The sequence below is a fragment of the Aquisalimonas sp. APHAB1-3 genome, from assembly GCF_048323695.1.
Classification (GTDB): Bacteria; Pseudomonadota; Gammaproteobacteria; order Nitrococcales; family Aquisalimonadaceae; genus Aquisalimonas.
Genome location: NZ_JBLWFT010000002.1, coordinates 219,948 through 332,443, shown reverse-complemented (window position 1 = coordinate 332,443; position 112,496 = coordinate 219,948). Strand labels below are relative to the sequence as shown.

Annotated in this window: 110 protein-coding genes and 1 riboswitch (1 of these 111 only partly in view); of the genes, 65 read left to right on the top strand and 45 right to left on the bottom strand. The window is 67.0% G+C overall.

Annotation, left to right across the window (positions count from 1 at the left end; all coding sequences use genetic code 11):
• The first annotated feature begins 39 nt into the window (after positions 1-39).
• Together hemA and prfA are read left to right on the top strand one after the other, a co-directional pair.
• On the top strand, positions 40-1,305 hold the full coding sequence (gene hemA / locus ACNSTU_RS06815; RefSeq protein WP_290636689.1) for a glutamyl-tRNA reductase: 1,266 nt from the start codon (positions 40-42) through the stop codon (positions 1,303-1,305).
• 21 nt (positions 1,306-1,326) lie between these two features.
• Entirely contained in the window at positions 1,327-2,421 is a 1,095-nt protein-coding gene (gene prfA, locus ACNSTU_RS06810) for a peptide chain release factor 1 (RefSeq protein WP_290633848.1), read from the top strand.
• On the opposite strand, the gene ACNSTU_RS06805 is transcribed toward prfA, so the two are convergent.
• The 6 genes from ACNSTU_RS06805 to ACNSTU_RS06780 form a co-directional block, all read right to left on the bottom strand.
• A complete protein-coding gene (locus ACNSTU_RS06805; protein ID WP_290633846.1) occupies positions 2,418-3,260 on the bottom strand; it encodes a metal ABC transporter permease in 843 nt (280 codons plus the stop codon). The genes prfA and ACNSTU_RS06805 overlap by 4 nt on opposite strands.
• Positions 3,257-4,036 carry a metal ABC transporter ATP-binding protein gene (locus ACNSTU_RS06800; RefSeq protein WP_290633844.1) on the bottom strand — a complete coding sequence of 260 codons (780 nt, stop codon included), beginning with the start codon at positions 4,034-4,036 and terminating at the stop codon, positions 3,257-3,259. Before ACNSTU_RS06800 ends, ACNSTU_RS06805 begins: the two co-directional genes overlap by 4 nt.
• Positions 4,033-4,905: a metal ABC transporter solute-binding protein, Zn/Mn family gene (locus ACNSTU_RS06795; protein ID WP_290633842.1), complete on the bottom strand. Its 873-nt coding sequence runs from the start codon at positions 4,903-4,905 to the stop codon at positions 4,033-4,035. Before ACNSTU_RS06795 ends, ACNSTU_RS06800 begins: the two co-directional genes overlap by 4 nt.
• A gap of 134 nt (positions 4,906-5,039) precedes the next feature.
• Positions 5,040-5,471 carry an RNA polymerase-binding protein DksA gene (dksA, locus tag ACNSTU_RS06790; RefSeq protein ID WP_290633840.1) on the bottom strand — a complete coding sequence of 144 codons (432 nt, stop codon included), beginning with the start codon at positions 5,469-5,471 and terminating at the stop codon, positions 5,040-5,042.
• A 192-nt stretch (positions 5,472-5,663) separates the two neighbouring features.
• A complete protein-coding gene (locus tag ACNSTU_RS06785; protein ID WP_290633838.1) occupies positions 5,664-6,752 on the bottom strand; it encodes a 3-deoxy-7-phosphoheptulonate synthase in 1,089 nt (362 codons plus the stop codon).
• Between the two features lie 89 nt (positions 6,753-6,841).
• Positions 6,842-8,023 carry an AAA family ATPase gene (locus ACNSTU_RS06780; protein WP_290633836.1) on the bottom strand — a complete coding sequence of 394 codons (1,182 nt, stop codon included), beginning with the start codon at positions 8,021-8,023 and terminating at the stop codon, positions 6,842-6,844.
• A gap of 199 nt (positions 8,024-8,222) precedes the next feature.
• Here ACNSTU_RS06780 and ACNSTU_RS06775 point away from each other — a divergent pair, with 199 nt between their 5' ends.
• The 3 genes from ACNSTU_RS06775 to ACNSTU_RS06765 are packed head-to-tail and all read left to right on the top strand — an operon-like array spanning position 8,223 to position 10,077.
• The gene (locus ACNSTU_RS06775) at positions 8,223-8,489 is read left to right on the top strand and encodes a Trm112 family protein (protein WP_290633835.1); all 267 of its coding nucleotides are present in this window, start codon (positions 8,223-8,225) and stop codon (positions 8,487-8,489) included.
• Positions 8,490-8,492: 3 nt separating this feature from the next.
• Positions 8,493-9,332: a peptide chain release factor N(5)-glutamine methyltransferase gene (gene prmC / locus ACNSTU_RS06770; RefSeq protein WP_290633833.1), complete on the top strand. Its 840-nt coding sequence runs from the start codon at positions 8,493-8,495 to the stop codon at positions 9,330-9,332.
• A complete protein-coding gene (locus ACNSTU_RS06765) occupies positions 9,325-10,077 on the top strand; it encodes a HesA/MoeB/ThiF family protein (RefSeq protein ID WP_418212190.1) in 753 nt (250 codons plus the stop codon). The genes prmC and ACNSTU_RS06765 overlap by 8 nt, the downstream gene beginning before the upstream one ends.
• Positions 10,078-10,081: 4 nt before the next feature.
• Here the strand turns inward: ACNSTU_RS06765 and hslO are convergent, their stop codons facing one another.
• The 4 genes from hslO to gatC are packed head-to-tail and all read right to left on the bottom strand — an operon-like array spanning position 10,082 to position 14,202.
• On the bottom strand, positions 10,082-10,972 hold the full coding sequence (gene hslO, locus ACNSTU_RS06760; protein ID WP_290633829.1) for an Hsp33 family molecular chaperone HslO: 891 nt from the start codon (positions 10,970-10,972) through the stop codon (positions 10,082-10,084).
• 3 nt (positions 10,973-10,975) lie between these two features.
• A complete protein-coding gene (gene gatB, locus ACNSTU_RS06755) occupies positions 10,976-12,412 on the bottom strand; it encodes an Asp-tRNA(Asn)/Glu-tRNA(Gln) amidotransferase subunit GatB (protein WP_290633827.1) in 1,437 nt (478 codons plus the stop codon).
• A gap of 15 nt (positions 12,413-12,427) precedes the next feature.
• Complete coding sequence (gene gatA, locus ACNSTU_RS06750) at positions 12,428-13,888, bottom strand: Asp-tRNA(Asn)/Glu-tRNA(Gln) amidotransferase subunit GatA (protein WP_290633825.1); 1,461 nt, start codon at positions 13,886-13,888, stop codon at positions 12,428-12,430.
• A 26-nt stretch (positions 13,889-13,914) separates the two neighbouring features.
• Positions 13,915-14,202: an Asp-tRNA(Asn)/Glu-tRNA(Gln) amidotransferase subunit GatC gene (gene gatC, locus ACNSTU_RS06745; protein WP_290633860.1), complete on the bottom strand. Its 288-nt coding sequence runs from the start codon at positions 14,200-14,202 to the stop codon at positions 13,915-13,917.
• Positions 14,203-14,470: 268 nt separating this feature from the next.
• On the opposite strand from gatC, the gene ACNSTU_RS06740 reads away from it, so the two are divergent.
• The 11 genes from ACNSTU_RS06740 to ACNSTU_RS06690 all read left to right on the top strand — a co-directional run bounded on the left by ACNSTU_RS06740 (position 14,471) and on the right by ACNSTU_RS06690 (position 24,890).
• Entirely contained in the window at positions 14,471-15,514 is a 1,044-nt protein-coding gene (locus tag ACNSTU_RS06740) for a rod shape-determining protein (RefSeq protein ID WP_091645919.1), read from the top strand.
• A 179-nt stretch (positions 15,515-15,693) separates the two neighbouring features.
• Complete coding sequence (gene mreC / locus ACNSTU_RS06735) at positions 15,694-16,608, top strand: rod shape-determining protein MreC (RefSeq protein ID WP_290633858.1); 915 nt, start codon at positions 15,694-15,696, stop codon at positions 16,606-16,608.
• Complete coding sequence (gene mreD / locus ACNSTU_RS06730) at positions 16,608-17,096, top strand: rod shape-determining protein MreD (RefSeq protein ID WP_290633820.1); 489 nt, start codon at positions 16,608-16,610, stop codon at positions 17,094-17,096. Before mreC ends, mreD begins: the two co-directional genes overlap by 1 nt.
• A 2-nt stretch (positions 17,097-17,098) precedes the next feature.
• Positions 17,099-18,982: a penicillin-binding protein 2 gene (mrdA, locus tag ACNSTU_RS06725; protein WP_290633819.1), complete on the top strand. Its 1,884-nt coding sequence runs from the start codon at positions 17,099-17,101 to the stop codon at positions 18,980-18,982.
• Positions 18,975-20,102, top strand: a complete 1,128-nt coding sequence (rodA, locus tag ACNSTU_RS06720; protein ID WP_290633817.1) for a rod shape-determining protein RodA — start codon at positions 18,975-18,977, stop codon at positions 20,100-20,102. The genes mrdA and rodA overlap by 8 nt, the downstream gene beginning before the upstream one ends.
• A gap of 79 nt (positions 20,103-20,181) precedes the next feature.
• Positions 20,182-21,180: a lytic murein transglycosylase B gene (mltB, locus tag ACNSTU_RS06715; RefSeq protein ID WP_290633815.1), complete on the top strand. Its 999-nt coding sequence runs from the start codon at positions 20,182-20,184 to the stop codon at positions 21,178-21,180.
• On the top strand, positions 21,180-22,115 hold the full coding sequence (locus ACNSTU_RS06710) for a septal ring lytic transglycosylase RlpA family protein (protein WP_290633813.1): 936 nt from the start codon (positions 21,180-21,182) through the stop codon (positions 22,113-22,115). The genes mltB and ACNSTU_RS06710 overlap by 1 nt, the downstream gene beginning before the upstream one ends.
• Before the next feature lie 119 nt (positions 22,116-22,234).
• The gene (locus ACNSTU_RS06705; RefSeq protein WP_290633811.1) at positions 22,235-23,383 is read left to right on the top strand and encodes a D-alanyl-D-alanine carboxypeptidase family protein; all 1,149 of its coding nucleotides are present in this window, start codon (positions 22,235-22,237) and stop codon (positions 23,381-23,383) included.
• 73 nt (positions 23,384-23,456) lie between these two features.
• The gene (locus ACNSTU_RS06700) at positions 23,457-23,729 is read left to right on the top strand and encodes a YbeD family protein (protein ID WP_290633809.1); all 273 of its coding nucleotides are present in this window, start codon (positions 23,457-23,459) and stop codon (positions 23,727-23,729) included.
• Positions 23,726-24,364, top strand: coding sequence for a lipoyl(octanoyl) transferase LipB (lipB, locus tag ACNSTU_RS06695; RefSeq protein ID WP_418212189.1), 639 nt, complete (start codon positions 23,726-23,728; stop codon positions 24,362-24,364). Before ACNSTU_RS06700 ends, lipB begins: the two co-directional genes overlap by 4 nt.
• Positions 24,365-24,458: 94 nt before the next feature.
• Positions 24,459-24,890 (top strand): PaaI family thioesterase, encoded by a 432-nt coding sequence (locus tag ACNSTU_RS06690; RefSeq protein ID WP_290633807.1) that lies wholly within the window; start codon positions 24,459-24,461, stop codon positions 24,888-24,890.
• On the opposite strand, the gene murU is transcribed toward ACNSTU_RS06690, so the two are convergent.
• Complete coding sequence (gene murU, locus ACNSTU_RS06685; protein WP_290633805.1) at positions 24,887-25,555, bottom strand: N-acetylmuramate alpha-1-phosphate uridylyltransferase MurU; 669 nt, start codon at positions 25,553-25,555, stop codon at positions 24,887-24,889. The two genes, ACNSTU_RS06690 and murU, sit on opposite strands and share 4 nt — an antisense overlap.
• Before the next feature lie 26 nt (positions 25,556-25,581).
• Positions 25,582-26,583, bottom strand: a complete 1,002-nt coding sequence (locus tag ACNSTU_RS06680) for an aminoglycoside phosphotransferase family protein (RefSeq protein WP_290633803.1) — start codon at positions 26,581-26,583, stop codon at positions 25,582-25,584.
• A 172-nt stretch (positions 26,584-26,755) separates the two neighbouring features.
• Here ACNSTU_RS06680 and ACNSTU_RS06675 point away from each other — a divergent pair, with 172 nt between their 5' ends.
• The 8 genes from ACNSTU_RS06675 to ACNSTU_RS06640 all read left to right on the top strand — a co-directional run bounded on the left by ACNSTU_RS06675 (position 26,756) and on the right by ACNSTU_RS06640 (position 35,449).
• Positions 26,756-29,080 carry an LPS-assembly protein LptD gene (locus ACNSTU_RS06675; protein ID WP_290633801.1) on the top strand — a complete coding sequence of 775 codons (2,325 nt, stop codon included), beginning with the start codon at positions 26,756-26,758 and terminating at the stop codon, positions 29,078-29,080.
• Positions 29,081-29,103: 23 nt separating this feature from the next.
• Positions 29,104-30,402 carry a peptidylprolyl isomerase gene (locus tag ACNSTU_RS06670; protein ID WP_290633799.1) on the top strand — a complete coding sequence of 433 codons (1,299 nt, stop codon included), beginning with the start codon at positions 29,104-29,106 and terminating at the stop codon, positions 30,400-30,402.
• Positions 30,403-30,405: 3 nt separating this feature from the next.
• Complete coding sequence (gene pdxA, locus ACNSTU_RS06665) at positions 30,406-31,422, top strand: 4-hydroxythreonine-4-phosphate dehydrogenase PdxA (RefSeq protein WP_418212188.1); 1,017 nt, start codon at positions 30,406-30,408, stop codon at positions 31,420-31,422.
• The gene (rsmA, locus tag ACNSTU_RS06660) at positions 31,419-32,204 is read left to right on the top strand and encodes a 16S rRNA (adenine(1518)-N(6)/adenine(1519)-N(6))-dimethyltransferase RsmA (RefSeq protein ID WP_290633796.1); all 786 of its coding nucleotides are present in this window, start codon (positions 31,419-31,421) and stop codon (positions 32,202-32,204) included. Before pdxA ends, rsmA begins: the two co-directional genes overlap by 4 nt.
• A 47-nt stretch (positions 32,205-32,251) precedes the next feature.
• Positions 32,252-32,683 (top strand): universal stress protein, encoded by a 432-nt coding sequence (locus tag ACNSTU_RS06655; RefSeq protein WP_290633794.1) that lies wholly within the window; start codon positions 32,252-32,254, stop codon positions 32,681-32,683.
• Positions 32,684-33,097: 414 nt separating this feature from the next.
• Positions 33,098-34,201 (top strand): transaldolase, encoded by a 1,104-nt coding sequence (gene tal / locus ACNSTU_RS06650; protein ID WP_290633792.1) that lies wholly within the window; start codon positions 33,098-33,100, stop codon positions 34,199-34,201.
• On the top strand, positions 34,198-34,590 hold the full coding sequence (gene apaG, locus ACNSTU_RS06645) for a Co2+/Mg2+ efflux protein ApaG (protein ID WP_290633790.1): 393 nt from the start codon (positions 34,198-34,200) through the stop codon (positions 34,588-34,590). Before tal ends, apaG begins: the two co-directional genes overlap by 4 nt.
• A 16-nt stretch (positions 34,591-34,606) precedes the next feature.
• Complete coding sequence (locus ACNSTU_RS06640) at positions 34,607-35,449, top strand: symmetrical bis(5'-nucleosyl)-tetraphosphatase (protein ID WP_290633788.1); 843 nt, start codon at positions 34,607-34,609, stop codon at positions 35,447-35,449.
• 32 nt (positions 35,450-35,481) lie between these two features.
• Here the strand turns inward: ACNSTU_RS06640 and ampE are convergent, their stop codons facing one another.
• Both ampE and ampD read right to left on the bottom strand, forming a co-directional pair.
• Positions 35,482-36,357: a regulatory signaling modulator protein AmpE gene (ampE, locus tag ACNSTU_RS06635; protein WP_290633786.1), complete on the bottom strand. Its 876-nt coding sequence runs from the start codon at positions 36,355-36,357 to the stop codon at positions 35,482-35,484.
• Positions 36,358-36,371: 14 nt separating this feature from the next.
• Complete coding sequence (gene ampD, locus ACNSTU_RS06630) at positions 36,372-36,983, bottom strand: 1,6-anhydro-N-acetylmuramyl-L-alanine amidase AmpD (protein WP_290633784.1); 612 nt, start codon at positions 36,981-36,983, stop codon at positions 36,372-36,374.
• Positions 36,984-37,076: 93 nt separating this feature from the next.
• Here ampD and ACNSTU_RS06625 point away from each other — a divergent pair, with 93 nt between their 5' ends.
• Both ACNSTU_RS06625 and ACNSTU_RS06620 read left to right on the top strand, forming a co-directional pair.
• Positions 37,077-39,125: a thioredoxin domain-containing protein gene (locus tag ACNSTU_RS06625; RefSeq protein ID WP_418212187.1), complete on the top strand. Its 2,049-nt coding sequence runs from the start codon at positions 37,077-37,079 to the stop codon at positions 39,123-39,125.
• Between the two features lie 58 nt (positions 39,126-39,183).
• Entirely contained in the window at positions 39,184-40,035 is an 852-nt protein-coding gene (locus tag ACNSTU_RS06620) for an HDOD domain-containing protein (protein ID WP_290633761.1), read from the top strand.
• On the opposite strand, the gene purD is transcribed toward ACNSTU_RS06620, so the two are convergent.
• The 8 genes from purD to ACNSTU_RS06580 form a co-directional block, all read right to left on the bottom strand.
• Positions 40,008-41,321 (bottom strand): phosphoribosylamine--glycine ligase, encoded by a 1,314-nt coding sequence (purD, locus tag ACNSTU_RS06615; protein WP_290633759.1) that lies wholly within the window; start codon positions 41,319-41,321, stop codon positions 40,008-40,010. The two genes, ACNSTU_RS06620 and purD, sit on opposite strands and share 28 nt — an antisense overlap.
• 54 nt (positions 41,322-41,375) lie before the next feature.
• Positions 41,376-42,953, bottom strand: a complete 1,578-nt coding sequence (gene purH, locus ACNSTU_RS06610; protein WP_290633757.1) for a bifunctional phosphoribosylaminoimidazolecarboxamide formyltransferase/IMP cyclohydrolase — start codon at positions 42,951-42,953, stop codon at positions 41,376-41,378.
• Positions 42,954-43,028: 75 nt separating this feature from the next.
• Positions 43,029-43,319 carry a DNA-binding transcriptional regulator Fis gene (gene fis, locus ACNSTU_RS06605; protein ID WP_290633755.1) on the bottom strand — a complete coding sequence of 97 codons (291 nt, stop codon included), beginning with the start codon at positions 43,317-43,319 and terminating at the stop codon, positions 43,029-43,031.
• A gap of 119 nt (positions 43,320-43,438) precedes the next feature.
• On the bottom strand, positions 43,439-44,461 hold the full coding sequence (locus ACNSTU_RS06600; RefSeq protein ID WP_418212186.1) for a DUF3426 domain-containing protein: 1,023 nt from the start codon (positions 44,459-44,461) through the stop codon (positions 43,439-43,441).
• A gap of 52 nt (positions 44,462-44,513) precedes the next feature.
• Positions 44,514-45,398 (bottom strand): 50S ribosomal protein L11 methyltransferase, encoded by an 885-nt coding sequence (gene prmA, locus ACNSTU_RS06595; protein ID WP_290631577.1) that lies wholly within the window; start codon positions 45,396-45,398, stop codon positions 44,514-44,516.
• A gap of 9 nt (positions 45,399-45,407) precedes the next feature.
• Positions 45,408-45,740 (bottom strand): hypothetical protein, encoded by a 333-nt coding sequence (locus ACNSTU_RS06590; RefSeq protein WP_290631575.1) that lies wholly within the window; start codon positions 45,738-45,740, stop codon positions 45,408-45,410.
• A gap of 198 nt (positions 45,741-45,938) precedes the next feature.
• Entirely contained in the window at positions 45,939-46,472 is a 534-nt protein-coding gene (gene ppa / locus ACNSTU_RS06585) for an inorganic diphosphatase (RefSeq protein ID WP_290631573.1), read from the bottom strand.
• A gap of 81 nt (positions 46,473-46,553) precedes the next feature.
• Entirely contained in the window at positions 46,554-47,816 is a 1,263-nt protein-coding gene (locus ACNSTU_RS06580; RefSeq protein WP_290631570.1) for a 6-phosphofructokinase, read from the bottom strand.
• Positions 47,817-47,992: 176 nt separating this feature from the next.
• Here ACNSTU_RS06580 and ACNSTU_RS06575 point away from each other — a divergent pair, with 176 nt between their 5' ends.
• The 4 genes from ACNSTU_RS06575 to ACNSTU_RS06560 are packed head-to-tail and all read left to right on the top strand — an operon-like array spanning position 47,993 to position 51,117.
• A complete protein-coding gene (locus ACNSTU_RS06575; protein ID WP_418212185.1) occupies positions 47,993-48,478 on the top strand; it encodes a hypothetical protein in 486 nt (161 codons plus the stop codon).
• 34 nt (positions 48,479-48,512) lie between these two features.
• Positions 48,513-49,886: a UDP-N-acetylmuramate:L-alanyl-gamma-D-glutamyl-meso-diaminopimelate ligase gene (gene mpl, locus ACNSTU_RS06570; protein ID WP_290631566.1), complete on the top strand. Its 1,374-nt coding sequence runs from the start codon at positions 48,513-48,515 to the stop codon at positions 49,884-49,886.
• Positions 49,883-50,503 carry a flavin prenyltransferase UbiX gene (locus ACNSTU_RS06565; RefSeq protein WP_290631564.1) on the top strand — a complete coding sequence of 207 codons (621 nt, stop codon included), beginning with the start codon at positions 49,883-49,885 and terminating at the stop codon, positions 50,501-50,503. The genes mpl and ACNSTU_RS06565 overlap by 4 nt, the downstream gene beginning before the upstream one ends.
• Before the next feature lie 5 nt (positions 50,504-50,508).
• Positions 50,509-51,117 (top strand): LON peptidase substrate-binding domain-containing protein, encoded by a 609-nt coding sequence (locus tag ACNSTU_RS06560; RefSeq protein WP_290631562.1) that lies wholly within the window; start codon positions 50,509-50,511, stop codon positions 51,115-51,117.
• 9 nt (positions 51,118-51,126) lie between these two features.
• Here ACNSTU_RS06560 and hemL read toward each other — a convergent pair whose 3' ends face one another.
• On the bottom strand, positions 51,127-52,413 hold the full coding sequence (gene hemL / locus ACNSTU_RS06555; RefSeq protein ID WP_290636710.1) for a glutamate-1-semialdehyde 2,1-aminomutase: 1,287 nt from the start codon (positions 52,411-52,413) through the stop codon (positions 51,127-51,129).
• 81 nt (positions 52,414-52,494) lie between these two features.
• Positions 52,495-53,124 carry a thiamine phosphate synthase gene (thiE, locus tag ACNSTU_RS06550; protein ID WP_290631558.1) on the bottom strand — a complete coding sequence of 210 codons (630 nt, stop codon included), beginning with the start codon at positions 53,122-53,124 and terminating at the stop codon, positions 52,495-52,497.
• 92 nt (positions 53,125-53,216) lie between these two features.
• Between thiE and ACNSTU_RS06545 the strand changes: the two genes are divergently transcribed.
• Positions 53,217-53,387 (top strand): rubredoxin, encoded by a 171-nt coding sequence (locus tag ACNSTU_RS06545; RefSeq protein ID WP_290631556.1) that lies wholly within the window; start codon positions 53,217-53,219, stop codon positions 53,385-53,387.
• A 25-nt stretch (positions 53,388-53,412) separates the two neighbouring features.
• On the opposite strand, the gene ACNSTU_RS06540 is transcribed toward ACNSTU_RS06545, so the two are convergent.
• Positions 53,413-54,597 carry a hypothetical protein gene (locus ACNSTU_RS06540; protein WP_290631554.1) on the bottom strand — a complete coding sequence of 395 codons (1,185 nt, stop codon included), beginning with the start codon at positions 54,595-54,597 and terminating at the stop codon, positions 53,413-53,415.
• A 97-nt stretch (positions 54,598-54,694) separates the two neighbouring features.
• Entirely contained in the window at positions 54,695-55,516 is an 822-nt protein-coding gene (cpdA, locus tag ACNSTU_RS06535; protein WP_290631552.1) for a 3',5'-cyclic-AMP phosphodiesterase, read from the bottom strand.
• A gap of 188 nt (positions 55,517-55,704) precedes the next feature.
• Here cpdA and ACNSTU_RS06530 point away from each other — a divergent pair, with 188 nt between their 5' ends.
• Positions 55,705-56,370, top strand: coding sequence for an O-methyltransferase (locus ACNSTU_RS06530; protein WP_290631550.1), 666 nt, complete (start codon positions 55,705-55,707; stop codon positions 56,368-56,370).
• A 27-nt stretch (positions 56,371-56,397) separates the two neighbouring features.
• Positions 56,398-56,832 carry a tetratricopeptide repeat protein gene (locus ACNSTU_RS06525; protein ID WP_290631549.1) on the top strand — a complete coding sequence of 145 codons (435 nt, stop codon included), beginning with the start codon at positions 56,398-56,400 and terminating at the stop codon, positions 56,830-56,832.
• 14 nt (positions 56,833-56,846) lie between these two features.
• Here the strand turns inward: ACNSTU_RS06525 and argA are convergent, their stop codons facing one another.
• From argA to ACNSTU_RS06510, 3 genes are all read right to left on the bottom strand, one after another.
• Complete coding sequence (argA, locus tag ACNSTU_RS06520) at positions 56,847-58,184, bottom strand: amino-acid N-acetyltransferase (RefSeq protein WP_290631547.1); 1,338 nt, start codon at positions 58,182-58,184, stop codon at positions 56,847-56,849.
• Positions 58,174-59,352 (bottom strand): acetylornithine deacetylase, encoded by a 1,179-nt coding sequence (argE, locus tag ACNSTU_RS06515; protein ID WP_290631545.1) that lies wholly within the window; start codon positions 59,350-59,352, stop codon positions 58,174-58,176. Before argE ends, argA begins: the two co-directional genes overlap by 11 nt.
• A gap of 191 nt (positions 59,353-59,543) precedes the next feature.
• Positions 59,544-60,212: a TIGR04211 family SH3 domain-containing protein gene (locus ACNSTU_RS06510; protein ID WP_290631543.1), complete on the bottom strand. Its 669-nt coding sequence runs from the start codon at positions 60,210-60,212 to the stop codon at positions 59,544-59,546.
• Positions 60,213-60,448: 236 nt separating this feature from the next.
• On the opposite strand from ACNSTU_RS06510, the gene ACNSTU_RS06505 reads away from it, so the two are divergent.
• From ACNSTU_RS06505 to ACNSTU_RS06475, 7 genes are all read left to right on the top strand, one after another.
• Positions 60,449-61,660 (top strand): class I SAM-dependent rRNA methyltransferase, encoded by a 1,212-nt coding sequence (locus ACNSTU_RS06505; RefSeq protein ID WP_290631541.1) that lies wholly within the window; start codon positions 60,449-60,451, stop codon positions 61,658-61,660.
• A gap of 126 nt (positions 61,661-61,786) precedes the next feature.
• Complete coding sequence (gene lgt, locus ACNSTU_RS06500) at positions 61,787-62,593, top strand: prolipoprotein diacylglyceryl transferase (RefSeq protein ID WP_290631539.1); 807 nt, start codon at positions 61,787-61,789, stop codon at positions 62,591-62,593.
• A 10-nt stretch (positions 62,594-62,603) separates the two neighbouring features.
• Entirely contained in the window at positions 62,604-63,398 is a 795-nt protein-coding gene (locus tag ACNSTU_RS06495) for a thymidylate synthase (RefSeq protein WP_290631537.1), read from the top strand.
• A 107-nt stretch (positions 63,399-63,505) separates the two neighbouring features.
• The gene (gene folA / locus ACNSTU_RS06490) at positions 63,506-63,988 is read left to right on the top strand and encodes a type 3 dihydrofolate reductase (protein WP_290631535.1); all 483 of its coding nucleotides are present in this window, start codon (positions 63,506-63,508) and stop codon (positions 63,986-63,988) included.
• 144 nt (positions 63,989-64,132) lie between these two features.
• On the top strand, positions 64,133-64,984 hold the full coding sequence (locus tag ACNSTU_RS06485; protein ID WP_418212184.1) for a MerR family transcriptional regulator: 852 nt from the start codon (positions 64,133-64,135) through the stop codon (positions 64,982-64,984).
• Entirely contained in the window at positions 64,981-66,414 is a 1,434-nt protein-coding gene (locus tag ACNSTU_RS06480; protein WP_418212183.1) for a cryptochrome/photolyase family protein, read from the top strand. The genes ACNSTU_RS06485 and ACNSTU_RS06480 overlap by 4 nt, the downstream gene beginning before the upstream one ends.
• Positions 66,415-66,493: 79 nt before the next feature.
• Complete coding sequence (locus ACNSTU_RS06475) at positions 66,494-67,390, top strand: phosphoribosylaminoimidazolesuccinocarboxamide synthase (RefSeq protein WP_290631529.1); 897 nt, start codon at positions 66,494-66,496, stop codon at positions 67,388-67,390.
• A gap of 84 nt (positions 67,391-67,474) precedes the next feature.
• Here ACNSTU_RS06475 and ACNSTU_RS06470 read toward each other — a convergent pair whose 3' ends face one another.
• From ACNSTU_RS06470 to tkt, 3 genes are all read right to left on the bottom strand, one after another.
• Positions 67,475-68,659, bottom strand: a complete 1,185-nt coding sequence (locus ACNSTU_RS06470) for a phosphoglycerate kinase (protein ID WP_290631527.1) — start codon at positions 68,657-68,659, stop codon at positions 67,475-67,477.
• A gap of 78 nt (positions 68,660-68,737) precedes the next feature.
• Positions 68,738-69,754, bottom strand: a complete 1,017-nt coding sequence (locus ACNSTU_RS06465) for a type I glyceraldehyde-3-phosphate dehydrogenase (protein WP_290631525.1) — start codon at positions 69,752-69,754, stop codon at positions 68,738-68,740.
• Position 69,755: 1 nt separating this feature from the next.
• Entirely contained in the window at positions 69,756-71,756 is a 2,001-nt protein-coding gene (gene tkt / locus ACNSTU_RS06460) for a transketolase (RefSeq protein WP_290631523.1), read from the bottom strand.
• Between the two features lie 647 nt (positions 71,757-72,403).
• Here tkt and ACNSTU_RS06455 point away from each other — a divergent pair.
• The 6 genes from ACNSTU_RS06455 (at position 72,404) to ACNSTU_RS06430 (ending at position 79,382) form a co-directional block, all read left to right on the top strand.
• On the top strand, positions 72,404-73,219 hold the full coding sequence (locus tag ACNSTU_RS06455; RefSeq protein WP_290631521.1) for a class I SAM-dependent methyltransferase: 816 nt from the start codon (positions 72,404-72,406) through the stop codon (positions 73,217-73,219).
• Positions 73,216-74,055 carry an SAM-dependent methyltransferase gene (locus ACNSTU_RS06450; RefSeq protein WP_290631519.1) on the top strand — a complete coding sequence of 280 codons (840 nt, stop codon included), beginning with the start codon at positions 73,216-73,218 and terminating at the stop codon, positions 74,053-74,055. The genes ACNSTU_RS06455 and ACNSTU_RS06450 overlap by 4 nt, the downstream gene beginning before the upstream one ends.
• Before the next feature lie 81 nt (positions 74,056-74,136).
• Positions 74,137-75,297 (top strand): methionine adenosyltransferase, encoded by a 1,161-nt coding sequence (gene metK / locus ACNSTU_RS06445; RefSeq protein ID WP_290631517.1) that lies wholly within the window; start codon positions 74,137-74,139, stop codon positions 75,295-75,297.
• Between the two features lie 122 nt (positions 75,298-75,419).
• A riboswitch (S-adenosyl-L-homocysteine riboswitch) is annotated at positions 75,420-75,500 on the top strand.
• Positions 75,501-75,515: 15 nt separating this feature from the next.
• Positions 75,516-76,922 (top strand): adenosylhomocysteinase, encoded by a 1,407-nt coding sequence (gene ahcY / locus ACNSTU_RS06440; RefSeq protein WP_290631515.1) that lies wholly within the window; start codon positions 75,516-75,518, stop codon positions 76,920-76,922.
• 119 nt (positions 76,923-77,041) lie between these two features.
• The gene (metF, locus tag ACNSTU_RS06435; protein ID WP_290637338.1) at positions 77,042-77,929 is read left to right on the top strand and encodes a methylenetetrahydrofolate reductase [NAD(P)H]; all 888 of its coding nucleotides are present in this window, start codon (positions 77,042-77,044) and stop codon (positions 77,927-77,929) included.
• Positions 77,930-78,032: 103 nt separating this feature from the next.
• Positions 78,033-79,382: an adenosylmethionine--8-amino-7-oxononanoate transaminase gene (locus ACNSTU_RS06430; protein WP_418212182.1), complete on the top strand. Its 1,350-nt coding sequence runs from the start codon at positions 78,033-78,035 to the stop codon at positions 79,380-79,382.
• 6 nt (positions 79,383-79,388) lie between these two features.
• On the opposite strand, the gene ACNSTU_RS06425 is transcribed toward ACNSTU_RS06430, so the two are convergent.
• The 9 genes from ACNSTU_RS06425 to ACNSTU_RS06385 form a co-directional block, all read right to left on the bottom strand.
• Positions 79,389-80,120 (bottom strand): 16S rRNA (uracil(1498)-N(3))-methyltransferase, encoded by a 732-nt coding sequence (locus ACNSTU_RS06425; RefSeq protein ID WP_290635749.1) that lies wholly within the window; start codon positions 80,118-80,120, stop codon positions 79,389-79,391.
• A 1-nt stretch (position 80,121) separates the two neighbouring features.
• Positions 80,122-80,622: a chemotaxis protein CheW gene (locus ACNSTU_RS06420; RefSeq protein ID WP_290635751.1), complete on the bottom strand. Its 501-nt coding sequence runs from the start codon at positions 80,620-80,622 to the stop codon at positions 80,122-80,124.
• 20 nt (positions 80,623-80,642) lie between these two features.
• Entirely contained in the window at positions 80,643-81,614 is a 972-nt protein-coding gene (locus ACNSTU_RS06415) for a chemotaxis protein CheB (protein WP_290635753.1), read from the bottom strand.
• Positions 81,601-87,318, bottom strand: a complete 5,718-nt coding sequence (locus ACNSTU_RS06410) for an Hpt domain-containing protein (protein ID WP_418212181.1) — start codon at positions 87,316-87,318, stop codon at positions 81,601-81,603. Before ACNSTU_RS06410 ends, ACNSTU_RS06415 begins: the two co-directional genes overlap by 14 nt.
• Before the next feature lie 16 nt (positions 87,319-87,334).
• Positions 87,335-88,225 carry a CheR family methyltransferase gene (locus ACNSTU_RS06405; protein ID WP_290635757.1) on the bottom strand — a complete coding sequence of 297 codons (891 nt, stop codon included), beginning with the start codon at positions 88,223-88,225 and terminating at the stop codon, positions 87,335-87,337.
• Positions 88,226-88,230: 5 nt separating this feature from the next.
• Positions 88,231-90,294 carry a methyl-accepting chemotaxis protein gene (locus tag ACNSTU_RS06400; RefSeq protein WP_290635760.1) on the bottom strand — a complete coding sequence of 688 codons (2,064 nt, stop codon included), beginning with the start codon at positions 90,292-90,294 and terminating at the stop codon, positions 88,231-88,233.
• 151 nt (positions 90,295-90,445) lie between these two features.
• Complete coding sequence (locus ACNSTU_RS06395; protein WP_290635762.1) at positions 90,446-90,979, bottom strand: chemotaxis protein CheW; 534 nt, start codon at positions 90,977-90,979, stop codon at positions 90,446-90,448.
• 12 nt (positions 90,980-90,991) lie between these two features.
• Positions 90,992-91,357, bottom strand: coding sequence for a response regulator (locus ACNSTU_RS06390; RefSeq protein ID WP_290635764.1), 366 nt, complete (start codon positions 91,355-91,357; stop codon positions 90,992-90,994).
• Between the two features lie 127 nt (positions 91,358-91,484).
• Positions 91,485-91,844 (bottom strand): response regulator, encoded by a 360-nt coding sequence (locus tag ACNSTU_RS06385; protein WP_091644100.1) that lies wholly within the window; start codon positions 91,842-91,844, stop codon positions 91,485-91,487.
• Positions 91,845-92,150: 306 nt separating this feature from the next.
• Between ACNSTU_RS06385 and gshB the strand changes: the two genes are divergently transcribed.
• The 13 genes from gshB (at position 92,151) to ACNSTU_RS06320 (ending at position 103,334) form a co-directional block, all read left to right on the top strand.
• On the top strand, positions 92,151-93,095 hold the full coding sequence (gene gshB, locus ACNSTU_RS06380) for a glutathione synthase (RefSeq protein WP_290635766.1): 945 nt from the start codon (positions 92,151-92,153) through the stop codon (positions 93,093-93,095).
• Between the two features lie 8 nt (positions 93,096-93,103).
• Entirely contained in the window at positions 93,104-94,147 is a 1,044-nt protein-coding gene (locus ACNSTU_RS06375; protein WP_290635768.1) for an FAD:protein FMN transferase, read from the top strand.
• Positions 94,144-94,506, top strand: a complete 363-nt coding sequence (locus tag ACNSTU_RS06370) for a NusG domain II-containing protein (protein WP_290635770.1) — start codon at positions 94,144-94,146, stop codon at positions 94,504-94,506. Before ACNSTU_RS06375 ends, ACNSTU_RS06370 begins: the two co-directional genes overlap by 4 nt.
• Positions 94,507-94,546: 40 nt before the next feature.
• Positions 94,547-95,083 carry a Gx transporter family protein gene (locus ACNSTU_RS06365; protein WP_290635772.1) on the top strand — a complete coding sequence of 179 codons (537 nt, stop codon included), beginning with the start codon at positions 94,547-94,549 and terminating at the stop codon, positions 95,081-95,083.
• Positions 95,076-95,933: an energy transducer TonB gene (locus tag ACNSTU_RS06360; protein ID WP_290635774.1), complete on the top strand. Its 858-nt coding sequence runs from the start codon at positions 95,076-95,078 to the stop codon at positions 95,931-95,933. Before ACNSTU_RS06365 ends, ACNSTU_RS06360 begins: the two co-directional genes overlap by 8 nt.
• A gap of 42 nt (positions 95,934-95,975) precedes the next feature.
• Entirely contained in the window at positions 95,976-96,539 is a 564-nt protein-coding gene (locus ACNSTU_RS06355; protein ID WP_290635776.1) for a YqgE/AlgH family protein, read from the top strand.
• Positions 96,536-96,970, top strand: a complete 435-nt coding sequence (ruvX, locus tag ACNSTU_RS06350) for a Holliday junction resolvase RuvX (RefSeq protein ID WP_290635779.1) — start codon at positions 96,536-96,538, stop codon at positions 96,968-96,970. Before ACNSTU_RS06355 ends, ruvX begins: the two co-directional genes overlap by 4 nt.
• Positions 96,967-97,473, top strand: coding sequence for a bifunctional pyr operon transcriptional regulator/uracil phosphoribosyltransferase PyrR (pyrR, locus tag ACNSTU_RS06345; protein WP_290635781.1), 507 nt, complete (start codon positions 96,967-96,969; stop codon positions 97,471-97,473). Before ruvX ends, pyrR begins: the two co-directional genes overlap by 4 nt.
• Entirely contained in the window at positions 97,470-98,450 is a 981-nt protein-coding gene (locus ACNSTU_RS06340) for an aspartate carbamoyltransferase catalytic subunit (protein ID WP_290635783.1), read from the top strand. Before pyrR ends, ACNSTU_RS06340 begins: the two co-directional genes overlap by 4 nt.
• A complete protein-coding gene (locus ACNSTU_RS06335; RefSeq protein ID WP_290635785.1) occupies positions 98,447-99,730 on the top strand; it encodes a dihydroorotase in 1,284 nt (427 codons plus the stop codon). Before ACNSTU_RS06340 ends, ACNSTU_RS06335 begins: the two co-directional genes overlap by 4 nt.
• Positions 99,727-100,404 (top strand): hypothetical protein, encoded by a 678-nt coding sequence (locus ACNSTU_RS06330; RefSeq protein WP_290635787.1) that lies wholly within the window; start codon positions 99,727-99,729, stop codon positions 100,402-100,404. The genes ACNSTU_RS06335 and ACNSTU_RS06330 overlap by 4 nt, the downstream gene beginning before the upstream one ends.
• A gap of 235 nt (positions 100,405-100,639) precedes the next feature.
• Positions 100,640-102,898: an acyl-CoA dehydrogenase gene (locus tag ACNSTU_RS06325; RefSeq protein WP_290637334.1), complete on the top strand. Its 2,259-nt coding sequence runs from the start codon at positions 100,640-100,642 to the stop codon at positions 102,896-102,898.
• A 121-nt stretch (positions 102,899-103,019) separates the two neighbouring features.
• Positions 103,020-103,334 (top strand): HPF/RaiA family ribosome-associated protein, encoded by a 315-nt coding sequence (locus ACNSTU_RS06320; RefSeq protein ID WP_418212180.1) that lies wholly within the window; start codon positions 103,020-103,022, stop codon positions 103,332-103,334.
• 33 nt (positions 103,335-103,367) lie between these two features.
• On the opposite strand, the gene ACNSTU_RS06315 is transcribed toward ACNSTU_RS06320, so the two are convergent.
• Both ACNSTU_RS06315 and ACNSTU_RS06310 read right to left on the bottom strand, forming a co-directional pair.
• Positions 103,368-104,219 (bottom strand): bifunctional nuclease domain-containing protein, encoded by an 852-nt coding sequence (locus tag ACNSTU_RS06315; protein ID WP_418212179.1) that lies wholly within the window; start codon positions 104,217-104,219, stop codon positions 103,368-103,370.
• A gap of 58 nt (positions 104,220-104,277) precedes the next feature.
• Positions 104,278-104,721: an acyl-CoA thioesterase gene (locus ACNSTU_RS06310; protein WP_418212178.1), complete on the bottom strand. Its 444-nt coding sequence runs from the start codon at positions 104,719-104,721 to the stop codon at positions 104,278-104,280.
• Between the two features lie 36 nt (positions 104,722-104,757).
• Here ACNSTU_RS06310 and ACNSTU_RS06305 point away from each other — a divergent pair, with 36 nt between their 5' ends.
• Positions 104,758-106,218, top strand: coding sequence for an amidase (locus ACNSTU_RS06305; RefSeq protein WP_418212177.1), 1,461 nt, complete (start codon positions 104,758-104,760; stop codon positions 106,216-106,218).
• Here the strand turns inward: ACNSTU_RS06305 and ACNSTU_RS06300 are convergent.
• On the bottom strand, positions 106,215-107,339 hold the full coding sequence (locus ACNSTU_RS06300) for a PilT/PilU family type 4a pilus ATPase (protein WP_418212176.1): 1,125 nt from the start codon (positions 107,337-107,339) through the stop codon (positions 106,215-106,217). The genes ACNSTU_RS06305 and ACNSTU_RS06300 overlap by 4 nt on opposite strands.
• A gap of 16 nt (positions 107,340-107,355) precedes the next feature.
• The gene (locus ACNSTU_RS06295) at positions 107,356-108,393 is read right to left on the bottom strand and encodes a type IV pilus twitching motility protein PilT (protein WP_290637536.1); all 1,038 of its coding nucleotides are present in this window, start codon (positions 108,391-108,393) and stop codon (positions 107,356-107,358) included.
• A 103-nt stretch (positions 108,394-108,496) separates the two neighbouring features.
• Between ACNSTU_RS06295 and ACNSTU_RS06290 the strand changes: the two genes are divergently transcribed.
• The 5 genes from ACNSTU_RS06290 to metW all read left to right on the top strand — a co-directional run.
• Entirely contained in the window at positions 108,497-109,198 is a 702-nt protein-coding gene (locus ACNSTU_RS06290) for a YggS family pyridoxal phosphate-dependent enzyme (RefSeq protein WP_290630940.1), read from the top strand.
• 22 nt (positions 109,199-109,220) lie between these two features.
• Complete coding sequence (gene proC, locus ACNSTU_RS06285; protein ID WP_290630942.1) at positions 109,221-110,048, top strand: pyrroline-5-carboxylate reductase; 828 nt, start codon at positions 109,221-109,223, stop codon at positions 110,046-110,048.
• A 72-nt stretch (positions 110,049-110,120) separates the two neighbouring features.
• On the top strand, positions 110,121-110,696 hold the full coding sequence (locus ACNSTU_RS06280) for a YggT family protein (RefSeq protein ID WP_290630944.1): 576 nt from the start codon (positions 110,121-110,123) through the stop codon (positions 110,694-110,696).
• A gap of 95 nt (positions 110,697-110,791) precedes the next feature.
• Entirely contained in the window at positions 110,792-111,940 is a 1,149-nt protein-coding gene (gene metX, locus ACNSTU_RS06275; protein ID WP_290630946.1) for a homoserine O-succinyltransferase MetX, read from the top strand.
• Positions 111,941-111,942: 2 nt separating this feature from the next.
• Positions 111,943-112,496, top strand: partial view of a methionine biosynthesis protein MetW gene (gene metW / locus ACNSTU_RS06270; RefSeq protein ID WP_290630975.1) — the 5' portion only. It continues 40 nt past the right edge of the window; only the first 554 of its 594 coding nucleotides appear in the window; its start codon is at positions 111,943-111,945; the stop codon falls past the right edge of the window.

Here is a 112,496-nt window from a genome sequence, read left to right as displayed (position 1 = left end):
CCGGGACAGCCCATGCCCGCGGATACGTCCGGATCATCGATGCCACTGTTCACCCTTGGACTCAGTCACAAGAGTGCACCTCTTGAGGTGAGAGAGCGGCTTGTCTTCGACGAGGCGCAGGTGGGGCGTGCGCTGGAAGGGCTCAAGACCCGTGCCGGCGTCCGGGAGGCGGCGCTGATCTCCACCTGCAACCGCACCGAGATCTATACCGTGCTGGGCGAACACGCCTCGCCCAACACCGTCTTGCAGTGGCTGGCGGAATCCCACGCCGTGGATCCCGCGTGGCTCCGCCCCTATCTCTACATGCACCAGGACGCGGACATGGTACGCCACCTGCTGCGGGTGGCGCCCGGCCTGGACTCCCTGGTGCTGGGCGAACCGCAGATCGGCGGCCAGACCAAGGCCGCCTATAATGACGCCATGAACGCCGGCACGCTGGGGCAGGTGCTCGACCGGCTGTTCCAGCATGCCTTCGCCGTCTCGAAACAGGTGCGCACGGAGACAGGCATCGGCTCCAACCCGGTCTCTGTTGCCTTCGCGGCGGTGACCCTGGCGCGGCAGATCTTCGGCGACCTCACCGGTTACACCGGGCTGCTGGTGGGCGCCGGCGAAACCATCGAGCTGACAGCCCGCCACCTGCACGACCAGGGCATGCGGCAGTTCATCGTCGCCAACCGCAGCCGCGAGCGGGCACGGGATCTCGCCGACCGCTACGGTGGACAGGCCATTGAGCTGGGTTCATTGCCGGACTACGTCGAACAGGCGGATGTGGTCATCGCCTCCACGGCCGCTCAGCTACCCGTTCTGGGCAAGGGCAGCGTCGAGCGGGCGCTGAAGCGCCGCAAGCACCGGCCGATCTTCATGGTGGATATCGCCGTGCCCCGGGATATCGAGCCGGAAGTGGGCGATCTGAACGATATCTACCTCTACACCGTGGATGATCTCCAGGAAGTCATCCAGGAGAACCTGCGCTCCCGCCAGGACGCCGCGCAGCAGGCGGAAGAGATCATTGATCTGCAGGTGGAGCGGTTCCAGGAATGGCTGCGCAGCCTGGACTCGGTCCCGGTGATCCGGCGCTACCGCGACCAGGGTGCGGCGCACCGGGACGAGGTGCTGGCACGGGCCAGGCGCCGCCTGGCCCGCGGCGAGGACCCGGACGCGGCGCTGGAGTACCTGGCGCACACGTTGACCAACCGGCTGCTGCACCAGCCCACGGTCCGTCTGCGGGAAGCCAGCGAGAACGGCCGCACCGATCTGCTGGAACAGGGCCGGTTCCTGCTCGGGACCGACGACGATCAGAACTGAGGCAACGAAGGTGCATCACCGTTGAAGGAATCCATTCGCACCCGGCTGGAGCAGTTGCAGGACCGTTTCGAGGAGCTGAGCGGTCTGCTGTCACAGCCGGAGGTCATCCAGGACCAGCGGCAGTTCCGCGACCTCTCCCGGGAGTACGCCCGGCTCGAAGTGCTCGTGGACACGTTCCGGCGGTTCCATGCGGCGGAGGAGCAGCTGGCCTCCGCCGAGACCATGCGCCAGGACAGCGATGAAGAGATCCGGGCCATGGCAGACGACGAGGCAGAGACCGCGCGCACCGCCCTGGAAGAGCTGGAGCGCGAGCTGGAGATTCTGCTGCTGCCGCGGGACCCGAACGATGACGCCAATATCTTTCTGGAGATCCGCGCCGGCACCGGCGGGGACGAAGCGGCACTGTTCGCCGGCGATCTCTACCGCATGTACGCGCGCTACGCCGAGACCCAGGGCTGGCGCATGGAGGTGATCAACGAAAGCCACGGGGAACAGGGCGGTTACAAGGAGATCATCGTGCGGCTCATCGGCGACGGCGCCTATTCGCGCCTGAAGTTCGAGTCCGGCGCCCACCGCGTCCAGCGCGTGCCGCAGACGGAATCCCAGGGGCGGATCCATACCTCCGCGTGCACGGTCGCGGTCCTCCCCGAAGCGGACGAACTCGAGGATGTGGCGATCAACAGCAACGACCTGAAGGTGGACACCTTCCGGGCGTCCGGCGCCGGTGGCCAGCACGTGAACAAGACCGACTCGGCCATCCGCATCACCCACCTGCCCACCGGCATCGTCGTGGAATGCCAGGAAGAACGCTCCCAGCACAAGAACCGCGCCAAGGCGCTGGCGTTCCTGCAGGCGCGCCTCACCGATGCGCAGCGCTCGCAGCAGGAGGCGGAGCAGTCCGAGCAGCGCCGGTCACTGGTGGGCAGCGGCGACCGTTCGGAGCGGATCCGCACGTACAACTTCCCTCAGGGTCGGGTGACCGATCACCGGATCAACCTGACCCTGTACAAGCTGGAAGCCGTCATGCAGGGGGATCTGGATCCGGTGATCGGGCCGCTGATTCAGGAGCACCAGGCCGATCAGCTCGCATCACTGGCGCGCGGCGCAACGGCCTAGGCCCGCTCGCGGTCACGCAGAAGTCGCGACTCCCGCAGCACGGTCCCGACGCGGACCAGCACCAGGACGGCGATGCCGAACAGCACGATGGCGGGCCCCGAGGGCAGGTCCAGCCAGTAAGAGCCGGCCAGCCCACCAGTGGACGTCACCAGCCCCGCGAGAACGGCGACCACCAGCACCATGAGGAACCGCTGCGCCAGCATCAGGGCAATCATGGGCGGAATGGTGAACAGGGCGATAAGCAGAATGATGCCCACCACCTGGATCAACATGATCACCGACAGCGCCACCAGCACCAGCAGCAGCGTCGTCATCCACTTCACCGGCGTGCCCTGAACGGCGGCGAAGGTTTCATCGAAGGCCACGGCCACCAGCGTGCGGTAGAATAGCGCCATCACGGCGACGACCCCCACTGTCAGCAGCGCCAGCAGCACCACGTCGCCGCGCGTGACCGTGAGGATGTCACCGAACAGGTAGGTCATGAGATTCGGCGCATAGCCCGGTGTCAGGTGAATGAACACGATCCCCGTGGCCATGCCGCCGGCCCACAGCACCCCGATCAGCGCATCCTGGGAGCGGGCCCGATGCTCGCCCAGCCAGCCCAGCAGCAGCGCCGCCAGCACGGCCACCACGACGGCACCCACCAGTGGCTCCACGCCCAGCCAGTAGCAGAACCCCAGCCCGGCGAACGCCGCGTGACTGATCCCCCCGGCAATGAACACCAGCCGTTTCACGACGACGAACGTGCCGACGGTGCCGGCGAGGACACTCGCGAGCACCGCCGCCATGAGGGCGTTGCGGGCGAACTCGTAATTCAGCAGGGTCAGCAGCTCGCTCATGATCCCACCGCATCCTCGGAGTGGTCATGCAGCACCCGGTGCGGCACACCGTGGGCAATGAGCTCCACCGGGCAGCCGTAGGCCTCGGCGAGGTCGGCGTGGCTGAGCTGCCCCGAACCATGGTAGTAGAGCTGCCGGTTGACGCAGGCGATCTGCCGGACCTGGGATGCGAACGCGGTGATGTCGTGGGTCACCACCACGACCGGGATGTCGCGATTGAGCTCTTCGAGCACCTGCCCCAGCACCTGCCGGGTTTCCGCGTCCACGGAAGCGGTGGGCTCATCCAGCAACAGAATCCGAGGCTCCCCCACCAGGGCCCGGGCGATCAACGCGCGCTGAAGCTGGCCGCCGGAGAGGTCAGCAATGGGCGAAGCAGCCCGCTGCGACAGGTGCAGCCGCTCGAGAATGGCATCCACGGCGCGGTGGTCCGCCTTGCCGTACCGCCCGAGCAGCCCGCCGCGGCCGAGTCGGCCCATGAGCACGGTATCCCGCAGCCGCAGCGGGAAGTTCTTGTCGAACGTGGAGAACTGGGGCACGAAACCGATGTCGCCCGGACGAATGCCTGTCGGCCACCGCACCATCCCCCGCCAGGGCGTCTCCAGCCCGAGAATCAGTCGCAACAACGTGGTCTTGCCGCCCCCGTTGGGGCCAATAATGGCAAGGAAATCGCGTCGGCCAATACGCAGATCCACGTCCTGCAGCACCGCCTCGCGCTCGTAGCCGAAAGTGAGCCCCCTGACCTCCAGAACCGTTCCGGCATCCGCGGTGACGCTCATGAGTCCACGGCCTCGCGGATGGCCGCTCCGATTTCGCGGAGATTCTTCAGCCAGTCCTGCGCCAGGGGGTCGGCCACCTTCACCACTGCATCGATCTCGCGGGCGATGGTATTGGCACTGCGCTCGGAGAAACCGCGCTGGACGAAGATCACGTCGATGCCCTCGTCCTTGGCTGCGTCGATGAATCGGGCCAGTTCCGCCGGGGACGGATCCCGGCCACCAGACTCGATGGCCACCTGTTCGAGCCCGTAATCCCGAGCCAGATACCCCCAGGCAGGGTGGTTCACAACGAACCGGCGCCGTTCCAGCTGCCCGAACAGGGTCTGGAGTTCGTCGTCCAGTGCATCAACATCGCTCTGGAACTGCTGGAGGCCGGCGCGGTAGTGCTCGGCACCATCCGGATCGACCTCGGTCAGCGCATCGGCAACCCGCTCCGCCGCCGACCTCATGATCCGGGGCGACACCCACAGGTGTGGATCCGTCTCGCCGTGGGAGTGGTCGTGGTGATCCGCATGATCATCCATGGCCATGAGCTCCACGCCGTCCGCCAGATCCACCACCCGCACGTCGCGGCGCGCATCCTGGACATGCTGGACGAAGCGCCGCTCGAAGGCGAGATCCGGGTGCCCGACCTTGAAATACACGCGGGCATCGTCAAGGGCCATCATCCGCCGCGGCGAGAGGGAGAATGTATGGGGCGACTGGCCCGGCTCGATCATGATGGAAACCTCGACCCGGTCGCCCCCGATCGCCTCCACCAGGTAGGCCTGGGGCGGCACGCTCACCGTCACCGGGACGGCGCTCAGCACGGCGACAGGAAAGCACAATACGAGCGCGGCGACGGCGCGCCGGAGTATCAACGGGCACATGGCAGGCGATTCATCTGGCTGATCAGTTAATGCAATATGATAACATTAACCAGCCACCTTGTCGCTTCACCCGCAACGCAAACGGGCCGCCACACACGTGACGACCCGCGAAAACCGACCGCAGCAGCACCCAGTCAGGCGACGCGCTGCTTCTCCCGGATCTCTTCCAGGGTCTTGCAGTCGATACACAGCGTGGCCGTGGGGCGCGCCTCGAGTCGGCGCAGCCCGATCTCCACTCCGCACTGCTCGCAGAAGCCGTAGTCATCCTTGCGGATCGCTTCCAGCGTCTGGTCGATCTTGCGGATGAGTTTCCGCTCCCGATCGCGGGTGCGAAGCTCCAGCGCGAACTCCTCTTCCTGGGTTGCGCGGTCCGCCGGATCGGCATAGTTGGTGGCGTCGTCACGCATGTGGTGCACGGTGCGCTCTACCTCTTCCTGGAGCTGCCGCTTCCACGCCATCAGCAGCTGCCGGAAGTGCTCCAGCTGCTCGGTGCTCATGTACTCTTCGCCGTCCTTCGCCTGGTACGGCGCAAAGTCTTCAACCGGCATTCTGTTCTTGTCGTTCATCACTGACTTCCTCCATCGTTCATGCCCCTCCCGGGGCATCCCGACCTATTCATCCCTGCCAGGGCATCGGGAGTCGGGGCTGCACGCTCACGCACCCCATCATCATCTCCGGCCGACGTTGTCGGCCGCTCGCGCCATCCGGCCTTGCTGTCTTTATATCAGCGTGGCTGGAGCGGCGCAAAACCCGTTGACTCACCCAGTGCGCTCCGACAGGACGCTCTGCAGCCGCTCCGCCATGTCGCGCACCGCCTGCTCGGTGGTTTCCCAGTCGATGCATGCATCGGTGATGGAAACCCCGTACTGCAGGTCGGAGACATCATCGGTGAGCTTCTGGTTCCCCCAGTTGATATTGCTCTCCACCATCATGCCAACCAAGGACCGGTTCCCTTCCGTGATCTGATTCACGAGATTATCCAGCACCAGCGTCTGCAACGCCGGATCCTTGTTACTGTTGGCATGGCTGCAGTCCACGACAATATTCTGAGGCAGCCCGGCATCCGCCAGCTCCTTCTCGCACAGAGCGACGCTCACGGAGTCGTAATTGGGCTTGCCGCCACCGCCACGCAGCACCAGATGGCCGTACCGGTTACCCCGCGTGCGTACGATGGAGCACTGCCCCTGGTAGTTGATCCCCAGGAAGCTGTGCGGATTCGCAACCGAATGCAGGGCGTTGATGGCCGTGGTGAGGTTGCCGTCGGTACCGTTCTTGAACCCGACCGGCGTCGACAGGCCGCTGGCCATCTCCCGGTGAGTCTGGGACTCGGTGGTGCGCGCGCCGATGGCGGTCCAGGTGATCAGGTCCGAGATGTACTGCGGAGTGATCGGATCCAGCGCTTCGGTGGCGGTCGGCAGCCCCATTTCGGCGAACTCCAGCAGCAGCTCGCGGGCGTTGTGCAGGCCCTCGTCGATGCGGAAGGAGTCATCCATGTGCGGATCGTTGATGAACCCCTTCCAGCCAACGGTGGTGCGCGGCTTCTCGAAATAGACCCGCATGACGATGAAGATGGAGTCCTTGACCTCGTCGGCGAGAGCTTTCAGGCGACGGGCGTAGTCCCGCGCAGCCTCGACGTCATGGATGGAGCATGGCCCGATCACCATGAAGATGCGCGGGTCCTTGCGATCGAGGATCTCCTCCACGCACTTGCGCCCGACCACGACCGTATCCCGTGCGGTTTCGGTCAGGGGCAGGTGACGGTGCACCTCTTCCGGGGTGGGCAGGAGCTCCTGAGAGACGACGTTGACGTCGTCGACGGAGCCATTGACGGCAACTGGATCGACCATAGGGGTTCACCTGAATTCCAAAGGCGTTACGGAACCCGGTATGGTAGCGAGCCGCGACGGGATTGGCTACGTATCGGGACTACTAATGATCAACATGCCGCCCGTTGAACGGCCTGGAACACGGCGCGGACGTCGCCATCCACCGCATCCACGACCACCCGCTCCACATCCGCCCGCGCCGGCAGCTCGAACAGCACGTCCAGCATCACCCGCTCCACCTCGCCGCGCAGCCCGCGCGCCCCCGTGTCCCGCGCAACGGCGTTGCACGCCAGCTGCTCCAGCGCTCCCGGGGTCACCTGCAGCTCGCTGCCTTCGTCGGCCACCAGCGCCGCCATCTGGCGAAGTGGGGCGTCCGGCGGCTCCACGAGCAACCGTCGCATGGCGCGGACGTCCACCGCGTCCAGTGCAGCATGGACGGGAAAGCGGCCTACCAGCTCCGGAATCAGCCCCTGTTGCAGCAGCCAGCACGCCGGATCGTCACCGGTACCGGCGACCGCCGGTCTGACGAACCCCGGCCCCGGCGAGGCGGTATCCACCGCTTGCGTGAACGCGCCGCCCGCCACGAACAGCACATCCCGGGTATGCATGCTCAGGCGCCCGCCGCGGGGCCCCGTTACCGGCAGCCGCCGCCCCTCCAGCAACTGCAGCAACGCCTGCTGTACGGCCACGCCGTTACCGTCCGCGTCCGCACCACCGAGCTTGTCGATCTCGTCGATGTAGACGATCCCGCGGGCGGCACAGGCCGGATCCCAGTCACAGTCGCGCAGCAGCGCCTGTGCGATGCTCTCCACCCCCTCCCCCACGTGTCCCGCGGGCGTCAGGGTCGTGGCATCCACAACCGCAAACGGCACGTCCAGGCAATGCGCCAGGGTCCGCAGCAGGTGGGTCTTGCCGCTACCCGTGGGCCCGGTCAGCAGCACGTTGGCCTTGCCGGGCATCACGCCGGTGTCGTGCATGCCGCGCAGGGCCAGGCGCTTGTAATGATTGTGGACCTGCACCGCCAGCACGCGCTTGGCCTGCTCCTGGCCCACCACGCGCTCGTCGAGCCAGCCGTGGATCCGGGCCGGCGCGGGCAGGCTTCGGATCCGGTCCCGCAGCCACGCCTGCCGCTGCTCCCGTACTTCGTCGTGCAGCACCGCGGCGCAGTCGCCGCACATCGCGGCATCGTGGCCCGCCACCAGCTCATCCACCTGCTCGGCGCCACGGCGGCAGAACGCGCAGACATCGTAGCTCGACTCCCGTTCCACGGGGCGAAATGCGGACAGATCCATGACCCGGCTCCCAGTTTCGTTACCCAGTTGAACGGCACCGCGCGCGGATTCTTGAGCCACGGCGCCGCAATGCGCCGCCACGAAGCAGCCCGCGCTCGTGTTGCGGCCGGCCGGCGCGCTATCATGAACGGCGTCACGCCGGCACCGCGCCGGCGGCAACGGGATATCCGACATACGCTGACTGCTGCGAGGCAAGACCATGGCCGTCGACCGCAAACTGCTGGACATTCTCTGCTGTCCGGTCACCAAGATTCCGCTGGAACCGCTCTCCCGGGACCGACTCGAAGCGCTGAACGCCGCCGTCGAGGAGGGCCGCGCACAGTATCAGGACGGCACGGCCGTGACCGGCCCGGTCACCGAGGCGCTGATCACCGAAAACGGCGAACGCATCTACTTGGTGGAGGATGGCATCCCCGTGCTGCTGGAGGAGCGGGCCCTGACCGCGCGCGGGCTCGGCTGGATCTGACCGGTGAGCGCCACGCCGGCAAGCCTGCTCCGGGATGCGCGCCAGCACCTTGACGGCCGCGAAGCCGACTGGCTGCTGATGCACGTCACGGGCGTATCCGGTGCGCAGCTCCGGGGCGCCGCCGAGGAACCGCTGGACGCGGCCACGGCCACCGCCTTTCGCGGCCTGGTGGCAAAGCGACGCAGCGGCATCCCGCTGGCCTACCTGATCGGAACACAGCCGTTCCGCGCCCTGGAGCTCACGGTCGACGAACGGGTGCTGATCCCGCGCCCGGAGACCGAGGAGCTGGTGGAGCACACCCTTGCTCTGGCGCCAGCCGGAACGCCCGTCAGCGTCGTCGACCTGGGTACCGGCAGTGGGGCCATCGCGCTGTCACTGGCGTCGGAACGGCCAGCCTGGACGGTCACGGCGGTGGACGCCAGCACCGACGCACTGGCCGTCGCTCGGGCGAACGCCGACCGGCTGGGGCTGCACGTGGACTGGCACCAGGGCGAGTGGTTTGCGCCGCTGGGTGGACGCCGCTTTGATCTCATTGTCAGCAATCCACCCTACGTGGCGGTGGGTGATCCGGAGCTGGATGCGGCCGTGGCCGCCCACGAACCGGCCGGCGCCTTGCTCGCCGGGCCTGACGGGCTGGATGCAATCCGGCGGATCGCAGCAGCAGCCCCGACCTACCTGATTCCCGGCGGCTGGCTGCTGCTCGAACACGGCCACCGCCAGGGTCAGGGCACCCGCGCGCTGCTCACGGAAGCCGGCTTCAGCGCGGTTGACACCCTTCGCGACCAGCACGGCCGCGACCGGTTCACCCGGGGTTGCCTGCAGGGGAGTGATGCCGATGGATGATGCGGACCTGTTGCGCTACAGCCGCCAGATCATGCTGCCCGACGTGGACATGGCGGGCCAGGAGGCCCTGTCCCGGGCCAGAATCCTCATCGTCGGCCTGGGCGGTCTGGGCTCCCCCGCGGCGCTGTACCTGGCCGCCAGCGGTGTCGGCACCCTCGTCCTCGCGGACGACGACCAGGTGGACCTCACCAACCTGCAGCGGCAGATTCTCCACGGCACACCGGATCTCGACCGTCCGAAGGCGGAGTCGGCACGGGACCGGCTGCACGCGCTCAACCCTGCACCGCGGATCGAACTCATCCAAGAACGCCTGGACGGGGACCGGCTGCACGAGGCGGTTGCAGCCGCGGACGTGGTGCTCGACGGGACCGACAACTTCGAGACCCGCTTCGCGGTCAATGCCGCCTGCGTGGCGACGGGCACGCCGCTGGTCTCCGGCGCCGCGATCCGGCTCGAAGGCCAACTGGGGGTCTTCCGGCCGGATCTGGAGGACGGGCCATGCTACGCCTGCCTGTTCCCGCCGGACGCCGACACGCCCCAGGAGACCTGTAGCGAGACGGGTGTGCTCGGGCCGGTGGTCGGTGTCATCGGCAGTCTGCAGGCCACCGAGGCGATCCGGTTGATCACCGGCTTCGGCACACCGGCCACGGGCCGGTTCACGCTCTGGGACGCGCGCACCGGCGAGTGGCGGAGTTTCACGGTGGAACGGGACCCCGCGTGCCAGGTATGCGGCGGACGGGGATGATCGCTCAGTGCTGGGTGTCGTCGGGCGGTGCGATGCCGCCATCACTGAACAACTGCTCCACGTCCACCGAATCAAAGCGGTAGGTGTGGCCGCAGAATTCGCAGCTGGCCTCGATCTCCCCCTGCTCGGCAATGATGCTCCGCGCCTCGTCGTAGCCGAAGCCCTGGAGCACGCCCGCCAGCCGCTCCCTTGAGCAGTGGCAGTTGAAGCGCACCCGGCCCGGCTCGAACAAGCGGATGTCCTCCTCGTGGAACAACCGACCGATGATCTCCCGCGGCCCCAGTTCCAGCAACTCCTGCTCGGTGATGGTGGCGGCCAGGTGCTCGGCGCGGTTCCACGCATCCGCGTCCTCGCCGGCATCCCCCGGCAGGCGCTGCATCAGCAGGCCGGCGGCCTGCTTCCCGTCACAGGCGAGCCAGACCCGGGTGGGCAACTGCTCCGACTGTGAGAAGTAGTTCTCCACCGCCTCGCCCAGACGCTCCGTCTCCAGGGGCACGATGCCCTGGTAGCGGTCATCGGTATCGTCCGGGTCAATGGTGATTGCCAGGTAACCCTGCTCGCACACGGCGTTCAACGGCGTGCCGGTGGCCGGGGCTTCCGCATTTTCCGCAAGACGCGCGATCCCGCGCAGATCCTGCTCGTGGGTGGCGCTGGCCACCAGCATGGGCAACGCCCCCTGCCCCTGCAGCTGCAGGATCAGCGACCCCCTGAACTTGAGGATGGACGACAGCAGTCCCGACGCCGCCAGCGCCTCGCCCAGCAGGCGGGTCACCGCATCGGGATACTGCCGCCGCGCGAGCACGTCCTGGAGGGTGCGGTCCAAGTGGATGAGCTCGCCACGCACGTTGGCGTGCTCGAACACGAACCGGTGCAACTGATCAGGAGTGGCGCTCATGCCTCAGCCGTCCAGCTTCTTCTTGAGCAGATCATTGACCTGCCCGGGGTTGGCCTTGCCCCTGGAGGCCTTCATCACCTGGCCCACGAAGAAGCCGAGCAGCTTGTCCTTGCCCCCCTTGTACTGCGCCACCTGATCCGGGTTGGCGGCGATGACTTCGTCGATCATGGCCTCGATGGCGCCGGTGTCGGTGACCTGCTTGAGACCGTGGGCCTCGATGACCGTGTCGGCATCGCCCTCGCCGTTCCACATGGCCTCGAACACCTGCTTGGCGATCTTGCCGGAGATGGTTTCGTCGGTGATGCGCTGGAGCATGCCGCCCAGTATCGCCGGTGTCACCGGGCTTTCAGTGATGTCCAGGCCGGCCTTGTTCAGCGCACCCGACAGCTCGCCCATGACCCAGTTCGCCGCCAGCTTGCCCTCGCCGCCAGCAGCATCGGCCACGGCCTCGAAGTAGTCGGCCAACTCCCGGCTGGCGGTCAGCACGGAGGCGTCGTAGGCGGACAACCCGTACTGCTCGACGAACCGCTGCTTCTTGGCATCCGGCAGCTCCGGCAGTTCGCTGCGGGCCTCGTCCACCAGGGCGTCGTCCACCTCCAGCGGCAGCAGGTCCGGGTCCGGGAAGTAGCGGTAGTCGTTGGCCTCTTCCTTGGTGCGCATGGAGCGCGTCTCGCCCTTGACCGCATCAAAGAGGCGCGTCTCCTGCACCACTTCGCCGCCGGACTCGATCAGGTCGATCTGACGCTCGACCTCGTGGTCGATGGCCTGCTGCACGAAGCGGAAGGAATTGACGTTCTTGATCTCGGCGCGGGTACCGAACTCGGTGCTGCCCCTGGGTCGCACGGACACGTTGGCATCGCACCGGAACGAGCCTTCCTGCATGTTGCCGTCGCAGATGCCGAGGTAGCGCACCAGCGAGTGCAGCTTCTTCATGTAGGCAACAGCTTCTTCCGACGAGCGGATATCCGGCTCGGAGACGATCTCCAGCAGCGGCGTACCGGCGCGGTTCAGGTCGATGCCGGTCACCCCCTCGAAGCCCTCGTGCAGGGACTTGCCGGCGTCTTCCTCCAGGTGCGCCCGGGTGACGCCGATACGCTTGGTGGTGCCGTCTTCGAGCTCGATGTGGAGCTCGCCGTCATGGACGATCGGCAGCTCGTACTGGCTGATCTGGTAGCCCTTGGGCAGATCGGGGTAGAAGTAGTTCTTGCGCGCGAACACGGAGCGCGGCGCAACGGTGCAGCCGGTGGCCAGCCCCAGCTTCACCGCCATCTTCACCGCGCCCTTGTTCAGCACCGGCAGCACACCGGGGAGCCCCAGGTCCACGGCGCAGGCCTGGGTGTTGGGCTCGGCACCGTAGGCGGTGGAGGCACCGGAGAAGATCTTGCTGCGGGTGGCGAGCTGGGCGTGGATCTCCAGCCCGATGACCGTTTCCCATTCCATCGTCGTCAAACCCTCTTACGCGAACGCCTCGGGAGCGCGGGTGTGCCAGTCGGTGACCTGCTGATACCGGTGGGCGGCATTCAGCAGCCGGCCCTCGTCGAAGTAATTGCCGATGAGCTGCAGCCCCACGGGGCGCCCGGCGCTGAAACCGGCGGGCACCGAAATGCCCGGCAGCCCGGCCAGATTCACGGCAATGGTGTAGATATCCGACAGGTACATCTTCACCGGATCGTCGGCGCGCTCGCCGATGTTGAACGCCACCGTCGGCGACGTGGGCCCGAGAATCAGGTCCACCTCGTCGAAGGCGCTCATGAAGTCGTCCTTGATCAGCCGGCGCATCTTCTGCGCCTTCAGGTAGTAGGCATCGAAGTACCCCGCGGACAGGGCGTAGGTGCCGACCATGATGCGGCGCTTGACCTCCGGGCCGAAGCCCTCCCCGCGGGAGCGCTTGTAGAGGTCTTCCAGGTCCTGCGGGGCGTCGCAGCGATAGCCGAAGCGCACCCCGTCGAAGCGTGAGAGGTTGGAGGAACACTCGGCCGGCGCGATCACGTAATAGGCCGGCACGGCCAGCTCGGTGTTGGCCAGGCTGATCTCGCGGAACTCCACGCCCAGCTTGCGGTACTCGGCGATGGCTTCGTCGATGACGCGGGCCACGTCGCCGTCCAGGCCTTCACCGAAGTACTCCTTCGGCAGCCCGACCTTCAGCCCCGTCAAATCGCCGTTCAGCGCCTCGCTGTATCGCGGCACCGGACTCTCCACGGAGGTGGAGTCGCGCGCGTCGAAGCCGGCCATGCCCTCCAGCAGCAGGGCGCAGTCCTCGGCCGTGCGCGCCATCGGCCCGCCCTGGTCCAGGCTGGAGGCGAAGGCGATCATGCCGTAGCGGGATACGCGGCCGTAGGTGGGTTTGAGGCCGGTGATGCCGCACAGGGCCGCCGGCTGCCGGATGGAGCCGCCGGTATCGGTGCCGGTGGCCGCCGGCACCAGGCCCGCTGCCACGGCAGCGGCGGAGCCGCCCGACGAGCCACCCGGCACGGCAGCCGTATCCCAGGGGTTCTTCACCGGGCCATAGAAACTGGTCTCGTTGGACGACCCCATGGCGAACTCATCCATGTTGGTCTTGCCCAGGCAGACCAGCCCGGCGTCGTTGAACCGCTCCACCACGTGAGCGTCGTAAGGCGCCTCGAAGTTGTCCAGCATGCGCGAGCCGCAGCTGGTGCGCACACCGCGCGTGCAGAAGATGTCCTTGTGCGCCATGGGCACGCCGGTGAGCGGTCCGGCGCCACCGGCCTGGCGGCGCTGGTCGGCGGCGCGGGCCGCGGCCAGCGCCTGCTCGTCGGTCACGGTGACGAAGGCATTGAGCTCGGCACCAGCGCCGCGGATGCGCGCCAGGCGGTCGCGGGTCAGCTCTTCGCTGGAGTACTCGCCGGCCTTCAGGCCGGCTGCCAGTTCGGCAACGGTCTTGCTCGTTTCGGACACGATGACGGCCCCGTAGTGGTTGGAGATTATTCGATGACGCGCGGCACCAGATACAGGCCTGCTTCCACCTGCGGTGCGACGGCCTGGAACTGCTCGCGCTGGTTCTCTTCCGTGACCGCATCTTCACGGAGGCGCTGCGGCATCTCCAGCGGATGCGCCAGCGGCTCCACGCTGTCGGTCTCCATGGCATTCATGGCGTCAACGAAAGAGAGAATGTCGGAGAGATTGCGCGCATACTCCGGGAGATCGGCCTGATCGACCTGCAGCCGGGCGAGATGCGCGATCTCGGTGACTTGCTCGTTACTCAGGGACATGGCTTCCTCGAAACGGCTCTCGGGAAAACCGGAATTGTCGGCCAATCGCCGCTCGATCGCAAACGTGAACACGTCCACAAACGCCGAAATTCGCGGGTTTCAGGCCAATCCCTCCGCTTGCCGCCGCCTGGGCACACTGATAGATTAGCGGCCTTCTTGCGCTTGACATCGCGATGATTCCGCGGCCGACGGAACGGGACGGCCGCGCAGAAATAAATTCCGACGCGAATCAGGCGTTTTCATCGGGACAGGATACCGGGACCCAGCAATGTTCAAGGGCGTTCGTGGACTCTTCTCTAATGACCTCTCCATCGACCTCGGCACGGCGAACACGCTGATTTATCTGCGTGGCCAGGGCATCGTGCTCAACGAGCCGTCGGTGGTTGCCATCCGCCAGGATCGTGACGGCGGCCCCAAGAGCATCGCGGCTGTCGGCATCGAGGCGAAACACATGCTCGGGCGTACGCCTGGCAACATCCGCGCCATACGGCCCCTGAAGGACGGCGTCATCGCCGACTTCACCGTCACCGAGAAGATGCTGCAGCACTTCATCAAGAAGGTGCACGAAGCGCGTTTCTTCAAGCCCAGCCCGCGGGTACTGGTCTGCGTTCCCTGCGGCTCCACCCAGGTGGAGCGCCGCGCGATCAAGGAGTCGGCCGTGGGCGCCGGGGCACGCGAGACGTACCTCATCGAGGAGCCCCGGGCGGCCGCCATCGGCGCCAACATGCCGGTGGACGAGGCGCGCGGATCCATGGTGCTGGATATCGGCGGCGGCACGTCGGAAGTCGCGGTGCTGTCCCTGAACGGTATCGTCTACTCGGCATCGGTGCGCATCGGCGGCGACCGCTTCGACGAGGCAATCATCAACTACGTGCGCCGCAACTACGGCATTCTCATCGGTGAATCCACGGCCGAGCGCATCAAGCACGAAATCGGCACGGCCTTCCCCGGCACCGAGGTGCGGGAAATCGACGTCAAGGGCCGCAACCTCGCCCAGGGCGTGCCGCGTAGCTTCACCATGAACAGCAACGAGATCCTGGAAGCCCTTCAGGAACCGCTTTCCGGCATTGTCGGTGCCGTGAAAACGGCCCTGGAGCAGACGCCCCCGGAACTGGGTGCGGACGTGGCCGATCGCGGCATCGTGATCACCGGCGGCGGGGCATTGCTGCGCAACCTGGATCGGCTCATTATGGAAGAGACCGGGCTGCCGGTCGTGGTCGCGGATGACCCGCTGACCTGCGTAGCCCGTGGCGGCGGCCGCGCACTGGAACTCATGGACGAACAGGGTCTGGACCTGTTCACCGTCGAGTAACCGGCTGCCGCGTTGACGGCCCGATACACGACTGCCGAAGCGTTCGACCTCGTACTAGTGAACTGATTCACGGACGATTTCCTCGTGACAGTGCGAATCTGTTGGCACTGGCCGGTCGGCGGCAGAAGCCGTATCGGGTGCAAGTGTATGACAGCTTCTACTGACGGACGGGCAGCGACATCAAACCACTATTCGCTCAGGGCCCATCGGCGACGACGCGACTGATCCTGCTGGTATTGCTGTCAGCCGGACTCATGTCGCTCGACCACCGTCAGCACCTGACGGAACCGGTGCGCTCGGCTATTCAGACGACGGTCCACCCCGTCCACTACGCCGTCAACGTGCCTTTCGATCTGTTCGGCTTCGCCGCCGAACGGCTTGCCAGTCGCTCGGCGCTCATTGAGGAGAACGCCCGCCTGCGGGACCAGCAACTGCTCAATGACGCGCGCCTGCAGCGGCTGGATCAGCTCGAGCGCGAGAACATCCGGCTACAGGGGTTGCTGGGTTCGGCTTACGAGGTGGAAGAATCGGTGCTCATCGCCGAACTCATGCGGGTGGACCTGGATCCCTACCGACACCTGCTCCGGGTGGACAAGGGCACGCGCAGCGGCGCCCGTACCGGGCAGGCGGTCATCGACGCCAACGGCATCATGGGGCAGGTGGACAGTGTCAGCCGCTCCAGCGCCGTGGTACGCCTGATTACCGACCCGAGCCACGCGATTCCGGTAGAAGTCAACCGCAACGGGCTGCGGTCCATCGCCGTGGGCGGCGGCAACCTCCAGGCGCTGGACCTGCCCCACCTGCCCAACAACGCCGACGTCGAGGAAGGCGATCTGCTGATCTCCTCCGGGCTTGCCGGGCGGTTTCCGCGCGGTTACCCGGTGGCAGAGATCACGGAAGTGGAGCGCCGGCCCGGGGAAGCCTTCGCCCGCGTGACCGCAAGGCCGCTGGCACAACTGGACCGAAGCCGGGAGATGCTGCTGGTGCGCACGCGTGAGCGCCAGGATCCGGACGAGGACCTGGATGACGACGAGATGGAGCAGCTGGACGAGATCCAGGAGCTTGAGGATCTGGCCCGGGAGGAGGCGCGCTGATGGCTTTGGCGGCCCGCCAGGGGGGTGGCGTGATCTTCGTCAGCATCATCGTGGCGTACGCGCTGACGATCATGCCGCTGCCTGACTGGGCACAGCCGGCACGGCCCGCCTGGGCGGCGCTGGTCCTGATCTACTGGTGCATGGCGGTGCCCCATCGCGTCGGTGTGGTGTTCGCCTGGCTGGTCGGGCTCGGTCAGGATGCCCTTCAGGCAACCTTGCTCGGCCAGCACGCGCTGGCCTACGCGTTGATGGCCTACCTGGTGCTCCACCTGCACCAACGAATCCGCGTCTACCCACTGCCGCAGCAGGCGGGGATCGTATTGCTTCTGCTGCTGCTGGTACACGTGGTCCAGGCCTGGATCAGCGGCCTGGCCGACCGCCCCACGCCCGGGCTCGCGTACTGGCTGCCGCCGCTGGTGGGCACGCTGCTGTGGCCCTGGGTATTTGTTGTCATGCGCGGCGTGCGGCGCCGCTTCAGTGTGCAGTAACCATGGCCAGCAACGGCAACGCCGACCAGAACCAGCTCCATGACAAGGGCCAGGAGAAGCGCCAGTTCACCCGGCGATCCTTCATCGCCGGCGCCGGCGTACTGGTTCTCATGGGGCTGATCGGCGGCCGCATGGGCCAACTGCAGGTCGCGGGGCATCAGCGCTACTCCAGCCTGTCCCAGGCCAACCGCGTGAAACTGGTCCCGATCCCGCCCAACCGCGGCCTCATCTACGACCGCAACGGCGTGCTGCTGGCGGAGAACCGCCCGAACTTCCAGTTGCTGGTCACCCCCGAGCAGGTCCAGGACATGGAGGACATGCTCGCGCACCTGACCCGCACCATCGACATCTCCGACACGGAGATCGACCGCTTCCGCCAGCTCAGGAGTCGCTCGCGCAATTTCGAGGCGCTGCCGCTCAAGGTCCGCCTCACGGAGAAGGAGGTCGCCGCGTTCGCCGCCAACCGACACCGCTTCCCCGGCGTCGAGGTGGAGGCGCGACTCAGCCGCCATTACCCGCACGGCGAGCACGCCGCTCACGCCATCGGCTATGTCGGCCGCATTAACGAGCGCGAGCTGGCACGGGTGGATACACGCCGCTACGGCGGCAGCAGCCACATCGGCAAGAGTGGCACCGAACTCCAGTTCGAAGAGCGACTGCACGGGCACGCCGGCCTGGAGCGCGTGGAGACCAACGCGCTGGGGCGGGTCATCAAGCCACTCGGGCGCCGGGCGCCCGACCCGGGCGATGACATGGTACTCACGCTGGACTCCCACCTGCAGCGTGCCGCCGAGGACGCCCTGGGCGACGAGTCCGGTTCGATCGTGGTGATGGACGTACACAACAGTGATGTTCTGGCGCTGGTCAGCAAGCCATCGTTCGATCCGAACATCTTCGTCAACGGTGTGGATCGCGCAACCTACGCCGCGCTACAGGAAGACCCAGACCGGCCGCTGTTCAACCGTGCCGTGCGCGGCCAGTATCCACCCGGGTCGACCATCAAGCCGTTTATCGGGCTAGCCGGCCTCGAGGCCGGGATCTTCGACCCCGAAGACACGATTTTCTGCCCCGGCCATTACTCCATCGACGACATCGACCATCGTTGGCGCTGCTGGCGCCGGCAGGGTCACGGTGACATGGACTTCGCCGATGCCATGAGCCAATCCTGCGACGTGTACTACTACAAGCTGGGCTACGACCTCGGCATCGACCGGATGTCCGCGTTCCTGGAGCGGTTCGGTTTCGGCCAGCGCACCGGGGCAGGGATCCCCGGGGAGCGGACGGGCATTCTGCCGTCACGGGAGTGGAAGCGCGCGGCACGCGGTGAAGGCTGGTTTCATGGTGAGACCATCATCACTTCCATCGGTCAGGGGTATTTCCTGAGCACACCACTGCAGCTCGCCCACGCCATGACGGTTCTCGCCAATCGGGGTCATGCCGCGCCGCCGCGGGTTCTGCGCGCAGTCCACAGCGCGAGCACCGGCGAGACCTACGAGACCGAGGTGCCAGAACGGGAGCAGATCATCGCGCTGGCCCAGGAAGAGCTCTGGGATGTGGTGCACGAGTCGCTGGTGGACGTGGTGCATTCCAGCCGCGGCACCGGACGCGGCATCAACACCAACATCAACTACCGGATCGCCGGCAAGACGGGCACATCGCAGGTTTTCAGCCTCGGCCAGGATCAGGAGTACGACGAGGAGGAGGTTCAGAGGCGCCTGCGTAACCACGCCCTGTTCACCGCCTATGCCCCGGCTGACGATCCGCGCATCGCCGTCAGCGTGCTGGTGGAGCACGGCGGCGGCGGCGGCGCGGTCGCGGCACCGGTCGCCCGGAAGGTGATCGACGCCTACCTGCGCAACGTGACGGCGGAGCCCGACGATGTCTGAGCTGGCGAGCCAGGTGACGCCGCGCGGGAGGCAGTCCATCATGCAGCGCTTCCTGCATCTCGACGTGCCGCTGGTCACCGCCCTGCTGCTGCTGTCCCTGGCCGGTCTGGCAACGCTCTACAGCGCCACCAACCAGTCCATGGACGCCGTCCACAACCAGCTCATCCGCATGGGCGTGGCGTTCGCCGGCATGATCGTCATGGCGCAGATCCCCCTGGACACGCTTCGACGCTGGACGCCGTGGGTGTTCCTCGGCGGCCTGGTCATGCTGGTGCTGGTGCTGCTGGTCGGCACCACCGGGCAGGGCGCACAACGCTGGCTGGATCTCGGTCTGTTCCGCTTCCAGCCCGCCGAGCTGATGAAGCTGGCGATCCCCATGGCGGTGGCCTGGTATCTGAGCATGCGCGCGTTGCCGCCAACGCTGAGCCAGGTGCTCCTGGCCACGATTGCCATCGCCATGCCGACTGCACTGATCGTGCTGCAGCCCGATCTGGGCACGTCATTGCTCGTCAGCGCATCGGGGTTTTTCGTGCTCTTTCTCGCCGGGTTGCGCTGGCGCCTGATGCTCACCGTGCTAGTCGCCATGGCGGCCCTGGCTCCGGTCTTCTGGATGTTCCTGATGCGGGAATACCAGAAGCAGCGTGTCCTGACCCTCTTCGACCCGGAACGGGACCCGCTGGGCACGGGCTACCACATCATTCAGTCCACCATCGCCATCGGCTCCGGAGGCATCTACGGGCGCGGCTGGCTGAACGGCACCCAGTCACAACTCGAGTTCCTGCCGGAGCGCCACACCGACTTCATCTTCGCCGTATTCGCCGAGGAGTTCGGACTTCTGGGAGTCTTGCTTCTGCTGGCGCTCTATCTCTTCATCATCGGCCGTGGCATGTATATCGCCGTGAATGCCCAGGACACGTTCAGCCGCCTGGTCGCCGGCAGCCTTACCCTGACCTTCTTCGTCTACGTGTTCGTCAACATGGGCATGGTCTCCGGCCTGATGCCGGTAGTCGGGCTGCCGCTGCCCCTGGTGTCGTACGGCGGCACATCCATGGTGACGATGATGGCCGGCTTCGGTATTCTCATGTCGATACACTCCCACCGGAAGATGTGGGCGTCCTGAGCAGCGCCATTGTGTCGCCGCAACACGACGATCACCCGGTGGTCAGCGCCACCGATCACACTGGAAGTACGTGGACCTCATGCACAGACTCGCCACCCGCGTCACCCTGATGCTGGCCGCCCTGGCCGCCACCACCGGCACGGCCGCCGACACCCCCAACACCGTTGACGCCACTGCCGTCCAGGCATTTGTCGACGACATCACCAGCGAACACGGGCTCGAACGGTCGGACGTGGAAGCCCTGCTCGGCGACGCCCGCCATCAGCAGGACATCATCGACGCCATTCGCTCGCCGGCAGAAGCGCTGCCGTGGCATCGCTACCAGCGGATCTTTCTGCAGGACGACCGCATCGAGGAAGGCGTCACGTTCTGGAACGAACACAGCGCCATTCTCGATGGCGTACACGACGAATTCGGCGTGGATCCGGCGGTGATTGTCGCCATCGTCGGCGTGGAAACCCGCTACGGGCAGCATCCGGGCCAGCACCGGGTGCTGGATGCCCTGTACACCCTCGCGTTCGACTACCCGCCTCGCGCCAGCTTTTTCCGCAGCGAACTGGAGCACTTCCTGCTCCTTGTCGACGAGGAAGGGCTGGACCCGCACGACATCCGCGGTTCCTACGCCGGGGCCATGGGCATGCCGCAGTTCATTTCCAGCAGCTACCGCCATTACGCGGTGGACGGCAGCGGCAGCGGGCAGCGCGACCTGATGAACGATACCGAGGACGCCCTGGCCAGTATCGGCAACTACTTCCGGGAGCACCGCTGGCGCCCGGGCGAGCCGGTTGCCTCGCCGGCTCACGTGGAAGAGGGCGTGGATACGGAGCCCTTCCTGGGTGACGGACAGCGCCCGACCACAACCATCGGCGAGCTGCGTGCCGCTGGCGTCACGCCGGAAGCCGACTACGCTGATGACGCAGAGGCGGTGCTGCTGGAGCTCGACGGCCCGAAGGGCACGGAACACTGGGTAGGGCTCTACAACTTCTACGTCATCACCCGTTACAACCACAGCCCGCTCTATGCCCTGGCAGCGTTCCAGCTTGCCGAGGCCATCCGTGATCAACGAGGGACCGACTGATGCCACGCCTTCTCGTCATCGCCGCACTCGGCCTGTTCCTCACTGCATGCGCCACCGCGCCCCTGGACGAGCCAGACGACGATACAGACTACGGCCCGGACACCCCGCCCGATCTGAGCGGCCTGGACGAACCCGAGCCCCAGGATGAACCGCTCAGCCGCTACGGCAACCCGGCGACGTACGAAGTGTTCGGGCAGCAGTATCAGGTGATGTCGTCCGAGGACGCCCGCGGTTTCACCGAGGAGGGCATTGCCTCGTGGTACGGAAAGAAATTCCATGGGCGCCGCACATCCAGCGGCGAGCCGTACGACATGTACACGCTGACCGCCGCCCACACGCAGCTGCCCCTGCCCACTTACGTGCGGGTCACCAATCAGAACAACGACAAGTCGGTGATCGTTCGGGTCAATGACCGCGGCCCGTTCGCCGACAACCGAATCATCGATCTCTCGTACGCCGCCGCCGATAGAATCGATATGGTCGACGACGGCACCGCGCCCGTGCGGATCGAGACGCTCAGCAACACCTTCGACCCGGACAATCCGCCCACCACCGCAGAGGACAACGGCGGTGAGCAACAGCAGGCGGAGTCCGAGCCCTCGGAACCTTCCTCGGAATCGGCTGTCACTGCATCGGCACGGGACGTACCCGATCGGCCAACGGCGGAGGACGACGAACCCGAGTCGGATGCGGCGGACAACGGCGCCACGGACGCCGGCTACCTGCTTCAGGTGGGTGCGTTTTCCGAGCGGGGGAACGCGGAGGCGCTGAAGGAACGCTTGACGGCGGACGGCATCCGTCCGGTGGCAGTCTCGGAAAGCGATGGCGTCCACAGGGTGCGCGTCGGCCCGATGGATAGCCGCGAAGCGCTGGACGAGGCGGCCAATGCGTTACAGAATGCCGGCTTCCGCGACAGTCACGTCATCACCAACTGATTCTAGCGTCGTCATCGGGTTACACTGCAGCGGATGCTGACCGACGTGCTACTCTGCCGCGCCTTTGAAGCGGCCGCCTTCGGTGGCCGGCAAGAACTTCTTAACCGGATGAAATGAACATGCGCCAGCGCCTGTTAGCCCTGATGCTGCTCCTGCCTTTCCTGGCGGCCTCCTCTGCCCTGGCCGACCGGCCCTCCGTGCCGACCCCGGCACCACCGTCCATAGGAGCCCCGAGCTACATCCTGATGGACAAGGACAGCGGTCAGATCCTGTCAGAACGGGATCCGGACGAGCAGCGCGAACCCGCAAGCCTGGTCAAGCTGATGACGGCGTACGTGGTGTTCAGCGAGATCAGTGAAGGCCAGCTCGATCTCGACGAGGAAGTGCCCATTAGCGAACAGGCCTGGCGCATGGGCGGCTCCCGGATGTTCTTGGAAGTCGGCCGCCGCGTGGCGGTGGAAGACCTGCTCCGGGGCATGATCATCCAGTCCGGTAACGATGCCAGTGTGGCACTGGCAGAGCATGTCGCCGGAAATGAGGACACGTTTGCCCAGCTCATGAACCAGTACGCCGAGCAACTGGGCATGGAGAACACAAACTTCACCAATGCCACCGGCTGGCCCGACCCGGACCAGCTCACCACAGCCCGGGACATCGCCCTGCTGGCCCGGGCGATGATTGACGATTTCCCCGAGTTCTATCAGTTCTATTCGGAGCGGGAATTCACGTTCAACGACATCACGCAGCGCAACCGCAATTCCCTGCTCTGGCGCGACGACAGCGTGGACGGCCTGAAGACGGGTCACACGCAGAGCGCCGGGTACAACCTGGTGAGTTCGGCGGAGCGCGACGACATGCGGCTGATTTCCGTGGTCATGGGAACCGACAGCGCGCGGGACCGCATGCAACAGACACAATCACTCTTCGGCTACGGCTTCCGGTTCTTCGGCACCTATCGGCTCTACGACCACGACACCGCCCTTGCCGAACCGAAGTTGTGGCGCGGCGGAAGCGACACCCTCGCCGTGGGCCTGCACGAGCCGCTTTACGTGACCATCCCCCGCAGGGAATACGACAACATGGAAGCCACCATGCACCTGCGCTCCACCATTGTCGCGCCGATCTCACGCGGCGACGAGATGGGCACGCTGGAAGTCACTATTGGCGATGCCACCATCGCCGAGATCCCACTGGTTGCGCTCGAGGACGGTGAAGAGGGCGGTTTCTTCGGCCGGGTCATCGACGACATCATGCTGCGTTTCCAGTAACCCCCTGCCCGGTCTGCCAGCGTCGACCGACGCTGGTAGACTGGGGGTAGCACTTGCCAGACAGGCTCCCGCAATGAGTACCCAAGACGACGAAACCCTGCTCGAGTTCCCTTGCGATTTCCCCATCAAGGCCATGGGTCCGGCGGATCCGGGATTCGTGCTGCACGTGCTCGAGTTGGTGCGGGCGCACGTGCCTGACGTGAGCGACGATCAGGTGAGTACCGCCTCCAGCAGTCGCGGCACCTACGTCTCGGTCACCGTGACGGTCACCGCTACCAGCAAGCGCCAGCTGGACGCCGTGTACCAGAGCCTGCATGCCGATGACCAGGTCGTCATGACGCTGTGAACACCCCGTCGGGCCACATCCACTGGCGGGAACTCGGACGGGTTCCCTATGAACCGACTTGGCGCGCCATGCAGCAGTTCACGGAAGAACGCACGGCGTCCACGGCGGACGAGTTGTGGCTGCTGGAGCACCCCCCGGTGTTCACGCAGGGTCTTAACGGGCGTGCCGAGCACCTCATCAAACCCAGTGACATCCCGGTGGTGCCGGTGGATCGGGGCGGCCAGATCACCTATCACGGCCCCGGCCAGGCTGTTGTCTACGTGCTCGTGGATGTGCGGCGGCGCGGTCTCGGCATCCGCCGCCTGGTGTCCATCCTCGAGTCCGCCGTGGTCACCGTGCTCGCCGCTCACGACGTCGACGCCTACCCGCGCGCGGAGGCGCCCGGCGTCTACGTCGACGGCGCCAAGATCGCCTCCGTGGGCTTGCGGGTGCGCCGCGGGGCCAGCTATCACGGTCTGGCCCTGAACGTGGACATGGACCTCGCCCCGTTCTCGCAGATCAATCCGTGCGGGTACGCCGGCCTGCCGGTGACCTGCATGCGTGATCTCGGCATCGACCTCCCGCCCGCAGAAGCAGCCCGGGCCGTGGCAGGTGAACTGGAGCGGGCACTGTCCGCTTTTCCGCCCTCAAACTGAACAGGTGATTGGCAATCCGGTGGCGGATCAGGCTAATCTGTGTTCCGAACGAAAAATAACACTGTCATGGAAACAGCATGGAAGGGCGGGCCTGATGCCGAAACTCAATGCCACGGAACTGGAGCAGTTACTGCACGAATCGTTTCCGGAAATGCGCAAGGACACCTGGCGGGTGGAGCACGTTGAAGACGGATTCGTGCGCATCCGCATGCCGTTTCATCCGTCGAATCTGCGACCGGGCAACACGATCTCGGGGCCGGCGCTGATGACACTGGCGGACACCACCATGTACGTGGCCATTCTCGCGGTCATCGGGCCGGTGATGATGGCGGTGACCACGGGGCTGAACATCAATTTCATGCGCAAACCCGGCGCCGGCGACATCATCGCGGAGTGCCGGCTGCTCAAGCTTGGCAGCCGGCTCGCCGTGGGCGATATCGCCCTGTACGCCGACGGCGAGGACGAGATGGCTGCGCACGCCACATGCACCTACTCCATCCCGCCCCGCGATCAGCGCCCTGACTAGGACGAGCCGCTCAACCGGCCATTGAGCGCCTCCAGCCGCTCGGGTGTGCCCACGTCGCACCATTGTCCGCGAAAGCACTCGCCCGAGACGCGCCCCTGCTCCGCCGCGTCGCGAAGCAGGGGCGCGAGCCGGAATGCGCCACCGAGATGCCCCCGGAACAGCGCCGGATCATAAACGCCGATGCCACTGAAGGTGAGCCGCTCGCCGCCGGCATTCACCACCCGCCCCCGGACCAGGCCGAAGTCGCCCTCGCCGTTGTGCTCGGGATTCGGCACCAGCACTAGATGCGCCAGCCCGTCCATCGGTTGCAGCAATGGCGCCGGGTCGTAGTCGCACCACACATCGCCGTTGATCACCAGGAAAGGGGCACCCCCGAGGAGCGGCAGGGCCCGCGCGATCCCGCCGCCGGTCTCCAGGCCCCGGTCACCCTCGCGGGAGTACTGCACGCGCACGCCCCAGCGGCCGCCATCGCCCACGTACTCCGCGATCCGCTCGCCCAGCCAGGCGAGATTGATTACCACGTCGCTGACGCCGGCGCGGGCCAGCCGCCGCAGGTGCCACTCGATCAGCGGGCGGCCCGCAACGGGCAGCAGCGGCTTCGGCGTGTGGTCCGTAAGCGGCCGCATTCGTTCGCCACGGCCGGCCGCCAGTATCATCGCTCGCATCACGCCCCTCCTCTTCGCGGCCACCGTCACCCGTGCGCCGGCGCGCGCTCGTGCCAGGCCTCGACCAGATCCACCAGTTCCAGCAATGCCGGCTCATCGGCGGCCGCCCGTTGCAGGTAGTCGCGGAAGCGGGGCGCGTCCTCCAGGTAACGGGGCTTGCCGTCGCGATACCGGATGCGGGCGAAGATGCCCATTACCTTCAGGTGGCGCTGCACTCCCATCCAGGTGCAGTCGGACCAGAACGCCGCCGCCGATCGCGGCACGGGCACGCCCGCGGCCGCGGCCTGCTCGTGATAGTACGCCAGCCACCCCCGCTCCTGCTCCTGCGGCCAGGACAGAAACGCATCTCTGAGCAGGCAGATCACGTCGTAGCTCACCGGTCCCTCCACGGCATCCTGGAAATCCAGAATGCCGGGCGACGGCTGGCCCGGCATCAGATTGCGCGGCATGTAATCGCGATGCACCCACACCCGTGTCTGCGCCAGCGACCGCTCCACGAGCGCGTCAAAGCACCGCTCCAGGGAGCGGCGCTCCGCCCCGGTCGGCGTCACCCGCAGGTGCTCCGCAAGGTACCAGTCCGGGAACAGACGCAGCTCACGCTCCAGCAACGCGGCGTCATAGCGCGGCAAAACGCCCGGACGACTCGCGGCCTGCCACGCCACCAGCGCGTCCAGCGCCGACCGCATGAGGGCGTCGGCGTTACCCGGGTTCAGCACGTCCAGATAGGTCTGCGTGCCCAGGTCCGAGAGCAGCAGGAATCCCTGCTCCAGGTTCTGCGCCAGCACGCGGGGCGCGTTGAGACCGGCCTCATGCAACAGCGCCGCCACCTTGACGAACGGCCTGCAGTCCTCGTGCTGCGGCGGCGCATCCATCACCACGCGCGACACTCCGTCAGCCTGCAGCCGGAAATAGCGGCGGAAGCTGGCATCGGATGACGCCGATTCGAGCGGCCCCTCCGGCAGCCCCTGAGCCCGGAGCCACTGCTGCAGCTGCTGCAGCCGCGTATCCGTGTCGGCGGAATCGTTCATGGGGATTGTCCTTGCTCACCGGTGAGCGGGAATTGTGCCCCAGCACGCCGCCGCGTGCGAACAGGTTTGCCGCAACGCCCCTTGTGTGCGAGCTTATACGGCCCCGGCCGTGCCGCCCGGGACGCATGGTCGCCCCGACCCACGAAGACGCCGACGCAGGGATACCGCACGCGTGCCACTCGCGACACCCGCCATCAGGAACGGCCTCGTTGCCGCAGCACTGGTCACGGCCGTCGGCGTTCAGCCCCTGGGCGCCGACTCCGGCGACGACAACCCGCAGTGGCCGCTACTGAGCGGCGACAACGGCCGCTGGGCCGGCTGTATCGCGCCCATGGACGGCGCACAGATCGGCGCGACACGCTCGGCGCCATCCCGTGAAGGGGCGGAGGCCATCGTGGACGCGGACACGCTGGACTACGACGGCGGCGTCGGCGTCTACAGCCTGCGCGGCAATGTGGAACTGGAGCGGGCCGATCAGCGGCTGCGGGCCGATGCCATGCGTTTCGACGAGCGCGAACAGCGCGCCGACGCCCTGGGCGACCTGCGTTACCGCGAGACCGGGCTGCGGCTTGGCGCGTCGCAGGGGTTTCTGCTGCTCGACGACGATACCGGCGAGATGGACCAGGTGCGCTACCTGCTTCCGGAAACGCTGACCCAGGGCGAAGCCGACCGCATCCAGTTGCTCGACGCCGGCGTCTCCATGGCCCACGACACCACCTATTCCACCTGCGAACCCGGCAACGAAGCGTGGATGCTGCGGGCGGACCGGGTGCGGCTGAATCGCGACACCGGCACCGGGGAGGCCTGGCACGCGCGCCTCACGGTGCGTGACTTCCCGGTGGCGTACACGCCGTACGTCAACTTTCCCATCGACGACCGGCGCAAGAGCGGCCTGCTTCCCGCGACCCTGCGGCAGTCGGATCGCAGCGGCACCGACATCACCGTGCCCTACTACTGGAACATCGCCCCGAACTACGACGCCACCCTGGCGCCGCGTTACCTGAGTCGGCGCGGGTTCATGCTGGGCGGCGAATTCCGCTACCTGCAACCGTCGTTCTCGGGGGAAGTCGACGGCAGCTACCTGCCGGAAGATGACCGCACCGGCGAGGACCGCTGGCAGTTCGGGCTGGATCACCGGCACCGCTTCAGCCCCAACGTCCGCGGTGACCTGCAACTGGCCCGGGTCAGCGACGATCAGTACTTCCGCGATTTCGGCGACAGCCTGCGCACCTCGACCACGCGGCACCTGCGCTCCCGCGGCCGCCTGCGCTACGACACCTACAGCCTCTCAGGGGTCGCATCGGCGGAGATCTACCAGACCGTCGACCCCGCTCTGGGCCGCACCCAGCGCCCTTACCAACGACTACCGCGCCTGGAGCTCGATCACCGCCCGGACGATGGCCCCCTGGGGCTGCGCCTGGAGACGGACAGCGAACTGGTCCGCTTCGACCACCCGACACCGGACGAACGCATCACCGGCGTGCGGGCAGACATCGCGCCGCGTCTGTCGCGCCCCTTCGTCGGGCTCGCCGGGTTCTTCACCCCGGCAGTCACGCTGCGCCACACCCAGTACGACCTGGACAGCGCCTCCAATGCCGATTCCGACAGCCTGGACACCACCGACAACGAGAACCCGAGCCGCACGGTGCCTGTTGCCAGCCTGGACACCGGGCTGGTGTTCGAACGCCACTTCAGCGCCTTCGACCGCCCCCTGCGACAGACCCTGGAGCCGCGCCTGTTCTACCTGTACGTTCCCGAACGCGACCAGTCGGAGCTGCCGTTGTTCGACACCGGCGAGGCCGTCCCCGGGCTGTTCCAGTTCTTTTCGGAGAACCGCTTCAGCGGCCGGGACCGGGTCGGTGACGCCAACCAGGTCACTGCGGGGCTGACCAGCCGCTTTCTCAGCCGCGAGACCGGCCAGGAATTCCTGCGCCTGGGCGTGGCCCAGGTGCGCTACTTCGAGGACCGAAGGGTGATGGTGGACAGAGACCCCCGCCCCCAGGACGAGCGGGACTACTCCGACGTCATCGCCGAGGCGCGGGCCACGTTGCCGAACAACCTGCGGGCCAGCACCGAGATTCAGTGGAACCCGGATACCGAGCGCACGTCGCTGAGCGGCGTGCGCCTCAGTTATCAGCCACGGCCGGACAGCATCATCACCACCAGCTACCGGGCCCGGCGGGACATCGACGATGACCTGGAACTGGAGCAGCGGGACATCAGCGTGGCCTGGCCGGTCCATCCGCGCTGGCACGTGCTTGGCGGGTGGCGGTACTCCATGCTCGAGGATCGAACACTGGAAAGCTTTGGCGGTCTACAATATCGCGATTGTTGCTGGAGTGTCAGACTGCTCGGTCGCTATTACCGGGAAGAGCCGGAAGTCGAGCCGGAACGCTCGATCATGCTGCAGTTCGAGCTGCGCGGCCTCGGTTCGCTGGGTGACGACATCCAGGGCTTTCTGGAAGACTCCATGTTCGGATACGGCAGGCGGAGGTAACGGGATTGATGGATCGGCACAACATGCTTCGACCAACCGGCCCGGGGCTGGCAGTCCTGCTGCTGGTCACGTGGCTTCTCTCCGGGGCCGCACCGGTCGCGGCACAGACACTGGACCGGATCGTCGCAGTGGTGAATGACGACGTCATCCTGCACTCGGAGCTGGAGGCCGAAATCGCCACCGTGCATCAGCGCATGCAGGCCCAGAACCGGCAGCCACCCCCGCAGGATGCGCTGGTGGACCAGGTCATGGAACAGCTGATCATGGAGCGCCTGCAACTGGCGCAGGCAAACCGCATGGGCATTGGCGTGGACGACAACACGCTCAATGCAGCCGTGCAGCGCATTGCCCAGCAGAACAACATGAATCTGCAGCAGTTCCGCCAGGCCGTGGCCCAGGAAGGCATGGACTTTGCCCGGTTCCGCGAAGACCTGCGCACGGACATCAAGCTCCAGCGGCTGCATCAGCAGCAGGTCCAGCGCCAGATCGAGGTCACCTCCCGCGACATCGAGGAATTTCTGGAGAGCCGTGCGGGCCGCTCCGACGACATGGAGTTCCGGGTAGCTCACATTCTGCTGAGCCTGCCCGAGGGCACCGACCCGGAGGCCGCAGAGGAGGTCGAGGGACGCGCGGAAGAGCTGCTGACACGGCTGCGTGACGGCGGCGAGGACTTCGCCACCGTTGCCGCCGAGACCTCGGACGCCCAGGACGCCCTGGAAGGCGGTGACCTGGGCTGGCGCCAGGCCGGCGAGCTGCCGAGCATGTTCCAGGATGAAGTCATGAGCCTGAACAGCGGCGAGATTGCCGGCCCGATCCGCAGCTCCAGTGGCATTCACATCGTCAAGCTGATGGACAGTCGGTCGTCCGATCAGGAGATTGTCGAGCAGACCCGCGCCCGGCACATCCTCATACAGCCCAGCGAAGTGGTCAGCCGCGAAGACGCGCGCACCCGCCTGGCAAGCCTGCGGGACCGCATCGAGCAGGGGGAGTCCTTCGGCGATCTCGCCCGTGCGCACTCGGACGACCAGGGCTCCGCATCCCAGGGCGGCGAGCTCGACTGGGTCAGCCCCGGGCAGCTAGTGCCGGAGTTCGAGGAGACCATGGACAGCCTGGAGCCGGGCGAGATCAGTGAACCGTTCGAGACCCAGTTCGGCTGGCATATCGTGCAGGTCCAGGAGCGGCGCGAGCACGACAGCACCCAGGAGCGCCGGCGAGCCCAGGCGGCGCAGCAGATCCGCGAGCGTCGCAGCGAGGAGACCCTGGAGAACTGGCTGCGTGAACTCCGCGACGATGCCTACGTGGAAGTCCGCCTGGACAACTGAGCCATGACGCAGCCTGCCCCGGTCATTGCACTGACGGTCGGTGAACCCGCCGGCATCGGCCCCGACCTGGTTGTCAGCCTGGCAGCCCGGGGTGAGCTGGCGGACGTGGTCGCCGTTGGCGACCCGGATGTCCTCCGCGACCGCGCCGACCGGCTTGGCATCGGCCCGATTCAGATGCACCGGCTGCCAGGGCCCGCCAGCCCGCTGCAGCCGGATGCGCTGAACGTCCTGCCGGCGCCAGTTGCCAACCCGGTGACGCCCGGCACACTGGACCCGACCAACGGTCCGGGGGTGGTGGAAATGCTGAGGCTGGCCGGAACCGGGGCGCAACGGGGCGATTTTGGGGCGGTGGTCACGGCGCCGGTGCAGAAGAGTGTCATCAACGACGCGGGCCTGCCCTTCTCCGGGCATACGGAGTATTTTGCCGAACTGACCGGGGCGCCGATGCCGGTGATGATGCTCGCTGCCGGCGGCCTGCGCGTTGCCCTCGTCACCACGCACTTGCCCCTGCGCGATGTGGCCGACGCGATCACCACCGAACGCCTGACGGCGGTGTGCACGATTCTGGAGCACGATCTGCGACGGGTGTTCGGGCTGTCCGACCCGCGCATTCTGGTCTGCGGCCTGAACCCCCATGCCGGCGAAGACGGGCATCTTGGCCGTGAAGAGATCGAGATCATCACACCGGCACTGGACGCCATGCGTCGGCAGGGTCTGAACCTGCACGGGCCATTGCCCGCCGACACCCTGTTCACCCCCGAACATCTTGAGGGCGCCGACGCCGTCCTCGCCATGTACCACGATCAGGGGCTGCCCGTTCTCAAGCACGCCGGTTTCGGCGAAGCGGTGAACATCACCCTGGGCCTGCCCATCATCCGCACCTCGGTGGACCATGGCACGGCGCTGCCCCTGGCAGGCACCGGACGGGCCCGCACGGGCAGCCTCAGCGCCGCGCTGGCCGGCGCGCGGGACATGATTCACCGGGCCCGGTACGGCAACACGGACCCGGCCCCGGCATGAGCACGAGCCACCGCCCGAGAAAGCGCTTCGGCCAGAACTTCCTGCACGATCGCCACGCCATCGATCGCATCGTCGCCGCCATTGCCCCCAAACCCGGTGACGCCATCGTCGAGATCGGCCCTGGTCGTGGCGCACTCACGGTGCCGCTGCTGCGCGCCTGCGGCACGCTCGAAGCCATCGAGATGGACCGCGACCTGATCGCCACGCTGCAGGAAACCTGCGCGCCGCACGGCACCATCCGGCTGCATCAGGCGGACGCCCTGTCCTTTGACGTACGCCGCTGCCACGACGGCACCGAGCTGCGCCTGGTGGGCAACCTGCCCTACAACATCTCCACACCGCTGATCTTCCACCTGCTCGACACCGCGTCCGCGATCCGGGACATGCACTTCATGCTGCAACGTGAGGTGGTGGACCGCATGACGGCCGCACCGGGGAGCCGCACCTACGGGCGCCTGTCGGTCATGACCCAGTATCACTGCCAGGTGGAGCGCCTGTTCACTGTCGCCCCGGGCGCGTTTCATCCAGTGCCGGCCGTGGAGTCGGCCATCGTCCGCCTGACCCCCCACGCGCCCGGCGAGACCAGCGCGGACGAGGCCCGGCGGCTGGCCCGCGTGGTCGCCACGGCGTTTGCCCAGCGGCGCAAGACCGTCCGCAAGACACTGCGCGGCCTGCTGGATGAAGACGCCCTGGCGCGGTGTGGCGTGAACCCTGGCAGTCGCCCGGAACAACTGGGGCTGGCGGCGTTCCGGCGCCTGGCGGCGGAGCTCTCGCGTCCATAGCCCTGGCACCCCTATACTGACGGCGAACCCCCAGCAGGGAGACCGCGGTGACGCCGTACAACACCATCCTTCTGGCCGTCGACTTCACTCCGGACGCCAGCCGCATCGCGGCGCGGGCCCGCCAGCTTGCCTACGCCAGCGACGCAGCACTGCACTTGATTCACGTGGTGGAACACATCCCCATCGACGCGGCCGGCGAGTTTCTCGGCCCGCCCCAGGCGGAGTTGCATCAGGAGATGGTCACCACGGCGGAGGAGCGCCTGCTGGAGTATGCCCGCGCAGAGGGGCTGGAAACCGCGCAGCGGACTGTTGCCGCCGGCTACACCAAGCAGGAGATTCTCGAACACGCCGAAAGCATCGCCGCCGACCTGATCGTGGTCGGCAGCCATGGCCGGCATGGCCTTGCGCTACTGCTCGGGTCGACGGCCAACGCCGTTCTGCACGGCGCACCCTGCGACGTGCTCGCCGTCCGCCTCTAACACGCGGAGCGCGTGGCGACCTGTCAGAGCACCACCAGCAGCACGCCCACGACAACGGCAATCGCCAGCATCAGCAGCGGATCGGGCTTTCTGAAGTGATTGTTTTTCATAAGCTTGACTTGCTTTCTCTTATGCCCTGTCCGGATCCGTTTCCGGTCACGGGTTCTATTCTTGGTATCGGCAGCGAATCGCCCTGCTTGAGTCTCCGCTCAATGACCGGGCCTCGTGATCGGGACGCATCGCCCACCCCGGTCGGCCGATCAGTTTCTCAGATCAGCGATGCTCGGACCACCCCCGACGGCACCACCCTTTTTGGGGCGCACTCAAACCGTTAGACTACACAGTCCAAGTCACCGGCGGTGTCTGCCGCCGGCCTATCATGACACGCAGCGCAGGTTGAGGCCTTTTCGCCCCATGAGCACGAATCCCCTGAAACAGCTGGGCACGCTGGGACAGAGCGTCTGGTACGACAACATCCACCGGGACATGCTGACCTCGGGTGAACTCACTCGCCTGGTCACTGAAGACGGCCTCCGCGGGGTGACGTCCAACCCGACCATTTTCGACAAGGCCATCTCGGGTGGTGACACCTACGACAGCGCCATCGCGGGCGCACTCCGGGAGGAGCCGGAGCTCACGGCAGCGGAGCTGTTCAATCATCTCGCCGTGGCCGACATCCGCGATGCGGCCGACGTCCTCAAGCCGGTCCACGATCGCACGGACGGCACCGATGGCATGGTCAGCATGGAGGTGTCCCCCGCGCTGGCCCATGACACCGACGGCACAATCGCGGAGGCCCGCCGTCTTTGGGCCTGGCTCGACCGGCCCAACGTCATGGTCAAGGTTCCCGCCACCGCAGCAGGGGTGCCAGCCATTGAGGCGCTGATCGCCGACGGCATCAACGTCAACGTCACCCTGCTGTTTTCGCTGCAGCGCTACAGCGAGGTGGTGGACGCCTACCTGGCCGGTCTGCAGCAGCGCGCACGCCGTGGCGAGCCCGTGGCGCACGTCCGGTCCGTGGCGAGCTTTTTCGTCAGCCGCGTGGACAGCGCCATCGACCCCCAGCTCACCGGCGCCGGCACGACCCTTCAGGGCAAGGCAGCCATCGCCAACGCCCAGTGCGCCTACGCGCACTTCGAGTCGGTCTTCGACGGCAGCCGGTTTGCCGACCTGCGCGAACTGGGGGCGCAGGAGCAGCGCCTGCTGTGGGCGAGCACCGGCACCAAGAACCCGGATTACAGCGACGTCAAGTACGTGGAGGCGCTGGTCGGTGACCGCACGGTCAACACCCTGCCGCCGGCGACCTATGACGCCTACAAGGACCATGGCCAGCCGCGGGCACGCATCCACGACGGCATCAACGACGCACCGGACACCCTGGCGCAGCTCGAGGCCGCCGGTATCGACCTGCGGGCGGTGACCGACTCCCTGGAGGCCGATGGCGTGAAGGCGTTTCTCGACTCTTACAACAACCTGCTGCGCAGCCTGAACGACAAAGCCGAGACACTGGCCGCATGACAACGGATATCAGCGAACAGCGCTATCACATCGAGGTGGACGTAGAGCCCGCCTACCTGGACGACGAATCGGAGCCCGAGGAGGACCGCTTCGTGTTCAGTTACACCGTGACCATCCGCAACCTGGGCGATGTCTCTGCAAGGCTCATCAGCCGCCACTGGGTCATTACCGACGCCAATGGCGAAGAGCGGGAAGTCCGTGGCGAAGGGGTCGTGGGCGAGCAACCCCATCTGGAGCCGGGACGCGGCTTCCGTTACACCAGCGGCGCCATGCTGGAAACGCCGGTCGGCAGCATGCACGGCACCTACGAACTTCTCGCGGACGACGGCGTCACGTTCACGGCGGAGATTCCGCCGTTCACGCTCGCCGGCCCGCGCACGCTGCACTAGGGGCCTGATCACAACCGTGGCCGTTTACTGTATCGGGGACATCCAGGGCTGTAACAGCGAGCTGCAACGGCTGCTGGAGCAGCTCCAGTTCGATCCGCAGCGGGATCTGATCTGGTTCGTGGGCGACATCGTCAACCGCGGCCCGGAGTCCCTCGATGCCCTGCGCTTCGTCCACTCCCTGGGCGACAGCGCCGTTACCATTCTCGGCAACCACGACATTCATCTGCTCGCCGCCTGGCGTGGTCACGCCACGCTGAAGCCGGCCGACACCCTGCAGGAGGTGCTGGACGCGCCGGACGCGGACGACCTGTTGCACTGGCTTCGCCGGCAACCGCTGATGGTCGAGGATGCCAAACTGGGCTACGCCATGCTGCACGCCGGGCTGTATCCGCGCTGGACGCTCACTGAAGCGCGCGAGTACGCCCGTGAAGCGGAGACCGCCCTGGCGGCGCCGGAATCCGATTTCGACGCCTTCATGGCCAATCTCTACGGTGACCGCCCCGATCGCTGGTCACCGGAGCTGACGGGCTGGGACCGGCTGCGCTTCATTGTCAACGCGTTTACCCGGATGCGCTACTGCGATGCGGAGGGACGCCTGCTCATGGACTACAAGGGCGCACCGGAGACACGTCCCCACGGGTACGTCCCCTGGTTCGAAGTCCCTGGACGCCGCCCCGTCGGCGAGCCACTGACGGTGGTCAGCGGCCACTGGTCCACGCTCGGGTTCGAGGAAGGCGACGGCTTCGTCGCCATCGACACCGGCTGCCTCTGGGGCGGAACGCTCACCGCCATCCGCCTGGATGGCACGCGCGAGCGCACCGCCTACCAGTGCCCCGGAGCACGACGCCCCGGCGGCTGAAGCCCTGCACGATTCCAGGCGCGGGCAACGCCTCAGCCGACCCAGCCCGCAAGGCTGAGGACGGCAATCACGGCCAGCCAGATTACCAGCGTGCGGAACAGCAGGCTTTGCCCTTCGCGCAGCCAGTAGGCCGGGTCGTCCAGCGCAGCATCGCGTTCGGGAAAACGCAGCGCCCCGAAACCGGCCCCCTGCAGCGCGGCACGGTGGCCGTCACCGTCACCGGAACGGGCCAGTTGCCAGCCACGCCAGGCGTCGCCCAGACTCCCTGCAAGCCCCAGCGAGAGGGCGGTAAGCCGCGACGGCAGCCACGCCAACAGCAGGAACAGGCCGTCGGCACTGCGGCGGAACCGCGGCCCCGGATTCGCCGAACGGGCAGAGTAACGCCAGGCCAGGTAACTGACCCGGTAGAGTACGATCCCCACCGGCCCCAGCAGCAGGAACCAGAAGACCGGCGCGAACACGGTATCGCCGGCACGCTGGAACGCCCCCGCGAGCGCGTTGCGAGTCTGCGGCGTGGGATCATCGGCGACGACCGTCCCCGGCGCCAGCTGTCCCGCTTCCCTGGCCGCCTCTTCCCGCTGTCCGGCCGCCAGGGCGCGGGCCATGCGCTTAAGCGCAGCGTCAACACGGCCCTCACCGAGCGCCCAGAGCAGCAACCCGAGCCCGAGCACCAGTTCCACCAGGCCAAGGAGCGCGTCACCCAGCCAGAGCTGCACGACGCCGACAATCAGCACCGGTGGCAGCACGACGACGGCAAGCCCGACGGCGCCATCCCAGACCCGCCACTCCTCGATCCGCTCCTGCAGCCCGCCGAGAGCCCGCAATTGACGTTGCTCGTCGCGCCAGGGCAGATGGCCGTCAACACGCCCATGCAGCCACAACGCGACGATAATGGCGATCAGGTGCATAATCCCGTGATTCCTTATCGCTGTGTCGTGTCGGTTGCCCCCCGCCACCGTTCGCCGGTGGCCCGGTCAATCTCGCGCCCGAGCCGGTACCAGTCGAAGGCCGCGCCGGGATCGGTCTTGCGCCCCGGCGCAATGTCGCTGTGGCCGACAACACGCTCCCGGGTCATCGCCGGGTACGCCCGCAGGATCGCGCCACACAACGGTCCGAGCACGGCGTACTGGCGCTCGCTGTACGGCACGTCGTCGCAGCCCTCGAGCTCGATGCCGATGGAGTAGTCATTGCACTCGTCACGGCCGCACCAGCTCGAACGCCCCGCATGCCAGGCGCGGCGATGGAGAGGGACGTACTGGAACAGGGTGCCATCACGCCGCAGAAACAAATGGGCACTGACTCGCAGATCGGCGATTCCGGCGTAATACGGATGGTCCGCCGGATCCAGCGTATTGGTGAACAGCTGATGGACCCCCTGCCCGCCGAACTCGCCGGGCGGAAGGCTAATACCGTGGAGGACGAGCAGGTCCGGCGTCACACCGGCGGGCCGCTCGTTGTGGTTCGGCGACCAGGTCTGCACCGCCCCGGTGATCAGCCCGGTTTCCGGATTCACCACCGGTGTGTGCAAAGCCATCCACTGCCTCCAGGGTCGGGTGGGTCCGCCCGCGATGGTATCATTCCCCTTCTTACCCCGATGCGGCCACACGCGCATGCCGCCGGAGACGCCATGGAGACCACGCAACGCAACCGGCTCGGCGAGGCCACCAGCCCCTACCTGCAGCAGCATGCGGGCAACCCCGTGGCCTGGTACCCCTGGTGTGACGAAGCCCTGGAGCTGGCGCGACGGGAAGACCGCCCGATTCTGCTCTCCATCGGCTACGCGGCCTGCCACTGGTGCCACGTAATGGCACACGAATCCTTCGAGGACGCGGACACCGCGGCCGTCATGAACCGGCTGTTCGTCAACATCAAGGTGGACCGTGAGCAGCGCCCCGATCTCGACCGCATCTACCAGATCGCCCACCAGCTGCTGACGCGGCGCCCCGGCGGCTGGCCGCTGACCGTCTTTCTCACGCCCGGCGACCAGGTGCCCTTCTTCGCCGGCACCTACTTTCCCCGCGAACCGCGGCACGGCATGCCCGGGTTCGCCGACCTGCTCGAACGGGTCGCCGCGCTTTACCGCGACCGGCGCGACGCGCTGCGTGAGCAGAGTGCGGAGGTGGTTGCGGCGTTCCAGTCCATCAACGCCGCCCCGGGCGCCACCGACACTCCACTGGACCCGTCACTTCTCGATCAGTCGCGGGAAGCGCTGGCTGCCGAGTTCGATGCCACCCATGGCGGTTTCGGCAGGGCGCCGAAATTTCCACAGGCGCCCCTCATCGACCGACTGCTGCGCGATTACGCCGCCGCACCGGAGCGCCGCCGCGAATCACTGCACATGGCGTGCACCACGCTGCGCCGCATGGCGCTGGGCGGCATCAACGACCAGATCGGCGGCGGGTTCGCCCGTTACGCCGTGGACGATTACTGGATGATCCCGCACTTCGAGAAGATGCTCAGCGACAACGGCCTGCTTCTCGCCCTCTATACGGACGCCTGGCAGGCGACCGGAGATCACCTGTTCAGCCGGATTGCCAAGGAGACGGCGCAGTGGATGCTGCGCGAGATGCGGTCCCCGGAAGGCGGGTTCTATTCCGCCCTGGATGCCGACTCGGAAGGCGAAGAGGGCCGCTTCTACGTTTGGACGCCGGAGACGGTGCAGACACTGCTCGCGGACGCGGACTATCCGCTGTTCGCGGCACGGTTCGGCCTCGACGACCCGGCGAACTTCGAGGGCCGCTGGCACCTGCACGTCCAGGCGTCGCTCTCTGAACTGGCGAAACGGTTCCACCTGCCGGTCGATCAGGTCCGCGATCGACTCGATGCGGCGCGCGCGCTCCTTTACCGGGAGCGTGCCCGGCGCGTCTGGCCGATGCGTGACGACAAGGTGCTCACCAGTTGGAACGCCCTGGCCATTCGCGGACTCGCCCTCGCCGGCCGCCTGCTGGATCGCCCGGACTTCGTCGCCGCCGCCGACCGTGCCCTGGGTTTCGTGCGGGAATCGCTCTGGCAGGACGGCCGCCTCATGGCCAGCTGGCGGGAGGGAACCGCCGAACTCCCGGCCTATCTCGACGACCACGCCTTTCTGCTCGATGCCGTCCTGGAATTGCTGCAGTGCCACTGGAACGATGCCACCGCGGCGTTCGGTGACGAACTGGCCGAGCGGCTGCTGGCAGGATTCGAGGACGCGGAGCACGGCGGCTTCCTGTTCACCGCCCACGATCACGAAGCGCTCGTGACACGCAGCCGGCCGCTGACGGATGACGCCCTGCCCGCGGGCAACGGCGTGGCGGCCCGCGCCCTGATGGCATTCGGAGCACTGCGCGGCAACCCCCGCTTCCTCGCCGCCGGCGAACGCGCCGTGCGCAGCGCCGCCCCGGCCATGGCGCGGGTACCGCATGCGCACGCCACGCTGCTGAGCGCGATGGAACGGATTCTCGAGCCCGCACGCATTGTCACGCTGACCGGTGATGCCACGGAGACCGCCGCATGGCAGCACGACCTGGAACGGTACTACGCTCCCGGGAGGCTGGTGTTCCGGTATACGGGCAAGACCGGAGCCCCGGTCCAGGCGACGGTGTGCGAGGGCACGGTCTGTCGGGCAGCACCCGGCTCGGTGCACGACCTGCGCGCCTGGCTGCATGCCCCGCGCGAACACCAGCCGGCCAACGACTGATCGCACGCCGGGATCTATACTGGTAGGTTACGGTCCCCCCCGACGCGAGGACACCTCCATGACGCCGGACACCATGATCTCCAGGCTGCGCAGCCTGGACTCGCTGCCCGACGCCTATTACCGGGTCGAGACACTGATCGCCGACCCCTATGCCACGGTGACGGCCATCGCCGACACCCTGCGGGGGGATCCGGCCATGGCGAGTCGCGTCCTCGGGGTGGTGAACAGTGCCTTCTATGGCTTCCCGACCCGTGTGGACACGATCCCCATGGCCATCACCATCATCGGCACGCGCGGCCTGCGCGACCTCATGCTCGGCATGTCGGTGACCCGTGCGTTCCGGGGCATCGGGACCCAGCTGGTCAGCATGGAACGCTTCTGGGAGCACGCCATCTACTGCGGGCTGATGGCACGGGCCCTGGGCAGGGAAAACGGCCAGCGGGACGCGGAGCAGCTGTTTCTCGCCGGCCTGTTCCACGATCTCGGCAAGCTGGTCATCTACCACGTCATGCCCAACGAGGCCGCGGCGCTGCTGCGGGAGTTCGCCACCAGCGAACACCCCCTGCCGGAGCTGGAGCGGCGTCACCTGGGCTGCACGCATGGCGAAGTGGGGCAGGAGCTGTTGCGGCGGTGGAACCTGCCGGAGCTGTTTCAGGAGGCGGCCGCCTGCCACCATGCGCCGGAGCAGGCCATTACCCACCCCGACACCACGGCCCTGGTTCACGCAGCCGACGCCCTCACCCGCAAAGTGGAGCCGGGGTACGGCTTCGAACCCAGGGATCGGGAACCCCCCATCCACCCCGACGTGCGACCGCTGATCCCGCAGGATCCGGAGACCATGAACCGTCTCCGCCTGACCGTCGATCTGGAAACCGTGGAGCTCTACGCGTTGCTGTTCGCGGAGCCGTGATCGCCGTCGCGGCGGATAGCGCGATGACCAATATCCCGGCGGCAGTAGACGCCATCCCAGTGAATCGTGTCCACCAGCGCGTAGGCACGGGCCTGGGCATCGGCTGTGGTCTCGCCCAACGCGCAGGCGCACAGCACACGCCCGCCACTGGTTACCACATTACCGAGTTCGTCGCGTGACGTCCCCGCGTGGAAGACCTTCGCCCCCGGCGCGTCCTGCTCGGGCAGTCCGGTAATGATGTCTCCCTTGCGGTAGCTGCCAGGGTAACCACCCGCCGCCAGCACGACACCGAGGCCCACCTGCGGTGACCACTGCGGCGTGACCGTGTCGAGCCGACCGTCGATGGCGGCGTCGCACAAGGCCGTCAGATCCGACTCCAGGCGCAGCAACAGCGGCTGGGCTTCGGGGTCGCCGAGTCGACAGTTGAACTCGAGCACGCGCGGCTCCCCCTGTGGCGAGATCATCAGCCCGGCGTAGAGAAACCCGCTGTAGGGAATGCCTTCCGCTGCCATGCCCCGCACGGTCGGCTCGATCACCTGCCTCATAACCCGGTCATGGACGTCTGCGGTGACCACGGGCGCCGGCGAATAGGCCCCCATACCACCCGTGTTGGGGCCGGTGTCGCCCTCGTCGCGCGCCTTGTGGTCCTGGGATGTGGCCAAGGGCAGGATGTGCTCGCCATCCACCATGACGATGAAGCTCGCTTCCTCGCCTTGGAGGAAGTCCTCCACCACCACCCGCGCGCCGGCATCCCCGAGCGCGTTGGCCTCGAGCATGTCATTGGCCGCCGCCAGCGCCTCGTCCACGGTCTGCGCCACGACGACTCCCTTGCCGGCGGCCAGGCCGTCGGCCTTCACCACCAGCGGCGCACCACGCTCGGTGATGTAGTGGTACGCCTCGGTACTGTCGGTGAACGTGGCGAACCCGGCGGTGGGAATGGCGTGGCGATCCAGGAACGCCTTGCTGAACGCCTTCGACCCTTCGAGCTGAGCCGCATCGGCGGTGGGCCCGAAGCAGCGCAGGCCGGCATCGCGGAACGCATCCACCACACCCACCACCAGCGGTGCTTCAGGGCCGACGATCGTGAGGCCGATGTCGTAGTCGCGCGCCATTGCCACCAGCGCGGGCACGTCTTCCGCGCCCACCTGCACGTTGGTGCACTTCGGCTCCAGGGCCGTGCCCGCATTGCCCGGCGCCACGTAGACGCGCTCGACACGCTCCGACCGCGCCGCCGCCCACGCCAGGGCGTGCTCACGGCCACCGCCGCCAATGATGAGTACGTTCATGGTGTCAATGCGCTCCCCGTTGTGTGGGTTCTCTGCCAATGACCGCTGCGCCGATCAGTGCCGAAAATGGCGCATGCCGGTGAAGACCATGGCAATGCCGTGCTCGTCCGCCGCCGCGATCACCTCGTCATCGCGCATGGAGCCGCCGGGCTGGATCACCGCCCGGACACCAGCCTCCGCCGCTTGGTCAATACCGTCCCGGAACGGGAAAAACGCGTCGGACGCCATCACCGCACCCTGCACCTCCAGCCCGGCGTCCAGCGCCTTGTCCCGTGCCAGCCGGGCGCTCCAGACCCGCGACATCTGTCCCGCGCCGATGCCCACGGTCTGCCCGTCACGGCCGTAGACGATGGCGTTCGACTTCACGAACCGCGCCACCTCCCAGACGAAACGCAGGTCCGCCAGGGTTGCCGCATCGGGCTGCACCTGCGAGACCACCTTCAGCTCCGAATCGGGGACCACCGCGATGTCGCTGTCCTGAATCAGCAGGCCGCCGGTCACCCGCTTGTAATCCTGCTGTCCCTGGCGCTCCGCGGGCCACTCACCACAGACCAGCAGGCGGACGTTCTTGCGCGCGGCGACGATATCGGCGACACCGTCGGCCACGTCCGGGGCGATGATCACCTCCACGAACTGCCGCTCGACGATCAGCCGGGCCGTGTCGGGATCCAGCGGCCGGTTGAACGCGATGATGCCCCCGAACGCCGACGTCGGGTCGCAGGCGAAGGCGCGGTCGTAGGCAGTGCGCAGATCAGCGGCCGCCGCCACACCGCAGGGGTTGGCGTGCTTGACGATGACGCAGGCGGGCTCGGAGAACCGCTTTACGCACTCCAGCGCCGCATCGGTGTCTGCCACGTTGTTGAACGACAGCGCCTTGCCCTGCAGCTGCCGGGCCGTTGCCACGCAGGGCTCCGCGGGGGCGCGCTCACGGTAGAACGCCGCCGACTGATGGGGGTTCTCGCCGTAACGCATCTCCTGGACCCGGTGGAACTGCAGATTCAGGGTGCGCGAGTGGCCCTCCGGCTCAAGGCGCTCATTGAGGCGCCCCAGATAAGAGGCAATGGCGCCGTCGTAACCGGCGGTATGCTCGAAGGCTTTCACGGCCAGCTCGAAACGCAGCCCGAAGTCCAGGGCATCCTGTTCCCGGAGCATTTCCAGGACCCGATCGTAGTCTGCCGGGTCGGTCACCACGGCAACGCCGTCGTGATTCTTGGCCGCCGCCCGCAACATGGCCGGGCCACCGATGTCGATGTTCTCCACAGCGTCGGCAAAACTGCAGTCCGGACGCGCCACGGCCGCCTCGAACGGGTAGAGATTGACCACCAGCAGGTCGATGGGGGCGATGCCGTGCTCGTCCATGACCGGCTCGTCCGTGCCGCGCCGCCCGAGCAGGCCGCCGTGCACTTTCGGGTGGAGCGTCTTCACGCGCCCGGCCATGATCTCCGGGAATCCGGTCACGTCGGAGACGTCCTGCACCTCCAGCCCGTCCTCACGCAGTGCGCGCGCCGTGCCCCCGGTGGAGATCAACGCCACGCCCCGCACTGCGAGGGCCCGGGCAAACTCGACGATACCGGTCTTGTCGGAGACGCTGATCAGTGCACGGCGAACGGGACGGGGACTGGAGTCAGTCATGGTGAGCGGTAACCTCGCGGATAAGGAGATGAAAGCGGGGCGTCAGTATAACGAATCATGCCGAGCCGGATCGGCTCAGGTCTGGATGTCGTACTGGAGCAGTTTCTTGCGCAGGGTACCGCGGTTGACACCCAAGAGCCTGGCGGCACGGGTCTGGTTCCCCTGGCAGTGATCAAGCACGGCGCGCAGCAGGGGCGGCTCCACCTCCGCGAGCACCAGCGCATGGATGTCAGTGCAGTCGTGCCCGTCCAGCTGGCGAAGGTAGTCGCGCACAGCCGTATCGACGCAGGCCCGTATCGGGCCGACCCCGACCTCTTCCTCGGCGTGGGTATCGGCTTGCTGCAATCGACTGACCTGCTCGCTCATTGCGTCCGTATCCTGGATTCTGTGCCGCGACCAGCCGGGCGTGCCCGGTGACAAGAAGGGCAGCATGATACCCCAAACCCCAGCACCGACAAATGCCGGTCCGGCCCGTAGGGCGAGCGTCAACGGAGATGGAACAAATACTGCCGTGCGCCGCTGCCCGGATCTTCCAGCACCAGCCTGACACGGATCGGGGTGTTCGGCGGCATCCCCTGCTGCCACCGCTCGGCGTACTCCGCATCGCCGAGATAGTCGCTCGGGTGGAACCACCGCTCCCCGGCGACATCCTGATTATCATTCAACAAGGATAGCTGGAGCAAAGGGAATGGCTGACGGAACGCCGCCTCGTTCACCAGCGATGCAGTGGCCACCAGGGCATCATCGCGCTCGGGATGATCGCTCACTTGCCCGCGAACGAGACGGATGCGGTCGACGTCACGGGGCAGGGGCAACTCGCATCCCGCCACCGCGCACAGTGCTTCCAGGGCGGGTCGCCAGCGGGGGTCGGCCGCAAGCGTGTCGCGCTGCACATAGACAGCCTGAAGACCCAGCGCGAGCGCCAGCAGCAGAATGCCGCCCAGCCACACCCCGCGGGACCGCCGACGACGCGCGGCGTCATGCTCGGTGGCTTCGATCTCCAGTCGTGCGAGTTCCTGCCAGTCGTCGGCGAGCCGGGCGGCCGCGTGGGGGTCGAGTTGCAGTGACGAGCGCCCGTCCCGGCCGGGAACCACCGCCACGGGCCCGGACACCCAGTCGATTTGGCGACGCGGCCGGAACACACGCCGCTCTGGTTCGGGCTCTGGTTCGGGCTCTGGTTCGGGCTCTGGTTCGGGCTCTGGTTCGGGCTCTGGTTCGGGCTCTGGTTCGGGCTCTGGTTCGGGCTCCGGTTCGGGCTCCGGTTCGGGCTCCGGTTCGGGCTCCGGTTCGGGCTCCGGTTCGGGCTCCGGTTCGGGCTCCGGTTCAGGCTCCGGTTCAGGCTCCGGTTCGGGAATCAGGACAGCCAGGCTGTCCGGGAGGTCCATGGCGAGACGGCGGCGGGCGTCGAAGGTCTGCAGACAGTAACCGCACCGCACCGTGCCGTCGGCCTGGAACAGTTCGTCGTCGATGCGGAACACGGTGGCACAGGTCGGGCACTGCGTGTACATGGAAACCTTCGGAGCATGCCCCATGGCGGTCCTCGCCGAATTGCCAGCCTTCTCAGGTGTCGCGCCGCACCCCGGTCAACAGCGTCCAGCCATCCTGGAACCGGGGCGCTTCGAACGCCACTTGTGGCGCATAGGCCGCGATCACCGTGTCGGCCTGCTGCTCCAGGATACCGGAGAGCGCCACACGACCTCCGGGCCGCACCAGCGCCATTAGCCGCGGCACCATGTCGATCAGGATACCCGAGAGGATATTGGCCACCAGCAGGTCTGCCACCGGCGGATCGGGCTCATCGTGGCGCAGCAGGTGCAGCCGGTCCGAGACCCCGTTCCGCTCGGCGTTCTCGCGACTGGCCAGCAGGGCCTGCGGATCGTTGTCCACTCCGTGCGCCTCCGGGGCACCCAGCAACAGCGCCGCAATAGCGAGTATGCCGGAACCGCAACCGTAATCGAGGACACGCGTGTCCGCCAGCGGCTGCGCATCCAGCCAGCCCAGGCACAGTGCGGTCGTGGGGTGGGTGCCGGTGCCGAACGCCAGCCCCGGGTCCAGCTTGAGGTTGACCGCATCCGCTTCCGGCGGCGGGTGGGTGCTGGGACAGACCCACAAACGGGAGCCGAAGCGCATGGGTGCGAAGGTATCCATCCACGCCCGCTCCCAGTCCTGGTCCGGCAGAGTCTCTTCGCGCCATGCGTCGATGGTGCCGGCCCCCAGGGCGTGCTCCATGCCGGAACGAATCCCTGGAAGGTCGGCATCCCCGTCGAACAGCGCCAGAACGACCACGTCCTGCCATAGCGGACTCGTCCCGAGATCCGGCTCCAGCACGGGCTCTCCGCCCGGATCCTGAAAGGTCACGGAGTGGGCGCCGCGATCCAGCAGTATGGATTCGGCTCGCGCACAGGCTGCCGCCGGCAGCGTGCACCGGATCTGACGATGATGCATGGATGATCCCTATTCGCCGCGCGCGACCAGATCCGCCGCCTGCGCCCGGGTAAAGAACTCGCCCTGGCGCTCGAACCCGGCTTCGAGCGAGGCCTTGACGCAGGTCACCTGGCCGGAATCGCTGCGCTCGGTCACGACTTCAGGGGGCAGGCCATCGAGGCAGTGGAACGGACAAGGCGCCCCCCTGGCGTTGAGCGACGGGTAAACCGTGCCCGTTTCGGCGTCCTTGAACGCCGGTCGGAAACCCAGGCAGCGATTGTTCTCGCTGACCCCTCCGGTGGAGCGATAGACCCGGTTTTCCTCTTCGAGACGCTGCTTGCCCATGACCTCAGCCATCGCCATGAAGCTCACCCCGCCTATCCGGTTGCCGCGACCGGGGGCGCAATAATTCAATTGCCACCCCCGCCTTGGTGCACTGCAATAACGCACCGATTATAGGCCTGCTGCAATCCGTGTCCACCCCTGCGGAATTCCATTCCGCGCACTGGACTTAACTCCATCGCACCACAAGTGGGCACGGATTGCACGCCCGAAAGGGCCTCAGGCGCCGGAGTTGTGGCGCTCGACGGCGCTGAGCAGCTCCTGGCGGGCCGCGTCTGCACCTTTCCAGCCGTCCACACGGACCCATTTACCCTTCTCCAGGTCCTTGTAATGCTCGAAGAAATGCGCAATCTGCTCGAGGAGGATCGGCGGCAGGTCCGAGGGTTCCTGGACGTTGTCGTACAGCGGCGAGAGCTTGCTCACCGGCACGGCGATGATCTTGGCGTCTTCGCCGGCCTCGTCGGTCATCTCAAGAACACCCACGGGGCGGCAACGGATCACGGAACCGGGCACCAGGCCGAACGGCGCAATCACCAGCACGTCGGCCGGGTCGCCATCGCCGCAGAGGGTGTGCGGCACGTAACCGTAGTTGCAGGGGTAGTGCATGGCTGTGGCCATGAAGCGATCCACCAGCAGGGCGCCGCTGTCCTTGTCCACTTCGTACTTGACCGGATCCGCGTTCTGCGGAATCTCGATGATGACGTTGATATCGTCGGGCACCGACTTGCCCACCGGGATATTGTCCACGTTCATGTTGAACCCCCTCGCATTTGGCTGTGACTGTGGTCCACGGCCTTGGCCGGCCGCGGATTGAGGCGCATTGTACAGAAATCGTCAGATATCGAACGGCGTGCCCAGCAGCCGCGGAACGGAGACATTCTTCAGGGTGATGTATGTGGGCAGACCGTCGCGATACGGCGGGTAGTCCTCACCCTGGATCAGGGGCCGCAGGTAGCGACGGGCCGCATCGGTAATGCCGAATCCATCCTCGGTGATGTACTCGGCGGGCAGCTTGCGCTCGACGTTCGCGACATCGCTCAGCGGCGCGGCCCCGATCTCCCACTGATAGGGGTCGTCGGCCTTGCGCACAATGGTGGGCATGATGGCATTCCGCCCTTCGATCGCCATTTCCACGGCCGCGCGCCCCACGGCGTAGGCCTGATCCACATCTGTCTTCGAGCCGATGTGGCGGGCGGCCCGCTGCAGGTAGTCCGCCACCGCGCAGTGATACTTCAGACCCAGTTCGTCTTTGCACATCTGCGCGATCACCGGCCCGACACCACCCAGCTGCGTGTGGCCGAAGGCGTCCTGACTGCCGCTGTCGGCGATGAACCCGCCATTGGCGTCGCGCAGACCTTCCGAGACCACGATCACGCAGTAACCGAAGCGATCCACGCTGTCGCGCACGCGGTCCAGGAACGCCTGCCGGTCAAAGGCCACCTCGGGCAGGAGAATCACGTGGGGCGGATCACCGGAGTGGTCGGCAGCCAGCCCCGCGGCGGCGGCAATCCAGCCGGCGTGCCGCCCCATCACTTCCAGTACGAACACCTTGGTGGACGACTCGGCCATGGAGCGCACGTCCAGACCCGCCTCCAGGGTCGATACCGCCACGTACTTGGCCGTGGTGCCAAAGCCGGGGCAGCAGTCGGTCACCGGCAGGTCGTTGTCCACGGTCTTGGGAATACCGACGCAGGTGATGGGGTAGCCCATGCGCTCTCCCAGCTGCGAGACCTTCAGTGCCGTATCCTGGGAGTCACCACCACCGTTGTAGAAGAAGTAGCCGATATCATGCGCGGCGAACACCTCGATGAGGCGCTCGTACTCGAGCCGGTTTTCCTCAAGGCCCTTGAGCTTGTAACGGCAGGAGCCGAAGGCACCGGCCGGCGTGTAACGCAGTGCCGCGATGGCTTCGGCGGGCTCCTGGCCGGTGTCGATCATGTCTTCCCGGAGCGCGCCGATGATGCCGTTGCGGCCCGCATAGATGTTGCCGATCTGATCCGGGTGCTGGCGCGCGGTCTCGATCACGCCGCAGGCGCTGGCATTGATGACGGAGGTGACGCCGCCGGACTGAGCGTAGAAGGCGTTCCTCGGAGGCATGGACTGGTCCTCGCTGGATTGATCTGTCGCGGTGGTGAAAAAGCGCCGCAAGGATAGCTCAAACAGTCACGATACCGAAATCCCGGCCGGCCAATCGGTTGCCGCAATGGCCTGACACACCGACCCCGATGGCGGGTAGAATCCGGCTGCGAAAGCCGCCGCCGGAGGGAGTCTGCATGACCGACCTGTTTCGCACGCTGTTGCGCATCTGCCTGTTCCAGTCGGGCCCCCAGGACATGCCTGCGGCCACGTCGATCCTGGCAGTACTGATCGCCCTCGGCTGGGGCGCCAGCATTCTGGTGCTGGAACAGCTGGGAGCCGCCGGCCCGGTGGCGGTGGAAGTGACCTTCGCAACGGCTTTCGCGCTGCTGTTCACATGGCTGGCGCTGCGGCTCCGCCAGCTGCCCAGCCGTTTCACACAGACCGCCTCCGCGCTGTTCGGCACCGACCTTCTGCTGCTGATTCCGGCCACACCGCTGCTGCTCGCCACTGCCGGCGGCGAGGCGCCGACGCTTCAGCTCGCCCTGCTGGCACTGTGGCTGTGGAGTATCGCCATCAAGGGGCACATCTTCCGGCATGCGCTGGACATCCCCGTCAGCGGCGGGATCGCCGTTGCGGTGCTGTATACGCTGTTATCCTTGTTCCTGAACGGCGGGGCCTGACGCCAACACCCACCTGCGAAGAGACGAGCGCTCCATGCACGTACACATACTCGGAATCTGCGGCACGTTCATGGGCAGCCTGGCACTGCTCGCCCGGGAAGCTGGCCACCGGGTCACCGGCTCGGATCGCGGCATCTATCCGCCCATGAGCGACTTGCTCGCCGCCCAGGGCATTGCCGTCACCCCGGACGACGACGCGGGACAACTGGACCCCGCCCCGGACTGCGTCATCATCGGCAACGCCCTGTCACGCGGTCACCCGCTGGTGGAAGCGGTGCTGGAACGCCGCATTCCGTACACGTCGGGGCCACAGTGGCTGGCTGACAACCTGCTGCAGCAGCGCTGGGTCCTGGCGGTGAGCGGCACCCACGGCAAGACCACCACGGCCGGCATTCTCGCCTGGCTGCTGGAAGACGCCGGACTGAACCCCGGCTTCCTGATCGGCGGAGTGCCGGGCAACTTCGATGTCTCGGCCCGGCTCGGTAGCAGCCCGTTCTTCGTAATCGAAGCAGACGAGTACGACAGCGCCTTTTTCGACAAGCGCTCGAAGTTCGTCCATTTCCGCCCGCAGACGCTGGTGGTGAACAATCTGGAGTTCGATCACGCGGATATTTTCCCGGACCTGGAGGCCATCCAGCGGCAGTTTCACCACCTGGTGCGCACCGTTCCCGGCAATGGGCGCATCATCGCCCCGCTGCAGGATGCCGGGGTGCGCGACATGCTCGCCCTGGGCTGCTGGAGCGAGCTGGAAGCGATGGATGACCCGCATGGCTGGCATCTAGTGCCGGACGACGGCGGCCACACCGTCGCCGAGGGCGAGACCGGCCATGGCCTGCTGGACTGGCACCTCCACGGCCGGCACAATGCCAGCAACGCCTTGGCGGCGCTGCTGGCGGCCCGGCACGCCGGTGTACCCATCACCCAAGGGCTCGCCTCGCTACCCGGCTTCCGCGGTATGCGCCGGCGTCAGGAACTGCGGGGCGAGGTCAGCGGCATTCGCGTGCTGGACGACTTCGCCCATCACCCAACCGCCATCCGTGCCACCCTGGAAGCGCTGAAACCGGCGCGAGAGGGGCGCCTGCTCGCCGTGCTGGAGCCGCGCTCGAACACCATGCGCCTGGGCACCCAGCGCGCCGCCATTGCGCCGGCCATGACGGCGGCGGACAGTGTGTTCCTGTTCCAGCCAGAGGGCATCGACTGGTCAGTCAGTGAACTGGTGGCCGCCATGGAGGCGCCCGCCGACTGGTCCGACGATCTGGACACCCTTGTTACGCGCATCGTCGCCGATGCCAGCCCGGGCGATACTATTGTGGTCATGAGCAACGGCAGCTTCGGCGGCATTCACGAGCGCCTGCTCCAGGCGCTCGCCAGCCGGCATGCCGCCACCGACTCGGGAGCGCGAACATGACCCTGCGCGACCATGGCGTCACTCTCGCCTTCACCGGCGCCTCGGGCGCCCAGTACGGGCTGCGGCTGCTAGCCTGCCTGCTGGCCTCGGATCGCCCTGTGCAACTGCTCATCTCCGACCCGGCACGGGTCGTCATCGGTTTGGAGACAGATGAGCAGTTGCCCGGACGCAACCGCGACGCGGTGCGTTATCTGTCTGAGCGCTACGGCGCCCGAGAGGGACAACTGCAGGTGCTCGGCCAGAGCGAGTGGACGGCGGCGTGCGCATCAGGCTCGGGCGCACCACGACGAATGGTGATCTGCCCGTGCACCACCGGCACGCTGGCCGCCCTGGCCGCCGGCACCAGCAACAACTTGATCGAACGGTCAGCGGACGTCATTCTAAAAGAGCGCGGGGAACTGATTCTGGTGCCGAGGGAGATGCCATTTTCCTCCATTCACCTGGAGAACATGCTGCGGCTGAGCCGGGCAGGCGCAACCATCATGCCGCCGAGCCCGGGGTTCTACCATCACCCCGAGCGCATCGAGGATCTGGTGGATTTCGTGGTCGCACGGATCCTGGACCATCTGGAGATCCCGCAGGACCTGATGCCCCGCTGGGGCGAACCAAGCGGATAACGGTGATGAGCGAGCGCCACCCGGAGACGTTGCACAACATTCCCATTTTCCCGCTGCGCACGGTGTTGTTCCCCGGCGGCCCGATCCCGTTGCGCATCTTCGAACCGCGTTATCTGGACATGATCAGCCGATGCCTGCGCACCGATTCGCCGTTCGGCGTCTGCCTGATCCGCGAGGGCCGGGAGGTGGGCGGTGCATCCACCCCCCACCCCTTGGGGACGCTGGCGCGCATCGTTGACTGGGAACAGGGCAGGGACGGCCTGCTCGCCATTCTGGCCCTGGGAGGGGACCGCTTCGAGATTACCGACACGTGGCTGGCCCCGAACCGGCTCCGAATGGCTGACATTCTCACTCTGCCCAACCCCGACCGGATCAGCCTGCCGCCGCAGCCGGACGACATCGTCGAGCTGCTGGACCGGGTCATGACCATGAACAGCCTGGGCTACCAGCACTGCACCCGCAGCGACCGAGACGCGGAGTGGCTGGGCGGCCGGCTGGCAGAGCTGATGCCCGTCACCCTGGAACGCAAGCAGCAGCTCCTGGCGATGAACGATCCGCTTGAGCGGCTGCAGGCGCTGCAGGAGCTGCTGCCCCAGCTGCGCCTGCCGGAATAGCCGCCCCGGTCAGTCGCCGAGCTGCTGCATCACCCGGGCGGCCATGTCCAGGGTCAGCTCCACCACGTCGGCATCGTGCGCCGTGGACACGAAACTGGCCTCGAACGCCGCCGGGGCCAGATAGACACCGTTCTCCAGCATGCCGTGGAAGAACCGCCCGTAGCGCGCGGTGTCACTGTCCACCACCTGCTGATACGTGCGCACGGGGCCGTCCTCGGTGAAGAACAGGCCGAGCATGCTGCCCATGTGATTGACCTGCAGCGGGATGCTTGCGCGCTCGGCGCGTTCGCGGAAGCCGTCGGCGAGCACCCGGGTAGTGGCCTCCAGCGCCTCGAAGGTACCGGGGCGCGACAGCACCTCCAGGGTCTTCAGGCCTGCGGCCATGGCCACCGGATTCCCCGACAGCGTCCCCGCCTGGTAGACGCCTCCCAGGGGCGAGAGGTGCTCCATAATCTCCCGGCGGCCGCCGAAGGCCCCTACCGGCATGCCGCCACCGACGACCTTGCCGAGGCAGGTGAGGTCGGGGGTAATGCCGTAACGGGCCTGGGCGCCGCCCAGGTGGACCCGGAAACCGGACATCACCTCGTCGAAGATCAGAACGCTGCCGTTGCGGGTGCACAGATCCCGCAATCCCTGCAGAAACGCGGCATCCGCCGGCACCATGTTCATGTTGCCGGCGACCGGCTCCAGAATGACAGCGGCGATCTCGTCGGCGTATTCCGTGAACGCCTGTTTCACCGCGTCCAGATCGTTGTAGCTCAGGGTGATGGTGTCGGCCACCACCGCCTCTGGAACGCCCGGCGAGGTGGGGTTGCCCAGCGTCAGCGCACCGGACCCCGCCTTCACCAGCAGGGCGTCCACGTGGCCATGGTAGTTGCCCTGGAACTTGATGATCTTGTTGCGCCCGGTATAGCCGCGGGCCAGCCGCAGGGCGCTCATGGTGGCCTCGGTGCCGGAGCTGACCATGCGCAGCATTTCCATGGACGGGAAATGCACCTTGATCTGCTGGGCCATGCGCGTCTCGGCCTCGGTGGGCGCGCCGAAGCTGAGCCCGTGTGCCGCCGCCTGCTGCACCGCCTCGACCACTTCCGGGTGGGCGTGGCCGAGGATCATCGGCCCCCAGGAGCAGACATAATCCACGTAGCGCTGATAGTCCTCATCGTAGAGGTACGGGCCCTGGGCGCGGCGCATGAACACCGGCGTCCCGCCAACGCCCCGGAACGCGCGCACGGGTGAGTTCACACCACCGGGGATATGCTGGCTCGCGGCCTGGAACAGCGTCTCGGAGTGTTTCATGGGTTGACGATCCTCCCGCTGGAGTAGTCGGTGAATGACGCAATACCTGATACCCGCCAGTGTACCAGCCGTACGGGGTGATCAGCGGTACAGCGCGGCCAGCTGTGCGGCGGCGCGCTCCGGCGAGGCGGCGGCGAACACGCCGCTGATGACGGCAACCGCATCCACGCCCAGGGAAACCAGCGGCGCGGCGTTGTCGGGCGTGATGCCACCGATGGCCACCACCGGCTGCCGGTAGCGCGCCACGGCCGCGGCCAGGGTCTCCTGGCTGACCGGTGGCGCGTCGGGTTTCGTGGGCGACGGATAGGCGCGGCCAAAGGCCAGATAATCAGCGCCCGCCGCCGCCAGCGCGTCCGCCCGCGCCAGCGAGTTGTAGCAGGAGACGCCGATCAGCGCGCCTGATGGCAGCGTGGCGCGGGCAGCCCGCAGGCCGGCGTCGTCCCGACCCAGATGCACTGCCGACGCACCGACGCGCAGGGCCAGATCAACATCGTCATTGACCACGAACAGCGCGCCGTAATCGCGGCACAGGGCCAGCAAGGCGGCCGCCTCGCGCCGGCGCCGTACTGCATCCGCACTCTTGTCACGGTACTGCAGCACGGCGGCACCGCCACGCAGCACCGCTTCGGCACGCTCCAGCAGCGCTTCCGCCGGCTGCAGGGTCGCATCAGTAATGGCGTAAAGGCCACGTACGGCGCCTGCATCAACCATGGTTTCGACAACCTCCCGGTTGCGGGATTGGAGCCCGCCAGGCGAACAGGTAGAGTAACGCCCTCGTTCACACAGGCATCAGGGCAGGAATCATGGAATACAAGTCTTACATGTGTGTGGTCTGCGGCTGGATCTACGAGGAAGAAGACGGCCTTCCCGATGAAGGCATCGCCCCCGGCACCCGCTGGGAGGACATTCCCGATACGTTCGTCTGCCCCGAGTGCGGAGCCGGCAAGGCCGATTTCGAGATGATCGAAATCTGACCCCCTCGACCAAACCCTCGCCGTATCAGGGGAGAACGCCGAGAAACCAGGCGCTCCCCGCAGCCAGTAAGCCGACCAGCACGACCAGAGCGAGCACCGACGGCCAGCGGCGGGGGCGCATTGGTGCGTCCGCCGCCTCGGGCGCGGACGACCCGGGAGACGGCGCCTCGCTGCCGACCGGCTCCCGGGCCACCTGCCGGGCGGGCTCCTGCGTCGCCGCAGCGGCCGAAGGTTGCGGCGGTCGAGGGTGCTGCTGGCGCTCCCGCTCCCGGCGCGCATCCTCCCGCTCCTGATCCCTGACCTGCTCCTCCAGACGCTCCAGCCGGCTGCGGTCCAGTGACCGATCGGCCTGGATGACGCGGAACTCGTCGGCCAGGTCGGCTTCCAGGGAGCGCGACGCCGCCGGCACCACCGCGCCCACGTCATCGCCGCCGCCCTCCGACGCCTGGGACGCGCTGAGGACGGCATTGGCCTCGCTGAGATCCACGGGAACCGGGTTGCCGGCGCCAACGCGGGCGGCTCCATCGGCGGGAGGCTCGACAGACTCCCCTTCTTCGCGCAGGCGCTGCTCCGCCTGGATCGCCACCAGTTTCTCCGCCAATCGCACGGTGCGCTTGTTGGCGTGCTCGCGGCTGCGCTCCGAGAGGCTCAACGCCTTCTTGAGCGCCGCAAGCTCATCCAGGAGTGCGGACTCGTGATCGCTCCCGCTGCCATCATCAAGCCCCTGCAGGCTTGCCACCGTCTCTTCAAGCTGCCGCGTGCGCTCCTGCTCCTCGGCAAGCGCCCGGCGCGCCTCAGCGAGATCGCGCTCCATGGCGCCGAGCTCTTCCTCGGCACTCTGCCATGCGGAGCGGGCCGCCGCGCGCATCTGCGCCAGCTGCTCTTCGGCACTGGAGCGCGCGGTTTCCTCCTGCTGCAGAGACTGCTGATTCAGCGCATCGTACCGGCGCTGCAGGCGCTCGCTCTGTTCCCTGACCTCGCGCAATTCCGCCTTGGCGCGGCTAAGTTCCTCTTCCAGTTCCCGCCGCCGCGCCACTTCCTGAGCCTGGGCGCGGAGGTGTTCCGATTCCACGCGCTGGCGGGTGGCTTCAACCTGGCCCCGGTGGTACGCCACCTCTTCCTCGAGCCGCTGCCGCACGGCCGCAAGCTCGCGCCTCAGCCGCTCGATCTCGTTCCCGTTCTCGGTACGGTTCGCGTCCATTGCTGACATGCCCCCTCCGCGTCCGGGCATCGGTCCGGTACGACCCGGTACCGCTATCGTCCATGGTCGGGCGAGTCATGGCAAATGGGAGAGCGGCTGAGCTGCATCAATACCCGGGCAGGCCCAGATCAAGCCCGGCCGGTACGTCACTGAGGCGAACAACCCCCGTGGCCAGTCCGCCGTCGGGCTGGAGTTCAAGCCAGCGATAGCCCGGCGGTCGCGGGTCGATGCGGAAGTCGTCACTGTCGGGGTGGAACTGCACGCAGGTGCTGGGGCTCGCAAGCAACCGCACGCCATTGCGCCAGGCATCATATTCCTGGTGGACGTGCCCCCATACCACGCCGCGAACGGAGGGGTGCCGGTCCAGCACCGCGAACAGATCCTCGCCGTTGCGCAGGCCGATCCGGTCGATCCAGTTGCACCCCACCGGCACGGGCTGATGGTGCAGGCAGACCAGCGCGTGACGGTCGGGGTGCGCCGACAGGCAGTCATCGAGCTGCCGAAGCTGGTCGTCGGAGACGTGACCGCTAACGGCGTCCGGCAGGGAGGAGTCGAGCATGGCACAGAGCCAGTCCCCCGCCAACAGCGCGTGGCGCCGCTGCACATGACCGCTGGAGAAGGTGCGGGCAAGCCGGGCGGCATCGTCATGGTTGCCCGGAATCACCAGCCCGGGCACACCCAGTGCGTCGAACTGGCGCTTGGCATCCCTGTAGGCGGACTCGGGCCGCTCTGCGCCGTCGTGGACCACGTCGCCGGTGAGCAGAAGCAAATCGGCCGGGGTATGCTGGTAGCGCACAGCATCAACGACCGCCCGGCATGTGGCTTCGGTATCGACCCCCGCCAGACGCCCGTCATCGCCGTACAGATGCGTGTCCGTGATTTGCAGGACCCGCAGGGCACGCCCCCGCGGCAAGTCCAAGGAGTCCATACCTGAATTCGCCTCTACATGTGCACGCCGCAACGTGGTTACATTGCCAGGATTGCGCCAGTCTCTCGCGGCTGCGGCCAGGTTTCTGCCTTAGCCATCACATTCTCGTTCCGCACTGCGGGGGGACGCTGCCCGGCTGACCGCCATCGCGGGAAACTCTGGTTGATAAACGAATAGGCTGCAACACCATGACCGAGCAGACACTCAATCTCGACAGCCGCCTGCACGACTACCTGCTCTCCATCCTGCCCGGCGAGACGGCCGTGGAGCGGATGCTACGTGAGCGTACTGCGGAGTATGATGCCCCGCAGATGCGGATCGGTCTCGAGCAGGCGCGCTTCATGCGCGTGCTGGCCCGCGCCATGGGGGTTCGCCGGGCACTGGAGGTGGGCACGTTCACGGGCTACTCGGCGCTGGCCGTGGCGGAGGCGCTGCCCGAGGACGGACGTCTGCTGGCCCTGGACAACGACCCGGTCAGCACCGCCGACGCCCGGCGCTTCTGGGACGCCGCCGGAGTGGCGGACCGCATTGAACTGCGCCTGGGAGACGCCACGGAGACGCTGGACCGCTTGATCGACGACGGCCATGCGGGTAGCTTCGACTTCGCGTTCATCGACGCCGACAAGGAACGCTACGACGTCTACTACGAAAGAGCTCTGGAGCTGGTCCGGCCGCGCGGGCTGATCGTCGTGGACAACGTCCTGTGGTCGGGCCAGGTGGCGGATCCGGACGACCGGCGCGAGAGCACCGCCGCGCTGCGGCGATTCAATGAGACGCTGGCGCGGGATCCGCGGGTGGACGTCAGCGTCGTGCCCATTGGCGACGGCGTCACCCTGGCAACCCGCCTTGCCTGAAACCTTGACCGACAGGAGTTCACACGGATGCGACAATCAGTGGCTGTCCTGCTCGCCGCTCTGCTGCTCGCAGGCTGCGCCGGCACGGAGTCGACGGCGCCATCTGAACGCTTCGAGGAGGGACGCCAGGCCTATGTCGCCGGCGACTACGGGACAGCGTTCGAGCGCCTGATCACCGAGGCGGAAGCAGGCAACCCGGACGCCCAGTACACTATCGGCTACATGTACTTCGAAGGCCAGGGCGTCCAGCGGGACGAGGACCGCGCCCTGGAGTGGATCCGCCGCGCCGCCGGCAATGGCAGTGCGCCCGCCCTGGAGGCACTGGGCGAGCTGGCCGCTATGGGCCGCGGCCGCCCCGGGGTCACCGACGTCCCGGACACTGACGGCACGGACAGTGCCCCGGGGCCGGCCCCGGAAGACATCCGGGACTCCCTGCCGGACGAGCTCACCGACGGCTCCTGACCCGTCGGCAACCGCTACTTGCCGCGCAGGGCCTTGATGTAGACTTGCGAACGCCGCTTGAGGTTATAGAGCGCCTGTCGCTCCACGGGCAGATCTTCCAGCCGCGCCGGCTCGAAGCCACGCTCCCGAAACCAGTGCGCGGTACGGGTAGTGAGCACGAACAGGTGATCCGCTCCGTGGGTCCGCGCCTCCCGTTCCACATGGCGCAGCAGGCCGTCGCCACGGCTGCCACCCCGGTAGTCGGGGTGGATCACGAAGCACTCCAGCTCGGCCATCCCCGCGCTACGGTGGGGCGACAGGGCCGCGGTGGCGATGATCATGCCGTCGCGCTCCACTACCACGTACTCGCCGATGCGGGTCTCCAGGTCCTCCCGGGAGCGGCGCACCAGCACGCCTTCGCGCTCCAGCGGCTCGATCAGCTCGAGGATGCCACCCACGTCGTCCACAGTTGCCGAGCGCAGCGTCTCGAACGGATCGCCCGCCACCAGGGTGCCGACGCCGTCACGGGTGAACAGTTCCAGCAGCACGCCACCGTCGCGCTGACGGTCCACCAGGTGCACGCGCTGGACGCCCTGGCGGCATGCCCGCACGGCGCCGTGCAGGAGCCGCACGGCGGGGCCCGACGCGCCCGCCGCACCGGCGCGCAACACATCAAGCTGCCGGACCGCCTGATGCAGATCGAGTTCGCGGATCAGGGCGCCGGCCTCGTCCAGCAGCACCTGGCCCTCGGTCAGGTAGATGAGCTTGTCCGCCGCCAGCGCCGTGGCCACCTGCAGGGCCACGTCTTCGGCCACCAGGTTGAACACCTCCCCGGTGGGCGAATACCCCAGCGGCGACACCAGCACCACGTTGCCAGCCGCCAGCCGCTCCCGGACGGCGTCAGTGTCCACCCGGCGCACCTCGCCCGTGTGCTGGTAATCGACACCATCGCGCACGCCCAGCGGTTTTGCCGTGACCACGTTGCCGGACGCGACGCGGAGTCGAAAGCCCGCCATGGGAGAGTTGGCCACGCCCATGGACAGCAGCGCCTCGATATCCACCCGAAGCGCACCGACGGCCTCCTTCACCGACTCCAGCGCCGCGGCATCGGTGATGCGGAACTCGCCGTGGTACTGAAGCGCCGCGCCCCGCGCCCGCAACCGGTCTTCCACCTGCGGGCGGGCGCCGAACACCAGCACCACCTGCAGCCCGAGACTGTTGAGAAGCGCCAGATCCTGCAGCAGCGCCGCCGCGCCGTCACCGCGCAACCCCTCGCCACCGACACTGACCACCACGGTACGCCCGCGGTGCGCATTGATGTACGGCGAGCTGCCGCGAAACCACTGCACAAAGGCGGTATCGTCACGGGGCATGCCGCACCTCCGGCTCATCCATGCAGAACCGCCGGATGAGCTGCTGCAACAGATCGACCGTCGGCTGCAGCCGGTCCGCGGCCAGGTACTCGTCCGGCTGGTGGGCCTGGGCGATATCCCCGGGACCAAGCACCACCACGTCCATGCCCAGATCGCGCAGAAACGGCGCCTCGGTGCCGAAGGCCACCGCCCGGGACTCGGACCCGGTCAACTGCTCCGCCGCCCGCACGATGGGCGACTCCGCCGGGGTTTCCATGGGCGGTAGCCCCGGAAACAGCGACTCCATCTCCACCGCCAGGCCTGTCTCCCCGAGCACCCGGGGCAGGCGCTGAGCGAGAACACCGCGCAGTTCGTCCAGATTCATCCCTGGCAGCGGCCGGATGTCGATGTGCAGCTCGCAGTGGGCGCAGATGCGGTTCGGGTTGTCGCCGCCGTGGATATAGCCGAGGTTGAGCGTGGGCACGGGCACGTCGAAGCGGCGATCCACGTTGCGCGACTGCACCTGCTGCCGCCAGGCGAGAATGTCGTTCAGGATGCGGTGCATGCCCTCCAGGGCGCTGTTGCCGAGTGACGGATCACTGGAGTGCCCGGAGCGGCCACGCACGCGAATGGCCTCCATCATCACGCCCTTGTGGAGGTGCACGGGCTGCAACCCTGTCGGCTCGCCGATGACGGCGTAGCGGCCCAGCCGGCGTTCCGCATCGACCAGCGCCTTGGCCCCGGCCATGCCGCTTTCCTCGTCGGCGGTCGCCAGGATGACCAGCGGCTGCCTCAGATCGTCGGCGCGCAGGTCGCGCACCGCCTCGACCACGAGCCCGAGAAAGCACTTCATGTCGCAGGTGCCGAGCCCGTAGAGGCGCCCGTCCCGCTCGCTGAGCACGAACGGGTCCGACGTCCAGCCGCTGTCGTCGTAAGGCACGGTATCGGTGTGCCCTGCCAGCACGAGGCCGCCTTCACCCCGCCCCAGAGTGGCAATCAGATTCGCCTTGCCGACGCTGCCCGGCACCGGCTGGATCTCCACGGCAAACCCCAGCCCTTTCAGCCACTCGCCAAGTCGCTCAACGACAGCCCGGTTGCCCTGATCAAACTCCGGATTGACGCTGCTCACCGACGGAATGGCGATCAGCTCTTCGAGCATCTGCATGAGCCGGGGCGGCTGCTGCGGCATGAGTGGACTCCCCCCTTCTGCCCGGTCGCGATCGCGAAAACCGGGGTTGATGAATCACCGGCCGTGCACGCCACGGCCGCATGAACAGGCGTCGTGCTGCGACAACGCCTGCATCAGGGAGGATTCTGGATAAACCTGTTCCCGGGGGCAAACGCCGCGTGCAGCAGGACGCAGCCCCGATACTAACCTTCTCAGAGACCGCCGCCACTCCAGCTGGAGCGTCGACGCCAGCGCATGTGCGGCAGGATCAGCCCGGCGATGATGCCGGCACCCAGGACCGATGCGCCCACGATGAACCAGCGCTGATCGTCGCGATCGCGCAGGCGCTCGCGCTCCTGCTCCACATCCTGGAGCTCGCGCCGGAGGTCGATGACGCGCTTTTTGAGTTCCTCGTTCTCCTCGTAGAGATCGAGGCCCTGCTCGGCCTGCTCCATACGCTGCTGCAGCGTCTCGCGCTCACCCTCGCTGCTGGCAAGGCGCTGTTCCAGCTCCTCCACCCGGGCTTCGGCGGCGGACAGGTTCTCCTGCAACTCGCTGTTCTCCTGCTGCACACTCTGCAGCGCGCTCTCGGCGCGACTGAGCCGGGCGCGGGCGCTGGGCTGATCGCTGAGCATGCGCGTGAGCACCCAGCCCTCGAGCCCGTCAGGCAGACGCACCTGGGACCAGCCGGAGGCTTCATCCAGGACTTCCACGCGCGTGCCTGCGGGGACCATACGCTCGATGCGGTACTGGTTGCCCGGGCCGGTGCGCAGATCAAGACCCAGCTCATCGGTGATGAATCGATCCTGGGCACCGGCGAGGGTGGGAAGGGCCAGCAGCAGTACCGCCACAAGGGCGATGCATCTCGCAGCAGCAGTCACGCAACACTCTCCAGTCAAACGGCGCGGAAGGGCCGGGAATTGTAGCGCCACGCGCCCGGCAGACAAGCCGACGTCAGATGGCGACAGGCACCGGAGCATAGCATCATCCGGCCCGGCGCGGGCAGGTTGCGCCGCGGGATGCCTGGCAAAGACGCCGGCATCCCGCGTAGAATCCGGCCTCTTGCCAGCCGGCCCGCACACGCTGCGGGGCCACGCACCACCGCGGAGAAACGACCATGGCGCAGACACGCCCCTCCCTCTACCTCAAGCGGGGTGAAGAGCGCCGCCTGCGAGCGGGTCACCTGTGGGTATTCAGCAATGAAGTGGACAGCGCCCGATCACCGCTGAAGGCCTTCGAGCCGGGGCAGGACGCCACCCTGCGGGACCACTCCGGCCGCCCCCTGGGCACGGCCTACGTCAATCCGCACTCGCTGATCTGCGCGCGGCTGATCAGCCGCGACCCGGAGCGCGGGCTGGACGAGTCCCTGCTCGTACACCGCCTGAACCTGGCCCTGGCCCTGCGCGAGCGTCACTTCCCGACGCCGCACTACCGCCTGGTCCACGGTGACGGCGACGGCCTCTCCGGGCTCGTGATCGACCGCTACGGCGATACCTGCGTGATCCAGCCCAACACCGCCGGCATGGACCGCGCCCTGGACGCCATCATCAGCGCCCTGCAGCGCGTGCTGGCGCCGGCACACATCCTGGTGCGCGCGGACAGCCCGCTGCGGGAACTGGAGGGCCTGGAGAGCACCGTTCACTGGGCCGGCGGGGAAGGCCCCGAGGCACTGGAGATCATCGAGAACGGGCTCACCTTCTCGGTTCCGGCCACCACCGGCCAGAAGACGGGCTGGTACTACGACCACCGGGGCAACCGGGCCCGGATCGCACCCTACGTCCGCGGCATGCGCGTCCTGGATGTATTCAGCTACGCCGGTGCCTGGGGCCTGCAGGCCCTCGCCGCCGGAGCTGAATCGCTGGTGGCCGTGGACAGCTCCTCGGATGCCCTGGACGCCCTGGACGCCAACGCGGAGCGCAACGGCCTCGGCGAATGGGTTACCGGGGTCGAGGGCGACGCCTTCGACGTGCTCAAGGCACTGCGCCAGGACGGCGAGCGATTTGACGCCGTGATCGTCGACCCGCCAGCCTTCGTCAAGCGCAAGAAGGACCTGAAAGCGGGCCTGTCCGGATACCGCCGCCTCAATCAACTGGCGCTGCAGGTGCTGGAGAAGAACGGGGTGCTCATCTCCGCGTCGTGCTCGGCGCATGTGGACGAACAGCAGCTGTTGGGCGAAGTCCTGGGCGCCGCCCGGCACGTGGACCGCTCACTGCAACTGGTGGAGCGGGGCAGCCAGGCACCCGATCACCCGGAACATCCGGCGATCCCGGAGAGTCGGTACCTCAAGGCCCTGTTCACCCGGGTGGCACCGGCGTGGAGTACGCCGTAGCCAAGGCAGCAACCTTTGCGGCAACACGGGCCCGTGATCCCGTAGGGTGGACCTTCAGGTCCACCCTACGGCTGCTGCCGCCACACGAGCTGCAACCACTCCACCAGGAAGGTAAGATCGCCAATCATGCTGACTTATCCAGACATCAACCCGGTCGCCATCGACCTCGGCCCCATCGCCATCCACTGGTACGGCCTCATGTACCTGGTGGGCTTTCTAGGCGCCTGGCTGCTCGGCCGCTGGCGCGCGCGCCGCGACGACAGCCCGATCCGGCCGCAGCAGATGGAGGACGTCCTCGTCTTCGGCGCCATCGGCGTCATCCTCGGCGGCCGCATCGGCTACGTGCTGTTCTACGAGACCGCCCTCCTTACCACCGACCCGCTCGCGCTGATCCGCATCTGGGAAGGGGGCATGAGCTTCCACGGCGGGCTGCTCGGGGTGCTTGCCGGGCTCTGGCTCTACAGCTGGCGCAGCGGCTGCGGCTTCCTCCGCCTGACCGACTTCGCCGCCCCCCTGGTGCCCATCGGTCTGGGCGCCGGCCGCCTCGGCAACTTCATCAACGGCGAACTGTGGGGACGCGTGAGCGACGTGCCCTGGGCCATGGTCTACCCGCCCATGGGCCCCGACCCGCGCCACCCGAGCCAGCTGTATCAGTTCCTGCTGGAAGGCGTGGTGCTGTTCGTGGCGCTATGGTTGTTCTCCCGCAAACCACGACCAACCATGGCCCTGTCCGGGCTGTTCCTGGTGCTCTACGGCAGCTTCCGGTTCATGGTCGAGTTCGTGCGCCTGCCCGACGAGCAACTGGGCTACCTGGCCTTCGACTGGTTCACCATGGGACAGCTGCTGTCGCTGCCCATGGTCGCCCTTGGCGCGGCGCTGCTGTACCTCGCCTACAGCCGGGGCCAGGGCACCACCGCCGGCAACAGGACATAGGAGAGCGGCCGTGCAGCAGTATCTCGACCTCATGCGCCACGTGCGCGACCACGGCTTCCGCAAGGACGACCGCACCGGGACGGGCACCGTGTCCGTGTTCGGCCACCAGATGCGCTTCGACCTGGCCGACGGCTTTCCGCTGGTCACCACCAAGAAGATCCATCTGAAGTCGGTGATCCACGAACTGCTGTGGTTTCTCAGCGGCGACAGCAACATCGGCTACCTCAAGCGCCACGGCGTGAGTATCTGGGACGAATGGGCCGACGAAAACGGCGATCTGGGCCCTGTCTACGGGGTGCAGTGGCGCTCCTGGCCCGCCCCGAACGGGGAGCGTATCGATCAGATCGGCCGGCTGCTGGAGCAGATCCGCCGCAACCCGGACTCGCGCCGGCTCATGGTCAGCGCCTGGAACCCGGCAGAAGTGGACAGCATGGCCCTGCCGCCGTGCCACGCGCTGTTCCAGTTCTACGTGGCCGATGGCCGCCTCTCCTGCCAGCTCTACCAGCGCAGCGCGGACATCTTCCTGGGCGTGCCGTTCAACATTGCCTCCTACGCGCTGCTGACCCTGATGATTGCTCAGGTCACGGGCCTGCGCCCGGGGGAGTTCGTACACACCCTCGGCGACGCGCACCTGTACCTGAACCACCTGGAGCAGGCGGACACCCAGCTGACACGCACGCCGCACCCGTTGCCGACCATGCATCTGAACCCGGCGGTGAACGACCTGTTCGCGTTCACCTACGACGATTTCCGGCTGGAAGACTACAACCCGGAGCCGCACATCAAGGCGCCGGTCGCAGTCTAGACGCAGGCACGGGCTCTATCGGTCGAGGGCACAGCGGAGGCGGGGCGATCTCCGGTCACGACAACGGCACCGCACCACGAATAGACAGCAATACGGAACCGGAACCCATGATCTCCATGATCGCCGCCCTCACCCCCGACCACGTCATCGGCAAAGGCAACGACCTGCCCTGGCGCATTCCCGACGACCTGCGCCACTTCAAGCGCACCACCCGGGGCAAGCCCGTGATCATGGGGCGCCGGAACTACCTCTCCATCGGCCGCCCGCTGCCGGACCGACACAACATCGTCATGACGCGCAACCCCGACTTCCAGGCACCCGGCTGCACCATCGTCGCCGACGCCGATGCCGCACTCGCCGCGGCGGGGGACGCCAGTGAAATCATGATCATCGGCGGCGCAGAGATCTACCGGCTGTTCCTGCCCCGTGCCGACCGGCTCTACCTCACCTGGGTCCACACCGCGATCGAAGGTGACACCTGGTTCCCCGACTTCGAGCAAAGCGACTGGCAGGTGATCGACGAGCGCCACCAGGCGCCCGACGACAACACGCCCCACGCGCTGCACTTCCAGACCCTGGAGCGCCGCTGACCCCAGCATCCGGCAAACGGCCGGAAACAACAGCTTGATGAACTGATACAATAACTATACATTCGGGCCGTGGCCGGTTGTGGCGGCCTAAAGGGAGTCGAGGCGTTGAGCAAGGGGCTGTATCCAATACGGACGATTTCGTCGATGACCGGGGTCAACCCGGTGACACTGCGCGCCTGGGAGCGGCGCTACGGGCTGATTCGCCCGCAGCGCACGCCCAAGGGACACCGTCTCTACACAGAGCGCGACATCGACCGCATCAACCAGATCCTGGTCTTGCTGGACCGGGGCATCCCCATCAGCCAGGCACGTCAGGTGCTGGACGAAGACGACACGGACACCGCGGCCACTGCGACGGAGACCGTCGACCCGGGCGAAGACACCTGGAGCGGCTTTCTCACGCGCATGCGCACCGCAGTCACCGTCTACGACGAACAGGCCCTATCGGAGTGCTACGAAGAGGCCTGCTCCCTGTTCGCGCCGAGCCAGGTGCAGCAGCATCTGCTGGCACCGCTGTACCGGCAGTTTCCGGCCGACGGGACAGCCGACGACCAGGCCGCGCGCGCATTCCTCCACAGCTGGCTGCGCACCACCCTGAGCACCCGCCTGCACCATCGTTGCCGGCGCGCCGCCGGACCGCGTGTCCTGCTGGCCCCCATGGAACGCCACGCCGACGATATCCCGGTGCTGCTGCTGGGCCTGCAACTCATCGACCACGGATTCCGCACAGTTCTCCTGGGTTGCGCCGTCGACACCGATGCGCTGGCGACCGCCGCACGCCAGAGCGGGGCCGAGAGTGTTGTCCTCTGGACCGGTGGCGAGACCGCCGGATCAACTGCGCTGGACCGGCTGGCCGCCGAAGTGCCCGTGTTCATCGCGGGCAACACCGACTCGCTCCAGGGGAACGGCGAGCGGCTCACCCTCGTGGACGGCGACGATACCGCCGCGGCCGTCCGCGCCGTGGACGCGCACCACAACCAGCGCCAGTCTGCATGACCACGACGCTGGTCTGGCTCCGCCGGGACCTGCGCCTGCATGACAATCCCGCCCTGAGCGCGGCAGCGGCTGCCGGTGCTGTCCTGCCCGTGTACATCCATGCGCCGGAGGAGGAATCCCCCTGGCCCCCGGGCGGCGCCAGCCAGTGGTGGCTCCACCACAGCCTCACTGCACTGGAATCCGATCTCGCCCGCCACGGAATGCCACTGGTCATCGCCACCGGAACCACCACCCTGGACGCCCTGCGCGCACTGGTTCGTGAGACCGGCGCCGAAGCGGTGACGTGGAACCGGCTCTACGACCCGGCAATCATCGGACGCGACCAGCACATCAAGCGCGCCCTGCGGGATGACGGCATCCGTGCGGACAGCCACAACGGCGCCCTGCTCTTCGAGCCGTGGGAGATCCGCAAGGGCGACGGCGGGCATTACCGGACCTTCACCCCCTTCTGGCGGAGCCTGCGACGGCAGGCGTTGCCGGAGCGCGCCTTGCCGGTCCCCGACATGGACGCACCAGCGGCACGCCCGACATCCGCCGCCCTGGAGGATCTCCGGCTGCTGCCGACCATACGCTGGGACAGGGGGTTCGAGCCGGTCTGGTCGCCCGGTGAAGCGGGTGCCTGGCAGCGGCTGACGACGTTTCTGGAGGCGCGCCTGCACGGCTACGACGACCGGCGCGACTGGCCTTCTGTCTCCGGAACATCGGGACTGTCCCCCCACCTGCACTTCGGCGAGATCAGTCCGCGACAGATCTGGACCGCCACGCGCAGTGCACCGGGTGGTGATGGCGACGATGCGGAGTCGTTCCTCAGCGAAGTCGCCTGGCGTGAGTTCGGCCACCACCTGCTGTTCCACTTCCCCGGCATGCCCGACGACCCCATCGACACCCGCTTCCGTGCCTTTCCCTGGGACCCGGACGGGGACACCGCCCTGGCGGCGTGGCAGGCGGGGCAGACCGGCATACCCATCGTCGACGCCGGCATGCGCGAACTGTGGCAGACCGGCTGGATGCACAACCGCCTGCGCATGGTGGTAGGCTCGCTGCTGACCAAAAACCTGCGGGTCCCGTGGCAGCGGGGCGAGGCCTGGTTCTGGGATACGCTGGTGGACGCCGATCTCGCCAACAACAGCATGGGCTGGCAGTGGATTCAGGGATGCGGCGCCGACGCCGCGCCCTACTTCCGGGTGTTCAACCCGGTCCGCCAGGGCGAGCGCTTCGACCCGGACGGCGCCTACGTGCGCCAGTGGGTACCGGAGCTGGAGGCCCTCCCGGCGAAGCACATACACGCGCCGTGGCAGGCGCCCGCGGAAGTGCTGCGTGATGCCCGCGTGACACTGGGCGTGACCTACCCCCACCCGATTGTCGACCTAAAGGCATCCAGACAGGCCGCGCTGGACGCCTATCAGACCATCCGCAACGCCGACACCTGAACTGCACGCGCCGGCTTGGCGCTGACTGCAGCGGTTCCGGTATCATCGCGGCTCACGCACGAGCCAATGGAACGGAACCATGACGCAATCCCCGGCGCGCCTGCACACCAGCTCCCTGCACAGCCTGCCCCTGATTCAGCAGGGCAAGGTCCGCGACATCTACGCCGTGGACGACGACCACATGCTCATCGTCACCACGGACCGCCTGTCCGCGTTCGACGTGGTGCTCCCCGATCCGGTCCCGGGCAAGGGGCTGGTACTCACCAGCGTGTCGAATTTCTGGTTCCGCCGGCTGCAGGGCATCATTCCCAACCACCTGGCGGCGATGCCGCTTGCCGAGGCCGTGCCCGATTCGGACGACCGCGCGCAGGTCCAGGGCCGGGCAGTGGTGGTTCGCCGGCTGCGCCCCCTACCGGTGGAGGCCATCGTGCGCGGTTACATCAGCGGCTCCGGCTGGAAGGACTACCAGGCCAGCGGCGAAGTCTGCGGTATCCGCCTGCCGGAAGGGCTGCAGCAGGCCCAGCAGCTGCCGGAACCCATTTACACGCCATCAACGAAGGCGGCCGTGGGCGACCACGACGAGAATGTCGCATTCGACGCCACGGTCGAGGCCCTGGGCCGCCCGCTGGCAGAGCAGATCCGGGACGTGTCACTGCGACTCTACCGGGAGGCGGCGGCCTACGCCGCGCCTCGCGGCATCATCATCGCCGACACCAAGTTCGAGTTCGGCCTGGATGCCGATGACCGGCTGACGCTCATCGACGAGGCACTGACCCCCGACTCCTCCCGCTTCTGGCCGGCCAGCGAGTACCGCCTCGGCACCTCGCCTCCGAGCTTCGACAAGCAGTTCGTGCGCGATTACCTGGAGACGCTGGACTGGGACAAGACCGCCCCGGGGCCAACCCTCCCGGCGGACATCCTGCGGCAGACGGCGGAGAAATACCGGGAGGCGGCGCGGCTGCTGATCGGCGAATGACCCCCGGTCTTGCCACCGTGTCGCGGCTTGCGCCGCTCCTACGGAACGGTATGGCGTTGTAGGAGCGGCGCAAGCCGCGACCATTCACGCCGTCCGGGCGCGCTCTTCCAGGATAGCCACGGCCGGTAGGGTCTTGCCTTCCAGGAACTCCAGGAAGGCACCGCCACCGGTGGAGATGTAGGAGATCCGATCGCCCACGCCGTAGCGCGACACGGCCGCCAGGGTGTCGCCGCCGCCGGCGATGGAGAACGCCTCGCTGGCCGCGATGGCCTCGCTCAACGCCTTCGTGCCGCCCCCGAACTGCTCGAACTCGAACACACCCACCGGGCCGTTCCAGACGATGGTCCCGGCCTGTTTGAGCAGGGTGGCGTAATGGCGGGCGGTCTCCGGGCCGATATCCAGGATCAGGTCGTCGTCAGCCACATCGGCCACCGGCTTGGTGGTCGCCGCCGCGTCCTCGGCGAATGCCTTGGCAGTCACCACGTCCGTGGGCACGGGAATCTCGCCGCCCTTGGCCCGTGCCGCCTCCATGAGCCGTTTCGCCTCTTCCACCAGATCCGCCTCGTAGAGCGACTTGCCGACCGGGTGTCCGGCAGCGGCGATGAAGGTGTTGGCGATACCGCCGCCGACGATGAGCTGATCCACCACGCCGGACAGGGACTCCAGCACCGTGAGCTTGGTGGACACCTTGGAGCCGCCGACAATGGCGGTCATGGGCCGTGCCGGGGTCTCCAGGGCCTTACCCAGGGCATCCAGCTCGGCGGCCAGCAGGGGGCCGGCACAGGCCACCGGCGCGTGACGGGCCACGCCGTGGGTGGAGGCCTGGGCCCGGTGGGCGGTGCCGAAGGCGTCCATGACGAACACGTCGCAGAGCGCCGCCATGCGCTGTGCCAGGCCATCGTCGTTGGCCTTTTCGCCCACGTTGAAGCGCACGTTCTCGCAAAGCACCAGCTCGCCGTCATCGACAGTGACGCCGTCGAGCCAGCTGGTTTCCAGCCGCACGTCCCGGCCGAGCAGTTCGCCCAGGCGCTTGGCCACGGGCGCCAGGGACGCGGACGGATCGGGCTGCCCCTCCTTCGGACGCCCCAGGTGGCTCAGCAGCATCACCTTCGCGCCCGCGTCCAGGGCGTGCCGGATGGTAGGCAGGGATGCGCGCAAGCGCGTGTCGTCGCTAAGCCGGCCGGCATCATCCACGGGGACGTTAAGATCCTCCCGGATCAGGACACGCTTGCCGGCAAGGTCCAGGTCGGTCATGCGGAGCACGGACATGGGCACTTCCTTTCAGTTGGTCGATGAAACGGGCCGGCGTTGCCCACACGGCGCAGAGGGCGGAGGATCAAGGCGTGATCAGGCCGTCCTGAGCCACCGTTCGGCCACGTCGAGCATCCGGTTGGCGAACCCCCACTCGTTGTCGAACCAGAGCATGAGGTGCGCGAGGTCGCCGCTGACGCGCGTCTGCGTTCCGTCTACGATGACGGAGCGCGGGTCGTGATTGAAGTCCGTGGACGCGTGTGCGCGATCGCTGTAGCCGAGCACGCCGGCCATCGGCCCTTCCGCGGCCGCCTTCAGCAGATCATTGAGGGCGTCCGCTTCGACGCGCCTATTCAGCTGCAGACTCACGTCCATTGCCGAGACATTCAGCGTCGGCACGCGCAGGTGCTGCGCATGGATGCGGTCGGTCAACTCCGGCATGAACCGCGCAATCCCGCGGGCCAGCCCGGTGGAGACGGGCACGATGGATGCCAGCGCAGAGCGCGTGCGACGCAGGTCGGAGGCGTGATAGCCATCCACCAGCGGTTGATCGTTCATCACCGAGTGCACCGTGGTGACGCTGGCCGCCTCGATGCCCACGTAGCCCTGCAGAAGCTGCAACACCGGTAGCAGGCAGTTGGTACTGCACGAGGCATTGGATACCAGCCGGTACTCGGCCTTCAACGCGTTCGCATTGACGCCCTGCACCACGGTCAGGTCCACATCCGCGGCGTCGGCCATTGGGTGGGAGATCAGCAGCCGCGGCGCTCCTGCGGCCAGGTGGCGTTCAGCGTCGGCCCGGTGGCTGAAACTGCCGGAGCACTCCAGCACCAGATCCACGTCGTGGGCGCCCCAGTTGATGTCCTCGGGCTCGCTGGCGTGGCTTACGGCGATGTGCTGCCCATCCACCACCAGGTCCCGGCCTTCCACCTCCACGCACCCGGGAAAGGCCCCATGCGTGGAGTCGAAGCGGGTGAGGTGGGCGATGCTTCCCAGATCTGCGGGCTCGTTGATGGCAACGACCGTCATGCGATCCCGGCGGTCGCCCTCGTGCAGGGCGCGCAGGATACAGCGGCCAACGCGGCCATAGCCATTGATGGCGAGGCGCAGCATTTCAGTGACCGAGCACGGCGCGCGCCTGGGCAAGCACGTTGTCGACGGTGAAGCCGAAGTGCTTGAACAGGTCGCTGGCCGGTGCGGATTCACCAAAGCCGCGCATGCCCACAACGCGACCGCGGGGTCCCACGAAGCGATGCCAGTATTCGGCCGATGCCGCCTCGATGGCCACGCGGCGATCGCAGGCGGCGGGGAGCACCCCTTCCCGGTAGGCGTCGTCCTGGGCCTCGAACAGGTCCACCGCCGGCATGGAAACCACCCGCGCGGCTACGCCGTCGGCCTGCAGTCGCTCCCAGGCCTCCACGGCCAGACCGACCTCCGCACCAGTAGCGATGAGGATCAGTTCCGGGGTGCTGCCGCTGTCGCGCAGCACGTACCCTCCACGGCGGATGGCGTCGATCTGGTCCGGGGTACGTTCCTGATAGGGCAGGCCCTGCCTGCTGAACACCAGCGCAGTCGGCCCGTCCGTGCGCTCGATGGCGGCCCGCCAGGCCACCACGGTCTCCACTGTGTCGCACGGCCGCCACAGGCTGAGATTGGGAATCATGCGCAGGCTGGCCAGGTGCTCGACGGGCTGGTGCGTCGGGCCGTCTTCACCGAGACCGATGGAATCGTGGGTGTAGACCATCACGTTACGCTGGCCCATGAGCGCTGCCATGCGCACGGCGTTACGGGCGTAATCGGAGAACACCAGGAAGGTGCCACCGTAGGGGATGAAGCCCCCGTGGAGTGCGATGCCGTTCTGGATCGCCGTCATGGCGAACTCACGCACGCCATAGAAGATGTAGTTGCCGTCACCGTCCGCCGCGGTCACCGGCGTGCACCCGGACCAGCGGGTGTTGTTGGAGCCGGTGAGGTCGGCGGAACCGCCGAGCAGATCCGGCAGGTAGGGACCAAAGCCCTCCAACGCCTTCTCCGATGCCTTGCGGCTGGCGACGGACTCGCCGCCCTCGGCCGCCTTGCGGGTGAGGTCATCCGCGTGCTCCCCAAATGTCGCGGGCAGAGCCCCCTGCATGCGCCGTTCGAACTCGGCCGCCAGCTCCGGGTGAGCCCGCCGGTAGTCCTCGTGAACGCGCTGCCACGCCTCCTCCGCCGCGGCGCCGGCCGCGCGGGCGTCCCATCCCTGGTAAACGGAATCAGGCACTTCGAACGGCCCATGCTCCCACTTCAGGAACTCGCGGGTAGCCTGGATCTCGTCATCACCCAGGGGCGCACCGTGGACGCTGTGACTGCCGCAAGCATTGGGGGCACCGAAACCGATCACGGTCTTGCAGCAGATCAGCGTCGGCCTGTCAGACTCGTGGCGCGCCTTGCGGATTGCGGCATCAATGGCCTCACTGTCGTGCCCGTCCACGTCGGCGATCACGTGCCAGCCGTAGGCGCGGAACCGCGCGGGCGTATTGTCGGTGAACCAGCCCTCGACCTTGCCGTCGATGGAAATGCCGTTATCGTCATAGAAGACGATCAGCTTGCCGAGCCCGAGCGTTCCGGCAAGAGAGCACGCCTCGTGGGAGATGCCCTCCATGAGGCAGCCGTCGCCGGCAAAACAGTAGGTGTGGTGGTTGACCAGTTCGTGACCGGGCCGGTTGAACTGCGCGGCCAGAATCTTCTCCGCCAGCGCCATGCCCACGGCGTTGGCCAGCCCCTGGCCGAGCGGGCCGGTGGTCGTCTCGACGCCTGGCGTATACCCGAGTTCCGGGTGCCCCGGAGTCCGCGAACCAAGCTGGCGGAACTGGCGGATGTCGTTCATGCCCAGGTCGTAACCGGAGAGGTGCAGCAGGCTGTACAGCAACATGGAACCGTGCCCGTTCGAGAGCACGAAACGATCCCGGTTCCACCAGTCAGGGTTGGCAGGGTTGTGCCGAAGGTGATCGTTCCACAGCACTTCGGCAATATCCGCCATGCCCATGGGCGCCCCCGGGTGACCGGACTTTGCTTGCTGGACGGCGTCCATGCTCAGGGCACGGATCGCATTGGCAAGTTCACGACGAGAGGGCATCAGCGACAGTCTCCGGGTCTGCAGGTGGAGTCGACAGCCGCCCGGACACACCGGGCACACTGAAAGCCGTGAATTGTCTCGAAATCCACGGCCTCGGGCAAGACAGCCGGGACCGGCGCCGAGCGCCGCTCCCGGAGCCGGTTTCCCCAGGGTGGCCATTCACAATGGTTGAAATCCTCTCAGAACACGATAGTTTAGGGGGAGGCTGAGCCGGACCTGTCCTGGCTCAGCGAATAATACGCCCTTCGTCACGTACTGGACGCTCGCCACATACACAAGGCGACTCGTACGTCGACCCAGGCACCGCGTCTGCAAAGCGACGCGTTGCGTGTCCTTCGGGCTGCCGGAGCTGGATGACCTGCATCACCAGGTTTCCCCGTCCTGCTCTGCGGCCAAAAACAATCAACTTTTTTTCAGTGCGGGCGCTCAGCAGACGTCTGGGTTCCGCAAGCAAGCTGCCGGCCGCACACCACCATTGCGGTTGATCAGCAACAGTGCAGCTGTTTTCGCCGAGCCAGCGGGTTTGGAGACGGATTCGTCCATCCAGACCATTCGTGGTTCAGGTTTTGAATTACGGGCACCTGACACCCCGGGCCGGCCGCGTGCCAGCTGCACGCATTTTTCCCTGGACGGTGGGAGGTAACACTATGTCTTCGACAGCAAGTAAAGATCAGGCTTTCGGGCCGAAACCCGAGGAATGTCGCGACACGGATCACTACGTAAAAGAGTACAACGACGGCTTTGTCGACAAATGGGACGACCTGATCGACTGGGACAGCCGCGCGGAGAGCGAGGGCGATTTCTTCATCCAGACGCTGAAGGAGCGTGGCGTCAAGCGTATCCTGGACGTTGCCTGCGGCACCGGCTTCCACTCGGTTCGGCTGATCGAGGCCGGCTTTGACGTGGTCAGCGCCGATGGCAGCGCCGACATGCTCGCCAAGGCGTTCGAGAACGGCCGCAAGCGCGGACATATCCTGCGCACGGTGCAGGCCGACTGGCGCCAGCTGAACCGGGACATCAACGGCCGCTACGACGCGGTGATCTGCCTCGGCAACTCCTTCACCCACCTGTTCAACGAGAACGATCGCCGCAAGACGCTGGCGGAGTTCTATTCCGCGCTGAACCACGACGGTGTGCTGATCCTGGACCAGCGGAACTACGACTCCATTCTGGACCACGGCTACTCCAGCAAGCACACGTACTACTACTGCGGCAACGACATTTCGGTCTACCCCGAGTACGTCGACCCGGGCCTGACCCGCTTCCGCTACGCCTTCCCGGATGACTCCGTCTACCACCTGAACATGTTCCCGCTGCGCAAGGCCTATGCACGCCGTCTCATGCGCGAGGTCGGGTTCCAGGACATCCAGACCTACGGCGATTTCAAGGAGACCTACCGCGAGAGCGAGCCGGACTTCTTCATCCACTTCGCCGAGAAGAGTTATGTGGAGGACGAACAATGAGCAGTCAGAACTACAGCGGCGCCGTCGCGACGGCGCGCGAGTACTACAATAGTGACGATGCGGACCGCTTCTACCACCGGGTATGGGGCGGCGAGGACATTCACGTCGGCCTCTACGAGGATGACGAGGAGCCCATCGCCGATGCCAGTCGCCGCACCGTTGCCCACATGGGCGATCTGCTGGGCGAGCTGACCCCGGAGCACAAGGTTCTGGACCTCGGCGCCGGCTACGGCGGCACCGCCCGCTATCTCGCCTCGTCGTTCGGCTGCCCCGTGGTGGCGCTGAACCTGTCGGAGGTGGAGAACGAGCGCGACCGCGAGATGAACCGTGCGGTAGGCCTGGATCACCTGATCGAGGTGCTGGACGCCAGCTTCGAGGAGATTCCTTACCCGGATAACCACTTCGACGTGGTCTGGTCCCAGGATTCCTTCCTGCACAGCGGCAACCGTGAGAAGGTCATTGAGGAAGCAGCGCGCGTGCTCAAGCCGGGCGGCGTGCTGATCTTCACCGACCCGATGCAGGCGGATGACTGCCCGGAGGGCGTACTGCAGCCGATCCTGGATCGGATTCACCTGGAGACCCTGGGGTCGCCCGGGTTCTATCGGGAGACTGCGAAGAAGTACGGTCTCGAAGAGATCGACTACGAGGACCACGCCCACCAGCTGCCGCGCCACTACGGCCGGGTGCTGGAAGAGACGAAACGCCGCGAGGCGAGTCTCGAGGGCGAGATTTCGCCGGAGTACATCGAGCGGATGAAAGCCGGCCTGCAGCACTGGGTTAACGGTGGCAACAACGGCTACCTGGCCTGGGGCATTTTCCGTTTCCGCAAGGCGTGATGCGCGGGGGCGGGCCCCTGCCGACGCAGCGGCGCACCGCCCCGGCTATCGACACGGATTACTCAATAGAGAGGAGCAACAATGAGCAAGTCTTACATGTTTACTTCGGAGTCCGTCTCCGCCGGTCACCCGGACAAGATGGCCGACCAGATCTCCGATGCGGTGCTGGACGCCATTCTGGAGCAGGACCCGAAGGCCAAGGTTGCCTGTGAAACGCTGACCACCACCGGCATGATCATGCTGGCCGGCGAGCTCAAGACCACCGCCAACGTGCCCTTCGAGGACATTGCCCGCGCCACCACCAAGCGCATCGGCTACACCTCCTCCGACATGGGCTTCGACGCGGACACCTGCGCCTTCATCAACGCGCTGGGCAAGCAGTCCCCGGACATTAACCAAGGCGTCGAGCGCAAGCTGCCCGAAGACCAGGGTGCCGGCGACCAGGGCATCATGTTCGGTTACGCCTGCGACGAGACCGACGTCTACATGCCGGCGGCCATCAACTACGCCCACCGCCTGGTGGAACAGCAGGCTACCCTGATGGCCAACGGCAAGCTGAAGTGGCTGCGCCCGGACGCCAAGAGCCAGGTGACCCTGCGCTACGAAGACGATGTGGCCGTGGGCGTCGACGCCGTGGTGCTGTCCACCCAGCACTCCGAAGAGGTCAGCGACAACGAGATCCACGAATCGGTGATGGAAGAGATCATCAAGCCGGTGCTGCCGGCCAAGTGGATCGACAACAACACCAAGTTCCACATCAACCCGACCGGCCGTTTCGTGGTCGGTGGGCCGATGGGTGACTGCGGTCTGACCGGCCGGAAGATCATCGTCGACACCTACGGCGGCATGGCCCGTCACGGCGGCGGTGCCTTCTCCGGCAAGGACCCGTCCAAGGTGGACCGCTCCGCTGCCTACGCCGCACGCTACGTGGCCAAGAACGTGGTCGCTGCCGGCCTGGCCAGCAAGTGCGAGGTGCAGCTCTCCTACGCCATCGGCGTGGCCGAGCCCACCTCCGTGATGGTCGAGACCTTCGGCACGGCCAAGATCGACGAAGCCAAGATCGAGAAGATCGTGCGCGACCAGTTCGACCTGCGTCCGTTCGGCATCGTCAACACGCTGGACCTGCTGCGTCCGATCTACTCCAAGACCGCGTCCTACGGCCACTTCGGCCGCGAAGACGAGGAGTTCACCTGGGAGCGGACCGACAAGGCCGCCGCCCTGAAGGACGCCGCCGGCCTCTGAGCCGATGTGCCAGGCTTGCCGGGGGTGGACCATTCCCGGCAAGGCGTGACTTAATCAGTGTCCACGCAGCGCCCGAGGGTACTGCGTGAGGGTTGCCGGCCGCGGATACCGCGGTTGGCCGTCCGGCTGAGGAGCGCTGCAACAGGCCAGAAGCCTGCCAGGCTCAGCCGGATGCCTACTCATACGAACTGCGCTGTAGAGAATCGGAGTCAGCAACAATGAATGCTGTCGTAGATAGCCAGAATGACTACATCGTCCGTGATATCGGTCTTGCCGACTGGGGTCGCAAGGAAATCGAGATCGCCGAGACGGAAATGCCGGGCCTGATGTCCGTGCGCGAGGAATACCGTGCCAAGCAGCCCCTGAAGGGCATGCGCATCGCCGGTTCCCTGCACATGACCATCCAGACCGCCGTGCTCATCGAAGCGCTGGTGGACCTGGGCGCGGAAGTGCGCTGGGCCTCCTGCAACATCTACTCCACCCAGGATCACGCCGCCTCGGCCATCGCCAAGAGCGGCGTGCCCGTGTTCGCCTACAAGGGCGAAACCCTGGACGAGTACTGGGAGTACATCCACCGCATCTTCGATTTCGACGGCGGTGCCAACACCATCCTCGATGACGGCGGCGACGCCACTACCCTGCTGACCGTCGGCTCCAAGGCGGAGAAGGACCCCTCCTTCCTGGAACACCCCGGTGCCGAGGAAGAGAAGGCCCTGTTCAACAGCATCAAGGCGCGTCTGGAGACCAACCACGGCTGGTACACCAAGCAGCTGGAGCAGATCCGCGGCGTGTCCGAAGAGACCACCACCGGCGTGGCCTCCCTGCTGAAGATGGAAAAGGCGGGCGAACTGCCCTTCCCGGCCATCAACGTCAACGACTCGGTGACCAAGTCCAAGTTCGACAACCTCTACGGTTGCCGCGAGTCCCTGGTGGACGGCCTGAAGCGTGCCACCGACGTCATGATCGCCGGCAAGATCGCCGTGGTCTGTGGCTTCGGCGACGTGGGCAAGGGCTCCGCCCAGAGCCTGAAGGCCATGGGCGCCACGGTGTGGATCACCGAGATCGACCCGATCTGTGCCCTGCAGGCGATGATGGAAGGCTACCAGGTGGTCACCATGGATGATGTTGCCGACAAGGCCGACATCTTCGTGACCGCCACCGGTAACTACCAGGTCATCACCCATGACCACATGGTGCGCATGAAGCACAACACCATCGTGTGCAACATCGGCCACTTCGACAACGAGATCGACGTGGCCAGCCTGCGCAAGTACGAGTGGGACAACATCAAGCCGCAGGTTGATCACATCACCCTGCCCAGCGGCAACAAGATCCTGCTGCTGGCCGAAGGCCGTCTGATCAACCTGGGTTGCGCCACCGGCCACCCCAGCTTCGTGATGTCCAACTCCTTCACCAACCAGGTGCTCGCGCAGATCGAGATCGCCCAGAATCTCGAGCAGTACGAGAAGAAGGTCTACGTCCTGCCGAAGCACCTGGACGAGAAGGTGGCGGAACTGCACCTGAAGAAGCTGGGCGCCAAGCTGACCCAGCTGACCAAGGAACAGGCCGACTACCTTGGTCTGGACGTGAATGGCCCGTTCAAGCCGGACACCTACCGGTACTGAGCGGCCGCCTTTCGGTCCCTCGGCCCGCCCGGCCGCCGCGTGCGGCGGCCGGGCGGCCCGCATCGCCGCAGCGGCAACCGGCCGCTCCGGCGATGATTCCCGCAATACGGGGGTGACAGATGGAATCCCAGAAGAAACACTCACCGGTTTTCAGTTTCGAGTTCTTCCCGCCCAAGAACGAGGAAGGGGAAGAGCGGTTGCGCAAGACCCGCGAGCGCCTGCAGGCGCTGGGGCCGCGCCTGTTCTCGGTGACCTTCGGCGCGGGCGGATCCACGCGCGAGCGCACGTTCGAGACGGTGGTCGACATCCAGAAGCGCTCCGGCATCGACGTGGCGCCGCACCTGTCCTGCATCGACGCGACGCCGGACAGCATCCGCGAGCTGCTGAACCGCTATCGCGAGAACGGCATCCGCAACATCGTGGCCCTGCGTGGCGACATGCCCTCGGGCACGGGCGGCGGCCCGGGCCACTTCAAGTACGCCAACGAGCTGGTGGAGTTCATCCGCCAGGAACACGGCGACCACTTTCACATCGAGGTGGGGTGCTACCCGGAGATCCACCCGGAGGCCAAGGATGCCTTCTCCGATCTGGAGAACTTCAAGCGCAAGGTGGATGCCGGCGCCGACAGCGCCATGAGCCAGTACTTCTTCGCACCGGAGGGTTACTACCGGTTCGTGGAGAGCTGCGAGAAGATGGGCGTGGATATTCCCATCGTGCCCGGCATCATGCCCATCGTGAACTTCCAGCAGCTGGCCCGCTTCTCCGACATGTGCGGTGCCGACATCCCGCGCTGGCTGCGCAAGCGTCTGGAAGCGTACGACGCCAAGGGTGACAAGGAATCCCTGCAGGCGTTCGGCATCGACGTGGTCACGCAGATGTGCGCCGATCTGCTGGATGCCGGCGCCCCGGGCCTGCACTTCTACACGCTGAACCAGGCCAAGGCGTCCGAAGCCATATGGAACAATCTGGGGCTCACCCGGAAACAGAAGGCCGCGGCCGCGGATTGATCCGCTTCCACTCTGGCGGTAAGGTCGAACGCCTCTTCAGGATGTAAACCTGAAGAGGCGTTTTTCGTTTACGGCCATCGAACCCGCAGCGTGGAGCAGGATCATGAGTAACCGCGACGTCATCGCGCGCGACCTGAACGCCGTCTGGCACCCGTGTACCCAGATGAAGGACCACGAGTGGCTGCCCCTGGTCCCGATCAAGCGCGGCGAGGGCATCTGGCTGCACGACTTTGACGGCAACCGCTACCTGGACGCCATAAGCTCCTGGTGGGTGAACCTGTTCGGGCACGCCAACCCCCGCATCAACGCCGCGCTGAAGGACCAGATCGACAACCTCGAGCACGTCATCCTGGCCGGTTTCTCTCACGAACCGGTGGTGGAGCTCTCGGAACGACTGGTGGAGATCACGCCCGCCCCCCTGAGCCGGTGCTTCTATACGGACAATGGCTCCAGCGCCGTCGAGGTGGCGCTGAAGATGAGCTACCATTACTGGAAGAACTGCGGCAATCCAAACAAGACCAAGTTCATCACCCTGACCCAGAGCTACCACGGCGAGACGCTCGGCACCCTGGGCGTGGGCGATGTAGCCCTCTACAAGGAGACCTACAAGCCGCTGCTGATGGAAGCGGTTACGGTCCCCTCCCCGGACTGCTTTCACCGGGATCCGGACATGAGCTGGGAGCAACACAGCCGGCGCATGTTCGCCCACATGGAGGCGGCGCTGGAGGCGCATGCCCACGAAACGGCCGCCGTCATCGTCGAGCCCCTGCTCCAGTGTGCCACCGGCATGCGCATGTACGACCCGGTCTACCTGGAACTCCTGCGCGAGGCCTGCGACCGGCACGGGGTCCACCTGATCGCCGACGAGATCGCCACCGGGTTCGGTCGCACGGGGACGCTGTTCGCCTGCGAGCAGGCCGGCATCGTCCCGGACTTCCTGCTGCTCTCCAAGGGGCTGACCGCCGGCTATCTGCCCCTGGCGGTGGTACTGACCAGCGACCACGTCTACGAGGCGTTCTACGACGATTTCGCCACCCTGCGGGCGTTCATGCACTCCCACAGCTACACGGGCAACCCCATCGCCTGCCGTGCGGCCCTGGCGACCCTCGACATCTTCCGGGACGACGACGTCATCGCCCGCAACCGGGCGCTGTCAGCCCACATGCGCCGGGCTGTTGCCCATCTGGAAGACCATCCGCACGTGGGGGAGATCCGCCAGCACGGCATGGTGCTGGCCATGGAGATGGTACGCGACAAGTCAGCGCAGGCCCCGTTCCCGTGGCAGGAACGCCGCGGCATCCGCGTCTACCAGCACGCTCTGACCCGCGAGGCGCTGCTCCGCCCGCTGGGCAACGTGGTGTATTTCATGCCGCCCTACGTCATTACCGAAGAGCAGATCGACCACCTGGCCACGGTGGCGGCCGAGGGCATCGATATCGCCACCCGCGACTGAGGGCCCTCAGGCCAGATCACCCCAGAGCGCCTGCAGGGCGGCCAGCATTGCCACGCCCGCCGTCTCGGTCCGCAGAACGCGCGGCCCGAGACGCACCGGCGCAAACCCCTGCCCCCGGGCGGCGGTCAGCTCCTGGTCGTTCAAGCCCCCTTCCGGCCCCACCAGCAGGCTGCAGCCTTCACCGCCGGGGGCAGTGAGCTCACCGAGGCGCTGACCGTCGTCCGGATGCAGCACCAGTCGCATACCGCCGGGCAGGGCCTCCCAGCAATCCATGAGCCGCTGAACAGGCTCCAGTCGCGGCAGAACGCTGCGGCCGCACTGTTCGCAGGCGCTCACCATGACCCCGTGCCAGTGCGCGTCCTTCTTGCGCAGCCGGTCCGTATCGGTGTTGGCAACGCTGCGGGCGGTGAGTACCGGCACGATCTGCGTGACTCCCAGCTCCACCGCCTTCTGGATCGCCCAGTCCATGCGGTCGCCCTTGCTCACCCCCTGGATCAGGACGGTCGGCAGCGGCGACTCGGCCGGCTCATCCCGGCGGGCACCGAGCAGCACCGTGGCCCGGCGACGCTCGATGGTGCACAGTTCGGCGTCGTGGCTGAGCCCGTGCCCGTCGAAGACCACCAGCGGATGCCCGCTGCGCAGACGCAGCACCCTCAGGTGATTGGCGGCGGCGCCTTCGAGGAGGAGCTCCCGGCCCTCTTCCAGCGTCTCGGCCACGTGGATCCTGGGGACACGCACCTCAGCTCACCAGCAGCCGGTGCGTCCGGGACTCCAGGACGTCCATGTCCGGAATCAGGGCGGGTTCGCCATGGGCGAGCACCGCCTCACGCACCGCCGGGCCCAGCGCATCCGGCTCATCCAGCGGTTCGATACCCTCCCGCTCGACATTGATCAGTCGCGGAATGCCGCGTGTCCGCAGGGCAATGTAGGGCATGCCGGAGCGGGCGCCGAGGGCCTTGAGCACCACGGTCCGCGCCCGGGTCCCTGGAGTGCCGAGCGTCTGGCCGTTCAGCGCTTCAAAGGCGACGCAGGGCACCTGCTGGCCACGCCAGGTCACGAAACCGAGCAGCCACTCCGGTGGTTCGTCCAGCGCCGCCGGCTGAGGGGTGGTGTAACCGACCACCTCCGCCACGACGGTGCCGGGAAGCAGCAGGTAGGTATCGTCGAGCGGTAGCAGGAGGCTGCGGATCGCGCCATCGGATTCGGGCATGGACTCGTCCTTCTCGTTCTGGCGGGGCATGCTGCGCTCCGCACCCATGGTCATGAGGCGCTGGGCGGCTGGGCCACTCCGGAGCGGAGGTACTGGATCAGGGCCCCCGCCAGTTCCTCTGGGTTTCCGCGCCGGGTCACCACGCCGGTGGCCGCTGCGCAGTCCGGCATGTTGCTGATCGCACAGCTGGCGGCGTCCTGGGCCCAGACCTCACCACCCGCGGCGGCGATAGCGCGCACGCCGGCGGCGCCGTCATCGCCCATGCCGCTGAAGATGATCGCTCCGGCGCGCGGCCCATAGACCTGCGCCACGGCCGTTAGCACGGCGTCGATGTTGGGGCTGTAGCTGTGATCGGCGCCGGCGTCGGGGACCAGCATGACTTCTTCCGTATCGGAAAGCTGCAGTGCGTGCTCCACCGGCATGACGTACACCCGACCGGGCTGCAGCGCCACCCCCGTGGTCAGGGATTCCACGCGGAACGGCGTCGTGCGGTTGAGCTGAGCCGCCAGCAGATCGACAAAGCCGTCACCGATGTGCTGAACCAGGATGAACACGGCATCCGGCACATCCGTGACGGCCTCGAGAAAGCGCTTCACTGCCTCAGGCCCGCCGAACGACGACCCAAGCACCCACACCGGCGTGCCGGCAGTTGCAGTGCAGCCATCCAGCCCCGTACCCGCCATGGCCATGAGCTTGCCCGCGAGCCGCCGCATCCAGACTGCCTGATGCTGCTCAGGGGCGTCTTCGTTGAACAGCATCGGCGGCAGGTCATCGCGCTCCATGAGCCGGTCGAGGGCGTCAAGGTCGGCATCGCCGGCACCGTTGAGGTCCACCAGGAGAACCTGCACGTCCCCTTGCAACGGTTCAGTGGCCATGCTGGCCAGATCACTCTGCGCCACCACGGCCAGCCCGTGCCGGACCAGACCCTCGCACAAGGTGGCGCGGGCGGAGCCGGCGGTCCCGATCAGGCCGACCTGAACGGGAACGCGCCCCGGCCGTGTTGAGGTGTCAGTCGCCGCCATGATTCTGCGTCAGTACCTCGCCCAGATTCCCCAGCAACTCGGATTCCTGGTAGGGCTTGCCCAGATAGCGATCCACGCCGATGTCGTAGGCGCGTTGCCGGTGCTTCTCACCAGTGCGCGACGTCACCATGACGATGGGCACCCCGCTCAGGCGCGCATCGTTGCGCATGTGCGTCGCAAGCTCGTAGCCGTCCATGCGCGGCATCTCGATGTCCAGCACCAAGGCATCGGGGACGGTGTCCTGGAGCTTGGCGACGGCGTCGACGCCGTCGCTGGCTGTCACCACCTGCATGCGATGGCGCTCCAGCAACCGCGCTGCAACCTTGCGCATGGTAATGGAATCGTCCACCACCATCACCAGCGGTTCGTCGTGAACCGTGGCGTCCGGTCTGACGTCCGTTTCTTCCGACTCTGGCGCAGCGTGCTCCGGCTCCGGTGCCGCCCCCTGGCGGACCAAGGCCCCCATCTCGAGAATGAGCACGACACGACCGTCCGCCAGGATGGTGGCGCCGTGAATGCCGGGGACGGTGCTAATCTGGGGGCCGACGGATTTGACCACGATCTCGCGTGAACCGATGAGACCGTCCACCTGCATGGCAAGGCGGTGATCGCCGCTCTGCAGAAGCACGACCGGGATACGGCCGGGGTGGCCGCCGAGATTGGGTTCGCCATCGCCGAGCAGATGCGACAGGGCGGTGACCTGATAGTCCTGTCCGGCGTAGTGGTAGACGCCATCGCCACCCTGCGCCAGATAGGTCTCCATCTGGTCCCGTGTGACCCGGACGACCCCGTCGATGCTGGTCAGCGGAATGGCGTAGACCTGCTCCCCGGCCGTGCACAGCAGCGCCTGGTTCATGGCCAGAGTGAACGGCAGGCGTACCGTGAATCGCGTGCCTGCACCGGCCTCGGAGTCGATGTCCAGGGCGCCGCCGAGTTGCTTGATCTCGGCGTTGACCACGTCCATGCCCACACCGCGTCCGGCAACCTGGGTCACCTCCGTGGCCGTGCTGAACCCCTGCTCCATGACGAACCGCATGGTTTCGCGATCAGTGAGTTCCGCCTCGTCCCGCAGCAGCCCGCGCTCCAGCGCCTTGCGGCGGATGGCGTCCAGATCCATCCCGGAGCCATCGTCCACGACCCGGATCACTACTTCGGCGCCCTCGCGATCCAGGCTCAGCGTGATCTGGCCCGCCTCGGGCTTGCCCGCAGCCAGTCGGGTCTCCGGCAGCTCGATGCCGTGAGCGACCGCATTGCGCAGCATGTGCTCCAGCGGCGCCACCACCCGATCCAGTACGGTGCGGTCCATTTCCCCCTGGGCACCCTGAACCCGGATCTGCGCCTTGCGGCCAAGTTCCGCCGCGGTCTGCCGGACGATCCGCCGCAGCCTCGGCACCAGGCTGGAGAAAGGCACCATGCGGGTCCGCATGAGGCCGTCCTGTAGTTCGGTGTTGATTCGCGATTGCTGCAGGAGGAGCGTCTCGGACTCCCGAGCGAGATGATCCAGCAAGGACTCGATGCTGGCAAGGTCGTTCACCGACTCGCCCAGGCTCCGGGACAGCTCCTGCATGCGGGTATACCGATCCAGCTCCAGTGGATCGAAGGCGCTGTCGTCCGCCTGGCTCCTCGTCGCCGCCCGGCCGGGCTGGTCCTCGTCTTCACGATCGTAACGGTGGAGAATCTGGGCTTCGGTCTCCATGTCCAGAGTACGCAACTGCTCCCGCAGCCGATGCACGGTCTGGTTCAGCTCACCGAGGTTGAAGCGTACGGCGCCGACCTGCTGATCGAGCCGGGCCCGGTAGATACTGACCTCACCGGCATGGCCGACCAGCTGGTCGAGCAGATCGGCGCGCACGCGCACGTGGTCGCCGCCGGCGGGTGTGTCGTCGTCCTGCCGGGCTGCCACTGGGGGCTCAGCCCGCGTGCTGTCATCGGCAGCGCCTTCGGCAACGTCTGCCGCTGCCGGCGCAGCGACGGTGGGCTGATCCGCCGCTGCACCGCGCTGTTGCAGGGCGGCGATTTCGGCAATCAGGTCATCCGCGTCATCCAGGGCAGCGCCACGCTCCGCCAGTTCGCGCATACGGTAGAGACGGTCATGGCTGCGTTCCAGCAGGTCGAACAGCGCGTGATCCACGGCCACTTCACCGTCCCGGGCCCGCGCCAGCAGCGTCTCCATGGCATGGCTCAGATCAGCAACCGGGCGGTATCCGGCCATGCGCGCACCGCCCTTGAGGGTGTGCAGCGCCCGCTCCAGGTCGCGCAGCCGCTCCATGTCGTCCGGGGCATCCATCCACGCCTGCTGGGAGGCCTCGATGGTCTGCAGGATCTCCGCCGCCTCCTCGAGGAAGACGTCCATGAGCTCGCGATCGGCAGTATCGTCGACTGCACCGGCATCGCTCCGGGCCACACCGGCGCCGGCCTGCAGGGTTTCGATGCGCGCAATGGTCCCCTCGGCATCACCGCTGTCACCGTGCTCACGGGCAGCCGCCACCATCGCGGCCAGGCGGTCGCAAGCGTCCCGCAATACGGTGAAGAATTCGTCATCCGCCGCCAGCTGACCGTTCGCCAGCGCGTCTACCAGGCTTTCCACTGCGTGGCACAAGGTGGCGATCCGGTCGAAACGAGCAAGGCGGGCGCCCCCCTTGAGCGTATGCAGGGAGCGCTGCAACTCGGCAAGGGAGCGCTCGTGCTCCGGGTCGTCTTCCCACCGGGCCAGTGCCTCGTCCAGGAAGCCGAGAATGTCGTCGGCCTCCTCCAGAAACAGCTCCACCAGGTCCTGATCGACGTCGTCGTCATCGTACTCCGCCACGAACTCTGCTGCGGCCGCGGCGTCCCGGGACGGCGCTTCCCCCGACGCCTGGCCGTCATCATCGGCTTCCACGGGCACGACGGCCAGCTCGGCGAACTCCTCCCGCAGCAGCGCGATGTCCGGCAGTGGCGCGCTGCGACCCAGAGCGGTGACAATGGCGTCCAGCAGGTCGACACCCCGCTCAAGCAGCGCACAGTCATGGTCTTCGAGGGGGCGGTTTTCATCGTGGCGCATGGCGGCATGGAGCTCCATGTCGCGCGCCAGGGTGGCCACTGCACCCACGTCTGCCATGCGGGCACTGCCGCTCAGGGTGTGGAGGGCGCGCAGCAGGTCATCGGTGACGGTGCCATCGGCCGTCTCCCGGCATGCGGACAGAAACGCACGAACGACGCCCAGGTGATCGGCTGTCTCGTTGCGGAAGATCTCGTAAAGTGCGGCATCCATCGCCGGACCGGGCTCGGGCTCGGGCTCGGGCTCGGGCTCGGCTTCGGCTTCGGCTTCGGCTTCGGCTTCGGCTTCGGCTTCGGCTTCGGCTTCGGCTTCGGCTTCGGCTTCGGCTTCGGCTTCGGCTTCGGCTTCGGCTTCGGCTGGATCAGCGTCGGTGGCGACGGCGGTGTCCGCAACCGGGCGCGGTTCCTCGTCGCCGTCCGCCAATGCCACGGCACGCCGCATCAGCTCCCGCACGTCATTCCGGGTTGGCGGCCCACCCTGAAGCTCGTCGACGAGTAACGGGATGGCCTCGACGGCTTCGTCGAGCACGGCAAAGACGGCATTGTCCGCTGCCACATACCCGTCGATGATGCGATTGAGCAACCGCTCCACGGACCAGGCGAGCTCTCCCAGGAGCAGCGCGCCGGCAAGCCTGCCGCTGCCCTTCAGCGTGTGGAACATCCGGCGCACGGTGGTGAGCGCGTCGGTCTCGTCCGGGTTGTGCCGCCAACGTGGATAAGCCTCACGAATGGTCTCGAGGCACTCGTCCACTTCTTCGAGAAATATCTCCAGGATCTCGTCGTCGAGCTGGTCGGAGGCCACCGCGATGTCGAAATCCACCCCACGGCTCGCCGGCGCGGGTCGCGGTGGTTCGGGTGGCCCGGCCGGCGTTTCGGCCTGCGGCGCCTCCTCCTCGTCGCCGACGGGGCCGGATGCGGACGCGTGGGTGTCGGCCGCCGCGTCCTCAGATTCCGGCTCGCCGGCAGCAGCGCCGTAGCCAAGCACGCGCACACTGTTCTCCGCCACGTCCAGAATACTTTCCCGCCCAGAACGATTCTCCAGAACCGCTTCCAGGTAGTATTCAAGACTGGTGATGGCATCGGCGAGGGCATCGAGCCGCTCCTCGGACGGCAGCTGACCCACGGCAAGAATCTCGTCACGGATGCAGCGGCCCGCCGCATCCAGCAACCCGCCGGCGCGCTTGAGGTCGAGCATTTCGAGTGCGCCCTGCAGGCGGCGCAGTACCGGTTCCAGGTTGTCCAGCGACGCACCGCCGCGCTCCTCCATCAGGGAGACCAGCGCCTCCTTGATGACACCGATGTCGGCGACCGCCTCGCGGATGGCGGTGTGGTAGACCGCACGATACTCGATATCAAACAGGTCGTTATCCTGCACGACGCCGGCATCATCCCCCTCGTCGGGGTCATCGGCGTCGGCGCCATCTCCGGCAGCGGCCAGCCCGTCCAGCACTGACTCCACGTAAAGCAGCGCGCGGGCAAACTCCATGAGTTCCGGCTCATCGGCCGACTCGCCGGCCGCAAGCCGCTCCACGAACGGGAGCTGCTCCCGGACGGTCCGGCGCGCGCCGCCAAGGCCGAGCATGCCGAGGGTGTCGGCAACCCGCTGCAGCGCCTCGTCCATGCCGGCAAGCCGCTGGGCGTCCTGCTGATCGCTGCGGACGAAAAGGTCCAGAGCGTCCTTGACGCTGGTCACGTCCTCGCGCAGGGCGTCGGCAACGCTTTGCAGTATGTCGGAACCAGGGCGGTAGCCACCGGTTTCGGCGTGTTTCACGCGGTCCCGGTCATCGGGGAGCGAGTCGGCCAGGGCGAATCGCCGCTGGATCTGCTCCAGCCGCTCCGTGCCCTCCCCGGACTGGCTCACGTAGTAGAGCAGGTTCTTCAGCAACTCCCGTGGCGGGTCGGCAGCCACGTCGCCTCCGGCAATGACCGCCTTGAGATGCCGGTCCACCTGCCCGAGCAGACTCTTGACCGCCGGCGAGGCCTCCAGGCTGCCGTGACGGAGCCCGTCCACGACGCCCGCGGCGATCCACCACAGACTGCCTCTGGCCCCCTCTCCGGAGGCGGCGTCGAGGCGGTCGAGGATGTCCTGCATCCGGTCCAGACTCGGCTGGACGGCCTGTCCCCGCAGGTAGGCGAGCAGGGCGCGCTGGTAGACGTGCCGGTGTTCCCGCGCGAGCTCGCGGATGGATGCCTGCGCTTTCGCATCGTCGTCCGACGCGGGGTCTTGCGTCCGCAGGTCGGGACTGAACAGCATGTTCTCGGTGAGGAGGGATTCACCGCGGGCGGCGCGCAGATCGTTGAGCAGTGGCAGCACCAGGATGCCGCTGTCACGCTCACCGTGCTGAATGCGGTCCAGGTAGCCGGACACCGAGAGAATCCCACGCATGAGGGTCTCTTCCGCCTCACCGGGCTCGCCCGCTTCAGCCTGGATGATGCCGTCGAGGACCTGCTCCATCTCTTCAACCAGCATGGAAAGCCCGTAGAGCTCCAGCATCTGCAGCGTGCCGTAGACCTGGTGCAGATAGGTGGCGCAGAAGCGCAACTGTGTCCTGTCACCGGGGTCCTGGGCGTAGTCTTCCAGCGCCTGCGCCGCCTGGTGCAGCGTCTGTTCCAGCTCGCTGCGGACCCACCCAAGGGTGCTCGCGTCGTTGTGGTGCTGATTGCTCATGATTGGCACCCGCGATTCACTGAGTGGGCCGCCGGAACGCCAGAACGTCACCCGCGTCCGTCACCCGTTCCAGCTGTTCCGGGTGCCCGCGCACCAGTTCTCCGGCACCGAGAATCAGCAACCCACCCGGGCGCAGATGTCGCGCCAGCGCGTCCACAATGGCCTGGCGTCTGGTCCAGTCAAAGTAGATCAGCAGATTCTGGCAGTAGATGATGTCCATGGGCAGATGGCGGGCCAGATGCACGTTGAGCACGTTCATCTGGGCGAAACACACCCGCCGACGTAGCCCCTCGGTAATGCGGAAGCGGTCCTGATCGGGCACCCGTTCGCAGTAGGCGGCCTGCTGGGCCTGCGGGATGTCCCGCAGGCGGCGTAGTGGATACACCCCCGTTCGCCCGGCGGACAGTGCCTGCAGGCTGATGTCCGTGCCTGTTACGCCGAAGTGCGCCGCACTGGCGTGGCGGGCCAGGCCGTCGGCGACCGTCATGGCGAGGGTATAAACCTCTTCACCGGTGGAGCACCCGACACTCCAGAGACCGAGGTCTCCACTGCCATCGCTGATGAGCTGCGGCAGCGCGGTCTCCGCGAGATAGGCCACTGCCACGGGATCACGGAAGAAGCGGGTCTCGTGCACCGTCAGCCGGTCCACCAGCGCGGCCCACTCCAGATTGCCGGCCACACCGGACTGCAGATGGCGGTAGTAGGCATCGTAGTCCTGGAAGCCCACCTCGCGCATGCGCAGGCCAACGCTGGTGACGAGGAACGACTTGCGCTCCGGCGGCATGGTCATGCCGGTACGGCGCTCCAGCAGCGACGCCCAGCAGGCGAACTGCCGATCATCCATCTCCGGCAGACCGTTTGCCTGCCAGAGATCGGTGCGCTGTTGATTCGCCGCCGCCACGCTCACCGCATTCAACCCCGGTTGTCAGGCAGCTTGAACCCGGCAACGGATTCACGCAGCTCGTTGGCCAGATCCGCGAGATTGCCAATGGATGTCGCCGTTTCGTTGGTACCCGCCGAGGTCTGCGACGTGATCTCCTGGATGACGTTCATGGTGTCCGAGATGTTGGCCGCGGCCTGGGCCTGCTGTCCCGCTGCCTCCGAGATGTTCTGGATCAGCCCCGCCAGTTGCTGGGACGTGGTTTCGATCTCGCGCAGCGCCTCGCCGGCCTCTTCCGCCTGGTGCGCGCCGCTGACCACCCCCGAGGTGGACTGTTCCATGGAGATCACCGCCTCGTTGGTGTCCGTCTGGATGGTCTTCACCAGGGCTTCGATCTGCTTGGTGGCATTGCCGGAGCGCTCTGCCAGCCGCTGCACTTCGTCGGCGACCACCGCGAAGCCGCGCCCCGCCTCACCGGCCATGGCGGCCTGGATGGAAGCGTTCAGCGCCAGGATGTTGGTCTGGTCGGCGATGTCGTTGATCAGCTCGACGATGTTGCCGATCTCCTGGGATGACTCGCCCAGACGCTTGATGCGCTTGGACGTCTCCTGGATCTGCTCGCGGATGGAATCCATGCCGTCGATGGTCCGGCGCACGGTTTCACTGCCGCGGGTCGCCAGCTCCACCGAGCGCTGCGCCACGTCGGCTGACTCCTCGGAGTTCTTCGACACCTGGTCGATGGACACAGCCATCTCGTTGACAGCGGCCGACGCGGCCGTGATCTGATGCGCCTGGTGATCCGATGCCTCGGCCAGGTGCATGGCTGTCGCCTGCGTCTGCTGCGCCGCCGAGGAGACCTGCACCGAGGTGTCGTTGATGGTGGTGACCAGGCTGCGCAGCGCTTCAATGGCGTCGTTGAAGGCGTCACCGATGGCGCCGGTGAACGCCTCGTCCACCGACGCCTGTACGGTCAGGTCACCCTCGGACAGCCCCTGGATCTCGTCCAGGAGGTCAAGAATGGCCTGCTGGTTCCTGCGTGACTGCTCGTCCGCGCGCTGCTTCTCTTCTTCCGAGGCGGCGAGTTCCTGCCGCGCCTGTACACGGGTGAGGAAGCCGCGGGTCACCAGCAGGACCAGCGCCAGCCCGCCGAATGCGAAGCCGTACCACTCCTGCAGCGGCCGGGCGGCGGGAAGGTCACGGTAGACGTTCAGCAAGCCATTGCTGGCCGCGTCGATCTGCCGTGAATCGCTGAAGATCTCGGATGCGGCGTCCCGCACCAGGTAAAGATCGGAAGCGCCGGCAAGTATCTCCTCCACCTCCTGCTCCAGCACGCCGAACCGTTCATCCACCGCCTGGAGCGACGCCAGCACCTGGCCATCAGTGACCGCGGGCACCGGCAGCTCACCGTCACCCAGAAGCGAGTCGAGCACCAGACGGAGATCATCCTTGCTCTGGTCAAGACGCTGATCGGCCAGCTCGTTGCCGACTCCGCCACGCAGCATGTCGCCAGTGTGCCGGCGAATGCGCTCGCTGTGCAGCATCAGTTGCCCGACGTAGTAGCCTTGGGCGGCTGGTGCGCCGGCCTCGGCAAGATCGGTGGCGGCATCCTCCGCCACGCGCTGCAGCTCGGGCACCGACACGCGGAAGCGGTCGGCCAGCTCGTTGACCGTCACGACCATGCCCTGCCGATCCATGATGGTCGCCACGTGGCCATCGATCCGCAGCCACGCGCGGCTAACCTGGCCAAGCTGCTCTCCGGCCTCCTCACTCACCTCGGCCGTGGCCGGCAGGCCGGTCTCAGGGTTGCCGTCGGTGAGGACCGCGTAGTGCTCGGCGAGCTCGTCGCGGGCATCCTGAAGCATGAAGAATGCGTCGGTCCGTCCGTTGGCGGCCTCGGAAGCGTTCTTGGCAACAGTCTGCGACAGCACGCGAACGGCTTCCGCCCGTTCGATGTACTCCGCGTCGTAGCGGGCGTGATAGGCGCTATAGGCGAAACTTACGACCATGAGAATGATCGCGACAATGACAAGCCCGCTGAGAACGGTGACGGCTTTGCCGATCCGCTCCGCCGGCGCGGTGTTCTGCGCACCTTTCATGTGTGCTGTCCCTCCAATGAAATCCTGCCCCCGGGCCGGTGAACGGCCTCCATCGTCCGCCGCCGGCCCTCCATGGCACCGGGCGTGATGCCCCATTCACACCCGCCGTCGCGGTCTCGACCGGTCCACGGCAAGCCCGGTTGCAACCCGGTCAGCTCGCCACCATCAGAAACTGCGGGTCATTCACGAGTGCGCGCATGCTGAACAGCAGCCATCGTTCGCCGTGATGCGTCACACTACCGGTGACGAACGGTGCACAAGGCTCGGGCACGTCCTCGGGCACGCCTTGCAGGGCCTCCCGCGGGAAGTGCCGCAAGCCAAACACCTCGTCCACCAGCAGACCGGTGTATGCGTTCTCGATCGGGATCACCAGCACCCGGCTGAGCCGGGTCAGGCTGGAATTGTGATCCCCGATAAAGCCGTTGAGGTCCATGATCGGGAGCAGCGTGCCACGAACATTGGCCATGCCGCGCACCCAGGGCCGTGTGCGCGGTACCGGCGCCAACTCCGGATACTTCAGCAGCTCGGCAACTTCGGTCATGGGGGACGCGAAACGCTGCGCCCCGAGCCGGAATCCGACACCGACCCAGTCTTCGCTGTGCTCCTCCTGCGCTGGCAGGTCGGCGGCATGGTCACGCCCCAGGCGCTCCATGTCCTCAAGCAGGTCAAAGGCGGTCCCGGTCATGGTGTTCGCGCCTCAACCACTGAGGGCGGCCTGGACCTTTTCCAGCAGCTCCTGTTCCGTGACAGGCTTGCTGATGTAGTCCCGGGCCCCCTGGCGCATGCCCCAGATCCGATCCGTGTCCTGGTCCTTGGTGCTGATGATGACGATGGGGATGGTCGAGGTAGCCGGATCCTTGCTGAGCTTGCGCGTAGCCTGGAACCCATTGACGCCGGGCATCACGATATCCATGAGAATGACGTCCGGCGCGGATTCCTGCGCCTGCCGGATGCCGTCCTCGCCGTTCTCGGCAACGCTCACCTCGTAGTCATGCTTCTCGAGCATCTCCCTGAGGACGTATGTCTCTGTTGGCGAGTCGTCAACAATGAGTACCCGGGTCATTCGGCCTGTCTCCCGTAATCCGTGATCTATCCTGTGGATCGCCGGATGGACGCACACGCTCGTGCGTACCCCCCAATGCGTGCGCCCCAAGAGCGCTTCCATATCCGCCGGGACAGCAACCGCAATGCTATGCAGCCTGGGTCAGGTGGCGCTTGATTGCCCCCAGCAATTCGTCGCGCGTAAACGGCTTGGTCAGGTATTCCTGTGAGCCGACGATCCGCCCCCGCGCACGGTCGAACAGGCCGTCCTTGCTGGACAGCATGATGACCGGCGTATGCTTGAACATCTGGTTGTGCTTGATGAGCGCACAGGTCTGGTAGCCGTCCAGCCGCGGCATCATGATGTCCACGAAGATGATGCTTGGCTTGAGGTCGGCGATCTTGGCCAGGGCTTCGAAGCCGTCATTCGCGGTAATGACTTCGCAGCCTTCCTTCTTGAGCAGCGTCTCGGCCGTGCGGCGGATGGTCTTGCTGTCGTCGATGACCATGACCTTCAGGCCCGAGAGTCCGTTCTGACTGGTTTCCTTATCCACCAACTCCCCCGACTTTTCTGTTGTGTCCGGCGCTGCAGCACAGCACCGAGCGGCTTCCGTTCCATAGTCGTGTGGGTCTATGTAACATATGAGCCCGTCACGTGCTAGCAGGACGGCGACCGGCGAGTGGAGCGGACCGGATCCCGGAATGTGTTTCTCCACGCTAGCAGGCCTGCTGCTGCAGAACTGTGAACGTCGTCGCCACACCGGATTGACGACCAACCTCCGGTTATCCCGACCACACCCATGGAGTCATGTGCCATGACCATTCACCTCGGGGTCGTCATGGACCCGATCCAGCAGATCAAACCCTGGAAGGACACCTCCCTCGCCATGCTGCTCGCCGCCCGCCGGCGCGGCTGGACGCTTCATTACTTCGAGCTGGGTGATCTCTTCCTCCGCGACGGCGAGGCCAGGGGGCGCAACCGGTCCCTGGATGTGCGGGATGACAACACCGACTGGTTCACCCTGAGCGACCCGTCGGAGGTACGCCTCGGCGACCTGGACGTCATTCTCATGCGCAAGGATCCGCCCGTGGACGCCCAGTTCACCTACGCCACCCACCTGCTGGAGCGCGCGGAGGCCGCAGGCGCCCGTGTCGTCAACCGGCCGGCCGGGCTGCGTGACGCCAACGAGAAGCTGTTCACCGCGCATTTTGCACAATGCTGCGCCCCCACGCTGGTGGACTGTAGCCGCGACCGGTTGCGGGCATTCATCGCCGAACAGGGCAAGGCGGTCCTCAAGCCGCTGGACGGCATGGGCGGCCGCTCCGTGTTCGTGGTGGAGCAAGGCGATCCGAACACCTCCGTGATCATCGACACGCTCACCGCCGACGGCCAGGCATACATCATGGCGCAGCGCTACCTGCCCGAGATCAGCGACGGCGACAAGCGCATTCTCGTCATTGATGGCGAACCAGTGGACGCGGCCCTGGCGCGCATTCCCGCGGCGGGCGAGACCCGCGGCAACCTCGCCGCGGGCGGCCGCGGCGAGAGCGTCCCGCTGACCGAGCGGGACCGCTGGATCTGTCAGCAGGTCGGGCCGACGCTGGTTGAGCGCGGTCTGCGCTTCGTCGGGCTCGACGTGATCGGTGATTACCTGACCGAGATCAACGTCACCAGCCCCACGTGCGTGCGCGAGCTGGATGCCATCAACGGCACGGATATCGGCGGCCAGTTTCTGGACCGAATCGCCGCTGACCTATGACGGCCCGCATGACCACACGCATTGCGACCTCACTGGCGGCCCTGACCGCGCTGCTCGCGGGCTGTGACCGGGAACCGGACTTCCAGCATCAGCGCCTGCTGGTCTTCGGCACCGTGGTCGAGGTCAGCCTTTACGGTTCACCAAAGGGAACGAGCGACGCACTGCTCGAGGATATCGAGCACGCCCTCTCACGGCGCCACGCGCAATGGCACGCCTGGGAAGAGAGTGAGCTCACGCGGTTCAACGCGGAACTGCAGGCGCATGGCGAAGCCGCCGTGCCGGATGCTCTGGCGCCCCTGCTCGAGACTGGACTGTCCCTGGCAGAACGTACCGGCTACCGCATGGACCCGGGAACCGGCAAGCTTATCAAGGACTGGGGCTTCCACGGCGAGACCCTGGAACCTGACGCCACCCCACCCGCCGATTCCACCATTGACGCCTGGCGGGCCGCCCCCTATAGCGCCGCCGACCTGGGCCGAACCAACGGGCGCATGGAGACCACCCGGCGCGACCTCCAGCTCGATTTTGGCGCCGTGGCCAAGGGCATCGCACTGGGGGAGCTGCGTACCATGCTGGAGGATGCCGAAATAGAGGCCGCCATCGTCAACGCCGGCGGCGACCTGATCACCGTCGGTCAACCGGGCAGTCGGGACTGGGCCATTGGCATTAGCAACCCGGGCGGTCAGGGTGTACTCGGAACCCTGGGCGTTCGTGGCGGTGATGCCGTTTTCACCTCCGGCACCTATGAACGGGGGTTCCAGCACGACGGTACCTGGTATCACCATGTGCTGGACCCTGAGACGGGCATGCCGGCGGACGGCCTGGAGTCGGTCACTGTCATCCACGACGACCCGGCCCTGGCGGATGCCGCAGCCACCGCACTGCTGGTCGCCGGGCCGGAGGATTGGCCGCAGGTCGCCGTGGACCTCGACCTGCGCGACGTCCTGGTGGTTGCACCGGACAATACCGTCACCGCCACGGCAGCGATGGCGGAACGACTGAGCCTGGACGCCGACAGCGGCGCCTCACTGGAGGTCATCCAGACACCATGACCCGCGTCGATGCCGGGTTGCTGCTTGGCGCCATCCTGCTCGTGGCCAGCCTGTACTCCCTGCTCTGGCAACCCGGCGGGGCCGGGCGGGAAGCGCGGGTGTCCGTCGGTGGCGAGGTGGTCACCACCCTGAACCTGGACCGCGACGGCGAACATGCCATTGCCGGCCACCTGGGGACCACCCGGCTGCAGGTGGCCGATGGCCGCATCCGCGTGGTGGAATCCCCCGGGGCACGGCAACTCTGCGTGCGCGACGGCTGGATCGAGGGCGCGGGCGAGAGCACGGTCTGCCTGCCGAACCGGGTGGTGGTGGAGATCACCGGCCGCCCCGGCCATGGCCTGGACGGAAAAACGTACTGACCCCCCGCTCGCCCGGGAGTCAACGATCGACGGGGGCCACGTGTACCGCGAAATCACGCCGGACCGGGACGACCTGCGCATCGCCGGGCTGGCCGCGCTGGCGGTGGCCATCCACGTGGCCGAGACCGTCGTACCCAGCCCGATGCCCGGCATCCGGCCGGGGCTGGCCAACATCATCGTCGTGACCGTCCTGGTCCTGTTCGGCTGGCGCGCGGCGGCCTGGGTCGCAATCCTGCGGGTGGTGGCCGGGGGACTGCTGGTGGGTACCTTCCTGTCGCCGACGTTCATGCTCAGCCTGGCCGGCGCGGTCAGCGCCGTTGCCGCGCTCGGGGTTGCGCGCTGGCTGCCGGGCATCGGCCCCGTCGGCCTGAGCCTGCTGGCGAGCATGGCGCACATGTCGGGGCAATTCCTGCTGGCGTGGCTGTGGCTGGTGCCGCATCCGGCGTTGCCGATGCTGCTGCCGGTGCTGCTCACGGCCGCGGTCGCCTTCGGCTGCCTCAATGGTATGATAACCGCGAGCCTGCTCCGCCGACTCAACCAAGACACCCGCGACCCGCGAAGATCCATGCATGAGTAAGCCCCGCATCAGCCCCGGCGATCGCCTCGGCATGACGCTGTTCATGGCAGCCGCACTGCACGGCGCCGTGCTGCTGGGCGTCGGCTTCACCATGCCCCTCGGTGAGCGCGACACGCCGCCCCTGATCGAGATCACGCTGGCGCAGTCACCCACGGACGAAACCCCGGATGACTACGATTTCCTGGCGCCCGACGACCAGGACGGCGGGGGAACGGCCGACGAAGCCATGCGGCCGGCGGAGCCCAGCTCCCTCCTGCCCGACCCGCGCGACATGAGCGATCTGGTTTCCGCCGCGCCCACGCGACGCCCGGACCCGGCCGCCGACGACACCCGCACCGTCACTACCGACGACGCGGAGACGGCCGTGCCGGAACCCGAGCAGAATGACCCACAACCCGACCACGCCCCCAACCGCGACCTGGTGGATGCCGACGAACAGGTCGCCCGGGATATCGCCGATACCTCCCGCAGCATCGACTGGAATGCGCGCTACCCCTCCCAGCAGCGGATCAACGCCCGCACCCGCGCACACCACGCCGCGGCCTACATGCAGAACTGGATCGAACGCATCGAGCAGGTCGGCAACCTCAACTACCCGGACGACGCACGGCGCCAGCAGCTCTCCGGGCGCATGATCGTGGAGGTCACGCTGGACCCCGACGGCAGCGTCGTGGAGGTGAGACTGCTCGAACGCTCGCCCCACCAGCTGCTGGACGAATCGGCGAAGCGCGTGGTCGAGCTCGCCGGGCCGTTCGAGGCCATTCCGGAGGAGGTGCTCGACGGCAAGGACCAGCTGGTGATCACCCGGACCTGGGAGTTCGTCAGCGGCGGTGAGCTGGAAGCGAGGTGACTGTGCTTGAGAAGGCACCTCCCGGTGACGGATACTGAGCCCATGGACGAACATGCATCCCTGACCAATCACTTTCTGATCGCCATGCCCACGCTGGAAGATCCGAACTTCCATCAGACCGTGGCGTACATGTGCGAGCACAATACCGAGGGCGGCCTCGGCATCATCATCAATCGCCCCACCGACGTGACCCTCGGCGAGCTGCTGGAACACCTGGACATCACCCCGGCGACCGCGGAGATCGCCGGCAGGACCGTCTACATGGGTGGTCCGGTTCAGCGCGAACGCGGGTTCGTCCTGCACAGCCCCGATCAGCAGTGGGATTCGAGCCTGCAGGTCTCCGAGCAGGTTTCGGTCACCACCTCCCGCGACGTGCTGGCCGCCATTGCCGAGGGCAAGGGGCCGGAGCGCTACCTGGTCGCCCTTGGCTACGCCGGCTGGGAGCCGGGGCAACTCGAGGAGGAGCTGGCCCAGAACGCCTGGCTCAACGGACCCGCCGATCCGGAGATCATCTTCTCGCGCGGCGCTGGTGAACGCTGGCAGGCGGCCGCCGCGCTGCTCGGGGTCGACCTCACGCTGCTGTCGTCGGACGCCGGGCACGCGTGACCGGGTCGACGCTGCTCGGCTTCGACTACGGCCGCCGCCGGGTCGGCGTCGCCGTCGGCGAGACCATCACCGGTGCCGCCCGTCCGCTGGTGACGGTGGACTGCCCGGCCGAAGGCCGCCCCGACTGGGATCGCATCGAGAAGCTGATCCGCGAGTGGCAGCCCACAGCCGTGGTTGTGGGGCGCCCCGAACACGCAGACGGCACCAGCAACGCGGTCACCCAGGGCGCGGAGCGGTTCGCACGGCAGCTGCAGGGGCGTTTCGGGCTCACCGTCCACCTGGTGGACGAGCGGCTCAGCTCGCGCGCTGCCGAGGAGCGGCTTGCCGAGACGGGCAGACGGCGCCGTCGCGGTCGCGGCCCGGACCCGGCCGTTGATATGATGGCCGCCTGCATCATTCTCGAAACCTGGTTAGCGGATCACTCCCCATGACGACACTTGCCTCGGTGGACACGCTGGTGCAGCAGATGAGCGACGACCTGCGCGCCGAGTTGAAACGGCGGCAGGTGGACGCCCCGGCAATCATCGGCATCCACTCCGGCGGCGCCTGGATCGCCGAAGCGCTGCACCGGAAACTGGCGCCCGAGACGCCCCTGGGCACCCTGGACATCGCCTTCTACCGGGACGATGTGGGCACCCGGGGCGTGCACCCGCAGGTACGGCCGTCGAACCTGCCCTTCAGCGTGGACGACCGGGACATCATCCTCGTGGACGACGTGCTCTACAGCGGCCGCACGGTCCGTGCGGCCCTGAACGAGATCTTCGACTTCGGCCGCCCGCGGCGGGTCCTGCTCGCCGTGCTCGTGGACCGGGGTGAACGGGAGCTGCCCATTGCCGCCGACGTGGTGGGCGCACGCATCACCCTCAGCGACGGCCAGCGGGTGAAACTGCACGGGCCCTCACCGCTGGAACTCACCATTCAGGACGCCGCATGAACGGACGCGACATTCAGCTGGACGAACACGGGCGGCTGCGACACTTTCTCACCACGGAGGGGCTGCCGCGGGACCTGCTCGAACGCATCCTCGACACCGCCGGCTCGTTCACGGGCGTGATCGAGAAATCCATCAAGACCGTCCCCCTGCTCCGGGGCCGCACCGTGATCAACCTGTTCTTCGAGGCCAGCACCCGGACCCGCACCACCTTCGAGCTGGCCGCCAAACGGCTGTCGTCCGACGTGCTCAACATCGATGTCGCCACGTCGGCCACCTCCAAGGGCGAGAGCCTGCTGGACATGCTGCGCAACCTCGAGGCCATGCAGTGCGACATGTTCGTGGTGCGCCACGCGGAGAGCGGCGCCGCTCACTTCATTGCCGAACACGTGGGCGACGACGTGGCCGTGATCAACGCCGGCGACGGCCGCCACGCCCATCCCACCCAGGCCATGCTGGACATGTACACCATCCGCCGCCACAAGGGCGCTTTCGAGCCGCTGCGGGTGGCCATTGTCGGAGACATCCTCCACTCCCGGGTGGCGCGCTCCCAGATCCACGCCCTCAACGGCCTCGGTGCCGGTGAGGTGCGGGTGGTGGGACCGCGCACTCTGCTGCCCCGGGACGTGGAGCGCCTGGGCGTGCACGTCTACCACGACATCACCGAGGGCCTGCGCGACGTGGACGTGGTGATCACCCTGCGCCTGCAGCGCGAGCGCATGCGCGGGGCCCTGCTGCCCAGCGAACAGGAGTACTATCAGCTCTACGGCATCACCGAGGAGCGCCTGGCGCTGGCAAAGCCCGACGCCATCGTCATGCACCCCGGCCCCATCAACCGCGGCGTGGAGATCGAGTCCGCGGTGGCCGACGGCGAACGCTCGGTCATTCTCAATCAGGTGACCAACGGCATCGCCGTGCGCATGGCGATCATGTCCATGTGCCTGGAAGGACGCGGCACGCCCGCCGAGGAGGACGCATGAGCGGCAGCACGCTGATCCGCGGCGGGCGGATCGTGGACCCGGCTGAGGGCGTGGATCGGATCGCCGACCTCTATGTCGCGGATGGCCGTATCATTGGCCTGGACACGCCCCCCGACGGTTTCCAGCCGCAGGAGACCATCGACGCCGCCGGCAAACTGGTGATCCCGGGGCTGGTGGACCTGGCCGCGCACCTGCGTGAACCGGGAGCAAAGCACAAGGCGGATATCGTCCACGAACTCCACGCCGCCGCGGCCGGCGGCATCACCACGGTATGCGCGTCACCGGCCACGCAGCCGGTGATCGACAGCACCGCCGTGCTGGAGCTCGTGCAGGGCCAGGCCGAGAAAGCGGGTGCCAGCCGGCTTGCCCCGCTCGGGGCCCTGACCGCAGGCCTGGAGGGGGAGCACCTGAGCCAGATGGCCGCGCTCACCCGTGCGGGCTGTGTTGCCGTCAGCGACGGCGGCCGGCCCGTCGGCAATCGGCTGGTCCTGCGGCGCGCGCTGGAATATGCGGCGACCTACGGCATCACGGTCATGCTCACCCCCCAGGACCCCGACCTGACCTCCGGCAGTGCGATGCACGAAGGCTGGGTCGCCACCCGGCTCGGCATCGCCGGCATCCCGGTGGCGGCGGAAACCACTGCCCTGGCCGTCGCCCTGGCGCTGGTGGAGGAGACCGGGGCGCGGGTGCACTTCAACCGGCTGTCCTCCGCCAGGGGCGCGGCCATGGTTGCCCGGGCGCGCCGGGAGGGGCTGCCGGTCAGCGCCGATGTGGCCATGCATCAGCTGTTTCTCACGGAAATGGACGTCAGCGGCTTTGCCAGCCTCTGCAACGTCATGCCGCCGCTGCGGGGCGAGAGCGACCGCTCCGCCCTGCGCCGGGCGGTCGCGGACGGGACCATCGAGGCGGTGTGCTCCGATCACCAGCCCCACGACACCGACGCCAAGGCCGCACCGTTCGTGGCCGCCGAGCCGGGCATCTCCGGGCTCGACACGCTGCTGGCGCTGGCACTGCGGCTCCACGACGAGAACCTCCTGCCCCTGCCCGACGCCATCGCCCGGGTCACCAGCGGCCCCGCGGGCGCCCTGGGCCTCGCGGCCGGCACGTTGCGCCCGGGCGCCCCTGCCGACCTCTGCGTTGTCGACCCTTCCGCCCCGTGGTGGCTCACCACCGAGACCATGAACAGCCGCGGACACAACACCCCGATGCTGGGCTGGGAGCTGACAGGGCGCGTCGCGCGGACACTCATGGACGGTGTCACCGTCCATCGGACCGCTTGACCACCGTCCTCGCCAACACGGCACTTCCCGGCGGCGGCCGGCTCCTGCGTGTCGCCAGCAACTGCGCCGGGGAGGCACGGCCGGGCCACTGGTTCCGCCTCGCCCTGTCGGGTCAGGAGCACTGCCTGGGCGTACTGGATGCCTCACCGCGGGAAGGCTGGCTCGCCTTCCAGGCACCGTCGGCACTGGCGGACGCGGTCCGCGGCACACCCTGCAACAGTGACGGGCCCCACGGCAGTCCGCTCCCGGATGCCGGGGGCGAGCGGCAGCGAGTGCTGGTGTGTGACGAGATGGGCCTGCCCGCGGTGCTGTTCGCCGCCGCCCGACGAGACCCCGTCACACTGGCGCTCATCGCCCTGGACAGCGAGGTTCCCGACGTCCGTCTGCGCCCCTCACGCTTCGTGCTGACGGGATTCGATGCCGGCGCCATCGCCGGCATCGGTGCGCTGGAGGATGCCGGAATCCCCAGCAGGGTTGCCCACCCGGCCCCGCTGCCGGGCTGTCAGGAAGGCGTGCTATCAACGCTCGTGGATACGTGGCTGTCGGCGCAGCCTGCGCAGGCGCGCTGGCAGCTGGCAGTCACCGTGATCGGCTGCACGGTGCATGTGGACGCCGTCATAGCGACACTCCGCGGCCGCGTCGGCGAGCACCATGCCTGCCCGCTGCCGGGGTAACCCCGGCGCGGCCCGCCGCCCGCAACCGCGACACCACCACCACCGAGGGACGTCCCGGGTCAGTGCAGAACACTTGACCATACGGAAGAGTATGGTAAAACGTCAGCTAACCTGATGGTGATCCCCACCCGCTCTGCGGAACAGACACATCATGGCATTCGCCCGCGGCGGAGCCGCGGGAACGCAGTCGTGTTACGCCTCGTCATACCACCGAGCCGTGACCGGGAGGAAGATTATGTTTTCTGCACTGATGAACGTCATGCGCGCCAAGAACATGCTGCCGCGCATCTCCGACACCGAGCGCCAGGCCCTGGAGGCCGGCACGGTCTGGATCGATGGCCAGCTCTTCTCCGGCAACCCGGATTTCAAGGGCATGATGGCCGAGTCCTACAATCAGCTCTCGGACGAGGAGCAGGCCTTCCTCGACGGGCCGGCTGAAGAGCTCTGCCAGATGATCGACACCTACGAGGTGGCCCGCACCCGCCGCGCGCCCGACGACGCCGTCGAGTTCATCAAGAAGCAGGGCTTCATGGGGATGATCATTCCCCGGGAGTACGGCGGCAAGGGGTTTTCCACCCTCGCGGTCTCCTCGATCATGGCCAAGGTCAACAGCTATTCGTCCACGGTGGGCACCTTCGTGGTGATCCCGAACTCGCTGGGCGCAGCCGAGCTGCTCAAGCACTACGGCACCGACGCGCAGAAGGACCACTACCTGCCGCGCCTGGCCAGTGGCGAGTACGTGCCTTGCTTCGGGCTAACCGAACCCACCGCCGGCTCCGACGCCGCCTCCATCAAGGCCGAAGGGGAAGTCTTCAAGGACGACGCCGGCGAGGTGAAGATCCGACTGAACTTCCGCAAGCGCTACATCACCCTGGCGCCGGTGGCGAACCTCATCTCCCTGGCGTTCCAGATGCACGACCCGGACAACCTGCTGGGCAAGGGCGAGTACCCGGGCATCACCGTGGTGATGCTGCACAAGGGCACGCACGGCCTGCACAACGGTGACCACCACATGCCGGTGGGCGAGGGCTTCTACAATGGCCCGATCATCGGAGAAAATGTCGTATGCTCGCCGGATCAGATTATCGGCGGTGCCGAGTACGCCGGCCAGGGCTGGCGCATGCTCATGGAGCAGCTCGCGGGCGGTCGCGCCATCTCCCTGCCCGCGGGCGCCATCGGCGGCATCAAATCCACTGCCGCGGTGACCGGTGCCTACTCCATGGTGCGTCACCAGTTCGGCATCCCCATCGGGCTGATGGAGGGCGTGCAGGACAAGGTGGCAGGCATCGCCGCCATGGCCTACATGTTCGAGGGGGCGCGGGTGTACTCCTGCTCCGCCATCGACGGCGGCGAACAGCCGCCGGTGATCTCGGCGCTGCTGAAGTCCAGCAGCACGGAAATGGTACAGCGGCTGCTCACCGACGGCATGGATGTCTTCTCCGGCGCCGGCGTCATGCAGGGACCGAACAACATCCTCGCCTCCGGCTACCACGGTGCCCCTGTGGGCATTACCGTGGAAGGCGCCAACATCATGACCCGGACCCTGATCATCTTCGGTCAGGGGGCGACCCGCTGCCATCCCTACGCCCTGCCACTGGTCAAGGCCATCGAGGACGGCGATGCCACGGCGTTCCGGCAGCGGCTACTGGGCTGGCTCGGCCACACCGCGAGCAACTGGGGCCGCACCAAGGTGCGCGGCCTCACCCGCGGATTCAGTGCCGGCAGCCCTGTGTCCGGCCCGACGGCCACCTACTACCGCCGGCTGGCCTGGGCGTCGTCCCGTTTCGCACTGCTCACCGATCTGGCCATGTACTTCATCGGCGGCAAGCTCAAGGCCAAGGGCAACCTCACCGGCCGCTTCGCCGACGCCCTCACCTGGCAGGTGCTGGCCCTGTCCGCGCTACGCCGCTTCGAAGCCGAAGGCCGTAAGGACGAGGACCTGCCGGTGGTGCAGTACGCCTGTGAGCACGCTCTGGCGAAGATCCAGGAGGCATTCGAAGGCATCCACGCGAACTTCGACGCCCCGGTGGTGGGATGGTGGCTGCGCAAGCCGGCAGCCTTTTTCCTGCGGATCAACCCGCTCTCCCAGGGGCCCAGCGACAAGCTGATCGCCCCCACGGCCGCTGCCATCCAGGCGCTCAACGACCAGTACCGGCGCATTACCAACGGCGTCGCACGGGCATCGGAGAGCGCCCCGGGCGCCGGCCGACTGCTGAAGGCGTTCCGGCTGCACCAGGAGGCGCAGCCGATCATGGCCAAGATCCAGAAGGCGCAGAAGCAGCGGAAGCTGTCCCGCGGGCTGGCCTACGAGATCATCGCCGAAGCACGGGAGACGGGCGTAATCACGGAGACGGAGGGCCGGCAGCTGCAGCAGGCCAACGATGCCGCCATGGCCGCCATTGAGGTGGACGTGTTCACCGCGGACGAGTACTTCGGCTCCACGGCGCTGCCGTCCCACGGTGAAGCGGAGCACCGCCCCGCCGCCAACGCCTGACCCAGGCGCATGGCGATCGACCTGGCCCCGGGACGGTTCCCGGGCCAGGCCCCCCCTTGAAAAACACCGCGGCTTGCGCCAGATCCTTATACAGGCAGAGACGACGCGAGGAGTTGTGACAATGCATCTGCAGATCAATCCGGCCCAGGGAGTCACGGTTTCGGAGGCACTGGAGGCGCACCTCCGGCAGCGCCTGGAAACCATCGAACGGCGCTTCGGTGACCGCCTCACCCGCATCGAGGCGTATTTCACCGACGTCAACGGGCCGAAAGGCGGCATCAACAAGCAGTGCAAGCTGGAAGCACGCCCCCGCGGACTGGATCCGGTGGCTGCGGAGCATCTGTCGGAGAATGCCTACGACGCGGCATCCGGCGCCGCGGACCGGCTGGAAAAGGTACTGGACAAGCGGTTCGGCAAGCTGGAGAGCCGATCCTGACACGCACAGGCGCCAGGACCGGCGCGCAGCGGGTCAGAGGGTAATGCCCTCGTCCCGCCGCCGATCCGGAACATCGGTGGGAACCTCGATCTCCTGTTCCTCACCCTGATCCAGGTAACGGATCCGCGCCCGCTCGCCGGACGGCGTCTCACGCACGAGATCCAGAAACTCCATGGGTGTCTCCGGCGTCTCGTCATTCACGGCAATGATGAGACTGCCCTCCCTCAGGCCCACGTGAGCGGCGTGGCCACGCACCCCGCTGACGATAACACCGGCCTGGTCGCCGATATCCAGCGCATCCCGGAGATCGTCCGTTGCCTCGACAACCGTAATCCCCAGCGCGGTAACCACCTGATCGTCCTCGATGCCTTCATACTCGAGATCCTGCCCCGCCTGCAGGATCTCCGGCGACACCAGAATGCGCGCACCGCTGCGCACCGCCAGGGCAAGGGCGTCGCTGGGACGCGAATCCACGAGCACGGGCTCCCCGCGCCCGGCAACGCTGAGCTCCAGCATGCCGTAGTAGATGCCGTCGGAGAGGTTGTCCACCAGCACCCGCTCAAGCGTTGCGTCGAGGCCTTCGAAGACGTTGCCGATGAGATCGTGCGTCTGCGGTCGCGGCACCGGCACGTCCTGCTGCGCCATGAGAATGGCCCGCGCCTCGGCCAGCCCGATACGGATGGGAACCACATCGCCGGACTCCGGCTCCCGCAGGAGCACCAGCGGTGTGCCGCCGGCGCGATCCACGCCGATCGTCGCCAGTTCCACGGGCACCATGTCGTCCGGATCCATGGCCAGGTCGCGGGCGTGAGCCCCGTTCAACACGGTAACCAGGACGACCATCAGGGCCAGGGCGAAACCCCGGCGATACACCCCGCAACGCATCAAGACCTCCCGCGACCGACTGCCGCACCCGAAACGGACTCCCATCCTCCCACCGAATCTACCCGGTGGGAACCTGCAAGCGCTCGAGTGCCGCGCGCAGCGACCCCGGAATGGGCACCGAGCGATTCTCGGCGCGATCCACGAAGACGTGGACGAACTGGCCGTGGGCGCAGAGGGCCGCGTCGCCCGCACGAAATATCCCCACGCCGTACTGCACGGAGCTGTTGCCCAGGCGGTCCACCCGCAGGCCGGCCTCGACCGGGTCCGGGAACGCGATGGGGCGGTGGTAGCTGCAACTGGAGCTGACCACCAGGCCCACCACCGACCCGCCATGGATGTCCAGGCCACCCTCCTCGATGAGATAGTGGTTTACGGCGGTATCGAAGTACGAATAGTAGGTCACGTTGTTCACGTGCCCGTAGACGTCATTATCCATCCAGCGGGTGGTAATACTGCGGAAGAACACGTAATCCTGTCGTCCCGGTGCTTCGCTCGCGCCCATTGAGGACCCCCGTTCGTTGGCTGAAAAGGACTGCACATGAATTTCGACGAATACCGGCATCATGATGCCACGGCCCTGGCGCAATACGTCAGCAAGGGCGAGGTCACCCCGGCGGAACTGCTCCGTATGGCCACGGAGCGTGCGGAGGCCACGGGCACGCGGCTCAACGCCATCAACCGCGCGCTCCCCGAACGTGCGCAGCGACGCCTGGAGGCGCCGCTGGCCGGACCGTTCGCCGGGGTGCCCTTCCTGGTGAAGGATCTGGCCCAGGACGTGGGCGGCGAACCCACCAGCATGGGGAGCCGGGCGTTCGCCCGAAGCCCGGTCGCGGAGGATTCCACCTTTGTTCGCCGCGCCGACGACGCCGGGCTGGTGCTGTTCGGCAAGACCAATACGCCGGAACTGGGGCTGAAAGGGATCACCGAGAACAGAACGTTCGGGGCGACTCGCAATCCGTGGGACCGCGACCGGACGCCCGGCGGCTCCAGCGGCGGCTCGGCCGCTGCCGTCGCCGCGGGCATCGTCCCCATGGCGGGCGCCAATGACGGGGGCGGCTCCATCCGCATACCGGCAGCCTACTGCGGTCTGTTCGGCTTACGCCCGGGGCGCGGGCGTGTGCCCGCAGGCCCGCGATTCCACGAGATCTGGGAAGGGGCATCCAGCGACCACGTGCTCACCCGCAGCGTTCGCGACAGTGCCCGCATGCTCGACGTCCTGGCGGGGCCGGACGCCGGTGCGCCGTTCCACGTCGCCCCCCCGGAGCGCCCCTACAGCGAGGAACTGCAACACGCCCCCGGCCGCTTGCGGATCGCCTTCAGCACGCGCTCGCCCATCGGCGCGGAGGTCGACCCCGCCTGCCGGCAGGCAGCGGAGAACACTGCCCGGCAACTCGAGGACCTCGGCCACACGGTGGAGGAGGCGGAGCCGGCGATCGACGGCATGGCACTGGCACGCTGCTACCTGACCCTCTACTTCGGCCAGGTGGCGGCCATGGTGGCCGATGGCCGCCCGGGCGATTTCGAACTGGACACACGCGCGCTGGCGATGCTCGGCCGCGCGCTCAACAGCGGGGAGTACGTGAGGGCGCACCAGCAGTGGAACACCTTCGGCCGCGCCCTGGGGCGCTTCTTCCAGGACCACGATCTGTACCTGACACCCGCGACCGCCGCTCTTCCGGCACGCATCGGCGAGCTGGAGACGCCCCGCAGCGAACAGCTCGCCCTGCGCCCGCTGCTTCGTCTGAACGCCGGGCGGCTGCTCATGAAAACGGGGGTGGTGGACAAGCTCGCCTTCCGCAGCCTGGCGCGCACGCCCTTCACGCAACTGGCCAACCTCACCGGAACACCGGCCATGTCGGTACCGCTGCACTGGAGCGATGACGGCCTGCCCGTGGGGAGTCATTTCATGGCGCCGGTGGGCGGCGAAAGCAGGCTGCTCCGCCTGGCGGCCCAGCTGGAACAAGCCCATCCATGGTGGGACCGCCTGCCGACGGCTTAGCGGTCGTCGTCCGCCAGGCGCATGTCGTCCGCGGCTGCAGAGTACTGCTGCTCACGATCCTCGGCACCGAGCTTCGCCTGCAGGCGGACTTCGTTGGCGGAGTCGGCGTAACGGATGGCGTCGTCGTAGGTGATCCGGCCTTCCTGATACAGCCGGTAAAGGTGCTGGTCGAAGGTCTGCATGCCGTGCTCGTTGGAGCGCTTCATGATGTCCTTGAGCTCATGCACCTCGCCGGCGCGCAGCTTGTCCTGCACCAGCGGCGTTCCCAGCAGCACCTCGATCGCCGGCACACGTCCGCTGCCGTCCGGGGTCGGCACCAGCTGCTGGGCCACCACGCCCTTGAGGTTCAGGGAGAGGTCCATGAACAGCTGGTTCTGCCGCTCGGGCGGGAAGAAGTTGACGATCCGGTCCATGGCCTGGTTCGCGTTATTGGCGTGCAGAGTGGCCAGGCAGAGATGGCCGGTCTCGGCAAAGGCGATGGCGTAGTCCATGGTCTCGCGGGTACGGATCTCGCCGATGAGGATGACGTCCGGCGCCTGGCGCAGGGTGTTCTTCAGCGCCACCTCGAAGGAGTCGGTATCAATGCCCACCTCGCGCTGGGTAATGATGCAGCCCTGGTGCTGGTGGATGAACTCGATGGGGTCCTCGATGGTAACGATGTGCCCGGTGCTGCTCTGGTTGCGGTGACCGATCATGGACGCCAGCGAGGTGGATTTACCCGTGCCGGTGGCGCCAACGAACATCACAAGGCCCCGCTGGGTCATGGCGAGATCGCGCAGAATCGGCGGCAGGCCCAGTTCATCAAGCTGCGGTATGGTGGTCTCGATCCGGCGCAGGACCATACCGGCGTGGTTGCGCTGGTAGAAGGCGCTGACGCGGAAACGCCCCAGGCCCTTGGCGCTGATGGCGAAGTTGCATTCCCGGCTGCCCTCGAACTCCCGTCGCTGCGCGTCCGTCATGATGGCAAGCACCAACTGGCGCGCCTGATCCGGCGACAGCTTGCCCTTGGTCACCGGCGCGATGCGGCCGGCGATCTTCATGGACGGCGGCATGCCGGCCGTGATGAACAGATCCGAGGCCTTCTTGTTGACCATGAACTCGAGCAGGGCGTTGAAGTCCATTGCGATCTCCCTGGGCCTAGGCGAACAGGTCCTTGTTGGCGGCCTTGTTGCGGGCGTCCTGCTTGCTGATCAGCCCCTGCTTGAGGAGCTGCTGCAGGCACTGATCCAGCGTCTGCATGCCCTGGGCCTGCCCGGTCTGGATGGATGAGTACATCTGCGCGACCTTGTCCTCGCGGATGAGGTTGCGGATGGCGGCGGTGCCGATCATGATCTCGTGGGCCGCCACCCGCCCGCCGCCGGTCTTCTTCAGCAGCGACTGCGAAATCACCGCGCGCAGGGATTCCGAAAGCATGGAGCGCACCATGGATTTCTCCGCGGCGGGGAATACGTCGATGATGCGGTCGATGGTCTTGGCGGCGGAGCTGGTGTGCAGCGTGCCAAAGACCAGATGGCCGGTCTCGGCCGCAGTCAGCGCAAGTCGGATGGTCTCCAGGTCGCGCAGCTCGCCCACGAGCACCACGTCCGGGTCTTCACGCAGCGCCGAGCGCAGCGCTTCGGAGAACCCGAGGGTATCCCGGTGCACTTCGCGCTGGTTCACTAGCGACTTCCTGGAGTCGTGAACGAACTCGATGGGGTCCTCGATGGTGAGGATGTGCTCGTGGTAGTTCTCGTTCTTGTAGTTGAGCATCGCCGCCAGCGTGGTGGACTTCCCCGAACCGGTCGGCCCCGTGACGAGCACCAGCCCGCGGGGGTTGTCGGAGATGTCCCGGAACACCTGCGGCGCGTTCAGCTCCTCCAGGGTCAGCACGGTGGAGGGAATGGTACGAAAGACGGCAGCCGCGCCCCGGTTCTGGTTGTAGACGTTGACGCGGAAGCGGGCAAGATTGGGGATCTCGAAGGAGAAGTCGGTCTCCAGAAACTCCTCGTAATCCCGCCGCTGCTTGTCGTTCATGATGTCGTAGATCAGGCCGTGCACCTGCTGGTGATCCATCGCAGGCAGGTTGATTCGACGCACGTCACCGTCCACACGTATCATTGGCGGCAATCCCGCCGACAGGTGCAGATCCGAGGCGTTGTTCTTGACGCCAAAGGCGAGCAGGTCGGCAATATCCATCGGGCATCCTTTGCGCTGATTATCTGTTCCGGTTGGCGCAGCCAGCGACCGCGTGCACAGGCCATGACCGATCAACCTACAGTGATGACCGGAACCAGGCAACATGACCGAGATCGCTGAACGCCTCGCAAGCGTGCAGGCCCGAATCCGCGCCGCTGAGGCGCAGTACGGACGGGCCGACGGCAGCGTCACCCTGCTGGCCGTCAGCAAGACAAAAGCGGCAGAAGCCGTCCGTGACGCCATGGCCGCGGGCCAGGCCGCGTTCGGCGAGAACTATGTCCAGGAGGCCCGTGACAAGCAGGACGCCCTGGGGTCGGACGCCAGAGCGGAGTGGCATTTCATCGGGCCTCTGCAGTCGAATAAAACAAAACACGTGGCGCCACACTTTGACTGGGTTCACAGTGTGGAGCGGGAGAAGATCGCACGGCGCCTGTCGGAGCAGCGCCCCGAGGGCCTGCCCCCGCTCAACGTCTGCCTGCAGGTCAACGTGAGCGGAGAGGAGAGCAAGTCCGGCGTCGACCCGCAGGACGTGCCGGCGCTGGCCGATGCCGTGGCCGGTTTGCCGCGGCTGCGCCTGCGTGGCCTGATGTGCATTCCGGCGCCTGCCGGGGATTTCGACGCCCAGCGGGCACCGTTCCGCGCGCTGCGGGAGTTGCTGGAGGCGCTGCAGCACCGCGGACTGGAACTGGATACCCTGTCCATGGGCATGTCCGGCGACCTGGAAGCAGCCGTCGCCGAGGGCAGCACCATGGTCCGGGTCGGGACCGACATCTTCGGCCCCCGGGATTACCCGGCGACGACGTGACCACCAAGGAGGCCCGTTCACCATGGATAACAAGACCATAGCGTTCATCGGCGGCGGCAACATGGCACGCAGCCTCATCGGCGGACTGATTGCCGACGGCTTCCCGGCCGACCGGATCCGTGTCGCGGAGCCGGACCCGGAGCAGCGCGGAAATCTGGCGGCGACGTTTGGCGTCGCGGTCACCGGCGACAACAGCGAGGCCGTGGCCGACGCCGACGGGGTCGTGCTGGCGGTGAAACCCCAGGTCATCCGCGACGTTGCCACGGAGCTGGCGCCACAGCTCGCGCGCACCGGCGCCGTGGTGATCTCCATCGCCGCCGGCATCCGCGAATCGGACCTGTCGCGCTGGCTCGGCGACGGCCTGCCGGTAGTGCGGGTCATGCCCAACACCCCCTCGCTGGTGCAGACGGGCGCCACGGCCCTGTACGCCAACCCTGCCACGTCCGCCGAGCAGCGCAGCCTGGCGGAGTCGCTCATGCGCGCCGTGGGGCTCACCTGCTGGCTGGATGACGAAAGCCAGATGAACGCCGTCACGGCGGTTTCCGGGAGCGGGCCGGCCTATTTCTTTCTGCTCATGGAGAGCATGGAGCAGGCGGGCGCCGACCTGGGACTGCCCAGGGACACCGCCCGGCTGCTGACGTTGCAGACAGCCCTGGGCGCGGCCAAGATGGCGCTGGAAAGCACCGAGGACGCGGCCACCCTGCGCCGGCGGGTCACCTCCCCCGGCGGGACCACCGAGCAGGCGATCCAGGCGTTCGAGGACGGCGGACTACGCGAGCTCGTGGAGCGTGCACTGAAGGCCGCCGCCGACCGGGCGGAGACCCTGGGGAACGAACTGGGCAACCAATAACAACTGAATCGCAACCGCGAGCCGGCGGCACGGCAACGCGCCGCCCTTGCTCGTGCATAACCGGAGCAGCGCATGTCTGGACAGTATCTCACCGACCCGCTGGCATTTCTGATCAACACCCTGTTCGGCCTGTACATACTCGCCATCATGCTGCGCTTCCTGCTGCAGTGGGTTCGCGCCGACTACAGCAACCCGATCTCGCAGTTCCTGATCCGGATCACGCAGCCACCGCTGCAGCCGCTGAGACGGGTGCTGCCGCCGATCGGCCGGGCGGACACCTCGGCGCTGGTGCTGATGCTGTTGCTGCAGTTCTGCACCCTGGCGCTGGTGTACTGGATCAATGGCACCAATGTCAGCGCCGGCTTCCTGTTCGTGCGCTCCGCGGCGGAACTGCTGAACCTGCTACTCAACGTGTTTCTGGTGGTCATCATCATCCGGGTGATCCTGAGCTGGGTGAACCCGGGCCACTACAATCCGGCCATCGGCATCATCGACAGTCTGGCCAACCCCGTGATGGAGCCGGTCCGCCGCATCATTCCGGCCATCGGCGGGCTGGATCTCTCCCCTATCGCGGCGCTGATCGGCATCCAGCTGGCGAAGATGCTGTTCGTCATGCCGCTGCGAGACCTGGCCATGGCATTCCTCTGAGCAGCCCCATCGCGCAGACGGTCTCCGGGCGGTTGCGGGCCCCGGAGACCGTCAGTAGACTCGGTTCTCTTCCACAGCAAGCCGCTACGGATCGGATGCCAGAACAATTCCCAGCTGACTCCGTCGGCCTCGTCACCCCGAAAACGCTCCACTTCGACCAGCCCTTGGAACTGGACTGCGGTCGGGTGCTGCCGGAGTACGACCTCGTCTACGAGACGTACGGCGAGCTCAATGCCGACGCATCCAACGCCATTCTGGTGGCCCATGCGCTGTCGGGCGACCACCATGCGGCGGGATACCACTCGCCCGACGACCGCAAACCCGGCTGGTGGGATGCGTCCATCGGCCCCGGCAAGCCGCTGGACACCAACCGCTTCTTCATTGTCTGCAGCAACAACCTGGGCGGCTGCCGGGGGTCCACCGGACCGGTTTCACCAAACCCGGAGACGGGCGCGCTGTACGGCGCCGACTTCCCCATGGTGACCGTCCCCGACTGGGTGCGCAGCCAGGCACGGCTGGCTGACGCCCTGGGCATCGACCAGTGGGCCGCCGTAGTAGGGGGCAGCCTGGGCGGCATGCAGGCGCTGCAATGGGCCATCGACTTCCCGGAGCGGACCCGGCACTGCGTGGTGATTGCGGCCGCGCCGAAGCTCTCGGCCCAGAACATCGCCTTCAACGAGGTGGCTCGCCAGGCCATCCTCCGGGACCCGGAGTTCCACGAAGGCCGGTACTCGGAATACGGCGTCACGCCGGAGCGCGGGCTCGCCCTGGCACGCATGCTCGGCCACATCACCTACCTGTCCGAGGACGCGCTGCGGGCCAAGTTCGGCCGCGAGCTCCGCGAAGGCAAGATCAACTTCAACTACGACGTCGAGTTCGAGGTAGAGAGCTACCTGCGCTATCAGGCAGAGACCTTCGTCCGCCATTTCGACGCCAACACGTACCTGCTCATGACCAAGGCGCTGGACTACTTCGACCCGGCCGCCAACTACGACGACAACCTGGCCGCGGCGCTGAAGCACGTCACGGCCTCGTTCCTTATCCTGTCATTCACCAGTGACTGGCGGTTCCCCTCCAGCCGCTCGCGGGAGATCGTGCGCGCGCTGCAGGACGGCAACAAGCGGGTCACCTATTCAGAGATCGTCGCGCCACAGGGGCATGACTCCTTTCTCATGCCCATCCCGGTCTACCGGGACCTGCTCCAGGCGTACATGAATCGTGTGGCGCAGGAGGCGAACGTATGAGCGTGCGCTCGGAACTGGCCCTGATCAGCGAATGGATCCACCCCGGTACGCGCGTGCTCGACCTGGGGTGTGGCGAGGGGCAGCTGCTGCGCTACCTGCGCGACACCCGCGACGTGATCGGTTACGGGCTGGAGATCGCCCCGGAGAACATCGTCAGCTGCGTGGAGAAGGACATCCCCGTCATCCAGACCAACCTGGACGAGGGACTGAAGGATTTCGACCCGCTGTCGTTCGACTACGTGGTGATGACCCAGACGCTGCAGGCGGTCCGGTACCCGGAGCATCTGCTCAACGAGATGCTGCGTGTCGGGCGGGAAGGCATCGTCACCTTCTCCAACCTCGGCCACTGGCGTTCACGCCTGCGGCTTGCCCTCAGCGGGCGTATGCCGGTCAGCGGCGACCCCGCGCTGGACTGGTACAACAGCCCCAACATCCACCTGTGCACCGTCCGGGACTTCGAAGCGCTGTGCGAGGACACGGGCATCCGCATCCTCGAGCGCACGTTCATCGACAACGCCCACCGCAAGCACGGCCTCGCACGGGTGTTCCCCAACCT

Coding starts and splice junctions, on each gene's coding strand:
- mpl (WP_290631566.1), top strand. CDS start 48,513: ATGCACGTACACATACTCGGAATCTGCGGCACGTTCATGGGCAGCCTG.
- ACNSTU_RS06600 (WP_418212186.1), bottom strand. CDS start 44,461: ATGTACACGCAGTGCCCGACCTGTGCCACCGTGTTCCGCATCGACGAC.
- ACNSTU_RS06765 (WP_418212190.1), top strand. CDS start 9,325: ATGGATGATGCGGACCTGTTGCGCTACAGCCGCCAGATCATGCTGCCC.
- ACNSTU_RS06565 (WP_290631564.1), top strand. CDS start 49,883: ATGACCCTGCGCGACCATGGCGTCACTCTCGCCTTCACCGGCGCCTCG.
- ACNSTU_RS06315 (WP_418212179.1), bottom strand. CDS start 104,219: ATGCGTTGCGGGGTGTATCGCCGGGGTTTCGCCCTGGCCCTGATGGTC.
- ACNSTU_RS06455 (WP_290631521.1), top strand. CDS start 72,404: ATGTCTTCGACAGCAAGTAAAGATCAGGCTTTCGGGCCGAAACCCGAG.
- mrdA (WP_290633819.1), top strand. CDS start 17,099: ATGGCCAGCAACGGCAACGCCGACCAGAACCAGCTCCATGACAAGGGC.
- ACNSTU_RS06465 (WP_290631525.1), bottom strand. CDS start 69,754: ATGCTGCGCCTCGCCATCAATGGCTATGGCCGCGTTGGCCGCTGTATC.
- ACNSTU_RS06420 (WP_290635751.1), bottom strand. CDS start 80,622: ATGCCCCGCCAGAACGAGAAGGACGAGTCCATGCCCGAATCCGATGGC.
- ampE (WP_290633786.1), bottom strand. CDS start 36,357: ATGCACCTGATCGCCATTATCGTCGCGTTGTGGCTGCATGGGCGTGTT.
- ACNSTU_RS06430 (WP_418212182.1), top strand. CDS start 78,033: ATGAGTAACCGCGACGTCATCGCGCGCGACCTGAACGCCGTCTGGCAC.
- ACNSTU_RS06340 (WP_290635783.1), top strand. CDS start 97,470: ATGAACGGACGCGACATTCAGCTGGACGAACACGGGCGGCTGCGACAC.
- ACNSTU_RS06805 (WP_290633846.1), bottom strand. CDS start 3,260: ATGAGCGAGCTGCTGACCCTGCTGAATTACGAGTTCGCCCGCAACGCC.
- ACNSTU_RS06525 (WP_290631549.1), top strand. CDS start 56,398: ATGCGACAATCAGTGGCTGTCCTGCTCGCCGCTCTGCTGCTCGCAGGC.
- ACNSTU_RS06785 (WP_290633838.1), bottom strand. CDS start 6,752: ATGGTCGATCCAGTTGCCGTCAATGGCTCCGTCGACGACGTCAACGTC.
- gatC (WP_290633860.1), bottom strand. CDS start 14,202: ATGTCCCTGAGTAACGAGCAAGTCACCGAGATCGCGCATCTCGCCCGG.
- ACNSTU_RS06335 (WP_290635785.1), top strand. CDS start 98,447: ATGAGCGGCAGCACGCTGATCCGCGGCGGGCGGATCGTGGACCCGGCT.
- ACNSTU_RS06370 (WP_290635770.1), top strand. CDS start 94,144: ATGACCCGCGTCGATGCCGGGTTGCTGCTTGGCGCCATCCTGCTCGTG.
- folA (WP_290631535.1), top strand. CDS start 63,506: ATGATCTCCATGATCGCCGCCCTCACCCCCGACCACGTCATCGGCAAA.
- ACNSTU_RS06580 (WP_290631570.1), bottom strand. CDS start 47,816: ATGCCTCCGAGGAACGCCTTCTACGCTCAGTCCGGCGGCGTCACCTCC.
- ACNSTU_RS06415 (WP_290635753.1), bottom strand. CDS start 81,614: ATGGCGGCGACTGACACCTCAACACGGCCGGGGCGCGTTCCCGTTCAG.
- mreD (WP_290633820.1), top strand. CDS start 16,608: ATGGCTTTGGCGGCCCGCCAGGGGGGTGGCGTGATCTTCGTCAGCATC.
- ACNSTU_RS06575 (WP_418212185.1), top strand. CDS start 47,993: ATGACCGACCTGTTTCGCACGCTGTTGCGCATCTGCCTGTTCCAGTCG.
- argE (WP_290631545.1), bottom strand. CDS start 59,352: ATGCCGCAGCAGCCGCCCCGGCTCATGCAGATGCTCGAAGAGCTGATC.
- tkt (WP_290631523.1), bottom strand. CDS start 71,756: ATGCCCTCTCGTCGTGAACTTGCCAATGCGATCCGTGCCCTGAGCATG.
- ACNSTU_RS06320 (WP_418212180.1), top strand. CDS start 103,020: ATGCATCTGCAGATCAATCCGGCCCAGGGAGTCACGGTTTCGGAGGCA.
- ACNSTU_RS06325 (WP_290637334.1), top strand. CDS start 100,640: ATGTTTTCTGCACTGATGAACGTCATGCGCGCCAAGAACATGCTGCCG.
- ampD (WP_290633784.1), bottom strand. CDS start 36,983: ATGGCTTTGCACACACCGGTGGTGAATCCGGAAACCGGGCTGATCACC.
- ACNSTU_RS06475 (WP_290631529.1), top strand. CDS start 66,494: ATGACGCAATCCCCGGCGCGCCTGCACACCAGCTCCCTGCACAGCCTG.
- gshB (WP_290635766.1), top strand. CDS start 92,151: ATGACCATTCACCTCGGGGTCGTCATGGACCCGATCCAGCAGATCAAA.
- ACNSTU_RS06470 (WP_290631527.1), bottom strand. CDS start 68,659: ATGTCCGTGCTCCGCATGACCGACCTGGACCTTGCCGGCAAGCGTGTC.
- cpdA (WP_290631552.1), bottom strand. CDS start 55,516: ATGGACTCCTTGGACTTGCCGCGGGGGCGTGCCCTGCGGGTCCTGCAA.
- ACNSTU_RS06300 (WP_418212176.1), bottom strand. CDS start 107,339: ATGGACTTCAACGCCCTGCTCGAGTTCATGGTCAACAAGAAGGCCTCG.
- rodA (WP_290633817.1), top strand. CDS start 18,975: ATGTCTGAGCTGGCGAGCCAGGTGACGCCGCGCGGGAGGCAGTCCATC.
- ACNSTU_RS06310 (WP_418212178.1), bottom strand. CDS start 104,721: ATGGGCGCGAGCGAAGCACCGGGACGACAGGATTACGTGTTCTTCCGC.
- argA (WP_290631547.1), bottom strand. CDS start 58,184: ATGCCCCGTGACGATACCGCCTTTGTGCAGTGGTTTCGCGGCAGCTCG.
- ahcY (WP_290631515.1), top strand. CDS start 75,516: ATGAATGCTGTCGTAGATAGCCAGAATGACTACATCGTCCGTGATATC.
- hemA (WP_290636689.1), top strand. CDS start 40: ATGCCACTGTTCACCCTTGGACTCAGTCACAAGAGTGCACCTCTTGAG.
- metF (WP_290637338.1), top strand. CDS start 77,042: ATGGAATCCCAGAAGAAACACTCACCGGTTTTCAGTTTCGAGTTCTTC.
- ACNSTU_RS06530 (WP_290631550.1), top strand. CDS start 55,705: ATGACCGAGCAGACACTCAATCTCGACAGCCGCCTGCACGACTACCTG.
- ACNSTU_RS06305 (WP_418212177.1), top strand. CDS start 104,758: ATGAATTTCGACGAATACCGGCATCATGATGCCACGGCCCTGGCGCAA.
- ACNSTU_RS06700 (WP_290633809.1), top strand. CDS start 23,457: ATGAGTACCCAAGACGACGAAACCCTGCTCGAGTTCCCTTGCGATTTC.
- ACNSTU_RS06670 (WP_290633799.1), top strand. CDS start 29,104: ATGCTTCGACCAACCGGCCCGGGGCTGGCAGTCCTGCTGCTGGTCACG.
- ACNSTU_RS06800 (WP_290633844.1), bottom strand. CDS start 4,036: ATGAGCGTCACCGCGGATGCCGGAACGGTTCTGGAGGTCAGGGGGCTC.
- ACNSTU_RS06480 (WP_418212183.1), top strand. CDS start 64,981: ATGACCACGACGCTGGTCTGGCTCCGCCGGGACCTGCGCCTGCATGAC.
- ACNSTU_RS06505 (WP_290631541.1), top strand. CDS start 60,449: ATGGCGCAGACACGCCCCTCCCTCTACCTCAAGCGGGGTGAAGAGCGC.
- metK (WP_290631517.1), top strand. CDS start 74,137: ATGAGCAAGTCTTACATGTTTACTTCGGAGTCCGTCTCCGCCGGTCAC.
- dksA (WP_290633840.1), bottom strand. CDS start 5,471: ATGAACGACAAGAACAGAATGCCGGTTGAAGACTTTGCGCCGTACCAG.
- ACNSTU_RS06710 (WP_290633813.1), top strand. CDS start 21,180: ATGCCACGCCTTCTCGTCATCGCCGCACTCGGCCTGTTCCTCACTGCA.
- ACNSTU_RS06290 (WP_290630940.1), top strand. CDS start 108,497: ATGACCGAGATCGCTGAACGCCTCGCAAGCGTGCAGGCCCGAATCCGC.
- pyrR (WP_290635781.1), top strand. CDS start 96,967: ATGACGACACTTGCCTCGGTGGACACGCTGGTGCAGCAGATGAGCGAC.
- ACNSTU_RS06590 (WP_290631575.1), bottom strand. CDS start 45,740: ATGGCGATGGCTGAGGTCATGGGCAAGCAGCGTCTCGAAGAGGAAAAC.
- ACNSTU_RS06295 (WP_290637536.1), bottom strand. CDS start 108,393: ATGGATATTGCCGACCTGCTCGCCTTTGGCGTCAAGAACAACGCCTCG.
- murU (WP_290633805.1), bottom strand. CDS start 25,555: ATGCGAGCGATGATACTGGCGGCCGGCCGTGGCGAACGAATGCGGCCG.
- purD (WP_290633759.1), bottom strand. CDS start 41,321: ATGAACGTACTCATCATTGGCGGCGGTGGCCGTGAGCACGCCCTGGCG.
- ACNSTU_RS06280 (WP_290630944.1), top strand. CDS start 110,121: ATGTCTGGACAGTATCTCACCGACCCGCTGGCATTTCTGATCAACACC.
- ACNSTU_RS06355 (WP_290635776.1), top strand. CDS start 95,976: ATGGACGAACATGCATCCCTGACCAATCACTTTCTGATCGCCATGCCC.
- ACNSTU_RS06450 (WP_290631519.1), top strand. CDS start 73,216: ATGAGCAGTCAGAACTACAGCGGCGCCGTCGCGACGGCGCGCGAGTAC.
- ACNSTU_RS06560 (WP_290631562.1), top strand. CDS start 50,509: ATGAGCGAGCGCCACCCGGAGACGTTGCACAACATTCCCATTTTCCCG.
- ACNSTU_RS06775 (WP_290633835.1), top strand. CDS start 8,223: ATGGCCGTCGACCGCAAACTGCTGGACATTCTCTGCTGTCCGGTCACC.
- thiE (WP_290631558.1), bottom strand. CDS start 53,124: ATGGTTGATGCAGGCGCCGTACGTGGCCTTTACGCCATTACTGATGCG.
- fis (WP_290633755.1), bottom strand. CDS start 43,319: ATGAGCGAGCAGGTCAGTCGATTGCAGCAAGCCGATACCCACGCCGAG.
- gatB (WP_290633827.1), bottom strand. CDS start 12,412: ATGGAATGGGAAACGGTCATCGGGCTGGAGATCCACGCCCAGCTCGCC.
- hslO (WP_290633829.1), bottom strand. CDS start 10,972: ATGAGCGCCACTCCTGATCAGTTGCACCGGTTCGTGTTCGAGCACGCC.
- apaG (WP_290633790.1), top strand. CDS start 34,198: ATGACAACGGATATCAGCGAACAGCGCTATCACATCGAGGTGGACGTA.
- ACNSTU_RS06385 (WP_091644100.1), bottom strand. CDS start 91,844: ATGGTCATCGACGACAGCAAGACCATCCGCCGCACGGCCGAGACGCTG.
- ACNSTU_RS06620 (WP_290633761.1), top strand. CDS start 39,184: ATGACGCCGGACACCATGATCTCCAGGCTGCGCAGCCTGGACTCGCTG.
- ACNSTU_RS06690 (WP_290633807.1), top strand. CDS start 24,459: ATGCCGAAACTCAATGCCACGGAACTGGAGCAGTTACTGCACGAATCG.
- ACNSTU_RS06625 (WP_418212187.1), top strand. CDS start 37,077: ATGGAGACCACGCAACGCAACCGGCTCGGCGAGGCCACCAGCCCCTAC.
- ACNSTU_RS06780 (WP_290633836.1), bottom strand. CDS start 8,023: ATGGATCTGTCCGCATTTCGCCCCGTGGAACGGGAGTCGAGCTACGAT.
- ACNSTU_RS06485 (WP_418212184.1), top strand. CDS start 64,133: ATGACCGGGGTCAACCCGGTGACACTGCGCGCCTGGGAGCGGCGCTAC.
- tal (WP_290633792.1), top strand. CDS start 33,098: ATGAGCACGAATCCCCTGAAACAGCTGGGCACGCTGGGACAGAGCGTC.
- metX (WP_290630946.1), top strand. CDS start 110,792: ATGCCAGAACAATTCCCAGCTGACTCCGTCGGCCTCGTCACCCCGAAA.
- ACNSTU_RS06540 (WP_290631554.1), bottom strand. CDS start 54,597: ATGTCAGCAATGGACGCGAACCGTACCGAGAACGGGAACGAGATCGAG.
- ACNSTU_RS06360 (WP_290635774.1), top strand. CDS start 95,076: ATGAGTAAGCCCCGCATCAGCCCCGGCGATCGCCTCGGCATGACGCTG.
- ACNSTU_RS06680 (WP_290633803.1), bottom strand. CDS start 26,583: ATGAACGATTCCGCCGACACGGATACGCGGCTGCAGCAGCTGCAGCAG.
- ACNSTU_RS06545 (WP_290631556.1), top strand. CDS start 53,217: ATGGAATACAAGTCTTACATGTGTGTGGTCTGCGGCTGGATCTACGAG.
- mltB (WP_290633815.1), top strand. CDS start 20,182: ATGCACAGACTCGCCACCCGCGTCACCCTGATGCTGGCCGCCCTGGCC.
- ACNSTU_RS06375 (WP_290635768.1), top strand. CDS start 93,104: ATGACCACACGCATTGCGACCTCACTGGCGGCCCTGACCGCGCTGCTC.
- ACNSTU_RS06410 (WP_418212181.1), bottom strand. CDS start 87,318: ATGAGCAATCAGCACCACAACGACGCGAGCACCCTTGGGTGGGTCCGC.
- proC (WP_290630942.1), top strand. CDS start 109,221: ATGGATAACAAGACCATAGCGTTCATCGGCGGCGGCAACATGGCACGC.
- ACNSTU_RS06740 (WP_091645919.1), top strand. CDS start 14,471: ATGTTCAAGGGCGTTCGTGGACTCTTCTCTAATGACCTCTCCATCGAC.
- ACNSTU_RS06705 (WP_290633811.1), top strand. CDS start 22,235: ATGCGCCAGCGCCTGTTAGCCCTGATGCTGCTCCTGCCTTTCCTGGCG.
- lgt (WP_290631539.1), top strand. CDS start 61,787: ATGCTGACTTATCCAGACATCAACCCGGTCGCCATCGACCTCGGCCCC.
- pdxA (WP_418212188.1), top strand. CDS start 30,406: ATGACGCAGCCTGCCCCGGTCATTGCACTGACGGTCGGTGAACCCGCC.
- ACNSTU_RS06400 (WP_290635760.1), bottom strand. CDS start 90,294: ATGAAAGGTGCGCAGAACACCGCGCCGGCGGAGCGGATCGGCAAAGCC.
- ACNSTU_RS06795 (WP_290633842.1), bottom strand. CDS start 4,905: ATGTGCCCGTTGATACTCCGGCGCGCCGTCGCCGCGCTCGTATTGTGC.
- purH (WP_290633757.1), bottom strand. CDS start 42,953: ATGACTGACTCCAGTCCCCGTCCCGTTCGCCGTGCACTGATCAGCGTC.
- ACNSTU_RS06395 (WP_290635762.1), bottom strand. CDS start 90,979: ATGACCGGGACCGCCTTTGACCTGCTTGAGGACATGGAGCGCCTGGGG.
- ppa (WP_290631573.1), bottom strand. CDS start 46,472: ATGAACGTGGACAATATCCCGGTGGGCAAGTCGGTGCCCGACGATATC.
- prmA (WP_290631577.1), bottom strand. CDS start 45,398: ATGCATCATCGTCAGATCCGGTGCACGCTGCCGGCGGCAGCCTGTGCG.
- hemL (WP_290636710.1), bottom strand. CDS start 52,413: ATGAAACACTCCGAGACGCTGTTCCAGGCCGCGAGCCAGCATATCCCC.
- rsmA (WP_290633796.1), top strand. CDS start 31,419: ATGAGCACGAGCCACCGCCCGAGAAAGCGCTTCGGCCAGAACTTCCTG.
- ACNSTU_RS06390 (WP_290635764.1), bottom strand. CDS start 91,357: ATGACCCGGGTACTCATTGTTGACGACTCGCCAACAGAGACATACGTC.